Here is a 115343-nt window from a genome sequence, read left to right as displayed (position 1 = left end):
GTGAGCGAGCGCACGCTGCTCGACGCCGTGTTCTCCGGCCGCGCGTCGCTCGCCCACCGCGTGGACGCGCACATGCAGGCGCCCTTCCCGCTCATCGGCGCCGGCGAGGGCGTCGAGGCGGTGCGGGCCGCGCTGGCCGACGACGACGCGCTCCTGGTCGTCGAGGGCGGCGACCCCGTGGGCGTCCTGACGCGGCACGACCTGCTGGGGTTCGTCGCGGGCCGTTGAGCGGGGTCGTGCGTACCCTGGCCGGGTGACCACACCGAGCAGCGACCACGGCAGCGAGCACCCCGACTGGACGACGACCGGCTTCTCCACCCGGGCGATCCACGCCGGCCAGGACCCTGACCCGACGACGGGCGCAGTGGTCCCGGCGATCCACCAGGTCTCCACGTACAAGCAGGACGGCGTGGGCGGCCTGCGCGGCGGGTACGAGTACTCGCGCTCGGCCAACCCCACGCGCACCGCGCTCGAGGAGGCGCTCGCCGCGGCCGAGTCGGGCGGGTCCGCGTTCGCGTTCGCGTCGGGGCTGGCCGCGGAGGACACGCTGCTGCGCGCGGTGCTGCGCCCGGGCGACCACGTGATCGTGCCCGACGACGCGTACGGCGGCACGTACCGCCTGATCACCCGGGTGTTCGGCCCGTGGGGCGTCGAGCACACCCCGGTGGACCTCACCGACGTCGAGGCGGTCCGCGCGGCCGTGCGGCCCGAGACGAGGGCCGTCTGGGTCGAGACGCCGACCAACCCGCTGCTCGGGGTCAGCGACATCGCCGTGCTCGCGGGCGTCGCGCGCGACGCGGGCGCGCTCCTCGTCGTCGACAACACCTTCGCGACCCCGTACCTGCAGCAGCCGCTCGCGCTCGGGGCGGACGTCGTCGTGCACTCGACGACGAAGTACATCGGCGGGCACAGCGACGTCGTCGGGGGAGCCCTCGTCGTCGCGGCGGGCGCCCAGCTCCCGGGCGGCCTCGAGTCTCCCGCGGGCGGCACCGACCTTGCGGGCGCCGTCGGCTTCCACCAGAACGCGTCCGGAGCCATCGCAGGGCCGTTCGACGCGTGGCTCACGCTGCGCGGGCTCAAGACCCTCGCCGTGCGCATGGACCGCCATCAGGCGAACGCGGCCGCGGTCGCGGAGTTCCTCGAGCAGCACCCCGCCGTGACCGAGGTGATCTACCCGGGCCTCGCGTCCCATCCCGGGCACGAGCTCGCGGCGCGCCAGATGACCGGGTTCGGCGGCATGGTGTCGTTCCGCACCGGCAGCGAGGCCACGGCGCTCGACGTGTGCGCGCGGACGCAGGTCTTCACGCTCGCCGAGTCGCTCGGCGGGGTCGAGTCGCTCGTGGAGCACCCCGGCCGCATGACGCACGGCTCGGTCGCGGGCACGTCGCTCGAGGTGCCCGACGACCTCGTCCGCCTCTCGGTCGGGATCGAGGACGCCGCCGACCTGCTCGCGGACCTCGCCCAGGCGCTCGCCTGATGCTGTTGTGGGCGCGATATCGGGGACTATCCGACCTCGGATAGTCCCCGATATCGCGCCCACAACGATGCGGTCAGGCGCGGACGACGGTGACGGGGCAGGGGGCGAAGTCGAGCACCTGCCGGCTCACCGACCCGAGGAGCAGCCGGTCGAAGCCGCCTAGCCCGCGCGCCCCGACCACGAGGCGGCCGGCCCCGACGCCGGCGAGGACGAGCTGCTTGGCAGCCTGGCCGTGCACCACGCGCTCGCGCAGCCGGTCCGCCGGGAGGCCCACCCCGGCGGTCGTGACCGCGTCGGCGAGCGACTCCCTGGCGAAGTTCTCGTAGTCGTCGATCGGCGGCGCCCAGCCCCACGAGCCGGGTAGCGGGGCGAGCGTCGTGATCTGCCACGCGAACACGGCCTCCAGGACGGCGCCGGTGCGGTGCGCCACCTCGCCCGCGTGGCGCAACGCCGCCACGCTCGCGGTGGACGTGTCCACGCCGACCACGAGGCGCGGCAGCGTGGGGTCGACGTCGGTGCCCGACCCGTCGGCACCGGTTGCGTCGGCACCGGTTGCGTCGGCACCGGTTGCGTCGGCACCGGTTGCGTCGGCACCGGTCTTGTCGGTACCGGTCTTGTCGGTACCGGGGGACCGGCCGGGCTCCGCCTCCGGTTCCTCGACAGCGTCGGCGTGCCGCACCACCGTGACCGGCACGCCGGCGTGCTCCACGACCGTCGTCGAGACGGAGCCGAGGATGCGCCGCCCGAAGCGGCCCCGCCGGCGCCGGCCCAGCACCAGCATGTCCGCGTCGCCGCCCACGTGCAGCAGCGCATCGGCTGCGGGGCCGGGTTCGACGTGCGCGCGGGCGTCGACGTCCGCGCCGGCGCCCGTGCGCGAGAGCGCGGCCTCCAGCAGCTCCCCGGCCTGCTCGCGGATCGGCGCGAGGACGGGCTCGAGGGCGGTGCGGTCGGCGTCGCGCGCGCTGCCCGGCGCCACCATGACCATCGTGAGCGGCACCCGCCGCGAGGCGGCCTCCCCGATCGCCCAGTCGAGGGCCTCGTCGGCCTCGGACGCGCCGTTCACACCGACGACGACTCCGTGCATCGGTCACCGCCCCCCGTCGTCGCTCGGGTCGGGCGCCTGCCCGGCCCCGCCCTGCTGCTCCTGCGGTGGCGGCTCAGCGCCTCCGTCGTCGCCGGTGCGCCCGGGTGCCGGGAGCAGCGTGCGGACGGGATGGGTGACGACGTCCACCTCGTCCACGAGGTCCGCCGGGCCGGTGACCACGAGGGCACGGCCGGCCACCGGGACGTAGACCGCGCAGGTCTCGCGGGCAGTGACCCGCACGCTCGGCAGCTCGTCGCCGTCCACCACGAAGGTGCCCTCGCTGAGCGGGGCCTCGTCGACCCGGGCTACGAGGGCCTGCATCGCGCTGCGGTAGTCCTGGAAGCCGTCGGCGAAGTCGGGCGAACCCCCGACCGTGGGCCCGTGGGCAGGGGCGTCGGGGGCGTCGGCGTCGATCGGCTCGGGCTCGACGGGTGCCGCGATGTCGGCGTGCAGGGGAGCGGCGAGTGCGCCGCTGCACGCGGCGCGCACCACGTCCTCGACGTCGTCGTCCGGCACGGCCGTGCGTAGGGTCTCGACCTCGAGCGCCTCGCCCGTGAAACATCGGTAGGACCGCACGAACCGCTCGCACGTGGGGTCGTGCTCGTCGGCGAGGCCCGTGAGCGTCTCGTCCTCGAGGTCCAGACCCCAGATCAGCGGGTCGTTCACCTCGCCGACCACGCCCGAGAAACGGGCCAGGCGGGCCTCGTCGTTGCTGAGGTCGTCCGTCGGCTGCTCGATCTCGTCCATCGGTACCCCCTCTGTGGTGCCCCTTGCTCCGAGACTGGACGTGCCGGGCACCGGTGGCAATCCGGCACGCCGTCACGCCCCTGGCGAACATGGGCTTACCGGGGGGTGTCGGCCTGTTGTGAGCGCATAGAGTCGTAGCGGTCAGGCTGCCGCCGTCATTTCCGACGGGGTGCAGGTAACGCCGCTCGTGAGGGAGCAGCATATGTTCGAGAGATTCACCGACCGAGCCCGTCGGGTGGTCGTCCTTGCCCAAGAAGAAGCGAGGATGCTCAACCACAACTACATCGGCACCGAGCACATCCTGCTCGGCCTCATCCACGAGGGTGAGGGCGTCGCCGCGAAGGCCCTTGAGTCGCTGGGGATCTCGCTCGACGGCGTCCGCACCCAGGTCACCGAGATCATCGGTGAGGGCCAGCAGGCGCCGAGCGGACACATCCCGTTCACGCCGCGTGCCAAGAAGGTGCTGGAGCTGTCGCTGCGCGAGGCGCTGCAGCTCGGCCACAACTACATCGGCACCGAGCACATCCTGCTCGGCCTCATCCGCGAGGGCGAGGGTGTCGCCGCGCAGGTGCTCACCAAGATGGGCGCCGACCTGAACAAGGTGCGCCAGCAGGTCATCCAGCTGCTGAGCGGCTACCAGGGCAAGGAGCCCGTGGCCGCCGGCGGTCCGCAGGAGGGGCAGCCGTCCGGCTCCGCCGTCCTCGACCAGTTCGGCCGCAACCTCACCCAGGCCGCACGCGAGGGCAAGCTCGACCCGGTCATCGGGCGCAGCCAGGAGATCGAGCGGGTCATGCAGGTGCTGTCCCGCCGCACCAAGAACAACCCCGTCCTCATCGGTGAGCCCGGCGTCGGCAAGACGGCCGTCGTCGAGGGCCTCGCGCAGGACATCGTGCGCGGCGACGTGCCCGAGACGCTCAAGGACAAGCAGCTCTACACGCTGGACCTGGGCGCGCTCGTGGCGGGCTCGCGCTACCGCGGTGACTTCGAGGAGCGCCTGAAGAAGGTGCTCAAGGAGATCCGCACGCGGGGCGACATCATCCTGTTCATCGACGAGATCCACACCCTGGTGGGTGCGGGTGCCGCCGAGGGCGCCATCGACGCAGCTTCCATCCTGAAGCCCATGCTGGCTCGGGGCGAGCTGCAGACCATCGGTGCCACCACGCTCGACGAGTACCGCAAGTACGTCGAGAAGGACGCCGCCCTGGAGCGCCGCTTCCAGCCGATCCAGGTCAACGAGCCGTCCCTCGAACAGGCCATCGAGATCCTCAAGGGCCTGCGCGACCGCTACGAGGCGCACCACCGCGTGTCCATCACGGACTCCGCGCTCGTCTCGGCCGCCCAGCTCGCCGACCGGTACATCAACGACCGGTTCCTGCCGGACAAGGCCATCGACCTCATCGACGAGGCGGGCGCGCGCCTGCGCATCCGCCGGATGACGGCCCCGCCGGAGCTCAAGGCGCTGGACGAGGAGATCGCCGAGGCGCGTCGCGACAAGGAATCGGCGATCGACGAGCAGGACTTCGAGAAGGCTGCCGGGCTGCGGGACAAGGAGAAGCAGCTCACCGCCCAGCGGGCCGACAAGGAGAAGGCCTGGAAGTCGGGCGACCTCGACTCCGTCGCGGAGGTCGACGACGAGCTGATCGCTGAGGTGCTGGCCATGTCCACCGGTATCCCGGTGGTCAAGCTCACCGAGGAGGAGTCCAGCAAGCTCCTGCACATGGAGGACGAGCTGCACAAGCGGGTCGTCGGCCAGGAGACCGCCATCAAGGCGCTGTCCCAGGCGATCCGCCGCACGCGCGCCGGGCTCAAGGACCCGAAGCGCCCGGGTGGCTCGTTCATCTTCGCCGGCCCCACGGGCGTCGGGAAGACGGAGCTGGCCAAGGCGCTCGCCGAGTTCCTCTTCGGGGACGAGGACGCGCTGATCCAGCTCGACATGTCCGAGTTCTCGGAGAAGCACACGGTCTCGCGGCTGTTCGGCTCGCCCCCCGGGTACGTCGGTTACGACGAGGGTGGCCAGCTCACGGAGAAGGTGCGGCGCAAGCCGTTCTCGGTGGTCCTGTTCGACGAGGTCGAGAAGGCGCACGCCGACATCTTCAACTCGCTGCTGCAGGTGCTCGAGGACGGTCGTCTGACCGACTCGCAGGGCCGCGTGGTGGACTTCAAGAACACCGTGATCATCATGACCACGAACCTCGGCACGCGGGACATCGCCAAGGGTCTGCAGACCGGCTTCAACGCCGGCGGCGACCTGGTGACGTCGTACGAGCGCATGAAGGCGAAGGTCAACGACGAGCTCAAGCAGCACTTCCGGCCTGAGTTCCTCAACCGCGTCGACGACGTGGTGGTCTTCCCGCAGCTCTCGCAGGACGAGATCATCGAGATCGTCGACCTGGAGATCGCGAAGCTGGACAAGCGCATGCGCGACCGGGACATGGGCATCGAGCTCACGCCCGCCGCCAAGTCGCTGCTCGCGGAGAAGGGTTACGACCCCGTGCTGGGTGCCCGCCCGCTCAAGCGTGCGATCCAGCGGGAGATCGAGGACTCGCTGTCCGAGAAGATCCTGTTCGGCGAGCTCCAGGCCGGCCAGCTGGTGCTGGTCGACGGCGAGGGGGAGGGCCTCCTCGGGGAGTTCACCTTCCGCGGGGTGGACAAGGGCGAGCACGAGCGCGGGCCGGTCTCGGTCGGCGCGAGCGCGGCGCTCGACGCCCCGACCGGCGTGTCGGTGCACGACCTGCCCCCGACCGGCCAGATGCAGGCCGGCGCGGAGTGACCGCACCCGCTGGTTGAGCCGGCGCCGTCCTTCGCTCGTCGAAGGGTCGAAACCTGGCGTCGACCGGCGGTGACGAAGGCCCCGGACCCCCTCACAGGGTCCGGGGCCTTCGTCGTGCCGAGGCGCGTGTCCGACGCGGAGGCGGCACGGGCCGGTCAAGTCGGGGGCGTTGCCACGGGGCCCTAGGATCAGGCCAGCCCGACCCGCCCGACGTCAGCAAGGAAGCCGATGACGACACCGACCCGCGCCGTCCCCGGGGTGCGGACCCGCACCGACCCGCTCGGAGCGCGGACCTGGATCACCGTCGTGGTGGTGGGCATTGTCGGCCAGCTCGCCTGGACCGTCGAGAACATGTATCTCAACGTCTTCGTCTACGACACGATCACCACCGACCCGAACGTCCTGGCCGTCCTGGTCGCCAGCTCCGCGGTCGCGGCGACGGTCGCCACCTTCCTCGTCGGCGCCTGGTCCGACGGGGTCGCGCGACGGCGGCCCTTCATCGCCGTCGGGTACGTGCTGTGGGGCGCCACCACCGCCGCCTTCGGGCTCGCCTCTCCCGCCGCCGGCGCGCAGGTCGTGACCAGCGTCGGCGCGGCCGTCGTGGCGATCGTCGTCCTGGACTGCGCCATGTCGGTCTTCGGATCCGGGGCGAACGACGCGGCGTTCAGCGCCTGGGTCACGGACTCGACCACCCCCGCCAACCGAGGACGGGTCGACGGCGTCCTGGCGATCATGCCCCTGGTGGCGATGCTGCTCGTGTTCGGCGCGCTCGACGGGCTGACGCGGGCGGGGCACTGGGAGCTGTTCTTCGGCGTCGTCGGCGGCGTCACGGCCGTGGTCGGAGTGCTCGCGCAGCTCCTCGTGCGTGAGCCGGCCGCGGTCCGGCCGCCTACGGACGGCTATCTCGCCTCGCTGGTCCACGGCCTGCGGCCAGGCACGATGCGCAGCCACCCGCGCCTCTACCTGCTGCTGGCCGCGTGGGCTGCGGTCGGGACCAGCACGCAGGTGTTCCTGCCGTACCTGATCATCTACATCCAGCGATACCTGCGGATCGACGGGTACGCGTTCGTGCTCGCCGCGGTGCTGGTGACGGCCTCCGTGGTGAGCGTGCTGGGCGGCCGGGTCATCGACCGGGTGGGCAAGGAGCGCATGATCCTGCCCGCGGTGGCGGTACTCGTCGTCGGGCTGCTCGGGATGTTCGTCGCCCGGGGGACCGGGGCCGTCATCGGCGCCGGCATCGTCATGATGAGCGGGTTCATGCTGTCGACGGCCGCGCTCGCCGCGAGCGTGCGCGACGAGACCCCCGCCGACCGGGTCGGCATGGTGCAGGGCCTGCGGATGATCGCCATGGTCGCGGTCCCGATGGTCCTCGGCCCGTTCATCGGGGCGTCGGTCATCGTGGGGGCGAACGAGACGTACGTCGACCTCGGCGTGGTCAAGCAGGTGCCGACGCCGTGGATCTTCCCGGCGGCCGCGGTCGTGGCCGTGCTCGTCGTCGTGCCGGTCGCGCTCCTGCGCCGGCCGGCACACCGGGAGGCAGGCCAAGAGACAGGCCAGGAGGTGCCGCGATGACCCCGCTCACCACGCCGTGGACCGACGCCGTGGACCCGGGCGCGCCGCTGCCCCAGTACCCGCGGCCCCAGCTGGTGCGCCCGGACTGGCTCAACCTCAACGGGCAGTGGCAGTACGCGATGACGCCGTTCGCGGCCCCGTCCGCGGACCCGGTCACGGCCGCCGACCCGTGCGCCGTAGCCGACCCGCTCGATGCGCCGCGCGACTGGGACGGTCGGATCGTCGTGCCGTTCTCCCCGGAGACCCCGTTGTCCGGGGTGGGGCGCACGCTGCGACCGGACCAGTCCCTCTGGTACCGGCGCAGCTTCGTTCTGCCGCGCGCGCTGGCGCCGGGCGGGCGGGCGCTGCTGCACTTCGGGGCGGTCGACCAGTCGTGCCGGGTCGCCGTCGACGGTGTGGAGGTGGGGGGCCACACCGGCGGCTACCTGCCGTTCACGCTGGATGTCACCGCTGCCGTGGGGCCGGACGCCGACCAACCCGACCACGAGCTCCGCGGCCACGAGATCACCGTGGCCGTGCGCGACGTCACCGACACCGCGTGGCTCGCCCGCGGCAAGCAGTCGAGCAGGCGCGGCGGCATCTGGTACACGCCGCAGTCCGGCATCTGGCAGACGGTGTGGCTGGAGCTCGTGCCCCGGGTCGCCGTCGACCGGCTCCGGCTCGTCCCGGACCTCGACGCCGGCGCGGTCGAGGTGACGGTGGCCGGCGAGCACGCAGCACCGGGTGCGACGGCGGACGTCGTCGTGCGTGCGGGCGGCGCCGTCGTCGCGACGGCCGCGCTGCCCGTGGGCGCGCCGGCGCGCGTCGCGCTCGCGGGCCCCGTGCGGCCGTGGAGTCCCGAGGACCCGTTCCTGTACGACGTCGAGGTGACGCTCGGGGACGACCGGGTCACCAGCTACGTCGCGATGCGGTCGTTCGGCGTCGGGCGGGACGCGGCGGGCCACCCGCGGCTGCTGCTCAACGGCGAGCCTTACCTGCCCGTCGGGCTGCTCGACCAGGGGTACTGGCCCGACGGCGGGTACACCGCACCCACCGACGAGGCGCTGGAGTTCGACGTCCTCCTCGCACGCCGCAGCGGCTTCACCATGCTGCGCAAGCACATCAAGGTCGAGCCGCTGCGCTGGTACCACCACTGCGACCGGCTCGGCATGCTCGTCTGGCAGGACGCCGTCAACGGGGGCGGCCGGTACCACCCGTTGGTCGTCACCGCGCCGGTGCTCGGCGCCCCGGCCCTCGACGACGGCCGGTACCGCCGGTTCGGGCGTGCGTCGGCCCGGGGCCGCGAGCAGTTCGAGACCGAGCTGCGCGAGATGATCGAGCACCTGCGCGACGTCCCGTCGATCGCGCTCTGGGTGCCGTTCAACGAGGGGTGGGGGCAGTTCGACGCCGCGCGGGTGGCCGGCCTCGTGCGGAGCCTGGACCCGACCCGCCCGGTCGACCACGCCAGCGGATGGCACGACCAGGGCGCGGGAGACCTGCGCAGCCTGCACGTGTACTTCCGGCCCGTGCGCGTGCCGCGGCGGTGGCGTCGCGGCGGCGACGAGCGCGTGCTGGCGGTCACCGAGTACGGCGGGTACAGCCTGGCGGAGCCGGGGCACGCGTGGGGGTCGAAGGTCTTCGGCTACCGCCGCTACCGCTCGCAGGACACGCTGGCCCGCGCGATCGCGCGCCTGCACGACCGCGAGATCGTGCCGGCGATCCGGCGCGGGCTCGCCGCCACCGTGTACACCCAGCTCTCGGACGTCGAGGACGAGGTGAACGGCCTCGTCACGTACGACCGCCGCGTGGTCAAGGTGCCCGAGCACGCCATGCGTCAGATCAACAACCGCCTGCGGGCTGCCGCGGCGCCCGCCCGCGCACAGGAGAGGACCCCATGACGCTCCCCGAGCTCACCGAGCGCCTGCCGCTCACCCGCCCCGACGGACGCCTGGACCGGCGGGCGGTCGGCTGGGCCCGCGGCCCGTTGGTGGACACCGACGGCATCGCCCGCGACGGGCGCCGGTTCCTCGGCCGCAACAAGCGGTGGGAATACTGGGGCGTCGTCACGCCGACGCACCTGCTCGCGGTCACCGTCTCGTCGATCGACTACGCCGCCGTGCACGAGGTCTGGGTCCTGGACCGGGCGACCGAGGAGAGCTTCGGCGCCGCCGCGACGGTGATCCCGGCGCGCGGCGTCCGCCTGCCCGGGACGCTCGGGGCCGGCCCGGTCCGCGCCCGGGCACGGGGACTGGACGTCGCGATCGACGAGGTGGCCGGCGGGACGCGGCTGCGGGCCCGGACCGCCGACGCGGCGCTCGACGTCGTCGCCGAGCTGCCCGAGGGCCACGAGCGGCTCGCCGTGGTGGTGCCGTGGAGCGACACGCGGTTCCAGTACACCGTCAAGGACGTCGCCCGGCCGGCGCGGGGCACGGTCACGACGGCGGGGGTGACGCACGAGCTCGAAGCAGGGGAATCGTGGGCGGTGCTGGACCACGGGCGTGGCCGGTGGCCGTACGACGTCCGGTGGAACTGGGGCGCGGGCTCGGGTCGGTCCGGCGGGCGCACCGTCGGGCTCCAGGTCGGCGGCCGCTGGACCGACGGCACGGGCTCCACGGAGAACGCCGTCGTCGTCGACGGGCGGTTGCACCACATCCCGCAGGCGCTGACCTGGGACTACGACCTCGCCGAGTGGCGGCGCCCGTGGCGGGTCAGTGGCGGCGGGCTCGACGCGACGTTCGAGGCGTACTACGACAAGGTCTCGCGCACGAACCTCGGGGTCCTGTCCTCGGCCACCGACCAGTGCTTCGGCCACTGGTCCGGGACCTTCGCGCCGCCGGGCGGTGAGCCGGTCGAGTTCTCCGGCCTCACCGGCTGGGCTGAGGAGGTCCACAACCGCTGGTGACCGCCATGGGGCTCATGCCGTCGTCACGCCGAGCACGGCGTCGGCCAGGTCGGCGACGTCGTCGACCAGCGCGAGGGCGCCGGCCCGCTCCAGCTCGCCGGGCGCGGCGTACCCCCACGTGACGCCGAGGCAGCCGATGCGGTGGTCGGCGGCGCCGTGCACGTCGTGCTCGCGGTCGCCCACCATGAGCGTCGGCCCCTCGGTGGGGTCCACCGGGGAGGTGCGCCCCAGCGTGGCCAAGGCCTTGGCGATGACGTCCGCCTTGGTGGACGTGCCCTCGTCGAGCGGGGCGCCGAAGACGCCGTCGACCAGCTCCGTGAGCCCGAAGCGGTCGCAGATGGGGCGCGCGTAGACCTCGGGCTTGGACGTCGCGACGGCGAGCGTGCACCCCGCCGCCCGCAGCGCGCGCAGCGCCTCCGGGACGCCGTCGAACACCCGGTTGTCGTACATGCCGCCGGCCGCGAACACGTCGCGATACGCGCGCACCGCGTCCGCGACCCGCTCGGCGGGCACCCCGTGGGCGGCGAACGAGTCGGTGATGGGCGGGCCGACGAACGTGCGCAGCGTCGCGTCGTCGGGCACGGGCAGCCCGAGCGCGCCGTACGCGTGCCGGATGCCCGCCACGATGCCGGGCGCGGAGTCGGTGAGCGTGCCGTCGAGGTCGAGAAGGACGAGCGGTGCGGGGGTGCGGGTCACGGCAGCAGGCTACGTGCACGTGGTCTCGACAGGCTCGACCGACGGCAGCCGCCGGCCGGACGGCCGCCGGTCAGACCGCGCGCGCCTGCGCCACCAGGAGGTCGAACGCGACGTCGAGGACGTCGTCGACCACCTGCGCGTCGGGGTAGGCGGGGGCGTCGGCGCCCAGGTCGGGCCCGGTGCGCCTCTCGACGCTCAGCACGGTCGGCTCCTCGATCGTCGGAAAGGTCGTCGGAAAGGTGCTGGCGGTCGGGCTTGTCGCTGACGCCTGCTGCTTAGGCCTGCCACTCGGCCTCGCCGCGGCGGCGCAGCACGGGGCGCAGATCGGGGTCGGCCATGCCCTGGTCGAACGGGTACATGGGCCGCTCGATCCGGTGGTGACCCAGGCGCAGCAGGTCCTGGTCGACGCCGCCGGGCGTGAGCGCGAGCCGCCAGTCGGCGGCGAGGTCGTAGAGCTCGGGCTCGAGGTAGCCGATCTTCACCACGACGACGTCCGCGCGGTGGGGGTCCAGGCCGAGGCGCGTGAAGTCGTGCAGGTGGTGGTACGGCTTGCGGCGCTCGGTGACGATGGCGTGCACGCCGCCGCGGCGCACCACGACCACCGTCCCGGCGTCGGTGTCGCCGGGCGTGATCGAGAAGACCTCTCCCTCCAGGCGGACCGGGCCGCGCGCGCGCCCGTCGACGCGGCCGCCCACCTCGGCGTCGACCCGGCCCCCGACGCCGGCCCGGACGGCGGCAGCGACGGCGGCCGGGTCGAAGACCGACGCGTGCAGCACGACGGGTCCGCCGGGCTCGGCGAAGCGGGGGTCGTCGAGCAGCTCGCCGAGCGACCAGGAGACGTCGCCGGCGCCGCCCGCGGTCGGGTTGTCCCCGGAGTCGGAGACGACGAAGGGCCGCGGGGCGTCGGCCCGGCGCGCGAGCGCGAGGTCGAGGCACTCCTCGAACGTGCCCGTCGGCGCGACGAACTCGAAGCCGTCGCGTGCGTCCCAGAACGCCCGGGCCAGCGTGTGGGCCTGGTCCGCGATCAGGTCGGGGTCGTCGCCCGTGACGACGACGGCGGCCTGGCAGCGGGGCTCGTCGGCCCAGGCGTACCCGATCCAGATCGAGGCGTCGACGACGCCGTCCAGGGCCTCGACGCCCGGGAGGCGGTCGTAGAGGCTCGTTGCAGGCTCGAGCCGGGTGCTCGTCTTCTCGCCGGGCAGCAGCACCGGCACCTGGACCCACGCCTGCCACGGGCGACGCGCCGCCGGGTCGGCGCCGTGCGGCCCCCGCAGGCGCTCGCGCAGGTGGTGCACGGCCCGCTCGCGAGTGTTCGCCGCGTCCTCGTGCGGCGCCATCCGGTAGCAGGTGATGAGGTCGACGGCGCGCGACAGCGTGGCGGAGACGTTGCCGTGCAGGTCCATCGACGCGGAGACGAGCGTGTCGGGGCCGCGCGCACCGCGGCGGCCAGGTCGCCCTCGGCGTCGGTCGTGCCGACCACGCTCATCGCACCGTGGATGTCGAGGAACAGCCCGTCGAGGGGGCCGCGGGCGGCGACCTCGGCCCGGATGCGCTCGACGATCTCGTCGCGCATCGCCCGGTACACGTCGGGGTCGACGGCGCCGCCGGGCAGGGACCGGCCGTGCACGAACGGCACCCACTCGGCGGCGTCTCCGCGGGGTGTGCCGACGTCGAGGAACGGGTAGCGGGCCCGCAGCTTGTCCCCGCGCCGCAGCGTGAAGGCCTCCCAGCCGCTCACGTGCGGCGAGAAGGTGGAGGACTCGATCGAGATGCCCGCGATGCCCACGCGCGAGCGGGCGAGGCCGCCGGGCACGACGGGAGAGAGCGGGGGCGACCAGACGGTCGAGGCGAGAGGGGGCACGGCGGTGTGGGCTCCTGTCGAACGGCAGAGTGATCGGATGTATCGGTATCCGACGCGAGGATAGCGATGACCGATGGTGAGCCACACTCCAGATCTGGCCCCAACCTGGAGATACGTCGGATGATTCAGCCGCGAGGCGGCAGGCTTAGCCCGGACGGGAGGAAGCGCGGGAGGACGTCGCGCAGCGCGGCGACCCGCTCGGCGCGCGCGGTGCCCGTCATGCGCTCGACCGGGGCGGTGATGCTCACGGCGGCGACCGGCCGGTCCGCGCGCAGCAGCGCGACGGCCACGCACGCGATGCCGGGCTCGTTCTCCTCCGTCTCGGCGGCGTACCCGAGCTCGCGCGCCTCGGCGAGGGCCGCTCGCAGGGAGGGGTCGCCGTCGACGCCGGGCTCGTCGTCGGGGCCCGCCGCGAGCACCGCGCGCCCGAGCGCCGTCGTCGCGGCCGGGAAGCGTCGCCCGACCGCCGACCACACGCGCAGCGGGCGCTTCGGTTCCACCTTGTCGAGGTAGACGACCTCCTGGCCGGCGAGGGTGCCGAGGTGCACGAGCTCGTCCACCTCCGCGCACAGCGCCTCGAGCGCGGGGCGTAGCAGGCCGGGCAGGTTGTCCTCGGCGAGGTAGGCGGCGCCCAGGGACAGCACGGCGGGGCCGAGGCGGTACGCGCCGTCGGGCGTCTGGTCCGCGTAGCCGCGGTGCCGCAGCGCGGAGAGCGTGCGGTGCAGGGTCGACTTGTTGGCGCCGACCTCGGCGGCGAGGTCGGCCAGCGCGACGCCGCCGGCCCCGGCGCGCGCGAGCGCGTCGAGCGTGAGCAGAGCCTTGTCCACGCTGCCGAGCGGGCTCGGGTTGGTCATCGGTGTCCCGTCCATGGTCTGGTCCTGTCCGCTATGGTGTTCCGTAGTGAACAACAGGCGTTCACCATAGCGAAACGGAGCTCGAATGTCTTCCCCCGACACCCCGACCCAGGCCGCCTCCGGCGACGTCGTCGCCGCGCTCGGCGCTCGGCGCCTCGTCCCTGTCGTCGTGGTCGACGGCGCCGACCAGGGCGCGCGTCTCGCCGACGCCCTCGTCGCCGGCGGTCTCCCCGTTGCCGAGATCACCCTGCGCACCGCGGGCGGGATCGACGCCATCCGGGCGGTCGCGAGCGCCCAGCCCGACGTCGTCGTGGGCGCGGGCACCGTCACCACCGTCGCGCAGGTCGACGCCGTCGTCGACGCCGGCGCGCGCTACATCGTCTCCCCGGGGCTGTCCGAGGCCGTCGTGCGCCGGGCCCAGTCCCACGGGGTGCCGATCCTGCCCGGCGTCGCGACGCCCAGCGAGATCATGGCGGCCCTGGACCTGGGCCTCGACGTCGTGAAGCTCTTCCCGGCGTCCGTGGTCGGCGGCCCGGTCGCGATCAAGGCCTTCTCCGCGCCGTTCCCCGGCCTGCGCTTCGTGCCGACGGGCGGCGTGGGCGCCGCGAACCTGCGGGAGTACCTCGACCTGGCCCCGGTGCTCGCCGTCGGCGGCTCGTGGATGGTCGAGAAGTCGCTCGTCGCCGCCGGCGACTGGGCCGAGGTCACCCGCCGCACCGCCGAGGCCGTCGCCCTGGCCGCCCCCACGTCGAAGGAGAAGTGACCGACATGACCAACCCCTCGATCACCACCCGCCCCGCCGCCGAGTGCCGGTACGACGTCGTCGCGCTCGGCGAGGTCATGCTCCGCCTCGACCCGGGCGACCGCCGCGTGCGCACCACCCGCTCGTTCGACGTCTGGGAGGGCGGTGGCGAGTACAACGTGGCCCGGGGCCTGCGCCGCGCGTTCGGCCTGCGCGGCGCGATCGTCACCGCGCTCGCCGACAACGAGGTGGGCCGCCTCGTCGAGGACTTCATGCTCACCGGCGGGCTCGACACGTCGTGGGTGCGGTGGCGCGAGTACGACGGCATCGGCCGGTCGGTGCGCAACGGGCTGAACTTCACCGAGCGCGGCTTCGGCGTGCGCGGGGCCGTCGGTGTCAGCGACCGCGGCAACACCGCGATCTCGCAGATGCGGCCCGAGGACGTCGACTGGGACGCGCTCTTCGGCTCCGGCGTGCGCTGGCTGCACACCGGCGGCATCTTCGCGGCGCTGTCCGAGTCGGCCGCCGACGTCGCCGAGGCCGCGATGTCGGCCGCGCGCCGGCACGGCACGGTCGTGTCGTACGACCTCAACTACCGGCCGTCGCTGTGGAAGGGCATCGGCGGCGTCGAGCGGGCGCGCGAGGTCAACCGCCGCCTGGCGCAGCACGTCGACGTCATGATCGGCAACGAGGAGGACTTCACCGCCTCCCTCGGCTTCGAGGTCGAGGGCGTGGACGAGAACCTCACCGACCTCGACACCGGCGCCTTCCGGGCCATGATCGGTACGGCCGCCGAGGCCTACCCGAACTTCCAGGCCATCGCGACGACGCTGCGCGGCGTGCGCTCTGCGTCGCGCAACGACTGGGGCGCGATCGCCTGGTCGCGCGCCGAGGGCTTCGTCGAGGCCACGCACCGCGCCGACCTGGAGATCTTCGACCGCGTCGGCGGCGGCGACTCGTTCGCGTCCGGACTGGTCTACGGCCTCATGGAGCTCGGGTCGCTGCAGGAAGCCGTCGAGTACGGCGCCGCGCACGGAGCACTGGCCATGACCACACCCGGCGACACGACGACGGCGACCCTCGCCGAGGTCGCCAAGCTCGCCGGCGGCGGCAGCGCCCGCGTCCAGCGCTGACGACAGCAGCGGTTCGCTGGTTGAGCCTGTCGAAACCCGTTCGCTGGTTTCGACAGGCTCAACCGGCGAACGGGGGAGCGGTGGACTCGCGCCGGACGAGCTCGGTGGAGAGGTTGACGCGCCGCACCATCGGCACGTGGCCGCGTGCGAGGTCGAGGAGCATGGTGGTGGCGGTGGTCGCCATCTCCAGCAGGGGCTGACGCACGGTGGTCAGGGCCGGGGAGGTCCAGGTCGCGAGAGGCAGGTCGTCGTAGCCGACGACGGACAGGTCGCACGGCACGGAGATCCCGCGCTCCTGGGCGGCGCGCAGCAGGCCGATCGCCTGCATGTCGGAGCCTGCGAAGACGGCGGTCGGGGCCTCGGGCAGGTCGAGGAGCTCGCTGCCGGAGCGGTACCCCGACTGCACCTCGAAGTTCCCCGACCGGACGAGCGCGGGGTCGAAGGCGACGCCGGCGTCCTCGAGCGCGGTGCGGTAGCCGTCCACGCGGGCCCGGCTGCACAGCATGTCGCCCGGCCCGGAGATCGCGGCGATGCGTCGGTGCCCCAGGTCCAGCAGGTGCCGGGTGGCGACGAGGCCGCCGTTCCAGTTGTCGGAGCCCACGGTGGGCACGTCCGGCGGCGGTTCGCCGTCGGTGTCGATGACGACGTAGGGGATCGCGCGGGTGGTGAGGCGCCGCCGCTGCGCCGGGGTGAGGCTGGCCGCCACGAGGAGCGCGCCCAGGGGAGGGCGGGAGAGCGTCGTGTCGAGCCAGGCGCTCGGCGGCCGGTGCTTGCCGCCGAGCTCGGACAGGATCACGCTGACGCCCGCGGCCGCGGCGACATCCTCGACCCCGCGGATGATCTCCGTCGACCACGCGGAGCCGACGCGGTGGAAGACCAGGTCGACGAGCCCCGCGCCGACCGGCGGCGCGACGGCGCGCCGGCGCCGGTAGCGGTGCTGCTCCAGCGCCGCCTCGATGCGGGCGCGCGTGGCCGGCGCGACGTCGGCCTTCCCGTTGAGCACCTTGGAGACGGTGGGCGGCGACACGCCGAGCTCCCGAGCGATCTCGGCGATCGTCGGGGTGGTGCCGCGCGGGGTGGGGGTGCTCATGAGCCGTCCTGTCAGGGTTGCGGCGACGTCGTCGGGCTCGCTCGCCGGACCGCAACTTTCGCTGTGACCGTACACGACGTGGCGAGGGTCCGGGTCGCGGACGGCGCGCGGTTCACCCGGGCGCCCGGAGCCGTCCGCCGGCGGCCCCGGCGGCCCGGCCCCCGCGGCCGCCCGGCGTGATTGCCGGCATCCCGCCGTTACCTGGCTGATATCAGGGGTGCTGTGACCAGACCGTGACCTCAGAGGTCCTTGACCGCCGTCGCGCCGCGCCCCTAATGTCGCCCCCGGATGGAGAACGTTTTCGAAGCCGAAACTTTCGACCAGAGTTCGCACAGTGGCGAGCTCCGCACGACGACGTGACGGGTAGGGGATCCATGGCGCAGGGCGCAGGGACGGTGGCGGCCGTCCCGCTGAGCGACGACGAACCGCCGTCGGCACCACCGCGGGGCGACCGCCCGCGCGGCGGGAGCGGCCGGCCGGCGCGCACCACCTGGCGCCGGGCGCTGCGCAAGGACTGGCGGCTGTACACGTTCGTCGCGCTGCCGCTGGTGTTCTTCCTCGTCTTCAAGTACCTGCCCATGCTCGGCAACGTGATCGCGTTCCGACGCTTCCGGCCCGGCAGCAGCGTCTTCGGGGACGAGTGGGTGGGCTTCTACTACTTCGAGATGTTCATCCACAACCAGCAGTTCTGGCAGGTGTTCTGGAACACCGTGATCCTGGGCCTGCTGACGCTGGTGATCTGCTTCCCGCTGCCGATCGTGCTGGCGCTGCTGCTGAACGAGCTGCGCTCGCGCCGGTTCAAGAAGATCGTCCAGACCATCTCCTACCTGCCGCACTTCATGTCGATCGTCATCGTGGCCGGGCTGGTGCTGCAGCTGACCTCGGTCTCCGGCACGGTGAACCAGATCCTCGAGGCGTTCGGCGGCAACGCGATCACCTTCATGCAGCAGCCCGAGTGGTTCCGCACCATCTACGTGAGCTCGGAGGTCTGGCAGACGATCGGGTGGGGCACGATCCTCTACCTCGCGGCGCTCACGACCATCGACGACCAGCTCTACGAGGCCTCCCGCATCGACGGAGCGAACCGCTGGCAGCAGACCTGGCACATCACGCTTCCGGGTATCCGCCCCACGATGATGGTGCTCCTCATCCTCAATATCGGCTCCTTCATGGCGGTCGGGTTCGAGAAGGTTCTGCTGCTGCAGAACCCGCTGATCTACGCCACGGGCGATGTGATCTCGACCTACCTCTACCGCGTGGGCATCCAGTCGGCGCAGTTCTCCTACGGCGCCGCGATCGGCCTCTTCGAGGCGCTGATCGGCCTCGTCCTCGTGCTGTCCGCGAACTACGCCTCGCGCCGACTGGTTGGAGCCTCGCTGTGGTGATCGACACCTCCACCCCCGACCTCGCCGCCGTCCGGAGCGAGCCCACGATCGTGCGGGACACCCCGGGGTACCGGGTGTTCAAGGTCGCCAACCTCGTGGTGCTCCTCGCGGTGTGCGCCGTCACGCTGTACCCGTTCGTGAACCTGGTGGCGAAGGCCTTCTCGTCCGAGGGCTACATCGCCGCCGGCGAGGTGAATCTGCTGCCGCGGGGGTTCAACATCGAGACCCTCAAGGTCGTGATGGGCGACTCGCTGTTCTGGAACAACTACGGCAACACGGTGCTGTACACCGTGGTCGGCACCGCGGTCTCGATGGCACTGACGACGACGTTCGCGTACGCGCTGAGCCGCCGCGAGCTCAAGGGGCGCACGCTCTTCATCGGCATCGCGATCTTCACGATGTTCTTCAGCGGCGGCCTGATCCCCAACTACATCCTCGTCGCCGACGTCCTGGACATGCGCAACACGATGTGGGCCATCGTCGTCCCCAACGCGATCTCCGTGTTCAACCTGCTCGTGATGAAGTCCTTCTTCGAGAACTTCCCGACCGAGCTCGAGGAGGCCGCGGCGATCGACGGCCTCACCTCGTACGGGATCTTCTTCCGCATCGTGCTGCCGCTGTCCAAGCCCGTGCTGGCGACGATGACGCTGTTCTACGCCGTCAGCCAATGGAACTCCTGGTTCAGCGCCTTCCTGTACCTGGACCAGAAGGACCTGTTCCCCGTCACCGTCTACCTGCGCAACCTCATCGCCGCGGCCTCCAACCCGGCCGCGGGGATCACCGGGCAGGAGGCCGTCCAGATCGGCGCCAACATCCAGTCCGTGACGATGCTGCTCACGGTGCTGCCGATCATCTGCTTCTACCCCTTCGTCCAGAGGTACTTCGTCTCGGGCGTGATGCTCGGGTCCGTCAAGGGATGACGACCCGCGCCACGCCGCGACCACCGCACGACACCAGCGATCCACAGTTCCCGCCCCAGAGCGACGACGCTCGGCACCCGAGGAGAATCATGAAGACCACCAGGATGCGATCGGCCGTAGCGGCCGTGTCCCTGACCGCTCTCGCGCTGGGCCTCACGGCCTGCGGCAGCGGCGGAGACGACGAGGCCACCGGCGAGGAGGGCGGCGGCGGGGCCGCCATCGACGAGGCCCACTCGGTGGGGGCGATGGAGGACTTCGCCGCCGGCACCTCGTTCAAGGCGACCGAGCCGGTGGACTTCTCGCTGATGTACCGCGACCACCCCGACTACCCGGTGCAGGACGACTGGTCGATCTTCCAGCACCTGGAGGACGACCACGGCGTCACGTTCTCCCGCACCGACGTGCCCCTCGCCGACTGGGACAACAAGAAGTCCCTGCTGATCGGCTCGGGCGAGGCGTCGGAGCTCATCCCCGTGACGTACCCCGGCCAGGAGAGCCAGTTCGTCTCCGGCGGCGCGATCCTCCCGGTGTCCGACTACCTGGACTACATGCCGAACTTCCAGGAGAAGATCGAGCAGTGGGGCCTGCAGGAGGAGCTCGACACCCGCCGGCAGGACGACGGCAAGCTCTACATCCTGCCCGGCCTGCGCGAGATCCCGGACGTGCAGTACTCGGTGGTCATCCGCGACGACCTGTGGAAGAAGGCCGGGATCTCCGAGGACCCGGCCACCTGGGATGACTTCCGCGCGGACCTGAAGAAGGTCCAGGAGGCCAACCCGGAGCTCGACTACGCGTTCACCGACCGCTGGACCGACAGCCAGCCGCTCGGCGCGATGCTGCAGTACATGGCCCCGAACTTCGGGGCGACCGGGGGCTGGGGCTACGACAACACCTGGTACGACCCCGACGCGGGCGAGTTCACCTTCAACGGCACCAGCGACGGGTACAAGCAGCTCCTGGAGACCGTGCACGGCATGGTCGAGGACAAGACGTTCGACCCCGAGATCACCCAGTCGGACGACCAGGCGAAGCAGAAGTTCGTCTCCGGCAAGGCGGCCGCGATCTCGGGCAACACGCAGGAGATCACGGTGTACCGGGAGGCGTTCGCGGACTCCGGCAAGGACGCCCCGCTGCGGATGCTCACGATCCCGGGCGGCCCGGCGGGCAGCAACCTCATGCCGAGCCAGCTCTCCTCCGGCCTGATGATCTCCAGCGAGGCGGCCGAGGACCCGCACTTCAAGGCGATGCTGCAGTACGTGGACTGGCAGTACTACTCGGACGAGGGCATGGAGTTCGCCCAGTGGGGCGTGGACGGCGAGACGTTCGCCAAGGGGGCCGACGGGGTGCGCACGCTGAACGACGACGTCAGCTGGAACGCCATCAACACGGGCGCGCCGAAGAAGCTCAACACCGACTTCGGGTACAGCAACGGCGTCTTCCTGCTCGCGAACGGCTCGTCGCAGGACCTGCTGGAGTCCGTGATGACGGACGAGGTCAAGGAGTGGACGCGCGCCGTGCTCGACACCAAGGAGGTGCTGCCGGTCAAGCCGTCCGCGGGCCTGAACGAGATGGAGCTCGAGCAGACGTCGCTGCTGGACACCCAGCTCAAGGACGCGGTGATGGCCGCGACGGCTGGGTTCGTCACCGGGCAGCGCTCGCTCGACGAGTGGGACGCGTACGTCGCCGAGATCGACGGCCTGGGCGCCACGCAGCTCGTCGACACCTTCAACACCGCCCTGCAGCGCAAGGAGGGCTGAGGCCTGACCACCGCCGTCGTCGTCCCCGACGCGCCCGCCGCCACGCTGTCCGACGCGTGGCGGCGGTGCGTCGGCACCGGCCGCCTCAACCTGGCGCTGCGCCGGGACTACCAGGACTCGCTCGCGCTGGTGCAGTCGGAGATCGGGTTCCGGTACGTCCGCGGGCACGGTCTGCTCTCGGACGACGTCGGCATCCACCGCCCGTACGACGCGGCCGGCCACCGCGGCACCCGGTACTCCTTCACGTACGCCGACCAGATCGTCGACGCGTGGTTGGGGCTGGGGATCCGGCCGTTCGTGGAACTCGGGTTCATGCCGTCCGGGCTCGCGTCGGGCGACCAGACGGTGTTCTGGTGGCAGGGCAACGTGACCCCGCCCCGCGACCACCGTGAGTGGGCGGCGCTGGTGCAGGCCGTGGTGCGGCACGCCGTCGACCGGTACGGGCTGGACGAGGTGCGGCAGTGGCCGATCGAGGTGTGGAACGAGCCGAACCTCGTGCACTTCTGGCAGGGCGCGTCGCAGGAGGCGTACTTCCGGCTGTACGAGGTCACCGCGGCGGCGGTCAAGGAGGTCGACGCCGAGCTGCAGGTGGGCGGGCCGGCGATCTCGCCCGGCGCGGACGACTGGTGGGCGCCGTTCGCCGACTTCGTCGAGCGGCGCGACGTGCCCGTCGACTTCCTGTCCTTCCACGCCTACACGACCGGCCCGGCGCAGCCCGTACCGTTCGGCACCTACCAGACGCTGCGGTCGCCGCAGTCGCTGCTGGACCAGTTCGCGGCGCCCGCCAAGCTGGTCGCGGGCACGCGGCTCGAGGGCCTGCCCACCCACGTCACCGAGTTCAGCACGAGCTACCGGCCGGACAACCCGGTGCACGACACCGCCTACCAGGCGGCGTCGGTCGCGCCGGTCCTCGCGGCCGGGGGAGACCTGGTGGACTCCTTCTCCTACTGGACGTTCTGCGACGTCTTCGAGGAGGAGAACATCCCGACGTCGGTCCTCCACGGCGGCTTCGGCATGCTCGGGCACCGTCAGCTGCGCAAGCCCGTGTTCCACCTCTACGCCTTCATGGCGCGGATGGGCCCCGACGTGCTCCGCCGCGGCGAGGACCACCTGGTGACGCGCGACGCGACCGGCCGGGTCACCGTGCTCGCGTGGCAGCCCGTCGGCGGCACCGACGCGCCCGAGGAGCCGGACTTCCGGGAGCTGCGGCTGAGCGTCCCCGTGGGCGACGCCGCGACGACGAGCGCGTACGTGCACCGGTCCCGGGTCAGCTCCCGCGACGGCAACGCCTTCGCCGCCTGGGGGGAGCTGGGGCGCCCCGCCTCGCCGACGGCGCGCCAGCTCGACCTGCTGCACGAGGCGTCGGAGCCGGCCCGCGAGCACGCCGCGCTCGCGGTGGTCGCGGGCCGCGTGGACCTTGCGCTCACGCTGGAGCGGCACGAGGTCACGCTCGTGGAGATCGATCCGGTGCGCGACGCGACGCCCGCGTGGCTCGACGACGCGCGCATCGTGGGGCGGACGACGCCGGACGGGGGAGCGCGATGAGCGCCGCAGCCGCGGGCCGTCGGCCCGGACGGCCGCTCGGACGGCCGCCCGGGCAGAAGGGCGAGCTGGGGGACGGGCCGCTCGGGCGGATCACCGCCGTCGTCTACCGGTACCTCGTGGTCGGCGTGCTCGTCGCGCTCGGCACCGTGCCGACGCTGCTGCTCCTCGCGCTGCTCGACCGCTCGTCCGGCAACGCGCTGCTGGTGCCGCTGTGCCTGCTGCCGGCGGTCCCGTTCCTCGCGGCCGGCCTGTTCGCGCTGCACACCCTGACCGCGGGCACGGAGCCGGCCGCCGAGCCGGCCCCGGGGCCCGCCCGGGCGTTCGCCCGCGGGCTGCGGCTGGGCTGGCGCGACGCCCTGCTGCTCTGGGCGCCGGCCCTGGTGGTGCTCGGGGTCGTCACGACGTCGGTCGTGCACCGCGAGGCCGCCGGGATCTCCGTCGCGTATGCCGTCGTGCTGTGCGTCGTCGGCGCGGGCGTGCTGCTGTGGGCGATCGAGGCGCTGCTCGTCGCGTCGCTGTTCCGCTTCCGCGCCCGCGACGTCGCGCGCCTGGCCCTGCACCTCCTCACCCGCCACCCGGCCGTGACGCTCGGGCTGCTCGCGCTCGTCGTCGTCGCCGCGGGCGTCGTCTGGATCGCCGGCGAGGTGGTGCTGGTCCTGCTGCTGGTCGGCTTCCTCGCGTTCGCGCTGCGCACCGCGCGGCCCGCGCTGCGCGACGTCGAGCAGCGCTTCACCGCCTGAACCTCCGTCGACCGAAACCCCCGACCGAGACGCATCCGTCTGGAGAGCACGCCGATGACCGACCGGCCGCAGGCCACGAAGATCCGCTACGGCGGCGACTACAACCCCGAGCAGTGGCCGCGGGAGGTGTGGGAGACCGACTACGCGGCGTTCGACCTCGCGTCGATCGACACCGTGACGCTCAACGTCTTCTCGTGGGCGACGCTGCAGCCGCACGAGGACACCTACGACTTCGCGCAGCTCGACGCGATCGTCGAGAGGGCCGTGGCGGGCGGTCGCGACGTCGTGCTCGCGACGTCCACCGGGGCGCTGCCGCCGTGGCTGGCGCACCGGCACCCCGAGGTGGAGCGCACCGACTTCCAGGGGCGCCGGCACGTGTACGGGCAGCGGCACAACGCGTGCCCGAGCTCGTCGGTCTACCGCCGCCTCTCCGCGGAGCTCGCGGGCCGGGTCGCGGAGCGCTACGCCGGCACGCCCGGGTTGGTCGCGTGGCACGTCGGCAACGAGTACGGCGGGTTCGACGGCGGCTGCTGGTGCGACCTGTGCGCGGCCGGGTTCCGCGACTGGCTGCGCGAGCGGTACGGCTCGCTGGAGCGGCTCAACGGCGCGTGGAACGCGGCCTTCTGGTCGCACACGTTCAGCGACTGGGACCAGATCGTGGTGCCCAACATGCTCAGCGAGCACTGGCGCGGCCCCGACCACACGGCGTTCCAGGGCATCACGCTCGACTACCGCCGGTTCATGTCCGACGCGATGCTGGCGAACTTCCGCGACGAGAAGGCGCGCATCCGCGCCCACGACGCGACGACCCCGGTGACCACCAACTTCATGGGCGTGTTCCGGCCGATCGACTACCACCGCTGGGCCGCCGACCTCGACGTCGCGTCGTGGGACAACTACCCGCCCGGGCAGCGCGAGCACGCCCGGATGGCGCTCGCGCACGACGTCATGCGCGGCCTCAAGGACGGCGCGCCGTTCTGGGTCATGGAGCAGACGCCGACCATCACCGCCTCGCGCGACGTGAACCCCGTGAAGCGCCCCGGCGTCCTGCGCCTGTGGTCGTGGCAGTCCGTCGCGCACGGCGCCGACGCCGTCCTGTACTTCCAGATGCGGCAGTCCAAGGGCGCGAGCGAGAAGTACCACGGCGCCGTGCTCGACCACGCCGGGCGCACCGACACCCGCGCCTTCCGCGAGGTCGCGGCCCTGGGCGCGGAGCTTGACGCGCTGGGCGACGCCGTTCTCGGCGCCCGCACGCCCGCCCGCGTGGCGCTCCTGTTCGACTGGGACTCGTGGTGGGCCGCCGAGATGACTGACGGCTTCAACCGCCACGCCCGCTACGTGGACACGGTGCTCGCGTATTACAAGGCGCTGTGGCGGGCGGGCGCCCAGATGGACGTCGTGGCGCAGGCGGCGGACCTGGAGGCGTACGACGTCGTCCTCGCCCCGATGCTGCACGTGCTCAAGGGGGACGTGGTCGAGCGGCTCGAGGGGGTCGTCGCGCGCGGCGGGTCCGTGCTCGCGTCGTTCTGGTCCGGCCGCGCGGACGAGGACGCCAACGCGTTCCTCCTGGACGCGCCCGGCCCGCTCGGCCCGCTGTTCGGCGTCCGCGTCGAGGAGACGGACTCCGCCGCGCCGGGGGCCACCAACCCCGTCACGCTGGTCGAGCCTGTCGAGACCGCCGAGCCTGTCGAGACCGCCGAGCCTGTCGCGACCCGGTCGGACGCCTCGCTCGTCTTCGAGGTCCTCGTGCCGCAGGGGGCGGACGTCGTCGGCACCTACGGGTCGGAGTTCTACGCCGGCACCCCGGCCGTCACGCGGCTCCGGCACGCGGTCGCGGCCGGTGACGCAGGAGAGCTGGGCGAGCACGGCCAGGCCTGGTACGTCGGGACCGCCCTCGACGACGCGGGCGTCGCGTGGGTGGTGCGCCGCGTCCTCGACCGACACGGCCTGGTCGGCCCGTACGCCGACGCGCCGGACGTCGAGCTCGCCGTCCGCGAGAACGGCAACGGCCGGTTCGCGTTCGTCCTGAACCACGGCACCGGCCCCGTCGACGTCGTCGCCCACGCCTCGGGGACGGACCTGCTCACGGGCCGCGTGATCGCGAAGGGAGAGGCGCTGCACCTCGAGCCGACCGACGTCGTCCTCCTCCGTGAGGACCCGTCGAGGTAGTGCGAAATTCCGCGATCTGGAACTACCTCGCGCAGATTCGAACTACCTCGCGGGGTCGGTCGCCTCATACGACCCGACGGTAGGCCAGCACGGCCGCGGTGCCGAAGACGGCGAGGAAGGCACCGCTCCACAGCAGCGTCGTCACCGCCGGCCCGGCGACGGGCCCGCCGAGCAGCAGGCCCTGGCTGGCCTCGATCGCGCGGCTGACGGGGTTGACCTCGGCCCACGACTGCAGCCAGCCCGGCAGGGTCTCGACGGGCGCCGCCATCCCGGTGCCGAACACCAGCGGGAACGGCAGCAGGAACCCCCGTCGAGCACCGAGCCGAGCAGCAGCGCCGCCCGGGGCACGGGCATTGTCCGGCCGAACCGCTTCACGAGGCCCTCGACCTCGAACGCGGGGCTCACGGCCGACCTCCCGGGGTCGGCGCGACGTTGAGGTTGCGGTCGAACAGGTTGCGCGGGTCGTAGGAGCGCTTGACCGCCCGCAGCCGGGCGAGTGTTGCCGGCGGGTACGCGGCGTGCAGGTCGGCCGCGGTGGCCGTGCCCTGGAAGTTTACGTAGGCGCCGGTGCCGTGCGCGGCGACGCCGTCCCAGCCGCCGAGCGCGAGCTCGACGTCGGCGTCGCTCGCGTCCGCGGGGAGGAGGGCGCCGCCCACAACCATCGCCTCCGCGTCGCGGTGGGCGAACGCCGTCGCGTCCGGGAGCACGCGGGAGAACGCGCCCCCCAGGCTGCGGACCGCCAGCACGGTGGGCCGGTCGCCCTCGAAGGCCGCGACGAGCGCCGCGACGACGTCGTCGTCGAGGGTGGGCACGAGCACGTTGCGCCCGACGACGCGCAGGCCCGGCGCGTGGTGCCCGCCCTCGGCGAGGGTGCTCGCGTACGGGACGGTCGCGAGGGAGTCGTCGGTGACCCGGCCGAGGCGCCGCAGCGGCTCGATCGCCCGGTCGGCCGCCGCCGGGTCGTCGTGCGACGCGCACACCAGCACCGTCGCGGCCGCCGGGCGGCCGGACATCGACGGCATGAGCAGCAGCGTGCTGGTCAGCTCCTCGTCCGCGGTGCGCAGGTGGTCGCGCCAGTCCGCGACCAGCCGCGCGGGGTCGTCGGGCGCGTAGGTGATCGCGCCGAACCGTACGTCGCGTACGCGGGCGGCGACGAAGTCGAGGCCGGTCACGACGCCGAAATTGCCGCCACCGCCGCGCAGCGCCCAGAACAGGCCGGCGTGCTGGTCGGCGCTCGCGACGAGCGTCCGGCCGTCCGCGACCACCACCCGCGCCGCGACGAGGTTGTCGATCGCGAGCCCGTACCGGCGCACCATCCACCCCACGCCGCCGCCCAGCGTGAGCCCGCCGACGCCCACGCTGGCGGTGTCCCCGGCCGTGATCCCGAGGCCGTGCGGGGCGAGGGCGGCCGCGACCCGGCCCCACGTGGCGCCCGCGCCGACCCGGACCACGTGCCGCCCGGCGTCCACCACCTCGACGGCGTCCAGGTGCCGCAGGTCGATCACCACGCCGCCGTCGTTGGTGCCGTGGCCGAGCGAGCCGTGTCCGCCCGAGCGCACCGACAGCGCCAGCCCCTCGTGGTTCGCATGGGCGACGGCCGCGGCGACCTGCCGCTCGTCGTGCGGGCGGACCACGAGGGCGGGGCGGCCGGTGGCGAACGTGGTGCGGCGGGCGTCGTCGTAGCCCTCGTCACCGGGCGTGAGGACGTCGCCCATCGCGGTGGGCGCGCCGGACGTCCGGCCGCGCGGGGTCTCTCTCGTCGTCTGGATGCTCATGCTGGTCTCCTCCGGTGCGGGGCCTGTCGGGTCGTCGTGCCGTGGTCCCGATCCTTCGCGGGCCGGGGTCGGAGCGCGTCTGCCCCTCGGTGACACCTGCGCGTACCGGCCCGGGTGGGCGCGCCGGTCGGGCGTACCGCGCTCGGAGTACGCGGAGGCTGCTCCCCGCGGCGGATGCGGGGCGTGCCCGGGCACGCCTACGCTGCCGAGATGGTGACGGAACGGGCGCGGCAGCGGATCCTCGCGGCGGGCTGGCTGGTCTCGCTGGGGGCCGCCGCCGTGGCGGTCCTCCAGTGGCGCGCGTACGTGCGCGAGGTGGTGCAGCGCGCCGACGACGCCGAGCGCACGCGCGAGGAGACCGCTCGGCGCCGCGCGGTCGAGGAGCGGCTGCGGATCGCCCGCGAGCTGCACGACTCGCTGACCCACAGCATCTCCGTGATCAAGGTGCAGGCCGGGGTGGCCGCGCACCTCGCCCGCAAACGCGGCGAGGAGCCGTCGCCCGCCCTGCTCGCGATCCAGGAGGCCAGCACCGACGCCGCCCGGGAGCTGCGGTCCACCCTCGACGTGCTGCGCCGCGACGGGGAGCCCAACGGCAACGGGCTCGACCGGCTCACGGCGCTGGTGGAGCGGGCCGAGGGAGCGGGGGTGCCCACCGCCGTCACGGTCGCCGGGACGCGGCGGACCCTGCCGGCCACCGTCGACGAGGCCGCCTACCGCGTGGTGCAGGAGGCGCTGACCAACGTCGCCCGGCACGGCGGCCCCGGCGCGGCGGCGACCGTCCGCGTGGGGTTCGGCCCCACCGAGCTCGCCCTGGAGGTGGACGACGACGGCCGCGGCGCCCCGGGCCCGCCCGACCCCGGCCACGGGCTGACCGGCATGCGCGAGCGCGTCGACGCCCTCGGCGGCAGCCTGCGCGCCGCGCCGCGCGACGCCGGCGGGTTCTCCGTCCGCGTGACCCTCCCGCTGCCGGGCGCAGCGCCCGACACCTCGCCCGGCGCCGCGCCGGAACCCTCGCCCGACGCCGCGGGTCGCCGGTGATCCGAGTGGGCCTGGTCGACGACCAGGCGCTGATCCGGTCCGGCATCCGGGCCCTGCTCGACGCGGAGGACGACGTCGAGGTGGTCGCCGAGGGCGCCGACGGGCACGACGGCGTCCGGGTGGCGCGCGAGCACCGGCCCGATGTCGTGCTCATGGACGTGCAGATGCCCGGGCTCGACGGCATCGCCGCCACCCGGGAGATCGCCGCCGACGACGCGCTGGCCGACGTGCACGTGGTCATGCTGACCAACTACGGCATCGACGAGTACGTGTTCGAGGCGCTGCGGGCCGGGGCGTGCGGGTTCGTCGTGAAGGACACGGAGCCGGCCGACCTCCTGGAGGCCGTGCGCGCGGCGGTGCGCGGCGACGCGCTGCTCTCGCCGGCGATCACGCGGCGGCTGATCAGCGAGTTCGTCGCCCGCCCTCCCGACGCGGTCGGGGCGGACGGGCTCGGGCTCCTCACCCCGCGCGAGCGCGAGGTGGTGGCGCTGGTCGCCCACGGGCTGTCCAACGACGAGATCGCCGGGCGGATGGTGCTGAGCCCGCTGACGGCGAAGACGCACGTGAGCCGCGCGATGACGAAGCTGGGTGCCCGGGACCGGGCGCAGCTCGTCGTGTTCGCCTACGAGTCGGGGCTCGTCTCGGCGCGGACGCGGCCCGCCGGCTCGCGGTAGGCGCCGGCCCGCGCGGCGAGCGCGCGGGGCACGGCCAGCGTCGACAGGCTCGGTCGCCACAGGGGCGTCGTCAGCCAGGCGAGGTCGAGCCGCTCGCCGGGGAGCCCGCGCGCGACGAGCCGGTGCGGCGAGGTGGGCACGACGGCGTGGATCTCGGTGCGCCCGTCGCCCGCCGCCCGGGACCTGACGGAGAGGACGAGCACGTCGTCCTGCGACCCAGCGCCCCCGGTGACCTCGTGCGGCCGGGGCGGCCACGAGAGCACGTGCGTCGTCCAGGAGCCGTCGGTGGCGGTGAGGACGTCGTCGCCGACGGCAAACGTGCAGGCGCCCTCGTCGCGGGACACCAGCGTCCACGGCACCGGGCTGATGACGTCGGCAGGGGTCGGCTCCGGGTCGGGCTCCATGTGCCGGGGCCACGTGTCCAGGGCGTCCAGGCGGGCGTCCAGGGCGTCCAGGCGAGCGGCCGGGCCGGCGGCCACGCCGGCCGTACCGTCGTCGTCGGTCGGGAGCGGGCCGTCGGACAGCCGGCCGGCGAACCGCCAGAACGCGTCGAGCACCCGGTCGGTCGTCCGGGTCGCGCCCAGGTAGCCGACGGCCAGGCCCAGCTCCGGCACGGCGAGGCCGAACTGCCCGTACGCCCCGTCGGCCCGGAACCCGCGCCGGTTGCGCCACACCTGGTAGCCGTAGCCCGCCCGCCAGTCCGGATGGGCGTCCGGGTCGACGGCGTTGTCCGACCAGGCCCGCGGCATCTCGGCGACCCACGCGGCGGGGATCACCTGGACGCCGCCGTACCGGCCGCCGTCGGCCATCGCGACGGCGAGCCGGGCGACGTCCTCGGCGGTGAGGTGCAGCCCGGAGAAACCCTGGTCGATGTCCAGGTCGCCGTCGCGGAGCGGGATCCACCAGGAGCCGACGATGCCGAGCGGGTCCAGGAGGCGCGGGCGCAGGTAGTCGGCGAGGCGTTCGCCGGTGAGCGTCGTGACGATCGACGACAGCGTCATCGACGCGGGTGAGCTGTAGACGAAGTGCGTCCCGGGCGCGTGCTCCGGTGCCGTGCCGAGCAGCCGCCGGGAGTCGAAGCCGATCTGCGCGACCTGCTCCACCGTGTGGCCCGTGTTCATGCTGAGCAGGTGCCGCACCGTGATCCCGGCCGGGTCGGGCACGCCCAGCACCGTGCCGGCCAGGTCGCCCGTCGACAGCCGGCCCTCGGCCACGAGATGCCCGATCGCGATCGAGGTGAACGTCTTCGACACCGAGTAGACGAGGCCGGGCAGGTCGTCGCGGTACGGCGCCCACGTGCCGCGCACCACCGGCATGCCGTGCCGCGCGATCACCAGGGCGTGCGGGTCCAGGCCCGGCTGCTCCAGGTCGTCGAGCAGGTCGAGGACGGCGGCCGGGTCGATGCCGTGCGCCTGGTGTGTCGTGGACGTCATGTGGGTGCGTGCTCCTCGGGGGATGGGCGGACGTGCGGACGACGGTGCCGGGCATGTGGCGTGGTCGACGGCGGCCGGGGGCGCTCGCGGACCCGGGCGCCTGCGTCTAGCCTGCCTCCCGTGCCGGAACCGCGTCAGCACCGCGTCGCCGTCCTCGTGCTCGAAGGCGCGAAGCCCCTCGACGTCGGCATCCCCGCCCAGGTGTTCACGACGCGACCAAGCATGCCCTATGAGGTGCGGGTCTGCGGGTCGTCGCCGGGGCTCGTCACCGGCGGGGACGGGCTCTCGTACCACGTGGCCCACGGCCTGGAGGTGCTGACCTGGGCCGAGATCGTGTTCATCCCGGGCTACCGGTTCCCGGACCGCGACGACCCGCCGGCAGGCGCTGTGGGCGTGAGATCGGGGACTATCCGGCATCGAATAGCCCCGATCTCACGCCCACAGCTCCGACGGGTCAGAAGATGGTCCGGCCGCGGGCGTCCGGGATGCCGGACTTGCGGAAGAAGTAGGTGGTGAGCTGGTCGCGCCACTCGGTGGCCGACCGCAGCTGCTCCGCGAGGAGCCCGCGGACCCGGGCGTCGACGTCGGCGGGCACGTGCGCGGGGACGAGCCCGGCCAGCGACTCCCACGCCGCGACCATGTCGCGCACCCGCTCGACGCCGGCGAAGTGCGTGTCGTAGACGTGCTGGATCACGGTGACCCCGCTGTGCAGCACGTGCGTGTACGGCACGTGGTGGAAGAACAGCAGCAGCTCGTCGGGGCAGGTCTCGACGCTCTCGTAGACGTCGCGCCAGGGCGCGGGGTACTGGCCGGTGGACCCCGTCCCGGTGGCCCGGGTGCGGTCGACGCCGATGCCGTCGCGGTCGGCGAAGTGGTACGTACCCCACGGGGTGTACTCGTAGCCGTCCACGTCGGGGCCGTAGTGGTGGCCCGGCCGCACCATGAACCCCACGCCGAGCGGCGCCGTGTACGCCTCGTACGTGCGCCACGAGTCGTCCAGGACGGCGTGCAGCACCTCGCGCACCCGCGGGTCGACCGGGTCCTCGCCGGGCGCGTCCGGGCGGCCGAAGGTGAGGGAGATCCACTCGTCGAGGATCGCGGCCGGGTCGAGCGTCGGGTCCCACGCGAGCCGCCCGAAGGCGTACAGGTTCGCCTGGGCGAGCGGGTGGCCGGTCCAGAACCGGTCGTCGCCGACGTTCGAGACGGCGGCGATCCCGCCGTTCGTGACGACGTCGTGTACGGCCCGCCCGTCATCCTCGACGTCGCCCGAACCCTCGCCCGTACCCTCTCCCGAACCCCAGGGCTGGAAGGCGAGGTTCTCGCTCCACCACGGCGCGAGGTAGCACGCGTGCCGCTGCTGGCCCGTGTACTCCTGTGTCACCTGCAGCTCGATTGCGAGGCGGGTGCGCGGCATGGCGGCGAGCACGGGGGAGACCGGCTCGCGGGTCTGGAAGTCCATCGGCCCGTGCTTGATCTGCACCACCACGTTGTCGGCGAACCGGCCGTCGAGCGGGGCGAAGTGGTCGTACGCCGCCCGGGCGCGGTCGGTGGAGCGGTCGCGCCAGTCCTGCCGGTGGTCGTAGACGAAGGCGCGCCAGTGCACGACGCCGCCGTGCGGCGCCACGACCTCGGCCAGCAGGTTCGCGCCGTCGGCGTGGTCGCGCCCGTACGCGAACGGTCCGGGCTGGCCCTCGGAGTCGGCCTTCACGAGGAACCCTCCGAAGTCGGGGACCGCCGCCCACACCCGGTCCGCGGCCGCGCGCCACCAGGCGCGCACGTCGTCGTCCAGCGGGTCGGACGTCGGCAGCCCGCCGAGCGTCATCGGCGCCGCGAAGCTCACCGCCAGGTGGGTGCGCACGCCGTAGGGCCGCAGGGCGGCCGCGATCCGCGCCACCTCGGGCAGGTCGTCGGTGAGCAGCCGCGCCTCGCGGGCGTGCACGTTGACGTTGTTGATCGCCACGCGGTCGATCCCGACCGCGGCGAGCAGGCGCGCGTAGGTCGTGACCCGGGACAGGTCCTCCCGGACCCGGCCGCCGGCATAGAAGATCGACCCGCCCGCGTAGCCGCGCTCCACCTGCCCCATCACGGGGTGCACGTCCACGTTGTCCCAGTGGTCGAGCACGCGCAGGGCCACGGCCGGGGCATGCCGCTCGTCGGCGTCGGGCCCGGTGAAGGCCGCCTCCCCGAGCCGCACCACGTGGAACCAGCCGTGCAGTAGCGCGGTCGCCGTCGCCGCGGACACCGCGACCCGACCGCCGTCGCGCACGACCCGGAACCCGCCCGTCGAGTTGTCAGGGCCACGTGACGGAATACCCGCACCTGGCCCTGACAGCTCCGGGGTGAGGGTAAGCAGGAGGTCGGGTGAGTCGTCGAGGTCGACGACGGCGCCGCCGTGCGCCGACGTCGCGCGCGTGGCCTCCGCGCGCAGGGTAGACGCCACCTCCCGCGAGTTGTCAGGGCCAGGTGCCCGTATACCTCCGCGTGGCCCTGACAGGTCGGGGATGCGGAGGGCGACGCGCCGCCGGCCGACCGCGGCCAGCGCACCGTCAGGCAGCCAGGCGGGATGGACGTCGTGGTCGACAACGATTTCGGACGACGCCGACGGCGCCCTTTCGTCGTGCATGTCTGCCTTTCGCAGGGGGTTTCGACAGGCTCAACCGGCGGAGGGTTTCGACAGGCTCAGCCGGCGGAGCGTTTCGACGCGCTCAACCGGCGGAGCGTTTCGACGCGCTCAGCCGGCGGAGCGTTTCGACGCGCTCAGCCGGCGTAGCGGAACGCGTCCCAAGCGCCCAGAAGGTACTGGGCCCCCAGGGCCCGGTCGTACAGGCCGTACCCGGGGCGCGGCTTGTTGGTGGTGTTCTCGTCCCACAGGTGACGACCGTGGTCGGGGCGCACGTACCCCTCGTACCCCGCCTCGGCGTACGCCCGCATGATGCCGGTCGTGTCGACGTCGCCCTCGACCGCCCGGTGGCCGACCTCGCTGAAGTTGCCGTGGTCGTCGTGCTTGATGTTGCGCACGTGCGTGAAGTGGATGCGGTCCATGAAGGTGCGCACGGCGTCGACGGCGTCGTGCTCGGGGTTGGCGGAGAAGCTCCCGAGGCACAGCGTGAGGCCGTGGTGCGGGCTCGGGTGCAGGTCGAGCACGCGGGCGAGGTCGGCCTTGTTCGACACGACGCGGGGCCAGCCGAAGACGTCGAACGGCGGGTCGTCGGGGTGCACGCCGAGCTTGACGTCGTACTCCTCGCAGGTGGGGATCACCGCGTCGAGGAAGTACTGGTAGTGCGCGTACATGTCGTCGTGGGTGACGCCCTCGTACGCAGCGTTCAGCTCGGTGAAGCCCGCCAGCCGCTCCGGCTCCCAGCCCGGCAGGGTGAGGCCGTGGGAGTCGGCCGCCATGTCGGCGATGAGACCCTCCGGCGTCATCCGGTCCACGACGGCCTTCTCGTAGTACAGCGCGGTCGAGCCGTCGGGCAGCGGGTGCCACAGGTCGGTGCGCAGCCAGTCGAAGACCGGCATGAAGTTGTAACAGACGACCTTCACGCCCGCGCGGCCGAGCCGGCGGATCGTGGTGATGTAGTTCTCGATCGCCTCGTCACGGCTGAGCCCCAGCACCGTGCGGCCCAGCTTGATCGACTCGTGCACGTTGACCGACTCCACGACCTCCGCGTCGAGCGTCCGGGTCACGCCGCGGGCCCGCGCCTCGGCGGACAGGCCGGTGATGTGCACGACCTCCGCGTCGATCTCGGCCTGCTCCCAGACCTCGCCGGCCTGCTTCTGGTGCAGGCCCCAGACGATCGTCTCGACCCCGGGGATCTGGCGGATCTGGTCGAGGCTGACCGTGTCGTTGCCGTTGCCGTACCAGCGGAAACCCATCTTCACTGCGCGACTCTCCTCGTGCTCGTTCGTCCGTCGGTCAGGGGTGGGTGTAGGCGGCCAGGGGCAGGCGGTAGCTGAGGTCGACGGCGACCTCGAGCGCCTCGTCCAGGTCGAGGCGGTGCTCCGCGACCAGGCGGGCCAGGTAGCCGGCGTCGATGCGCCGGGCCAGGTCGTGCCGGGCGGGGATGGAGCAGAACGCGCGCGTGTCGTCCACGAACCCGCTCATGTTGCTGAACCCGGCAGTCTCGGTGGCCGACTCGCGGAACCTCCGCATCGCGTCCGGCGCGTCGAGGAACCACCACGGCGCGCCCAGTCGCAGCGCCGGGTAGACGCCGGCCAGGGGCGCGAGCTCGCGGGAGTACACGTCCTCGTCCACGGTGAACGCGATGAGACGGAAGCTGGGGTGGTGGCCGAACGCGTCCAGCAGCGGCCGGAGGTTGCGGGTGAACTCGGTGACGACGGGGATGTCGTAGCCCCGGTCCGGCCCGAAGGCCTCGAACGGGCCGCTCGCGTGGTTGCGCAGCACGCCCGGGTGCAGCTGCATGACCAGGCCGTCCTCGGCGGACATGGCGGCCATCTGGAACAGCATGTGCCCACTGAACGCCTGCGCCTCGGCGGCCGTGACCGTGCCGGCGAGTGCGGCGTCGAAGAGGCGTCGGGCCTCGTCGTCGTCGAGGGGGGTGGTATCGGCGGACAGGTGGCCGTGGTCGGTGGCGCGCGCGCCCGCGGCGACGAAGCGGGCACGCTGGGTGCGCAGCGCCTCGAGGTAGCGGTCGTAGGACGTGACGTCCACGCCCGCCGCCTCGCCGAGCCGGGCGACGTCGTCGCGCCAGGCGGGCTGGTCGAGGCGCAGCAGCGGGTCGGGCCGGAACGTGGGCAGCACCCGGTCACCGAGGCCGTCGGCCGCGAGCTTGGCGTGCGCGTCGAGGGTGGCCCAGGCGGGGTCGGTCGTGGCGATGACCTCGATCCCGAAGGTGTCGAGCAGGGCCCGCGGGCGGAAGTCCGGCTCGGCGATGCGCGCCGCGACCTGGTCGTACAGCGCGTCCGCGGTCTCGGCCGACGGGCGCTGCGTGACGCCGAAGATCTCGACGAGCGCGTGCTCCAGCCAGTAGCGCGTGGGCGTGCCGCGGAAGTGCTTCCAGCCGGCGCAGAACCGGCGCCAGATCTCGCGCGGGTCAGTCTCGACGTCCTCGTCGGGCGTGGAGCCGACGCCGAGGCGGGGCAGCGTCTCGCCCTGGGAGACCAGCATGCGGGTGAGGTAGTGGTCGGGCACCACCATGAGCTGGGCCGGGTCCGGGAACGCCGTGTCGTCGGCGAACCACTCGACCGGCACGTGGCCGTGCATCGAGACCAGCGGCTGGTCGCGCACCGCCGCGTAGATCTCCCGGGCCAGCGGCCGGGTGACCGGGTCGGCGGGCAACGCCCGGTCGGGGTGCAGGGTCCAGGCCTCGTCCACGTGCGTCTCCTCGTCGGATCGGGCCGGACGACGACGTCGCGGCCCGGGTTGTCGGGGCACCTGTAGAGCAGCGCCCGCGGGATGTCCTGGGATCGATTGCAGACCATGGTGCCGTGGCGGCGTCTGGTGCGCAACCCTTGGTAGCGAGCCATCTCCGAGCTGCGAGGCGCACGACGGCGGGGGTCGCGGGCATGGAATCTGCCGACGGCCTTGACGCGTCCCGGGATCGTTTGCAGAATGACGCCCAGACGACGGGGCGACCAGGCACGGAGGGAGGCGCGATGGCGAACGCACACGACGTGGCAGAGCTCGCGGGCGTCTCGGTGTCCACCGTCTCGCGAGCGCTCACGGCGCCCGGGCAGGTCTCCGCGACGACGCGCGAGCGGGTGCTCGCCGCCGCGGACCGGCTGGGCTACACGCCCAACCCCACCGCGCGCGGGCTGCGGCTCGGGCGCACCAGCACCATCGGCCTGCTGGTGCCGGACCTGGAGAACCCGTACTTCGCGTCGGTGACGAAGGGCGTGCAGGCGCGCGCCCGCGCCGCCGGCTACCCCGTCTTCGTCGCGGACTCCGAGGAGGACCCCGCGGCCGAGCCCGGCCTCATCGCGCAGTTCGCGCAGCGGGTGGACGGGATCATCCTCGCCTCGCCGCGCTCCGACGACGAGACGCTGCTGCGCGCGGTCGCGCACCTGCCGGTCGTCCTCGTGAGCCGCGACGTGCCCGGCGTCCCCTCGGTGGCGGTGGACGACGCCGACGGCATCGCGCAGGTGCTGGGCCACCTGCACGCGCTCGGCCACCGCCGTGTCGCGGTGGCGGCGGGCCCGGCGACCTCGTGGTCGGGCCTCCGGCGGGTGGACGGCCTGCGGGCGGCGGCCGAGCGGCTCGGGGACGTGACACTGCTCGAGCTCGGGTCCTTCCGCCCCTACTTCTCCGGCGGGGTCGCCGCGGCCGACCACGCCGTCGCCCAGGGCGCCACCGCCGTCGTCGCGTTCAACGACCTCATGGCGCTCGGCATCCTGGACCGCCTGCGAGGCCGCGGCGTGCGCGTGCCCCAGGACATGTCGGTCGTCGGGTTCGACGACGTCGACGTGGCGACGCTCGTGTCCCCGGCCCTCACGACCGTGCGGGTGCCCCGCACCGGGCTGGGCCGCAAGGCCGTCGACCTCCTGCTCTCCTGGCTCGACGTCGGGCACGTCGAGGCAGAGGCCCTCGCGAGCGCCCGGCACCGGCTACCCGCCGAGCTCGTGATCCGCGATTCCACCGGGGTCCCGCCGGCATAACGAGCACCTCGGCTCACCCGCCCCGACGCAGACGTCGAGGCACCGTTCCCGGGCACCGTCGCCCGGGGGAAGGAAGGCAGTCATGCGTACCACCCGCTCCCGTGCCGGCGCCGTCGCCGTCGTCGGCGCCACCACCCTGGGGCTCCTGCTGGCCGCGTGCGCCCCGCCAGAGCCGGAGGGCGGCGGCGGCCCCGCCGCCACCGACGCGGCCGACGTGCCGGAGACCCCGTCCGAGCCCGTCGAGCTGCACATCCTCGACGTCGCGGGCAACCAGAAGCTCACCGAGCCCATGGTCGACGCGTTCGTCGAGGCGAACCCCGACGTCATCTCGTCCGTCTCGTGGGAGACCGGCGGCGCCCCCGACGTGACCGGCATCGTCAAGCCGCAGGTCGACTCCGGGAACCTGTCCGTCGACCTGGTGCTCACCGGCAACGACGGGCTGTCGTCCGGCATCGCGCAGGACCTGTGGGTGCCGGTCGTCGACGAGTTCGGCGACCGTCTGTCCAACCAGGAGAACTACCTCGAGCCTGCGGCGGCCATGCAGGACCTGGCCGAGGGCTACGGCGTCGTGGTCACGTACTACCCGTCGGGGCCGCTGCTGCAGTACGACCCGAAGGTCGTCACCGACCCGCCGTCCACGCCGCAGGAGCTGCTCGACTGGGCCAAGGCGAACCCGGGCAAGTTCGGCTACGCGCGCCCGGCCAACTCGGGCCCCGGCCGCACGTTCCTCATGGGGCTCCCGTACATCCTGGGCGACAAGGACCCGAAGGACCCGGAGAACGGCTGGGACAAGACCTGGGCGTACCTCGATGAGCTCGGCCAGTACGTCGACAACTACCCGACCGGCACGGGCCAGGTCATCACCAACGTCGGCGACGGCACGTGGAGCATGATCCCGACGACGACCGGCTGGGAGATCGAGCCGCGCACCGACGGCCGCCTGCCGAACACGCTCGAGGCGTCGGCCTTCGACGACTTCACCTGGGTCACGGACGCCCACTACGCGGCGATCCCGGAGGGCCAGTCGGCCGACAAGATCTCCGCGATCCTCCTGCTGCTGCAGGACGTCCTGACGCCCGAGCAGAACGCCAAGGCCTACGACCACGGCTACTTCTACCCCGGCCCCGCCGTCGAGGGCGCGACCCTCGACCAGGCGCCCGAGGAGTCGCAGCAGGTCATCGAGGAGTTCGGCCGCGACTGGTACGACGACCTCATCGAGTCCGCGCCGTCCACGACGCCGCTCGCCCCCGACGAGATGGTCAAGGCCTTCGACATCTGGGACCGCGAGATCGGCGCCGGCAAGTACACGGAGGAGTGAGCCGGAGCGCAGCGGACGGTGAGGGCCGAGCGCAGCGAGGCACTCGCCGGTAGCGGAGCGAAGGCTCGCTCCGACCAGTGAAAGAGGAGGAGTGAGCCGGAGCGCACCGGATGGTGAGGGCCGAGCGCAGCGAGGCACTCGCCGGTAGCGGAGCGAGGCACTCGCCGGTAGCGCAGCGAGGCACTCGCCGGTAGTGGAGCGAGGCACTCGCCGGTAGTGGAGCGAGGCACTCGCCGGTAGTGGAGCGAGGCACTCGCCGGTAGCGGAGCGAGGCACTCGCCGGTAGCGGAGCGAAGGCTCGCTCCGACCAGTGAAAACGGAGGAGTGAGGGACAGATGGCGATCACGGCCGGCACGTTCGAGTCGCTGGAGCTGCGCGACGTCGGGCGCAGCTTCGGCGGTCACCAGGCGCTGGCGGGCCTCGACCTGACGGTCCGGGCGGGCGAGTTCATCGCCCTGCTCGGCCCGTCGGGCTGCGGCAAGTCGACGGCGCTGAACTGCCTGGCGGGCCTGCTCCCGCTGACGCACGGGCAGATCCTGCTCGACGGGCAGCGGGTGGACACCGTGCCGAGCGAGAAGCGCGGCTTCGGGATGGTCTTCCAGAGCTACGCGCTGTTCCCGCACCTCACGGTGGAGAAGAACGTGGCCTTCGGGCTGCAGATGCGGGGCCTGCCCCGGGCGGAGATCGCCCGGCGCGTCGCGGAGGCGATCGGCCTCGTCAAGCTCGAGGACCACGCGAAGAAGCTGCCCGGCCAGCTCTCGGGCGGGCAGCAGCAGCGCGTGGCGATCGCCCGGGCCGTCGTGCTCGAGCCGTCCCTGGTGCTGATGGACGAGCCCCTGTCGAACCTCGACGCGAAGCTGCGGCTCGACATGCGCACGGAGATCCGCCGGCTGCACCAGGAGCTGGGCCTCACCACGATCTACGTGACGCACGACCAGGAGGAGGCGCTGTCCCTGGCCGACCGGCTGGTGGTGCTGCGCGAGGGCCGGGTGCAGCAGATCGGCACGCCCGACGAGCTCTACGACCACCCGCGCAACTGGCACGTCGCCGACTTCATGGGCTACCGCAACATCCTGGCGGGCAGCCTCGACAGTGCAGTGGGCACGGGCGCCCCGTCCGGCGGCGCGTCGGTGCGGGTCGGCGGGATGACGCTGCGAGGCCGCCCGGTGGGCGACGTGGCCGCGGGGGACGACGCGGTGCGGGTGGCGGTCCGCCCGGACGACCTCACGGTCCTCGCCGACGGGCAGGAGCCGCGCGACGGCAACGAGGTCGCGGGCACGGTGGCCGTCGTGGAGTACCACGGCCGCGAGTTCGCTGTGGTGGTGCAGGCGGCCGACGGCACGATGCTGCACGTGCGTACGCCGTCCGCCCCGGCGGTGGGCGACGCCGTACGGCTCACCGCGGCGGCCGACCGGGTGCTCGTGTTCCCGGCCGACCTGACGGCGCAGACCGGCGCCGTCCGGCCGGAGGCGGTGGCGGCATGACCTCCGTCGCCGCCCCGCCGGGGCGGAGCACCGCGAGCCTGCGCCACCGGCTGGCCGAGCGCGGCATCGACTCGTCGCTGTGGCTCATGGTGCCGGCGCTCGTCTTCGCGCTCGCGCTGTTCGTGTACCCGTTCTCGTACGGGATCGGGCTCACGTTCCAGCCGAACCTGGCCACCCAGGAGCAGTGGGGCGGGGGCGTCCTCGCGAACTACGTGGCGTTCTTCCGCGACCCGTTCGTCTTCGACTCCGTGTGGATCACGATGCGCCTGGCGCTGCCCGCGGCACTGTTCAACGTGCTCGCGTCGATCCCCGTGGCGCTCGTGCTGCGCCGCCGGTTCCGGTTCAAGCGGCTCATGACGTCGGTGCTGGTGCTGCCGATCACCCTCGGCACGGTGCTCACCGCGCAGGGCCTGCTGATCTTCGCCGGTCGGCAGGGGTGGCTCAACCGGTTCCTGCTGGCCACGGGGCTGGTGGACCAGCCGGTGCAGCTCGTGAACAACTACGTGGGCGTGATGTTCTCGCTGATCATCACGGGCTTCCCGTTCGCGTTCCTGCTGGTGTCGTCGTACCTGTCCGGCATCGATCCGTCGCTCGAGTCAGCGGCCCGCACCCTCGGCGCGGGCTGGTGGCAGCGGTTCCGGCGCATCACGCTCCCGCTGCTCGCGCCGGGCCTGGCCACCACGTTCATCCTCACGTTCGTGCTCGCCTTCTCGGTGTTCCCCTCTGCCCGCCTCGTCGGTGACGCGATGGGCTCCACGCGCGTGATGTCGCTGATGGCGTTCCGCGCCTTCGGCGAGCAGAACGACTACCCGATGGCCTCGACCATCGCGCTCATGATGGGCGTCGTCGAGCTCCTCGTCGTCGCGGTCGTGCTCGCCTGGCGGTCGCTGCTCTACAAGGGAACGACAGGAGGCAAGGGATGAGCGCGCTCGAGACCCCCGACACCGCTCGGGGCACGGCCAGCGACACGGCCACCGACACGGCCACCGACACGGCCACCGACAACCTGGCGAGGCGCCCCCGGAGCGCGGGGGCGCGACCCCCGGGCGAGAGGTCGCTCGCCGCGTCGCCGTCCGCCTGGTTCGTGTGGGCCGGGATGGCCGCGTTCCTGGTGTTCCTGCTCGGCATCATCGTGGCCGTCGTGGTCGACTCGTTCGGGCGGCAGTGGTTCGACACCTGGCTGCCCCTCGAGTGGACCACCGAGTGGTACGCGAGCTCGTGGGACCGGTTCGACCTGACGCACGTGGTGGGCGTGACCGTGGGCGTGGCGCTCGCCGTCGTGGTGCTGTCGGTGCTGATCGGCGTGCCCGCGGCGTACCTGCTGGCGCGTCGGAACTTCCCGGGCAAGCGGCTGGTCAACGTGCTGTTCCTGCTGCCGATCCTCATGCCGCCCATCACCTTCGGAATCCCGCTCGCCACGGTGATGTACTCGGTCGGCCTGGGCCGGTCGGTGGTGGCGGTGATCCTCGTCAACCTGGTGCCGTCGGTGCCGTTCGTCATCCTGACGATGACGCCGTTCATCGAGCAGATCAACCCCGCGATCGAGTCCGCGGCGCGCATGTGCGGGGCCGGCCTGCGCCAGGTCTTCACGCGGATCCTGGCCCCGCTGCTGGTGCCCGGCATCCTTGCGGCGTCGATCCTGGTGCTCGTGCGCACGGTCGGCATGTTCGAGCTGACGTTCCTCGTGTCGGGCCCGCAGTCCGACACGCTCGTCGTGGCGATCTACCGCGCCATGACGTCGGCGGGCGGCGGCGAGGCCCGCCAGCTCGTCTCCGCCATGGCGGTCATGTACACGACGACGATGCTTGTCATGCTCGTGGTCGCCCTGAGATTCGTGAACCCGACCCAGCTGGTCGCCCAAGTGAAGGAAGCCCGTGACGACTGATCGCCTGCACCGATCCGCCCTGCCCGCGCGCCTCGCCGCCCCCGTGACGCCCGAGCAGGTGGGCGTGGTGCACCTCGGCATCGGCGCGTTCCACCGCGCGCACCAGGCCGTCTTCACCGAGCTCGCCGCGCGGGCCACGGGCGACCTGCGCTGGGGGATCCTCGGGGTCACGCAGCGCTCGGCGTCCGTGCGCGACCAGCTCCGGCCGCAGGGCGGCGTCTACTCGGTGCTGACCGCCGGCACGGACGGGCCGATGGTGGACCTGCTGGACCTGGTGGGCTCGGTGCTCGACGTCGCCTGGCCAGCGGAGGAGACGCCCCGGGTGCTCGCCGCGATCGCGGCGCCCACGACGCACGTCGTGACGCTCACCGTGACCGAGAAGGGCTACGCGCGCGGCGCCGACGGCGGGCTCGACGTCGACCGCGTCCGCCCCGACCTCGACGCCCTCGCCGCCGAGGTGGCTGGCACGCAGGAAGGGTCTGTTCGGCCTGCGGAGAGCGCCATCGGGCTGCTGGTGCGAGGGCTCGCGGCGCGGTGGCGAGCGGCGGAGGTCGCGGGGGAGCGGCGGCCGATCACCGTGCTCACCTGCGACAACATGCTGGACAACGGCCGGGTGCTGCAGGGTCTGGTGGGCGCGGCGCTGGACGCCGCCCTGCCGGGGCCGGAGGGCGACGGGCCGCGGTCGTGGCTCGCCACGGACGTCACGTTCCCGTGCTCGATGGTCGACCGGATCGTGCCCGCCACGACCCCCGCGCAGCGGGACGACGTGGAGCGCGAGCTGGGGGCGCGCGACGAGGGGCTCGTGGTCGGGGAGCCGTTCCGGCAGTGGGTGATCGAGGACAGCTTCGCCGGGCCGCGGCCGTCGTGGGAGGCCGCGGGCGCGACCTTCACCGCGGACGTCGCGCCCTGGGAGCGGGCCAAGCTGCGCATGCTCAACGGCACGCACTCGCTGCTCGCATACGGGGGCCGACTGGCCGGGCACGCCACCCTCGCCGAGGCGGTGACGGACCGGGCGCTGCACGAGCGCGCCCTGGCGTTCATGCTCGACGACGCGCTGCCCACGCTCACCCCGCCCGACGGCTCCGACCTGCGCGCGTACGGGGAGTCGCTGCTGGAGCGCTTCGCGAACCCGGCCACCGGGCACACCACGGTGCAGGTGTCGATGGACGGCACGCAGAAGATCCCGATCCGGTGGGGCGGCATCGTCGCCGACCGGCTCGCGGCGGGCGAGGTGCCGGGCGGGGCAGCCTTCGCCCTGGCGGCGTGGTGCGAGGTGGTGCGCCGGGAGGTCGCCGCGGGACGGCCGGTGGACGACCCGCGCGCGGAGGAGCTGGCCGCCGTGGTGGCGGGCGCCGGCGGGGGTGACGCCGCCGCGGCGGCGCCGGCCGACGTCGCGCGGGCGCTGCTCGCGCTGCCCGGCCTGCTACCCGCCGGCATCGGCACGGACGCCCGCCTCGTGGACGCCGTGGTGGCCGAGGTTCCGGCGCTCGCCGCGGCCTGAACCCGCCGGCGGCGAACGCATGACCTGCGACGACGCGGGAAAACGTACCCTCGTTGCCGGATCGTGATGAGACCCGGAACACCCCGGGGCTGGACAACGCTTACCCAGTCGTGTTTTATCGATTCAGTCGACGGCCAGCGAGGGTCAACGAGGCGTCCTCGTCGCCGACGATCATTGACGATCGACGAGCGAGGAGGCTCACATGAGGATCGCGCGCAAGGCCGCCGGCGCGGCCGCGGCGGCGGTCACCGTCGCCCTCACCCTCACGGCCTGCGGAAGCGGGCCCGAGGCCATGGACCCGGGCTCCGCCGAGAAGGTGAGCACCGACGAGGACATCACCATCTCCCTCGCGTGGTGGGGCGACGACGACCGGGCCGGCAAGTACGAGGAGGCCGTCGACGCGTTCGAGGAGGCCCACCCCAACATCACCGTCCAGACGCAGTTCCAGGCCTGGGACGACTTCTGGGTGGCCCGCGCCACCGAGGCCGCCGGCAGCGCCCTGCCCGACGTCGTGCAGATGGACCTGTCGTACCTGCGCCAGTACGGCGCGACGGGCCAGCTGCTGGACCTCAACGGCCAGGAGGGCGTGAACCTCGACCTCGACGGCGTCGACGACTCGCTGCTGGCGTCGGGCCAGATCGAGGAGGGTCAGTTCGGCATCCCGACGAGCACCAACACGCTCGCGCTGTTCTACAACGCCGACCTCGCGAAGAAGCTCGGCCTGGAGCCGCTCGCCGAGGGCTACACGTGGGACGACCTCGACGCCTGGATCGCCGAGGCCTCGAAGGGCGGGGCGGGCGAGGAGCCCGTGATCTACGGCTCCGGCGACTACACCGGCACCTTCTGGTTCTTCCTGCAGTGGCTCGTCCAGCAGGGCGTGGAGCCCTTCACCGCGGACGGCCAGCTCGGGTTCGACGAGGCCCAGATGACCGAGTGGCTGAACCGCGGCGAGGACCTGCGCGGCTCCGAGGCCTTCTTCCCGATCAAGCGGACCAAGCAGCTCGAGCCGCTGAGCGGCTTCACCAAGAGTGAGGTCGCGGGCGAGGCGAGCTGGGACAATTTCCTCGCGAGCTACGTCGCCGAGACCGGCCAAGACATCCAGATGCTGCCGATGCCCTCGGGCGACAACGGCCCCCAGCAGTTCTACAAGCCGTCGATGCTGCTCTCGGCGTCGGCCAACAGCGAGCAGCCCGAGGCTGCTTCGGCGCTCATCGACTTCCTCATCAACGACCCCGCGGTCGGCACGATCTTCGGCACCTCCAAGGGCGTGCCGGCGGTGCAGGAGCAGATCGACGCCATGGACGTCGAGCCGGGCTCCATCGACGAGCAGGTCGTGGGCTTCGAGGGTGACGTCGCGGACGTCGTGACCGAGTCCGCGCCCGTCCCGGTCGAGGGCTTCGGCGAGATCGAGGCCGAGTTCAAGCGCCTCAGCGAGGAGTTGCAGTACGGGAACCTGACCGTGGACGAGTTCGTCACCCAGTGGTTCTCGTTCGCCGACAGCACGGTGAAGTAGTCGTGAGTGCAGTGACGACGAGCTCGACGATCGACGCCCCTCGGGGGACGCAGCCCGCGTCCCCCGAGCGGGGGCGCGCACGCCGCCGCCGTGAGGCGGGTGCGGGGTTCGCGTTCCTGTCGCCGTGGTTGGTGGGGTTCGTGGTGTTGACGGCGTTCCCGATGGTGGCGTCGTTGTATCTGGCGTTCACGGACTATGACCTGTTCCGGCCGCCGTCGTGGGTCGGGATCGACAACTTCGTGAAGCTGTTCGACGACCCGAGGTTCTGGACGTCGGCGAGGGTGACGGCGATCTATGTGCTGGTCGGTACGCCGATCAAGCTCGCCGCGGCGTTGGCTGTGGCGATGTTGTTGAACATGCGGCATCGGGGGCAGGGGGCGTATCGGTCGATCTTCTACGCCCCGTCGTTGATCGGCGCTTCGGTGTCGATCGCGATCGTGTGGAAGGCGATGTTCATCGACGACGGCATCGTGGACCGCATCGGGCACCTGTTCGGCGCCCCGGCCGGCGGCTGGGTCGGGGATCCGTCCAAGACGATGCCGATGTTCGTGCTGCTCGCGGTGTGGACGTTCGGCGCCCCGATGGTCATCTTCCTTGCCGGGCTCAAGCAGGTCCCGGCCGAGCTGTACGAGGCGGCCGCGGTGGACGGCGCGGGCCCGATCCGGAAGTTCTTGCGGATCACGATCCCGATGCTGAGTCCGGTGTTGTTCTTCAACCTGCTGCTGGAGACCATCGGCGCGTTCCAGGTCTTCGGGTCCGCGTTCATCATCTCCGGCGGCACCGGCGGCCCCGCGGACTCGACGTTGTTCTACACGCTCTACCTGTACATCAAGGGCTTCGCCCAGTTCGACATGGGGTACGCCTCGGCCATGGCCTGGGTCCTGGTGATCGTCGTGGGAGTCATCACCGCGATCTTGTTCAAGACCTCCAACGTCTGGGTCCACTACTCCGGAGACAACCGATGAGCGCGGCGCCCCACACCTCTACTCCTGTGGCCACCGCGCCGCTGAGCGCCCAGGCCGCGGCCGTGGGCATCCCCGGCTCGCCCACGGGACCCCACATCGACCAGTCCTTGCGGCAGGCCGCCAAGCGGCGCCGGGGTGCCCGGTCGGCCGGGTTCCACGTCGCGATGATCGCGGCCACGATCGTGGTGCTCTACCCCGCCGCCTGGATGCTCACCAGCTCGTTCAAGCCCAGCAACGAGATCATCGGGAACATCAGCCTGTGGTCGGACAACTTCTCCTTCCACAACTTCGCCACCGCCCTGTCCGGCATCGGCGGGGTCGGGTTCTGGACCTTCTTCGGCAACTCCATGATCCTCGCCGTGGCGTCGGTGATCGGGGTGGTGCTGTCCTCCACGATCAGCGCGTACGCGTTCGCGCGGATCAGCTTTCCCGGCCGCGGGGTCTTCTTTGCGATCATGATCGGCACCCTGCTGCTGCCGTTCCACGTCGTGATCATCCCGCAATACATCATGTTCAACGAGCTCGGCCTCGTGAACACGTTCATCCCGCTGCTCGCGCCCAAGTTCCTCGCCGGCGAAGCCTTCTTCGTCTTCCTCATGGTCCAGTTCATGCGCAACCTGCCCAGAGAGCTCGACGAAGCAGCACGCATCGACGGCGCCGGACACGTGCGCATCTTTTCCGCGATCATGCTGCCCCTGATGCGCCCAGCGATCATCACCTCCAGCATCTTCGCGTTCATCTGGTCCTGGAACGACTTCCTCGGCCCCCTGCTCTATCTGAAGAAGCCAGACATGTACCCCCTGCCCATCGCGCTCCGCCTGTACGTCGACCAGACCAGCGTGTCGGACTATGGCGCGCAGATGGCCATGGCCGTCCTCGCGCTGGTGCCCGTGATGCTCTTCTTCATCCTCTTCCAGCGCTACATCGTCGACGGCGTCGCCACCCAAGGCCTCAAGGGCTGACGATGGCGCCCGGGACGTTGGAGCGGAGCAGGACGACGGAGGGAGCGGCGATGCCGACAGGGTCCGGGCGGGACGACGGGCGCGGCAGGCGCGACGGCAGAGGCGACCGCACGACCGACGGCAAGGGCCGCCGGAGGCGCGGAGGCTCCGGCGGCGTCGGCGAGACGCGGACCGGGGCGGCCCTCGGCCTCTTCGCCGAGGTGGTGCTCGCCGGGGTGCTCGTGGCCCTGGGCAGCGTCCTGCTGGTCACCGCGGTGCCGTCGCTGGCGGCGGGCGTGGCGCACGTCCGCCGCCAGGTCTCCGGTCACGACATCGGCGTGGCCCGGTTCGCGGCCGACTGGTGGGCCGCCGTGCGGGCGCTGTGGCCCCTGGGCCTGGCCGCCGTCGGGGTGGCGCTGCTGCTGGCGCTCGACTGGCAGCTCGCCCGGTCCGGGGTGCTGCCGGGGGCGGAGGCCGTGGCCGTGGTGGTCGCGATCGTTGCGGCGGCCGTCGTCGCCGTCCTCGCGCGCGCGGCTGGGGCCTGGGCCGAGTCCGCCTCTGGGTCCGGCGCACCGCCCGCCACAGGGGCGGGCGTCGACGGCTCGACAGTACGGCGGGCGCTGTCGATCGGGGCGCGGCGGGCGCAGGACGACCTGACCGGGTCGGTGCTGCTCGCCGCCGCGGCGGGCCTGTGCGTCGTCTTCGTCTGGATGCTGCCGCCGCTCGCGCTGGTGGTGGGCGGCCTCCTGGCGCTCGCGGTGGTGGGCGTGGAGACGCGCCGCACCTCCGCTGGTTGAGCTTGTCGAAACGACCGCTGGTTGAGCTTGCCGAAACCCGGTTTCGGCAAGCTCAACCAGGTGCGACACCCTGTGGTTCCGGCCGCCGGAGTACTTCGAGGTGGGGCGACGATCACGAACTCCGCGATCTCCCCCGCGCCAGGCGTCCCGGCTGCGGTTCGACGCCGAGGCCGCGACCGTCGAGCTCGAGCACCTGTACGGGTACGACGGCTCGAGCTGGACCGTCACCCCGGTCGAGGGCCGCGACGACGTCGCCGAGGCGTGGGTGGCCGACGCCGTGCGCTCGGTCGACAGCGGCCCGAGCGGGCACCTCGCGCAGCTCGTGCCCACCTGCCGCGCCCTGGTCGAGGGCCGGACGCCGCCGCTGACGGTGGCGGTGGCGGACACGCGCGCCTGGAGCTGGCGGCGGCGACCTACAAGTCCGCGTTCACCGGCACTCCCGTGCGCGCCGAAGAGATCGACGTGGCCGGCCCGTTCCACGCGTGGATGGCCGGGTCCGGCACGCCCTGGCTTCCCGTCCGCGGTCAAGGCCGTCGCTGGTTTCGACAAGCTCGACCAGCGACGGCCTTGACCGCGCGGACGGCCCCGCTGCTAGCGTGAGCGCGCTCACACGAGAGCCCGAGGCATGCGCCTCGACCGGACGTCACGACGAAGTGGGGACGGATGCAAGAGGTCACGAGACGGCAGCTCCTCGGCATGGGGCTCGCAGGGGGCACGACGGCGTTGCTCGCCGCGTGTGCCACACCGGGGACCACCTCGGTGAACGTGCAGCCGGTGGTCCCGGCCGCGGGGGAGAAGATCACGCTGACCTACTGGGCGTGGCTCAAGGACCTGCAGAAGGTCGCGGACGTCTGGAACGCCCAGCACCCGGACGTGCAGGTGGAGGTCTCCTGGATCCCCGGCGGGAACGACGGCGGGTACCAGAAGATGTACTCCGCCCTCGCGGCGGGCGGCGGCCCGGACCTCGCCCAGGTGGAGATGCGGACCGTGCCGGAGTTCATGCTGGTGAACGGCCTGGTCGACCTGGAGCGGTACGGCGTCTCCCAGTACGCCGACCGGTTCGACGAGACGCTGTGGAGCCAGGTGAGCTTCGCCGGCGGCGTCTACGGCATCCCGCAGGACTCCGGCCCCGTGGGGATGTACTACCGCCCGGACCTGTTCGACCAGGTGGGCGCCGACGTCCCGACCACGTGGGCGCAGTGGGCCGAGGTGGCGCCCGCGTTCCGCGAGGCCGGCGTCTACATCGACGCGTTCCCGCTGGACGACACGTCGGTGTTCGCCGGGCACGCGATGCAGGCCGGCGCCACGTGGCTGCGCAGCGCCGAGGACGGCTGGGTCATCGACATGGCGAACGAGGTCACGCTGGACGTCGCGCGCTTCTTCGACAAGGCGATCGACGACGACCTGGTGACCACGGCCGCCAACCCCTTCAGCCCCGGCTGGTACGCCGCCGCGGCGCACGACCAGATCGCGTCCCTGGTGGGCGCGAGCTGGGGTGACGCGCTGCTGCAGAGCGTGAGCGGGGCCGAGGGGAAGTGGCGCGTGGCGCCCGCCCCGCGCTGGGACCACGGGTTCGGCTCGTCGTTCATCGGAGGGTCGACGGCCGCGGTGCTCGCCAACTCCCCGCACCCGAAGGAGGCGATGGAGTTCGCCGTCTGGATGACGACGAGCCCGGAGGGGATCGACGCGATGATCGAGCACTCGGGCATCGGCTGGTCGCCGGCCCGCGACTACATCGGCGCCGCGCGGGAGGAACCGAGCGAGTTCTTCGGTGGCCAGCGCTACAACACCGAGGTGTTCGCGCCGGCCACGCTCGACCAGAACCCCGACTGGCAGTGGTGGCCCATCACGCAGCAGACGTTCAACATCCTCGGCGACGGGTTCCGGGGCAAGGCGACGGGCGGCACGCTCGTGGACGCTGTCGTCGCCGCCGAGGTGCGGACCATCGAGGTGTTCCGGCAGAAGGGCCTGACGATCCGGAAGGCGGAGGACCGATGACCGCACCGACCCGACAGACTGCAGAGACCGCACCCACCGGCCCGGCGGCGGATGCCGGCACCTCCCCGCGGCGGCCCGCCACCAAGCGCAGCACCAGCGTGGGCCGCGCGCCCTGGCTCCTGGTGTCCCCGTTCCTCGTGCTGTTCCTCCTGACCTTCGTGCTGCCGATCATCGTCGCGATCGGGCAGAGCTTCACCACGGTCACCCGCGCCGGCCTGTTCGGCGAGCAGGGCGTCACCACGGGCTTCGCCTGGTTCGAGAACTATCGGATCGCGCTGGAGGACGGGAACTTCATCGCGTCGATCTGGCGGATGATGCTGTTCGGCGTCGTGCAGGTGCCGGTGATGATCGTCGCCGCGACCGTGCTGGCCCTGCTGCTCGAGTCGGCGTCGGCGCGCTGGCCCGGCTTCTTCCGGGCGACGTACTTCATGCCGTACGGGATCCCCGGCGTCATCGCGACCATCCTCTGGTCGTTCCTCTACGTGCCCGGGCTGAGCCCGATCATCGACCTCTCCGAGACCCTGTTCGGGTTCACGCCCGACTTCCTCGGCGCCGGCACGGTGCTGTGGTCGATCGCGAACATCGTCACGTGGACGTACGCGGGCTACAACATGCTCATCATCGTCGCTCAGCTCAAGGCGATCCCGCCCGAGCTGTACGAGGCGGCGCGCGTCGACGGCGCGGGCCCGTGGCGCACGGCGTGGAGCATCCAGCTCCCGCTCATCCGCCCCGCACTGGTGCTCACCACGGTCTTCTCGATCATCGGCACGCTGCAGCTCTTCGCGGAGCCGCAGCTGCTGAAGAGCGTCTCCCCGGCGATCGACTCGCAGTTCACGCCCAACCTGTCCGCCTACACGACCGCCTTCGCGTACAACGACTACAACGTGGCGGCCGCCCAGTCGGTGCTCATCGCGCTGGTCGCGTTCGCGCTGTCCTTCCTCTTCCTCCGGCTGACGAACAGGAGCTCGCGATGACCGCCACCACCGTCTCCGCCCGGCCGGCAGAACCCTCCGTGGACGCGCCACGCAAGGCCCGCGCCGGGCGTGGCGGACGTCGTCCCGCCACCACGATCCTCGTCACCGGCATCCTCGTCGTCGTCGCGATCTACTTCCTCGTGCCCGTGTACTGGGTGGTCGTCGCCGCGTCGAAGACCACCGACGACCTCTTCGGCACCAACGGGTTCTGGTTCGGCGAGACCTTCGCGCTCTTCGACAACCTCGCCGCGGTGCTCACCTACGGCGACGGCGTCTTCGTGCGCTGGCTGGGCAACTCCGTGCTGTACGCGGGCGTGGGCGGTCTGCTCGCGACGTACCTCGCGGCAGCCGGCGGCTACGCCCTGGCCAAGTACGCGTTCAAGGGGCGCAACCTCATCTTCGGGCTCGTGCTCGGGGGCGTGCTCGTGCCCGGGACGGCGACGGCGCTGCCGCTGTTCCTGCTGTTCAGCCAGCTCGGGCTCGCGAACACGTACTGGAGCGTGCTCATCCCGTCGCTCGTGTCGCCGTTCGGCTTCTTCCTCTGCCGCATCTACGCGGACTCGACGGTGGACACGTCGCTGGTGGAGGCCGCCCGCATCGACGGGGCGGGGGAGCTGCGCATCTTCCACACCATCGGGCTGCGGATCATGACGCCCGCGCTCGTGACGGTGTTCCTGTTCCAGATCGTCGGCATCTGGAACAACTACTTCCTCCCGCTGGTCATGCTGAGCGACCAGGACCTTTACCCGATCACGCTCGGGCTCAACAACTGGAACAGCCAGACCGACCGGCTGCCCGAGTTCTACGAGCTCACCACCGGGGGCGTCCTGCTCTCGGTCATCCCGCTCGCCGTCGCCATGATCGTGCTCCAGCGGTTCTGGCGCGGCGGACTGACGGAAGGTGCTGTCAAAGCATGATGGCTGCATGACCTTGCTCTCGCTTCCGCACGAGTCCACGACGCCCTGGTCCGGGCGGGTCGACCCGCCCCGCGCGGCGCTCACCAGCGACGCGCCCCGGCTGTCCCTCGACGGCACCTGGGGGTTCCGGCTCCTGCCCGGGGTGCCGGGCGCGCCGGGGGCGCACGGGGTGCTGCCCCCCGGCGAGGAGCCGGCCGACTTCGCCCAGCCGGGCTACGACGCGGAGGGGGCCGGCTGGGGGGAGATCCCCGTGCCGGCGCACTGGGTGCTGGTGGGCGACGGCGCGTACGGCCGCCCGATCTACACGAACGTGCAGTTCCCCTTCCCGGTGGACCCGCCGCACGCGCCGGACGAGAACCCCACGGGCGACTACCGCCGCGAGGTCGACGTGCCGGCGTCGTGGACCGAGGGCGGGCGCGTGCTGCTGCGGTTCGACGGCGTGGAGTCGTTCTTCACGGTGTGGGTGAACGGCGAGGAGGTCGGGTCCGCCTCCGGCAGCCGCCTGGCGCACGAGCTGGACGTCACCGAGGCGGTCCGGCCCGGCGTCAATACGGTCGCCGTGCGGGTGGTGCAGTGGTCGGCGGCCAGCTACCTCGAGGACCAGGACCAGTGGTGGCTGCCCGGCATCTTCCGGGACGTCACGCTGGCGCACCGGCCCGTCGGCGCGCTCGACGACGTGTGGCTGGACGCAGACTTCACGCCCGGCACCGACCCGGCCACGGGGGAGGGCACGCTGGTGCCCGAGCTGCGGGCCGGCGACGGGGCGTTCCCGGTGCGGCTGCGCGTGCCGGAGCTCGGCGTCGACGTGACCTGGGAGACGGCGGCCGACGTCGCGCCGGTCGCGGCGGGCGACGTCGAGCCGTGGTCGGCCGAGGCGCCGAGGCGCTACGAGGCGACCGTGACGTCGACGGGCGAGACCGTCACGCTGCGGGTCGGGTTCCGCCGAGTCGAGATCGTGGGCGACCGGCTGCTCGTCAACGGCCGGCAGGTGACCTTCTCGGGCATGAACCGGCACGAGACCCACCCCGACCGCGGCCGCGTCTTCGACGAGGAGCACGCCCGGGCCGACCTCGCGCGGATGAAGCGGCACAACGTCAACGCGATCCGCACCAGCCACTACCCGCCGCACCCGAAGGTGCTCGACCTCGCCGACGAGCTGGGCCTGTGGGTGATCCTCGAGACCGACCTCGAGACCCACGGCTTCGAGGCCGGCGGCTGGGTCGGCAACCCCAGCGACGACCCGCGCTGGCGCGACGCCTATCTGGATCGCGTGCGGCGCACGGTGGAGCGCGACAAGAACCACCCCAGCATCGTGATCTGGTCGCTCGGCAACGAGTCGGGCACCGGGCGCAACCTCGCGGCGATGGCGGAGTGGGTGCACGGGCGCGACCGGTCACGGCCCGTGCACTACGAGGGCGACTACGCGGGCGAGTACACCGACGTCTACTCGCGGATGTACTCGACGGTTCCGGAGACGGAGTCGATCGGGAGCGACGACGCGTTCTCCCCGCTGCTCGGCTGCTCCGTCGCCGACTCGGCCCGGCAGCGCTCCAAGCCGTTCCTGTTGTGCGAGTACGCGCACGCGATGGGCAACGGCCCGGGCGCCCTCGACCAGTACCGCGAGCTCGTGGACACCCACCCGCGCCTGCACGGCGGGTTCGTGTGGGAGTGGCGCGACCACGGCCTGCATACCACCACGCCGGACCCTTCGACAGGCTCAGGACGGCGCGGCGTGGAGTACTTCGCCTACGGCGGCGACTTCGGCGAGGTCGTGCACGACGGCAACTTCGTCATGGACGGCATGGTGCTCTCCGACGACACGCCGAGCCCCGGCCTCACGGAGTTCGCGCACGTCGAGCGGCCGGTCGTCGTGCGGCCCGTCGTGACCACCCAGGGCGGCCTCGGCTCCGGGGTCGTCGAGGTCTGGAACCGGCGACACACGGCCGACACCGCGGACCTCGAGCTGCGCTGGCGGGTGGAGCACGACGGCGAGGTGGTGGCCGAGGGCAAGGCCGCCGTCGAGGACGACCCTTCGACAGGCTCAGGACGACGCGCCGGCATACCGGTCGCCGCGGGGGAGCGGGCGGCCTTGACACTGCTCGACCCCGCCGCGCTGCCCGCCGTGACGCCGGGTTCCGAGGCCTTCCTCACCGTCGAGCTCGTGCTGCGGGAGCAGGCGGCGTGGGCCGACGCCGGGCACGTCGTGGCGCGCGACCAGTGGGCGCTGCCGGCTCCCGCCGCCGTCCGGGAGCACCGGCGTCCGGTCGTGGCGCTCGCGGACGCGCCCGTCGCGTTCCGCGGGCCGGAGCTTGTTGAGCTCGCGGGGGCCGTGGTCTCCGCGCCGCGCGTCGAGCTGTGGCGCGCGCCCACGGACAACGACGAGGGCTCCGCGATGAGCAGCTACGACGCGGACGACCCGGCCACCCTGCCGTGGCGTGGCACGCCCGCGCCGCCGGTCGCGGAGCGCTGGCGTCGCCAGGGCCTGGACCGCCTGGTGCACCGCACCGTCGACGTCGAGGAGACGCCCGAGCGCCTGCGCGTGCGGCGGGTCGTGTCGGCGGCCCAGAGCAGGGCGACGCTCGACGTCGAGGAGACCTGGACGGCCGAGCGGTCCAAGGAGGGCGTCGTCGAGGCGGTGCTGCGGGTCGTCGTCACGCCGAACGACGCGTGGGACGACGTGTGGCCGCGCGTCGGCGTGCACGTCGCGCTGCCCACGGACGTGGACGGCGCCGGCTGGCTCGGCCTCGGGCCGCACGACTCGTACCCCGACGTGCGCGGGTCGGTCGTCGTGGGCCGCCACCGCGCGGGGATCGGCGACCTGACCGTTCCGTACGCGCGGCCGCAGGAGTCGGGGCACCGCTCCGAGGTGCGCGAGCTCGTGCTCGAGCGCGACGGCCGGCCGTGGCTGCAGGTCACCGCCCGTCGGGACGCGCAGGGCCGCCTGCCCGGGTTCACGCTCGCCCGGCACTCCGCGCACGAGGTCGCTCGCGCCGCGCACCCGTACGAGCTGCCGACGCCCACGCAGCACCACCTGTACGTGGACGCCGCCCAGCACGGCCTGGGCTCCCGCGCCTGCGGGCCGGACGTGTGGCCGACGGCGATGCTGCGGCCGCAGGCCCGCACGATCGAGCTCCGCTGGCGCGCCGTGTGACGCCTCTCGAGACCCGGCGCACAGGGGACGAGCTCGGCACCTCCCACATCGGGGTGCCGGCCCCGAGGTGCTGGTCCTGAGCAACCCGCTCGCCGACCCGGTCGCCGGGTCGGCGAGCGTCCGGGACGACAGCTCTTGGCGACGATCGGCGCTCCACGCGCTACGTTGGGCGGGCCACGTCAGCTGCATGCGCAAAGGAGCGTCATGAGCATTCGTTCGAAGGCATCCCTCACCCGTCCTCAGGCATCGTTTGCGCGTCGCACCGCGGTCGTCGCCACCAGCGCCGCGCTCGGCGTGGGCTTGGTCGCCGGGGCGCCGGCCGCCACCGCAGACGACGACGACAAGATCCTCGTCGTGGGCAAGACCCTCGGCTTCCGCCACTCCCACATCGACGACACCACGCACGCCCTCATCGACCTCGGCGCCGAGCACGACTTCACGGTCGACGTGTGGGACCCGCCCAACGACTCGGCCGGCTGGTGGGGCCCGGGCTCGCCCGGCCAGCCCGACCTGACGATGGACTCCACGCCGTTCACCGGCCCCGAGGACCTGGCGCAGTACGCGTCGATCGTCTTCGTCTCGCCGGTGGACAACACGAACAGCCTCGATCCCGACCAGCCCCGCCTGCTCGACGACAGCGAGCTCGCCGCGCTCCAGGGCTACGTGCACGCCGGGGGCGGCGTCGTCGGCATCCACGCCGCCACCGACACGATGCACACCTCCGGCTGGTTCACCCAGCTCATGGGCGGTGGCGCCCGGTTCCAGAACCACCCGCAGCAGCAGACCGCCACCATGCGCGTGGAGAACGCCGCCCACCCGTCCATGGCCGGGGTGCCGCTGGAGTGGGAGCGCTGGGACGAGTGGTACAACTACACGCTCAACCCGCGCGGCGACGTGCAGGTGCTGCAGACCCTCGACGAGTCCACCTACTCGGGCGGCTCCATGGGCGACGACCACCCGATCGCGTGGTGCCAGAACTTCGAGGGCGGCCGTTCCTGGCACCAGGGCGCAGGCCACGTCGACGAGGCATGGACCGACGACGCCTTCCTCACGATGGTGCTGCGCGGCATCGAGTGGACCGCCGGCCGGGTCAGCGGCGGTGGGGACTGCGTGACGTTCGGCGAGGTCGACGAGCTCGTCTCCGCGCTGCCCACCGACACCGTGCGCGACGTCGTCGCCGTGCGGCAGGTGACGGCACGCCTCGACGCCGCCGAGGCCGTCGCGGACGACGGCGACCGGGCCACCGCCCTGCGGCACCTGCGCGTCGCCGAGCGGCTCGCCAGGGCGCTCATCTCCGACCGTGACGCGGCCGGTGCGCTCGCCGACAAGGTTGCCGACCTGTCCGCCTGGCAGCGGGGCCTCGTCGTCGGCGGCAGCTGAGCCCACCGGGAGATGCGAGGCCACGTGACGCAGCGTGGCCTCGCGCTCCGTGTGGCCGCGACCAACCGGCAGCTCACACCCCCCCGGGCGAGCGATCCACACGTGGGTCCCTCGGAGGAAGTGACCGCGCCTTGCCGGTGTCCGCCACGATCACGCCGCCGTCGAGCACGATCCGCCGGCCGCGGAACCGCTCGCGCATCGTGCGGTCGTGCGAGATGAGCACGAGCGTCCCCTCGTACGCGGTGAACGCGCGCTCCAGCTCCTCGACGAGGTCGGGCGAGAGGTGGTTGGTCGGCTCGTCCACGAGGAGCAGGTCCGTGGTGGTCGTGACGATCCGTGCGAGCTCGAGCCGGGACCGCTGCCCCTGGGACAGCTCCCGGATCGGGCGGGGCAGGTCCTCCGGGCGGAACAGGCCTGTCGCGAGCAGCGCCTCCGCGTGCTCCTCCAAGTCGCCGGGCCGGCCGGCGGCGAAGCCGTGCAGCACCGTGCGCGCGTCGTGCGCGGTGAACGCGCCCGCCTGCCGCAGGTGCCCGACCTCCCCTTCGGCGCGGACCGTGCCGGCATCGGGCGCGACCTCGCCCGCCACCAGCCCCAGCAGTGTGCTCTTGCCCGCGCCGTTCGCGCCGGTCACGAGCACGTGCTCGCCCGGGGCCACGGTGAGCCGCGGGACGGCGAGGCGCCGGCGCACCTCGACGTCGCGGAGCTCGACCGCCCCGCGGCGGGGCGCGGCGCCGTCGACATCGGCCGGCGTGGTGGCGACGTCGGTCCGGAACTCCGCGCGTTCGGCGGGTCGCTCGGCGGGGTCCTCGGTCAGCCGCCGCACCCGCTCCTTGGCGTTGCGGATGCGGCCGGTGGCGCCGTGGGTGCGTGAGCGTGACCGGAACGCGCCCGAACCGAACGAGGCCATGGGGAGCTTGCGCGGGATCTGGCCCATCCGCTCCGCGTTGGCGTCGGCGATCCCTCGCTGACGCCCGAGGTCGGCGCGCCAGCGCTCGTACGCGAGCCGCGCCTGCTCGCGCTCGGCGTCCTTGGCCGTGAGGTAGCCCGCGTACCCGGCGCCGTACCGGCGCGCGATGCCGCGGTCGACCTCGACGAGCGTGGTCGTGAGGGCGGTCAGGAAGGCGCGGTCGTGCGTGACGGCGACGACGGTGCCGTCGTGGGTGCGCAGGCGGTCCGTCAGCCAGTCGAGGGCGTCGTCGTCGAGGTCGTTGGTCGGCTCGTCGAGCAGCAGCAGCTCCGGGTCGGCGGCGAGCGTCGCCGCCAGCGCGAGCCGGGAGCGTTCCCCGCCCGACAGCGAGCCGAGCGGCCGCCCGCGGTCCAGGCCGGGCAGACCGAGGCGGTGCAGCGCGACGTCGACCCGGTGGTCCGCGCCGTGCCCGTCGCGGGCGTCGAAGCGCGCGGTGAGGGCGCCATAGCGCCGGATCGCGTCGTCCAGCGCGTCCCCGTCCAGCGAGCCGAGCGTCCGCTCGAGCGCGGAGATCTGCGCCTCGAGGCTGCGCAGGTCGGCCAGCAGGTGGTCGATCGCGTCGGCGACCGTGCTCGCGGGCGGCAGCCCGATCACCTGCGGCAGGTAGCCGGTGCCGCCCGGCGCGTGCACCGTGCGGGTGCCGTTCTGCGGCTCCAGCGTGCCGGCGACGACGCCGAGCAGGGTGCTCTTGCCGGAGCCGTTGTCGCCGACGACGCCGACACGCTCGCCCGGCGAGACGGTCAGGTACAGGCGGTCGAGCACCACGCGGTCGGCGTAGCGCAGGGTGATGTCGGTGAGGGTGAGCTGTGACGGGTCCATGGGCGGGACTCCTTCCGTCGTCGGCATCGACGACCGTGATCGGTGGTGGGCGCACGAACGCCGACGCGGAGCGGTCCTTCCGGACCTGCTCGACGCGTCGGCGCCGGTGTGCTCACAGAGTGCCCATCGCCGTGCACTCTACGCGTCGGGTGCGCGAAGCGCACGGGAATTATCCGTCGAGGGTCAGACGACCCGCACCACGCGCACCGCGCCGGCCGGCACGACGAGCGTGCCCTCGACCGCGTCGCCGCTCAGCAGCTCGGTGCCCGTCACGGGAGCGCCCCCGGTGCCGAGCGTCGCCTCGGCGTCGGTGTGGTTGATCGCGAAGAGCCACGACGTCGCGCCGTCGTCCGACCACCGCCGCACGACCTCCACCCCCGCCGGCGCCACGACGTCTGGGCCCACGCCCGCCTCCGCCACCAGCCGCTCGGCCAGCGCGCCGAGGCCCTGCTCGTCGAGCCGCGTCGCGACGTACCAGGTGCGGCCGGCCCCGACCTCGCGCCGGGTGATCGCCGGCCTGCCCGCGAGGGTGCCCCCCTCGTACGACGCCACCACCTCCGTGCCCTCCGCGACGCGGGTCTTCTCCGTCCACAGGTCCGCGACGGACTCGCCGCCCACGGCCTTGCCCACGACGCGCACGGTCTCGCCCTCCTGCAGCGGGGCGAACTCCTCCGTGCGCACGCCTAGCAGGTCGCGGAACGCGCCGGGGTAGCCGCCGAGGCGCACGTGGTCGTTCTCGTCGACGATGCCGGAGAAGTACGTGACGACGACGGTCGCGCCCCGCTCGGCGGCGGCGGCCACGTTCGCGGCGTCGGCGTCGCTCACCAGGTAGGTGGTGGGCAGGACGACGAGGTCGTAGCCGTCGAAGTCGGCGCCCGGCGGCACGAGGTCGGTCGTGACGCCGAGCCGCCACAACGCGCGGTACCAGGCCTGCACCTGGTCCATGTAGCGCAGCTCCTGCGACGGGTGGGAGTCGAGCTCCGACCCCCACCACGACGGCCAGTCCACGACCACGGCGGCGCGCGAGCGCACGCGCGAGCCGCGCACCTCGCCGACCGCCCGCAGCGCGCGGCCGAGGGTCACGACGTCGCGCCAGACGTCGGAGTCGCGGCCGGCGTGCGGCACCATCGCCGAGTGGAACTTCTCGGCGCCGGCCCTCGACTGGCGCCACTGGAAGAACATCACCGAGTCCGCGCCGCGGGCCACGTGCTGCAGCGAGTTGCGCAGCAGCTCGCCGGGCTGCTTGGGACTGTTGCGCGGCTGCCAGTTCACCGCCGACGTCGAGTGCTCCATGAGGATCCACGGGTCGCCACCCGCGATGCTGCGCGCCAGGTCACCGGAGAACGCCAGCTCGACGTGCCGGTCGGGATCGGCAGCGACCGTGTAGTGGTCGTTCGCGACGACGTCGAGCTCGGGCGCCCAGGAGAAGTAGTCCATGCCCTTGGTGGTGCCGTGGGCCATGAGGTTGGTCGTGACGGGCACGCGCGGGGTGATCTCGCGCAGGGTGTCGCGCAGGTCGAGGTAGTAGTCGAGCAGCGCGTCGGAGGAGAACCGGTCGAAGTCGAGCTGCTGGGTGGGGTTGGCGAAGGTGGGCGCGGTCAGCGGCGGCAGCACGTCGTCGAACGACCCGTAGCTCTGCGACCAGAAGGCGGTGCCCCACGCCTCGTTGAGCGCGTCGACCGTGGTGTAGCGCTCGCGCAACCACTCGCGGAAGGCCGTCGCGGCGGCGTCCGAGTAGTCGCGCGGCACGTGGCAGCCGATCTCGTTGTCCACGTGCCACAGGGCGAGCGCCGGGTGGTCGCGGTAGCGCTCCGCGATGCGGGTGGTCATGCGCAGCGCGTAGTCGCGGTGCACGGGGTGCGTGACGGCGTACGACTGGCGGCCGCCCTGGTGCAGCACCGTCCCGTCGGCGAGCCGGGGGAGGATCTCGGGGTGCCGACGCGTCAGCCACGGCGGGGGCGACGCGGTGGCGGTGGCGAGTGCCACCTGGATCCCGGCGGAGTGCAGGCGGTCCATCGTCTCGTCGAGCCAGGCCCAGTCGAGCTCGCCCTCGCGTGGCTCGATCGTGGCCCACGAGAAGATCGCGACGCTCAGCACGGTGACGCCGGCCTCGCGCATGAGCTCGAGGTCCTCGAGGCGCACATCCTGCGGCCATTGCTCGGGGTTGTAGTCGCCGCCGAAGCCGAGGCCGGTGATGCCGGCGTTCCATGGGCGGACCTGGGCGGGGTCGAAGGACTCCGGTGTGGTGCGTCGTCGCATGGCACGAGTCTGCCATTGAATCGATGTAACCGAGAAGCGCTTGCTGCCCGTGTCCAGGCGCCGAACGGGCAGTTGTGCACGGAATGGGGGCGGGGCTCAATCCGCGCGCAACTGCCTGTTCGGCAGCGGTCGAAGGTGTCAGCCGACGCCGGTGGTGGACTCCCGCACCACGAGCTCGGGCTGGAACGTCACCTGCTCCACGGAGTCGTCCGGGTCGAGCAGCAGGTCGGCGGCGCGGTGGCCGAGCTGGTGGGTGGGCTGGCGCACGGACGTCAGCGGCGTCGCGAGCTCGCCGGCGAAGGTGACGTCGTCGTACCCGACGACGGCCATGCCCGAGGGCACGGGCACACCCGCGGCGCGCAGGCTGCGCAGCGCCCCGAGGGCCGTGAGGTCGTTGACGCACATCGTGGCGGTGGGGCGGTCCGTCAGGGCGAGCACCTGTTCGGCGCCGGCCTGCCCGCCGTCCGCGTTGAGCGTGGAGATCGTGACCTCGACGAGCGCCTTCCCGGGATCGAGCCCGAGGTCGACGAGCGCGTCGCGCAGGCCCTCGCTGCGGTCGGCGCACTGGCGGATCGTGTGCGCGCCGTTGAGGAACGCGATGCGCTCGTGCCCGAGGCCGACGAGGTGGCGGGCGGCCGCGCCGGCGCCCGCCCGGTCGTCGACGGCCACCGACGACAGCGTGTCGACGGGTGAGGGGCGGTCCAGCAGCACCACCCGCAGCCCGCGCGCGCGGAGCGTCTCCAGGTGCTCGACGTCCGGGGTGGACGGCACCACCATCACGCCCTGCACGCCGTGCTCCTCGAACAGCCGCAGATAGCGCGCCTCGCGCTCCGGGTTCTCGTCGGAGCTGGCGAGCATGAGCGTGTAGTCGGCCTCCTCCAGCCGGTCCTCGATGCCGCGGGCCACGTCGGTGAAGAACGGGTTGGACACGTCGAGCACGATGGCGCCCGCGGTCGTGATCGTGCCGGCGCGCAGCTGGCGGGCGGAGCCGTTGGGGACGAAGGCGAGGTCGTCGATGGCGGCGAGCACGCGCTCGCGGGTGGTGGGCGAGACGCGGTCGGGGCGGTTGAGGACGTTCGAGACGGTGCCGACCGACACCTTGGCCAGGCGCGCGACATCGCTGATCGACGCGCGGCGGCGGCGGGCGGTCGTCGTCATCTGTGCTCCTCGGGTTAGGGCGCCTCGTCGCGCCTGGGCTCCAGGGTAGAGGTTCCTGTGCGCCGGACGGGCTTGCTACGTTCATCGTATGAACCGTTTCATCGACGACGCGGCAACGACGCACGTCTGCTTCGTGTCCCGGGTGCGGCGCGACCGCCTCGACGAGTACCGCGCGGCCCATGTCGCCGTCTGGCCCGAGATGCTCGAGGCGCTGGCCGAGACCGGCTGGCACGACTACCGCCTGTTCCTCGGGGCCGACGGGCTGCTCGTCGGCATCCTGCGCACCGACGACTACGAGCGCGCGCAGCGCGACATGGGAGCGCGCGAGATCAACGACCGCTGGCAGGCGCAGATGAAGGACTTCTTCGAGCCCGCCGACGGCCGCCCGGACGAGGGGTTCGTGCAGCTCGAGGAGGTCTTCCACCTCGAGTCGCAGCTCGGGGCCGCCCGCCGCGCCGACTGACCGCCGACCTGTCAGGCTCACGTCGACGTATATGCGCTCCTGACCCTGACAACTCCTGGCCGCGGGAGTTGTCAGGGCCACGAACCCGTATACCCGGTCCTGGCCCTGACAACTCGGGAGCGTGGGTTCGAACCCGGCGGTCGGTTGACGCGGCCTCGGCGCGCACCTAGGCTATGAAACGATTCAAAGCGCGGGACGCACGACGCCCGCACCATCATCGCGCGAGGGAGCGCGGACGAGGAGGAGACATGACGGCGACGACGCCCGTGCTCGACGCACGGCTGCGCAAGGCCCTCGGCGAGCAGGCCATCGAGCTGCCCTCGTGGGCGTTCGGCAACTCGGGCACCCGGTTCAAGGTCTTCGGCACGCCGGGGACGCCGCGCGACCCGTACGAGAAGATCGCGGACGCCGCGCAGGTCAACGCGTACACCGGCATCGCCCCGCGCGTGTCGCTGCACGTGCCGTGGGACCTGGTGGACGACTTCTCCGACCTCGCACGGCACGCCAAGGAGCAGGGCGTGACGATCGGGATGATCAACTCGAACCTGTTCCAGGACGACGACTACAAGCTCGGCTCGCTCACGCACATCGACCCCGCGGTGCGGCGCAAGGCGATCGCCCACCACGTGCAGTGCATCGACGTCATGCGGGCCACGGGGTCGAAGGAGCTGAAGGTCTGGCTGCCGGACGGCACCAACTACCCCGGGCAGGACTCGATCCGCGCCCGCCAGGACCGGCTCGCCGAGTCGCTCGCGGAGATCTACGCGGAGCTCGACGACGACCACCGCATGGTGCTCGAGTACAAGTTCTTCGAGCCGGCGTTCTACCACACGGACGTGCCGGACTGGGGCACCTCGCTGCTGCACTGCCTCGCCCTCGGCGAGAAGGCCAACGTGGTCCTCGACACCGGCCACCACGCACCCGGCACCAACATCGAGTTCATCGTGGCCCAGCTGCTGCGCCAGGGCCGGCTCGGCGCGTTCGACTTCAACTCGCGCTTCTACGCAGACGACGACCTCATGGCCGGCGCCGCGGACCCGTTCCAGCTGTTCCGGATCATGCACGAGATCGTGCAGGCCGAAGCGCTGCGCCCGGAGTCGGGGGTGAACTTCATGCTCGACCAGTGCCACAACATCGAGGAGAAGATCCCCGGCCAGATCCGCTCGGTGATGAACGTCCAGGAGGCCACGGCCAAGGCGCTGCTCGTCGACGCCGAGGAGCTCGACGCGGCACAGCGTTCCGGCGACGTGCTCGACGCCAACGGCGTGCTCATGGATGCCTACAACACGGACGTCCGCGGGCTGCTCGCCGACCTGCGCACCGAGCAGGGGCTCGCCGCCGACCCGATGCGGGCCTTCGCCGCCTCCGGCTACGCGGAGCAGATCGCGGCGGAGCGCGTGGGCGGCCAGCAGGCGGGCTGGGGCGCCTGACGATGACCACGACGACGTCCGTCGCGGCCGCGTCGAAGGACGGCGCGGCCGTGACGGTCGCCGACCGGGTGCTCGACGGCCCGCACGGCGACCTGCGGGTGCGCGTCTACCGGCCCGGGGCGACGCCGGTCGCGGGCCTCGTGTGGGCGCACGGCGGCGCGTTCGCGCACGGCGATCTCGACATGCACGAGGCCGACGGCGTCGCGCGGGGGCTCGCCGCCGCGGGCGTCGCCGTGGTCAGCGTCGAGTACCGGCTGGTGTCCGCCATCGACTACCGCGACCCGGCCGCGGCGCCCGGCACGGACGGCGTCCGCTTCCCGGTGCCGTCCGAGGAGGTCGCGTTCGCCTTCGTCTGGGCGACGGGCGGGGAGGCCGCCGACCTCGACGTCCCCGCCGGCCGCTGGTCGCTGGGCGGAGCCAGCGCCGGCGGCGACCTCGCCGCCGGGGCGTCGCTGCGCCTGCGCGACCTTTCGACAGGCTCAAGACGGCGCGGCGCCGTGCCGCTCGGGCAGGGGGGAGCCGCGGCGACCACCCCCCGCAGCGTCGTGCTCGCCTACCCGGTCACGCACCAGGTGCTGCCCGAGCTCACGGCCGAGCTGGCCGCCAAGATCGCCGTGCTGCCGCCGGAGCGGAACTTCGAGCCGGACGCCGTCCGGACCATGAACGCGAACTACCTCGGCCACGACGGGCCCGCCACGTCGCCGTACGCCTTCCCCGGCGGCCACGACCTGCGCGGACTGCCGCCCACGTTGGTCGTGAACTCCGACCACGACGCCCTGCGCGCGGGCGGCGAGGCCTACGCGGCCGAGCTCGTCGCCGCCGGGGTCGACGTCATGGTCGTCCGCGAGGACGGCACCTACCACGGCCACCTCAACCAACCCGCCGACCCGGGCTGCGCGCGCAGCATCGCGCGCCTCGCGGCCTGGCTGACGACCGAGCTCACTACCGACATCCTCCCGTGAGGTCGACGACCTCCCAGCACCACGAACCGGAGCATCCGATGACGAACGACACCGTCGCCTCCCTGGTCGCGCGGTCGAACCGCCTGGGCGCCGACCCGCGCAACACCAACTACGCCGGCGGCAACACGTCCGCCCAGGGCACGGAGACCGACCCGGTCACCGGGCAGGACGTCGAGCTGCTGTGGGTCAAGGGCTCCGGCGGCGACCTCGGCACCCTCACAGAGAAGGGCCTCGCGGTGCTGCGCCTCGACCGGCTGCGCGCGCTCGTCGACGTGTACCCGGGCGTGGACCGCGAGGACGAGATGGTCGCCGCGTTCGACTACTGCCTTCACGGCAAGGGCGGCGCCGCCCCCAGCATCGACACGGCCATGCACGGCCTGGTCGACGCGGCGCACGTGGACCACCTGCACCCGGACGCCGGCATCGCGATCGCGACCGCCGCGGACGGCCCGGAGCTCACGCAGACGATCTTCGGCGGCAAGGTGGTCTGGGTGCCGTGGCGCCGGCCCGGCTTCCAGCTCGGCCTCGACATCGCTGCGATCAAGGCGGCCCACCCCGACGCCGTCGGCACGGTCCTCGGCGGGCACGGCATCACCGCCTGGGGCGCCACGTCCGAGGAGGCCGAGGCCAACTCGCTGTGGATCATCGAGACCGCCGCCGCATACATCGCCGAGCACGGAAAGCCGGCGCCGTTCGGCCCGGCCCTCGGCGGCTACGGCGCACTGCCCGAGGCTGAGCGCCGCGCCAAGGCGGCGGCCCTCGCGCCGCACCTGCGCGCGGTCGCCTCGGCGGACCGGCCGCAGGTCGGCCACTTCACGGACGCGGACGTGGTGCTCGACTTCCTCGCGGGCACGGAGCACCCGCGCCTGGCGGCGCTGGGCACCAGCTGCCCCGACCACTTCCTGCGCACCAAGGTGAAGCCGCTGGTCGTGGACCTGCCCGCGACGGCGACGGTCGACGAGATCGTCGAGCGCCTGCCGCGGCTGCACGAGGCCTACCGCGCGGACTACTCCGCCTACTACGAGCGGGGCGCCGCCGAGGCCCGCTCGCGGGGCGAGGAGCCGCCCGCGATGCGCGGCGCCGACCCGGCAATCGTCCTCGTGCCCGGCGTGGGCATGTTCTCCTACGGCGCGGACAAGCAGACCGCGCGCGTGGCGGGGGAGTTCTACGTCAACGCGATCAACGTGATGCGAGGCGCCGAGGCGCTCTCGCAGTACGCCCCGATCGACGAGTCGGAGAAGTTCCGTATCGAGTATTGGGCGCTCGAGGAGGCCAAGCTCCAGCGCAGGCCGAAGCCCAAGCCGCTCGCCACCCGCATCGCCTTCGTCACCGGCGCGGCGTCGGGCATCGGCAAGGCCATCGCCACCCGCCTCGCGGCCGAGGGCGCGTGCGTCGTCGTCGCCGACCTCGACCTCGAGAAGGCGCAGGCGGCGGCCACCGAGCTCGGCTCGACCGACGTCGCCGTCGGGCTCGCGGCCAACGTCGCCGACGAGGCTGCGGTGCAGGCCGCGCTGCGCGAGGCCGTCCTGGCCTTCGGCGGCGTGGACATCGTCGTGAACAACGCCGGCCTGTCGCTGAGCAAGTCGCTCTTCGACACCACCGAGGCGGACTGGGACCTGCAGCACGACGTCATGGCCAAGGGCTCGTTCCTCGTGGCCAAGAACGCGGCGCGGATCCTTGTGGACCAGCGGCTCGGCGGCGACATCGTCTACATCTCGTCGAAGAACTCCGTGTTCGCGGGGCCCAACAACATCGCCTACTCGGCCACCAAGGCCGACCAGGCACACCAGGTGCGGCTGCTCGCGGCCGAGCTCGGCGAGCACGGCATCAAGGTCAACGGCATCAACCCCGACGGCGTCGTGCGCGGGTCCGGCATCTTCGCCTCGGGCTGGGGCGCGAACCGCGCCAAGACCTACGGGATCGAGGAGTCGAAGCTCGGCGAGTTCTACGCCCAGCGCACCCTGCTCAAGCGCGAGGTGCTGCCCGAGCACGTGGCGAACGCCGTCTACGCGCTGTGCACCTCGGACTTCTCCCACACCACCGGCCTGCACGTGCCCGTCGACGCGGGCGTGGCGCAGGCATTCCTGCGGTGACGTCGGTGAGGGCGTCGGGCACGCTCGCCGCCGTCGACCTCGGCGCCACGAGCGGCCGGGTCATCCTGGGCCACTTCCCTTCGACCCTTCGACACGCTCAGGACGGCGCAGGCTCAGGGCGCCGCGGGCAGAGGATGCGGCTGCAGCACGTCGCGCGGTTCGCGAACGACCCGGTCCGCACGCCGGACGGGCTGCACTGGAACCTGCTGGAGCTGTACCGGCAGGTGGTCGAAGGGCTCGCCGCGGCCGAGCGGGAGGCGCCGGGGGAGATTCTCGGCGTCGGGATCGACTCGTGGGCCGTGGACTACGGGCTGCTGCGCGACGGCCGCCTGCTCGGCGTGCCGTACCACTACCGGGACGGGCGCACCGCCGCGGGCGTGGAGCGGGTGCACGCGCAGTTGGACGCCGCGGCGCTCTACCGCCGCAACGGGCTGCAGCACCTGCCGTTCAACACGGTGTTCCAGCTCGCCGCCGAGGGCCCGCTGCTCGGCCTGGCCGACCGGATGCTGCTGGTGCCCGACCTGCTCGCGCACTGGCTCACCGGGGCGGAGGTGGCCGAGCGCACCAACGCGTCCACCACGGGCCTGCTCGACCCCCGCACGGGGGAGTGGGACACCGCGCTGGCGGACACGCTCGGCATCCCGGCGGCGATCCTGCCGCGGCTCGTCGACCCCGGGACGTCTCTGGGCAGCCTCTCTCCCGACGTCGCCCAGGTGGTGGGCCGGGCGCTCGAGGTCACGGCCGTCGGCTCGCACGACACCGCCTCCGCGGTCGTCGCGGTGCCGGCCACGGACCGCGACGTCGCGTACGTCTCGTGCGGCACGTGGGGCCTGGTCGGCCTCGAGCTGGACGGCCCGGTGCTCACCGACGACGCGCGCCTCGCCGGCTTCACCAACGAGGGCGGCGTCGACGGCCGCACCCGGTTCCTGCACAACGTCATGGGGCTGTGGCTGCTGTCGGAGTCGATCCGTGCCTGGGAGCGCGAGTCGACGGCCGCGCAGCGGTCCAGCACCCTGCAGGAGCTGCTCGCCGAGGCGGCGCACGTGACCGCCCCGGTCACCGACTTCGACGTCGACGACCCGCGGTTCCTGCCGCCGGGGGACATGCCCGCGCGCATCGCCGAGTGGTGCCGCGAGCACGACCAGCCCGTGCCCGCCACGCGAGGCGAACTCGTGCGCAGCATCGTGGAGAGCCTCGCGCAGGCGTTCGCGGACGCCGTCCACACCGCGGCCCGGCTCGCCGGGCGCGCCGTGTCGACCATCCACGTGGTGGGTGGCGGCGCGCAGAACACGCTGCTGTGCCAGGCGACCGCGGACCGGTCCGGGCTGCCGGTGGTGGCCGGGCCGGTCGAGGCGACCGCCATCGGGAACCTGCTGGTCCAGGCCCGCGCCCGCGGGCTGGTGCACGGCGACCTGGAGGAGCTGCGCGCGCTCGTGGCCGCCGCGTTCACCCCGGAGCGCTACAGGCCCCGGTAGCCCCCGCCGCCCGTCCGCACGCCGGCGGGCACGCCGTCGGGCGCCGCGACGCGCGCCGGAACGGGGATGGCGAACTGGGCCCAGACGTGCTTCTCGCCGCCGGTGCGGTACCAGCCGACGCAGTCGGCGACGGTCTTGGCCAGGCGCAGGCCGTGCCCGCCCTCGCCGGGCTCCCGGTCGAGGGGCACGACCGGCGGTGCTTCCGGGCTGCGGTCCACGACGTCGAGCACCGCGACGCTCCCGTCGCACAGCAGCCGAGCCGTGACGGGCGGGCGGGCGTGCTCGAGCGCGTTCGCGACCAGCTCGCTCGCGACGAGCACCATGCGCTGCCTGCCGGTCAGTCCGCCGACGTCGTCCGTGGGCTCCACGCGGGTCGTGACGCCGTGGCGGGTCAGCCGGCACTCGAGCTCCGCGCGCACGTCGGCGATGTCGTCGGCCGTGCCGAGCGTCCAGGACCCGATGACGGCGAGCCGCTCGGGAGGCATCCCCTCGATCGGGCTCACCCGACCCACCGTCCGCCCCATCGCCGCCCCCCGGGCGCCGGGGCGCCACGTCGTGTCCGTCGTCCTGCGACTGCTGCCTCGGGGGACGCCTGACCTGCGACTCCGCCGCCTGGCGTCCGTCGCCCGAGTCTCGCTCCGGGCCGGTGCAGCCCCTGCTCGGCGTCGAGCCTACTGCCCGGGAGCCCGGTGCGCGCGCGGGCGGGCGACCCTCGTTGTGGGCGCGAGAAGGGGGCAAATCTCCGCGAAAATCACCCCGTTCTCACGCCCACACACCGGTGGTCGGCCAGCGACGCCACGGGCGCCAGCCGTCGTCGCCGGTGAGCCGCACGCCTCGACGGCACCACCGCCCGCGTCAATGGTTCAGCGGGCCACATCACCATTGGGGATGCGACCGGGCAGGAGGGCGCCGCCGAGCTCGTCGAGCAGGGCGGCCACGTGCGCGGCGTCCTTCTGGTCGGTGCCCAGGTGGCGGGCCAGCGCGGGGACGACCGACGTCGACCGGATCTCAGCGAGCCGGGTCGAGGCGCCGGGCTCGCGGGTGACGCGGGTGCGCCGGCGGTCCGCCGGGTCGCTCTCCGTCCGCACGGCGCCGGCGGCGCGGAGCCGAGCGACCGCCGTCGACACCTGGCTCTGGGGGAGGCCCGTGTGCGCGGCGATCTCGCCGACGGTCGAGCTGGCGTGCTCGGCGACGTCCGCGGCGACGATCAGGGTTGCGCGCGCGCTGCCGGGATGGCTCGCCTCGTCCCCCGGCGGCTCCGGCAGGGCGTTCTCCCCGATCTTCATCAGGGCGCGGCCGAGCAGGAAGAGGTCGACTCCGTTCATCCCGGCAGCCTACTCGAGATACATCTAGCAAGATGCATCGAACACGATGTAATCTCCCCGTATGTCACAGATCGAGGTACCCGGGGCCAGCATCCACTTCCAGACGGTCGGGTCCGGCCCGCTGCTGGTGATCTCGCAGAGCGGGGAGGGTGACGCGGACCGCACCGCGGACCTCGTCCCGCGGCTGACGGATCGCTTCACCGTGCTCACCTACGACCGCCGGGGCCTGTCCCGCAGCCGCCCCCACGAACCTCGCGGGGGAGCGGCGATCGCCGACCACGCCGACGACCTCGACCGGCTCCTCGCGCACGTCACCGACGCGCCGGCGATGATGCTCGGCTGCAGCCTCGGGGCGGCGATCGGCCTGCACCTCGCGGCTGCCCGGCCCGGCAGGTTGTGCACCCTCGTCGCGCACGAGCCGATCGCACCGTGGCTGCTGCCGGACGACGAGGCGCAGCAGCACCGCGGGGAGCTCGCCGAGATCCAGGAGGCGTACCGGTCCGGCGGGCTCACGAGCGCCCTCCCGGCCATCGTGCGGTCTCTGGGGATCGACCCGTCGGGGTCGCAGAGCGAGCGGGACCTGACCCCCTTCCCGATGGATGCTGCCCGCGCCGCGAACTTCGATCACTTCATCCACCACGACTTCACCGCCGCGATCGAGGACCGCCTCGACCCGGCACGGCTCGTGGGGCTCCGCACCCGGGTGGTCCCGGCGGCCGGGGAGGCGACCTCCGGCGACGTCTTCGACCGCCGCTGCGCCGAGGCGCTCGCCTCCCGCGTCGCCGGCCCGGTCCGGCTCTTCCCGGGCGGGCACAACGGCAACCTGAGCCACCCCCGCGCCTACGCGCGCCGGTTGCTGGAAGTGCTGGACGAGGCGACCGCCATGGAGGCCGTCACCAAGCCCGGGGGCGCGGTCGAAGCTCGACGCGATCAGCCAGCAGTCGTCGCCGACGCGGACGACGTCCGGGTTCGGCCGGTCCGCGTCGAGGATCGGGTTGCTTAGTTCGTCGTGGTCGCCTTCCGTCTCGTCGCTGGGACAGTGGTCTTGCCCGGTCGGTCGGGCTGATCGGGCTGAGAGAGCTCGGCCATGATGTGCTCGGCGGCGGCCAGGTTCCGGCCGAATGCCGTGGTCGTGGCCGGCCCGCCCTGAAGGGACGGGGCGTGGCCGGCACGGGTGTCCGCGGGTGTGCCGAGACCTGCGGCGCCGAGGTCTGCGATGCCGAGAGGTATGCCGCCCCCGGCACCCAGCCCGTCCGTGTCGCTGATGGCGACCACTCCCTCGACCCTCAGCAGGGGGATGCGGAGCAGGCGTGCCAGGAGGTGGACCTTGATGAGCATGGTCGCCTGGCTACTCGCCGAGCTTGATGTCGCGGTACAGGTCGGACGCGTCCGGCGTCGTCGTCGTCGGTGTCCTCGACGACGACACTCCGTCGGACTCGTCGTAGCGCTCGCGGAGCCTGGTGATGGCCGCCCTGGCGGCCGCCTCGATCTGGGCGTACCGCTCCCGGCCGGCGCGGGTCCCGGCCAGGTAGCCCAGGCCGAAGAAGATCGCGCGGCCGAGCGTCTTACTCCCGATCATCCTCGTCCTCCCGGTGCTTCCGCTCCCGGATCGCGGACGCGGCCGCGCTGATCGCCGTCACCCCCACCACCGACCCGAGCGTGATCAGGCCGGACCGCACCGACGTGGTGCCGGAGTGCTTCGGCTTGCGGCCCAGCGCCGCGCCCACCCGGTCGATGAACGACTTCTTGCGGAACATCGTGAACATGGTGCTCCCGTCTCCGATCGTGGTCAGCCGCGTGCCTTGCGGACCGCCGCGACGAGCTCCGGCTTGCGCATGGACGAGTTGAGGTCCAGGCCCATCTCCGTCCCGAGGGCGAGCAGCTGGGCCTTGGTCAGGTCGTCGAGGTCCAACGGGTCGATGTCGGCGTCGGCGCCGAGCTGCTGCCCCTCCGACGCCATCGCCTTCCGTCGCCGCTCGGCCTCGTAGACCTTCTTCTGGGCGTGCTGGGCGTCCTCCTTGGCCTCGTCCGCCAGGCGTTCGGCCCGGGCACGCGCCTCGTCGGCCGCCTGGCGTGCGGCCACCGCCGCCTCCTCGGCCATCTCGCGGGCCCGCGTCATCTGCTGACGGGCACGCTCGATCGCCTGCTCGGCCTGCGCGCGAGCCTTCTCGGCCTGCTCGTGGGCCTTCTCCAGACGCTTGTCGACGTCAGCCTTCGCCGCGGCCACCTGCCGGGCGGCGATCTGCTCCGCCTGGTTCCGCTTCGCCGCGACGTAGTCGTCGGCCTCGCGCTGCGCGTCCGCGACCACCTCGGCGACCTTGCGGTCCCCCTCGTCGCGCACCGCGGAGATCGTCCGGTCGCCCTCCACCTCCGCGGCATTCGCGGCGTCCGCCTGCTCCTTCGCGTTCGTGGCCGCCTGGTGGGCGCGCGTCTCGAGCTCGTGCGCGCGCTCCATCGCCGCGTCCACGCGGTTCAGCCGGCTGTCGGAGCCGTCGGCGAACGGGTTGGCGTCCGCGAGGGTCGTCGTGGCATGCTGCCCGGCGGTCTGCAGGCTGTGACCCGCAGACTGCGCGGTGTGGCCGGCCGATTTGACCGGGTCCTTCACGGCCACGTCCAGCACCCACAGGACGTTGCGCGGAAGATCGGTCAGGCCGCGTCGGGCCTGACGCCCCAACCACGTCATCGGATTGGACATCGACTCCTCCTCGCTTCGCTGGGTGGTCGACCTGACCGGTAGCGGCCGAAGCCGCCGACCCTTCCGCTCAGGACGCCGCAGTCAGAGGCCCGCCCGCCGACACGGTGCAACCTCGACCGCGCCGCTACCGCGACATGCCTCCTGGGTCCAGGACACTGCAAGAGTGGTGTGCACGCACGTCGGCAGCCTCGACGGGGCCCTCCGCGTCAGCCGTTCGCGCCCCGCTCGGCGATGCGGCGGTTGGTGTCGGCGATCGCCGTGAGCTCTTCCGCCGACAGCCCGGCGCGCGCGAGGATGCGGCCCAGGGTGTCGCTCTCGAGCAGCAGGTACTCGTCGATGCCGGAGGTCGTTGCGGCGGCCCGCCGCCACCGGGCCACCGGGCCGGGCCCCGGCTATCCAGCGGCGAGGACGTGGGAGACGAAGAGGGCAGCGGATGCGACGAGCGTGATGGCGCCGAGCACGAGAGCGAACCGCTGCAGGGCACGGTTCCCCGCGCCGGCGCGGAGCCTGAAGATCGCCCAGACGACCGTGGCCGCCGCCAGGACGGGAACGATGTACGTCGCCAGGGAGACGATGGAGAGGACCAGGAGGCAGACGTCGGCGACAGGCGTGGGGGCCGGCGCGGCGGGGGAGGCCGCGAGCGTGGGCGTGGCGGGCGTCGCCTCGGCGGCGATGGCGTCGACGGGGCCCAGCTCGTCGAGCACGCGGCGGGCGGAGTCGTCGTCCGTGCCGTGCGCGGCGAGGGACTCGGCCGCGTGCTCACGCACCGCGGCCAGGGTCTCCGCACGTTCGCGCGGGTCGGCGGCCGACAGGGCGCGGTCGAGGTCGGCGAGGTAGGCCTCGACCAGCGGCGGGAAGGCGGGTGATGCGGTCATCAGGTCTCCAGGGTCGTGTGGACGTCTGCGGTGAACCTGGCCCACGTGGCGGTGAAGGTCTCGAGTGCCGCCCGCCCCTCGGCCGTGAGCTCGTAGTACCGGCGCGGGGGGCCCACCGCGGATGCGACCTGCGTCGTGGTGACCCAGCCCTGCTGCCGTAGGCGGGACAGGAGGGGGTACAGCGTGCCCTCGCTGGTCAGCAGGGTCCGGTCGTCGCCGAGGCGTTCGGCGAGCTCGAGCCCGTATGCCGGTGCCGTGCGCAGGCACGCCAGGACGCAGTACTCCACGACTCCCTTGCGGAGCTGGGTGAGGACCATGTCCGGAGTCGGTACCATGCATCACAAGGTAGCAGTTACCTTGCACAGCACGCTAGAGGGCCGGCCGGCCGTCCTCGGCCACGGCGAGGGCCAGCTCACAGAACATCGAGTCGGCCCACGAGAACCAGGGCCGGGAGTAGGCCGTCGGGTCGGAGGGGTCGAAGCTCTCGTGCACGCGGCCGGTCCCGCCGTCGGTGTCGGCGATCAGCCGCAGCAGGCGCACGCGATCCTCGGGGGTGCCGGTCAGCCCCTCGACGGCGAGCGCGATGGGCCACACGCGGCCGGCCTCCGTGTGCGGGCTGCCGACGCCGCTCGCCTCGCAGCGCCTGCGCGGCGAAGAGGTTGGCCGGCACGTTGTAGCCGAACGTGCAGGCGTCGTCCGACGGGCGGAAGGCGCTCCACGTCATGCCGGTGAACCCGACGCGCGTGCCGCGGCCCTCACGCGCGAGCGTCTCGGTGGGGATGGTCGTGTCGCGGGAGAAGCGGTACGGCGACGCGTCGTGCCGCTGCTCGGTGCGCAGCAGGCGCACGACGGCGCGCAGCACGCGGTGCGCGCGCCCGTCGAAGACCTCCGTGGCTCCGGTCTCGCGCCACGGCCGGTGCGCCAGCGTCACGGGGAAGGCGAGGCGGTCAGTGCGTCCGCCGGACCGATGTGGCCTCGCGCACGGCGGTCGTGATCCCGGGGGTGTGCGCCGTGCCGAACGGCAGCCCGCGCAGCACCGGGTTGTAGCTACTGTCGGACGCACCATGACCGCAACGAGCCCGAAACGCGTGACGATCTCGTACGTCGCCCGCCGCGCCGGCGTCTCGCCCTCCGCGGCGTCGCACGCATTCAACGGGCGGCCCTACGTGTCCGAGGCGACGGCCTACGAGCTCAACTGGCGGCCCAACTACGCGAGCCGCAAGGTCTCCGGCCAGGGCGGGCGGAGCCTGGGCCTCGTGATCGCCCGGTCGAGCGACACCTCCGGCCGCGACCCGTTCTTCATGCGGCTGCTGGCCGGCCTCACCGAGCCGCTCGCGGACATCGGCTGGTCCCTCTCGCTGACCCTCGTGCAGGCCGACGAGGAGGCGCAGGTCTACCGCCAGTGGTGGGGCGAGCAGCGCGTCGACGCGTTCCTGCTGGTCGACGTGCGCCACGACGACCCGCGGCTCGGGCTCGTCGAGCACCTCGGCGCCCCCGCCGTGCTGCTCGGCGCGCCCGTCGACGACGACGTCCCGGCCGTCACGGTGCAGGACGACACGGCGTTCGCCACCGTCCTCGACCACCTCGCCGGGCTCGGCCACCGCAGCGTCGCCCGCGTCACCGACGCCCCCGGCCTGGCCCACACGCGGTCCCGCGACCAGCGCTTCTCGCGCGCCGCGGCCGAGCAGGGGATCGACGCCTCGTTCGCCGCGTGGGACCCGGCGGCCCACGACCCGGTCGCCGACCTCCTCGGTCGGCTCGGCGCCGCCACCGCGATCGTCGTGGACAGCGAGTCGATCGCCGCCCAGATCGTCGCACACGCGCCCGAGGTGGGCGTCCGGGTGCCCGAGCAGCTGTCCGTCGTGGCCTGGGAGGACTCCTGGGTCTCGACGCTCGTGCGGCCCCGGCTCACGGCCCTCGACGCCCCCGTGGAGGAGAGCGCGCGCACCGCCGTCGCGCTGCTCGAACGCCTCGTCCGCGGCGAGCACGCCGCGTCGCAGACCGTCAGCGGACGCCGTCTGGTCGTGCGCGAGTCGACGGCGCCGGCTCGCCGGTGACGACCCCCGCACCACCGAGACCTGCCAGACCGAGACCTGCCAGACCGAGACCTGCCACACCGAGACAGCGAGGAAGCCCCTTGACTTCGACCGTGCCGCGCTTCGGCGTCAACTACACCCCGTCCCAGGACTGGATGTTCCAGTGGATGGCCGTCGACCCCGACGTCGTCCGCGCCGATTTCGAGGCGATCGCCGGGCTCGGCGTCGACCACGTCCGGGTCTTCCCGCTGTGGCCGGAGCTCCAGCCGAACCGCACGCTGATCCGGCGGCGCGCGCTCGACGACATCGCGCTCGTGACCGACGTCGCCGCCGAGTTCGGCCTCGACGTCGCCGTCGACGTCATCCAGGGGCACATGTCGGGCTTCGACTTCGTCCCCGCCTGGCTCGTGAACTGGCACGACGGCAACATGTTCGCCGACCAGCGCGCGATCGACGCGCAGGCCGCCCTCGTCGCCGCCGTCTACGACGCCGTGCGCGACCGCCCCAACTTCCTGGGCCTCACCCTCGGCAACGAGCTCAACCAGTTCCTGGAGCCGAACCCCGCGGCGATGCCCGCCACGGCCGACCAGGTGACCCACTGGCTGCGCTCGCTGCTCGAGGCGCCGCGCGACCGCGACCCGCGCCACGTCGTCGTGCACAGCGAGAACGACCACCTCTGGTACTGGGACAACCACTCGTTCCTGCCCGAGCACGCCGCCCGCCTCGGCGACATGACCACCGTGCACTCCTGGATCTTCAACGGCACGGCCACGCGCTACGGCGCATTGTCGCCGCAGTCGGTGCGGCACGCGGAGTGGATGATCGAGCTGTCGAAGGCGTTCGCGACCGACCCGGGCCGGCAGGTGTGGCTGCAGGAGGTCGGCGCCCCGTCGATGAACCTCGCCGAGGCCGAGATGCCGGAGTTCTGCTCCCGGACGATCGAGGCAGCCCTCACGACGAGCGACCTGTTCGCCGTCACGTGGTGGTGCTCGCACGACGTCACGCGCGACCTCGCCGACTACAAGGACCTCGAGTACTCGCTCGGCCTGCTCGACACCGAGAACCGGGTGAAGCCGCTCGGCCGCCGGTTCGCCGAGGTCGTCGCGGAGGCCCGGCGCGGCGCGTTGCCGCTCGTGCAGCCGCGTACGGTCGGCGTGGTCGTGGACGTCGACGGCGCGGACCTGCCGCTCTCGCGGCCGTCGCTCGGCCCTGGCGGCGCCGTCTTCGAGCTCTGGCACGACCTGCGCGAGCGAGGCGGGGACGTGACCGTCGTGACGAGCGCGACCGCGGCCGACCCCGCGGCTCTCGAGGCCCGCGGCGTCACCGAGCTCGTGCGGGCCGAGGTGCGCTGAGCCCGGACGAGGGCGACGGGTCAGCCGGCCGCGGCGCGCACGAGCGCCGAGAACGTCTTCTCGAACTCCGGGGTCCAGGCCAGGACGGCGTAGGACGTCGGCCAGAAGTCGCCGTCGTCGAGGGGCGCCGTCGGCTCGAAGCCGACCGTCGCGTAGCGGGTGCCGAACTTCGCGGCGGGCTGCACGAACAGCACGATCTTGCCGTCGTCGTTCGCGAACCCCGGCATGCCGTAGTAGGTCTTGGGTACGAGGCCGGGCGCGACGTCGGAGACCACCCGGTACATCCCCTCGGCGATGTCGCGGTCGCTCCCCTCGAGCGGCTCGATCGCCTCGCGCACCGCCTGCTCGCCGGCGGCGCGGTTCTTGCCCGCCTTCTCCTGCTCGCGCAGTTCCTTGGCGCGCTGCTTGACCGCCGCGCGCTCGTCGGCGCTCAGTCCCTCGGACGTGGCCATGTGACCCTCCCGGCTCAGGTGGCGCGCTCCCTGCGCGTCGCTCCCAGGCTAGAGAGCGCCCGGGCGCGGCGCTTCTTCGTTCCTGACCAGTTGCGGAAGTAGCGGAAGAAGGAGCGGCGTGAGATGCCGGCGGTCGCGACGATCCGGTCGATCGTCGCCACCACGCTCGCCCATCTCGAGAGCCGCAACCCCGGACCGAGCGACACGCCCTCGTGGGTGTACGTGGGCGTACGGCGTCAGACGTGCGGCTGCACGTGCCGCGCGTAGCGCTCGCCGACGGTGCGGGCCGTGTCGCGGGGGTCGGCGGCCCAGATCTCCTCGTTGAAGATCTCGGTCTCGACGTCCCCGGCGTAGCCCGCCTCGGCGACCCAGCGCGAGATGGTGGGGAAGTCGATGTAGCCGTCGCCCACGTGCCCGCGGGAGTTGAGCGGGTCCGCGGCCAGCGGCAGGTTCCAGTCGCACACCTGGTAGCCGGCGATGCGGCCCTCGGCCCCGGCGCGCGCGATCGACCCGCGGAGGTCGGGGTCCCACCACACGTGGTACGTGTCGACGACGACGCCCACGGTCTCGGGGGCGAACGACGCGGCCAGGTCGAGCGCCTGCCCGAGCGTGGAGATCACCGCGCGGTCGGCGGCGAACATCGGGTGCAGCGCCTCCAGCACGATCCGCACGCCGTGCTCGGCCGCGAACGGCGCGAGGTCGGCGAGGCGGTCGGCCACGCGGGCGCGGGAGGCGACGAGGTTGCGGTCGCCGGGCCCTGCGTCGGGGCGCGGGCCCCCGCCGGGCTCGCTGAGGGCGGGCAGACCGCCGACGACGAACACGAGCTCGCGCGTCCCGACGCCCGCCGCCTCCTCGATCGCGCGCTGGTTGTCCGCCAGCGCGGCCGCGACGCCGGCGTCGTCCGCCGCGGTGAGGAAGCCGCCGCGGCACAGCGACGAGACGCGCAGGCCGGCGTCCGACACGATCCGCGCCGCCTTCTCGGCGCCGTGCTCCTGCACCTGGTGGCGCCACAGGCCCACGGCGCCCAGCCCCGCCGACGCGGCGGCGTCGACCGCCTCGGCGAGCGTCGCGTGCTTGACCGTCGCGGTGTTGAGGGAGCAGCGGCTCAGGTCCTGAGTTCCTGTGCTCATGCGGCTCCTCCCTGGCATGAACGCTGCGGTGCCTCGCTCCGGCACACCTCGTTCCTCGGCGTACCTCCGCGGGGGCTCCTCGCGTTCATGCGTCCACCCCGTTCGTCGTCAGGAAGGCGTCGAGGCGGCGGGCCGCCAGCGCCGGGTCGAGCAGCATGCCGCAGCCGTCGGCGAGGCGGGCCAGCTCCACGAGGTGCGCCAGCGACCGGCCCGACTGCAGGCCGCCCACCAGCTGGAACCCCGGCTGGAAGCCGTTGAGCCAGGACAGGAACGCCACCCCGGTCTTGTAGTAGTACGTGGGCGCGGCGAAGATGTGCCGCCCCAGCTTCTCGGTCGAGGCGAGGATGGCGTGCCCGCGGGCGGCGGCTTCCTGGGACGAGGCCGCGTCGCCCGCTGCCACACTGGCGTCGAAGGCCTGCAGCGCCGTGGAGGCCGCCGGGTAGATGGCGGCGAAGATGCCGAGCAGCGCGTCCGAGTGGCCCTGGTCGTCGCCCGCGATGAGCTCCGGGTAGTTGAAGTCGTCGCCCGTGTAGAGCCGCACGGGCGAGCCGTCGAGGGCGGCCAGCGACCGGCGCAGGCCGATCTCGTGCTGCGCGTCGAGCAGCGAGACCTTGACCCCGTCGACCTTGTCCTGGTGGGCCTTGATGAGGTCGGTGAAGACGGCGGTCGCGGCGTCGACGTCCCCGGGGTCCTCGGCGCCCCAGTAGCCGGCGAGCTGAGGGTCGAACATCGTGCCCAGCCAGTGCAGGACGACGGGCCGGTCCGCCTCGGCGAGAACCGCGTCGTAGACGCGGGCGTAGTCCTCGGGGGAGCGGGCCACCCGCGCCAGCGCGCGCGAGGCCATGACGATGACCTGCGCCCCGGCGTCCTGCACCACGCGCACCTGCTCGCGGTACGCATCGGTGACGGCGGTGAGCGCGGCGGGGTCGCCCGGCTCCCGCGTCGCCACCGCGGCGGGGTCGAGCTGGTCCGTGCCCGCGCCGCAGGCGATGCGGGCTCCGACGGACGCCGCCTCGGCCGACGAGCGGCGCACCAGCTCCTGGGTCGCGGCCCAGTCCAGGCCCATCCCGCGCTGGGCGGTGTCCATCGCGTCGGCGACGCCGAGCCCGGCCGACCAGATGCGGTGCCGGTAGGCGAGCGTCGCGTCCCAGTCGACGACGGCGGGCGCGCCCGGCACGTTCTCGGCGCCGACCTGCGGCACCACGTGCGCGGCGGCGTACGCGACGCGGGAGACGATCGGGGCGGACGGCGTGGTCCATGGGCCCGGCGCGTTCAGCTCGCGCACCTCGACGCCGGTGGCGCGGCCGTCTGCATCGAACCGGGGGAGGCGCACGGTGACGCCGCTGGGCTCGAGCGCAGGGAGGAGCGCCGGGTTCAAGGGTCGGGCCTCGCCACGCGGTTCCTGAGCCTGTCGAAGGGCGACCAGCGATCGGGCGGTCACAGCGTGATCTCCGGGACGTCGAGGCGGCGACCCTCGGCCGACGAACGCAGGCCGAGCTCGGCGAGCTGCACGCCGCGCGCGGCGGACAGCAGGTCGAAGCGGTGCGGGCGCCCGGCGACGACGTCGCGCAGGAACTCCTCCCACTGCAGCTTGAAGCCGTTGTCGAGGTCGGCGTTGGCGGGCACCTCGAGCCACTGGTCGCGGAACGGCTCGGTGACGGGCAGGTCCGGGTTCCACACGGGCTTGGGTGTGTGCGCCCGCTGCTGCGCGACGCACGTGCGCAGGCCCGCCACGGCCGAGCCGTGGGTGCCGTCGATCTGGAACTCCACGAGCTCGTCGCGGTACACCCGCACGGCCCAGGAGGAGTTGATCTGCGCGACGACCGGGTCGCCGCCCGGCGTCTCGACCTCGAAGATGCCGTATGCGGCGTCGTCGGCCGTGGCCGGGTACTCGCGGCCCTGCTCGTCCCAGCGGGTCGGGATGTGGGTGATGGTCTGCGCCGAGACCGTCCTCACGGAGCCGAGGATGCCCTCGAGCACGTAGTTCCAGTGGCAGAACATGTCCGTGGTCATGCCGCCGCCGTCCTCCTTGCGGTAGTTCCACGACGGGCGCTGCGCGGCCTGGTGCTCGCCCTCGAACACCCAGTAGCCGAACTCGCCGCGCAGCGAGAGGATGCGGCCGAAGAAGCCCTCGTCCACGAGCCGGCGCAGCTTGACCAGGCCGGGCAGGTACAGCTTGTCGTGCACGACACCGGCCGTGACGCCGGTCTCGTCGCGCAGCCGCGCCAGCTCGACGGCCTCGGCCAGGGTCTCCGCGGTCGGCTTCTCGGTGTAGACGTGCTTGCCCGCCTGCATCGCCTTGGTGAGGGTCTTGGCCCGCAGCGACGTCATCGACGCGTCGAAGACGATGTCGGTGGCGGCGTCGGTGACGATGCCGTCCAGGTCGGTGGTCCACTCGGCGACGTCGTGCTGCTCGGCCAGCTCGGCCAGCTTGGACTCGTTGCGGCCCACGAGCACGGGCTCCACCTGCACGCGGGTGCCGTCGGCCAGCTCGACGCCGCCCTGCTCGCGGATCGGCAGGATCGAGCGCCCGAGGTGCTGGCGGTGGCCCATACGGCCGGTGACGCCGTTCATCGCGATGCGCAGGGTGCGCGTGGATGTGCTCACTCGGGACTCCTTCGTCGTCGGCGACCCCGCGGGTGCGGTGGCGCCGGGTGGCAGGGCGCACACACCCGCGGGAAGGCTGAGGAATGCGCTTTCCAGGCCACGGTAGGGTGTCCCCGGCGAGCGCGTCAAGGCGTCCCGCCGGACGGGGCTGGAGGAGCAGGTGGCACGAGCGAGGCTGCAGGACGTCGCCGACCGCGCGAGGGTCTCCCTGGCGACGGCGTCGCGGGCGCTCAACGGGTCGGCACGGCAGCCCGGCGCCGAGCTGGTCGGCCGGGTGCGGGCCGCCGCGGCGGAGCTGGGCTACGTCGTCAACGCGCAGGCGCAGGCGCTGGCGCGCGCCCGCTCGGGCCTGCTCGGCCTCGTCGTGCAGGACATCTCCGACCCGTACTTCTCGTCGATCGCGGCCGGGGCGCAGGTCGCCGCCCGAGCGAGCGGCCGGCTCGTGCTGCTGGCGTCCACGAGCCGCGACCCCGAGGCGGAGCGCGAGGCCGTCGCGGCCTTCGCCGCCCACCGGGTCGACGCCGTCGTCGTCGCCGGTACCCGGTGGACCCCCGACGAGGACGCCGCGCTCGCGGCCGAGCTCGACGCGTTCGTCGCCGCGGGCGGGCGGTCCGTGATCGTCGGCCAGCCGGTCGGCGGGGGGTCCGTGGTGCGCCCGCCCAACGCGACCGGCGCCCGCGCGCTCGCCGAGGCGCTGCTCGGCCGGGGGCAGCGCCGGTTCGCGGTGCTCGGCGGGCCGTCGCGCGTCGTGACGTCGCGGGAGCGCGCCGACGCCTTCACGCAGGCCGCGCTGGCCGGGGGCGGCGTCGTCGAGGAGCTCCTGGTCACCGAGTTCTCGCGCGACGGCGGGTACGCCGCCGGGGACGACGTCGCGGCGATGGTGCGGGACGCGCGGGCCGGCGGCGAGCCGGTGTGCGTCTTCGCCGTCACGGACGTCATGGCAATCGGGCTCATCGCGCGGCTGCGGGAGCTGGGCGTGGAGGTGCCGCGCGACGTGCGCGTCGCGGGCTTCGACGACGTCCCCACGCTGCGCGACCACGTCCCGGCGCTCTCGACCGTGCGCATCCCGCTCGAGGACATGGGCCGCATCGCGGTGCAGGCCGCCGTCGACGACGACGACGCGCCCGGCACCGTCACCGAGGTGGAGTTCGAGGTGCTGCTGCGCGACTCGACCCGCTGACGGCGGGCGGTACGACGTCAGGCGCGCGCGAGCACGAGCTCCATGTCGTGCCGCACGCCGAGCAGGTGCACCCGCCCGCGCAGGTCCGGCCGGTCGGCGAAGGCGTCCGCGAGGTCCGCCGAGAGCTCCGGGTTGGTGGGGCTCATGCCCGCGGCCCCGTAGGCGGCGCGCGTGGACTCCGCGCAGCACACGACCGCGGCGAGCCGGCCGGCGTCGGCCGCGCGCAGCAGGTACCCCAGGCCCGACCCCTGGTGCCCCAGGCCCGACCCCTGGTGCTCGGGGTCGGACCATGGGGACCACCTCCTCCCGCCAGAATCAGGGGAGTTGATGTGAGGCACATGGCCGGCGTGTGACAACTTCATGACGTCTTGCGGGTGTTGCGCGGTGGCCGGGAAGCGGCCCGCGGCGTGTCGGTCAGCGCGCGAGCGCCCGGATGTCCCGCTCGGCCTGCGCGCGCGTGGCCGTGCGGCAGCCGAGCGACACCCAGCGGCGCACCAGCTCCGGCTCCGCGCGGAGCAGCCCCCAGCCGCGGCGCACCAGCGTGGTCAGCGGCTTGCGCGCCTCCGCGACGTCGCGCAGGAAGCGGAACCAGAACGTCAGCAGGCGGGGCTGGGTGAGGCAGATCGCGTCGGCAAGGAAGCCCTCGGCGCGGCACGCCCGCACCAGCTCCGCGGCGAAGATCCCCTCCGCGACGACGACCGGGGCGTCGCCCGTCTCGAGCACCGTGCCGCCCGTACGGCGCGACGTGGGGATGTCGTAGACCGGCACCTGGGCCCGGCCGGTGCGCACCACCTCGCGAAGCGCGTCGAGAGCCGCGTCGCGGTCCCAGCTGCGCGGGTCGTCCCAGTCGACGATGCCGTAGCGCATCGGCATGCCGGGGTAGTCGACGTCCCGGTAGAAGTCGTCGAGGTTCATCACGGGAAGGCCCAGGCGGCGCGTGAGCGCCGTCTTGCCCGAGCCCGACGGCCCGGTCAGCAGCACGATCCGCCGTCCGGGCCGGCGCGCGCCCTCCGGCACGTCGAAGAGGGCGTCGGACGTCGGGGGCTCGGGGTCGGTCACGGGACACCATTCTGTCCGACTCTGCCCGACGCCGAGCACCGTCCGCGCGGCTGGTGGTGCCTCAGATTCCCCCGCCGGTGGCGTCCCGCCCTGACGTCAGCCGGCGACCAGCAGCACGTGCAGGGTGCGGGGGCCGTGCACGCCCTCGACCCGGTCCAGCTCGATGTCGGACGTCGCGCTGGGGCCGGAGATCCAGGTGAGGGGGCGGTCCGGGTGCTCGCCGAGCAGCCGGACCGCCTCCGGCACAGTCTGCACCACCTGGTCGGCGAGCACGACGCACAGGTGCACGTCGGGCACCAGCGAGATCGCGCGGCGGCCCTGGTCGGGCCCGCCGTCGAGCACGATCGTGCCCGTCTCGGAGATCGCGACCCGCGCGGCAGTGACGACGGCGTCCGAGGCGTCGAGCTCCGTCGCGGCGTGCGGGTCCTCGCGGGAGTCCCGCACGACGTCGGTTCCCGCAGGCAGCGCGGCGAGCCACCCGTCGTCGAGCCCCGTCGGCGCCACGACCCGCGCCCCGCGCGAACTGTCAGGCCCAGGACCATGAATACCTTCTCCTGGCCCTGACAACTCGGGCGCCGGAGAGTTGTCAGGACCAGGAGCATGAATACCTGCGCGTGGTCCTGACAACTCGGTGACGAGGGTCGCGATGGTGGCGGGCAGGGCGTCGGCGGACACCTGGTGCACGTGCGCCTTGTAGTCCACCAGCCGGTCGACGAGCTGCTCGAGCACCTCCGCCGAGCCGGGCGCGTGCTCCCCGGCCGGCCGGTACTCGCGCGGCACGGGCTCCGGGTGGGGCGCCGTCCCGACCGCGCCCGACGGCGTCGTACCGGCGCCTGCCTGCCCCAGCGCCGCGCGCACCCGCGAGAGCACCTCGGCCCGTGCGTCGCTCATCGTGTGCCCTCCTCGGTCTCGTGCTCGGCCGCCCACCACTGCCGGAACGTCTGCCGCGGCGGCGCCGGCAGGTCGCGCGAACGGGTCCACGCGGACGCCGGCGGGGGCGCCAGGGAGATGGCGTGGTCACGACCACCCAGGCCGCTGCCCAGCGTGGCCGCCCGCCCGGCGAGGGCGAACCGGTCGCCGTCGGTCATGACCCACGCCGCGGCCTTCATGGCCGCCTTCCACGGGTCGACGCCGCGCTTGGACCGGTCGGCGTCGACCTCCCGCGCCCGCAGGTCGACGAGGATCGACGGGATGTCGATCTTCACCGGGCAGACGTCGTAGCACGCGCCGCACAGCGAGGAGGCATAGGGCAGGGACGCGTTGGGGTCGTCGTGCCCGGACACGCCGCCCGTCGACGCCGTGAGCTGCGGGGTGAGGATGGCGCCGATCGGCCCGGGGTACACGGAGCCGTACGCGTGGCCGCCCACCCGCTCGTAGACGGGGCACACGTTGAGGCAGGCGGAGCAGCGGATGCAGTGCAGCGCGGCGCGGCCGACCTCGTCGGCGAGCACGTCGGTGCGGCCGTTGTCGAGCAGCACCAGGTGGAACTCCTGCGGCCCGTCACCCGGCGTCACGCCCGTCCACAGGGAGGTGTACGGGTTCATGCGCTCGCCGGTGGACGAGCGGGGGAGCAGCTGCAGGAAGACCTCGAGGTCGTCGAAGGTGGGCACGAGCTTCTCGATGCCCATCACGGTCACGAGCGTCTCGGGCAGCGTGAGGCACATGCGCCCGTTGCCCTCGGACTCCACGACCGTGAGGGTCCCGGTGTCGGCGACGGCGAAGTTCGCGCCGCTGACGGCGACCTTGGCGGAGAGGAACTTGCGGCGCAGGTGGGCGCGGGCCGCCATCGCGAGCTCGCGCGGGACGTCGGACAGGTCCGGCGGCGCGTCGCCCATGCGGGCGAGGAAGATGTCGCGGATCTCCGAGCGGTTGCGGTGGATCGCGGGCACGAGGATGTGCGACGGCATGTCGTCGGCGAGCTGCACGATGAGCTCGGCCAGGTCGGTCTCGATGGCGGCGATGCCCACGTCGGCCAGCGCCTCGTTGAGCCCGATCTCCTGGGTGGCCATCGACTTGACCTTGACCACCTCGTCGGCGCCCTTGGCCTTCGCGATGTCGGCGACGATGCGGTTGGCCTCGGCCGCGTCGCGGGCCCAGTGCACGACGCCCCCGCGCGCGACGACGTTCTCCTCGAGCTGGGCCAGCAGCTCGGGCAGGTGGGCCATGACCTGCTGCTTTACGGCCGACCCGGCGTCGCGCAGGGCCTCCCAGTCGGGCACCTCGCCGACGACGGCGGCCCGCTTGGTGCGGATGACCTGCGTGGCGTGGCCGAGGTTGCGGCGCAGCTGGTCGTTCGCCAGCGTCTGCTTCGCGGCGGCGGGGAAGGCGTCGCCCCAGCGCAGGGGCTCCCGCGGGTGCGGGACCCGGCCGAAGGGCTCGTCGGCGCCCGCGTCGTCGGGGCGCTGCAGCGTGCGCGGCAGGCCCAGGAAGGTGCGGCTCATCGGGTCGCCTCCGTCCGCTCGGGGCGGCTGAAGGTCGTCTCCGGCAGCGGGGTGGGCTCCGCCCGGGTGGAGGCGAGCACCTCCGCCAGGTGCAGCACGCGGATGCCGGTGCCCTGTCGGGACAGCCCGCCGCCGATGTGCATGAGGCACGACATGTCGCCCGCGGTGAGCACCTCGGCGCCCGTGCCGCGCACGTTCGCCGCCTTGTCCTCGAGCATCGCCGCCGAGGTGTCCGCGTTCTTCAGCGCGAACGTGCCGCCGAAGCCGCAGCACGTGTCGGCGGCAGGCAGCTCGACGAGGTCGACGCTCTCGACGGCGCGCAGCAGCCGCAGTGGCTTGTCGCCCACGCGCAGCATGCGCAGCGAGTGGCAGGTGGGGTGGTAGGTGACGCGGTGCGGGAACCAGGCGCCGACGTCGGAGAGGCCGAGCACGTCGACCAGCAGCTCGGACAGCTCGTACGTCTTGGCGGAGACGGCCTCGGCGGTGGCGGCGAGGTCGTCCAGGCCGGCGCGGCGGCAGACCATCGCCTGCTGATGGCGCACCGAGCCCGTGCACGAGCCCGACGGCATGACGACGGCGTCCCACTCGCCGTCGGCCACGGGGGCGAACGTCTCCACGTGGTTGCGGATCACGGGCACGGCCTCGCGGAAGTACCCGGTGTTGACGTGCATCTGCCCGCAGCACGCCTGGTCCGTGGGGAAGACCACCTCGTGGCCGAGCCGCTCCAGCAGCCGCACGGTGGCGCGCGGGGCTCCCGGGAACAGGGTGTCGGCGAGGCAGGTGGCGGCGAGAGCGATGCGCATTCGACTCCTCGGTGCGGCTTCTCGGTGCGGCGGCGGTGCGGCTCGGTGCGGCTCGTCCAGCATGGCCGGGCCTGCTCGAGGTCGCCACGGCTGCCTCGGTGCGGCGACGACGGTACGGGGCCCGAACCACGGTCGGTCACTGTACCCGATGTGGTCTGACCACATAACGGACGCCCGATACGCTGGCCCGGTGCGCACCCATGAACGCGTCCTCGTCCACCTCGAGGAGGGCATCGCGGCCGGCCGCTGGGGTCTCGGCGCCCGCCTGCCCGGCGAGCGGACCCTCGCCGAGGATCTCGGCGTCTCCCGACCCTCCGTGCGCGAGGCGATGCGAATCCTCGAGGCCCTCGGCATCGTGCGTAGCGGCGTCGGGTCGGGGCCGGAGTCCGGCGCGATCGTCGTGGACCGCCCGGCGGCCGGGCTGGGCGCCGCGGTGCGGCTGCACGTCGCCACGGGCACGCTGCCGGTGCGCGACGTGGTCGCCACCCGGGTGCTGCTGGAGTCGTGGGCCGTGGCCCAGGCCGCCGGCCGGGTCGCCGTCCGCGCGCCGGGCACGGCAGCGCACGTCGACGAGGCGGGGCGGCTCCTGGCCCTGATGGACGATCCCGACGTCGCGCCGCCGACGTTCCTCGAGCTCGACCAGGCGTTCCACCTCGAGTTCGTGCGGATGGCCGGGAACGTGCTGGTCGAGGCCGTCATGACCGGCCTGCGCGGCGCGATCGGCGGGTACGTCGCCGTCGGGATCGAGCGGCTGCCCTCGTGGCCGCGCACGGCGGGCCGCCTGCGCTCCGAGCACCGCACGGTGCTCGACGCCGTCGCCGCCGGCGACGCGGACGCCGCGGCGGAGGCGGTGAAGGCCCACATCGAGGGCTTCTCGCGCGAGGCAGGGGTGTAGCGGGCGCTCGCCGGCCGTTCCGGTTCGTCCCCGAGCAGGTCGTCGGCGACATGGTTGACCTAGGCTTTACAGCGCTGTAAGTTTCCGGTCGCAGTCGATGGTGGTCGAAGGAGACGACATATGGGCAAGATCGAACGGCGGGGCGCGGCGATGAGTCGTCGATCGTTCCTCGCAGGGGCCGCCGGGACCCTCGCCCTCGGGGCGGTCCCGCTGGCCGGGTGTGCCGCGCCGCAGGATGCCGGCGGGCGCACCACGCTGACGTTCTACGAGCAGAAGCAGGAGGTCATCGCCTACTTCGACGACCTGCTGCGACGCTTCGAGGGGGAGCAGCCGCACCTCCGCGTCGTGCACGACTCGACGACGGCGATCGCGCCCCAGTTCGTGCGGGGACAGCCGGGCGACGTGGGCTGCTTCAACGACAACCTGGAGCTGGCCCGCTACGTCTCCCGGGGCCAGATGGGCGACCTGTCGCGGCTGCCGTCGGCGGCGACCGTGCGCACGGACATCAGCGGCCTCACGGATCAGTACGCCACCTATGCGGGGCGCACGAGCGTGCTGCCGTACTCGTTGGCGGCCGCCGGGGTCATCTACAACAAGGCGATCTTCGCCGAGCACGACCTCCCCGTCCCGACCACATGGTCCGAGTTCGTCGACGTCTGCACCGCGCTGCAGAAGGCCGGCGTCACGCCGATCTACGCGACCGACCGGGACACCTGGACGCTGTGGCAGGGACTGTTCGACTACTCCGTCGGCAGCCTGGTCGACCCGGGCGAGTTCTTCGGGCGGATGAAGGAGCTCGGGACGGACGTCGGGCCCGACTCGGACGTCTCGTTCGCGAAGACCTTGGCGGTCCCGATGGAGCGGGCCAAGACGATCTCGTCGTACTTCAACCCGGACCACGCCGTGCGCGGCTACGCCGACGGCAACCTCGCCTTCGGTCAGGGCAGGGCCGCGATGTACCTCCAGGGCCCGTGGGCGCTGAGCCAGATCGCCATGGTGGACGAGGAGCTCGACGTGGGGACGTTCGTCCTGCCGGTGAGCGAGAACCCCGACGAGCGCCAGGCCCGGGTGAACATCGACCTCTGCCTGTACATCCCCGACGCCACCCCGCACCGCGCGGAGGCGGAGGAGCTCGTGGAGTTCCTCATGCGCCCGGAGATCCTCAACGCGTACAACGCCGACAACCTCGCGTACTCGACGCTCGAGGGCGGGCCCCCGCAGCAGGACGAGCGGCTGGCCGGGCTGCAGCAGTACGTCGACTCCGCCGCCTTCTACCAGGGGGCCGGCACCTTCGTCCCGACGTCGATCCCGCTGGGCAACTACCTGCAGGACGCGATCCGGTCGGGCAACTTCGAGGCGATGCTCGACCAGCTCGACGCCGACTGGCGCCGGCTCGCGAGCCGGGAGGCGACGGTATGACCACCTCGACCACGACGGCGCCCGCCACGCGATCGACGCCCGCGACGCCCGCGACGACCGCCCCGACCGCCCGGACCCGGCGACGGCGCCATGGGCGACCGGAGCCGATCGCCTACCTCTTCCTCGTCCCCGCCCTCCTCGTGTTCACCGTGTTCGTGGTGGTCCCCGCCCTGGTGGGCATCTTCTACAGCTTCACCGACTACGTCGGCTTCGGGGGCTGGAGCTTCCTGGGCCTGCGGAACTACGCGGCGCTCCTCGGCGACCCGGGCGTCCGCGAGGCCTACGGGTTCACCCTCGGCTTCGCGGTCGTGACGGTGGTCGTGGCGCAGGCGATCGCCCTCGTGCTCGCCATCGGGCTGTCGAAGCGCATCCGCTTCGCGGCGGGGCTGCGGGCGATCTTCGTGATCCCGATGGTCGTCTCCGGGATCGTCGTCGCGTACGTGTTCAACTACCTGTTCTCGAACACCCTGCCGGCGTTCGCCACGGCGGTCGGCCTCGACCCGCTGACCGACAGCATCCTCGGCAACCCCGACCTGGCCTGGCTCGCCATCGTCATCGTGTCCGCCTGGCAGACCATCCCGGGCGCCCTGCTCGTCTACACGGCCGGGCTCACGTCGATCCCCGGCGACCTGTACGAGGCGAGCTCCCTGGACGGTGCCGGGTCCTGGCGGCAGTTCCGCTCCATCACCCTGCCGCTCATCGCCGGCTTCGTGCTCATCAACACGATCCTGGGGATCAAGGGGTACCTCGGCGTCTACGACGTCATCGTCGGACTCACCGGCGGCGGCCCCGGCAATGCGACGAGCAGCGTCGCGATGACGATCTTCGGCGGCTTCACGGGCGGCGACTACGCCTACCAGATGGCCAACGCGACGGTCTTCTTCGTGATCACGGTGCTCATCTCCGTGCTCCAGCTCGTCGTCTCCCGTGGAAGGACCATCCGCCTGTGACCGCCACCGCCCCCGCGCTCGAAGGTCGCGCCCCGGCACCGGCCGACGACCGGCCCCGCCGTCGTCCGGCCCGGGGCCGCCGCCGCACGAGCTGGCCGCTCACCGTCGCGCTCGCCCTGTGCTCCCTCACCGTGCTCGCGCCGCTCTACGTCACCCTCACGATGGCGTTCAAGACCAGCGAGCAGTCGGTGGCCGGCAACGCCTTCGCGCTGCCGGCACCGTTCAACCCGGAGAGCTTCGCCGAGGCGTGGCAGCTGACCCGCTTCCCGGTGTCGTTCAGCATCTCCGTCGGCGTCGCGGCGCTCACCGTCGCCCTGACGCTGCTGCTGAGCTCGCTCGCGTCGTACGCGATCGTGCGGTACTGGTCGCACCGGTTCTTCCGCTGGTCGTTCGTCTACCTGCTCGCGTCGATGTTCCTGCCGTTCCCCGTGATCGCGCTGACGGAGATCAAGCTCACCGCGCTCACGGGCCTCGACAACCCGCTGGGCGTCGCCATCCTGCACGCCATGTTCCAGCTCGCGTTCAGCGTGCTGCTGTTCTCGGCGTACCTGCGCTCGATACCGGTCGAGCTGGAGGAGAGCGCCCGCATCGACGGCGCGACGACGTGGCAGGTCTTCTGGCGCATCATCCTGCCGCTGCTGGGCCCGATGATCGCCACCGTCGGCATCTTCGCGTTCCTCGCGTCGTGGAACGACTTCATGCTGCCGTCGATGATCGTGTCGGACCCGACGCTGCAGGTGCTGCCCGTGGTGCAGAACATCTTCCAGAGCCAGTTCGGGACGAACTACAACGTGGCGTTCGCCTCGTACCTCATGGCGATGGCCCCGACGGTCGTCGTCTACCTGATCGCGCAGCGCTGGGTGATCAGCGGCATCACCCAGGGCGCCGTCAAGAGCTAAGCCCTCTCGTGGCCCGCCGACCACCCTGCACCACCTCCGAGGAGTACCCGTGACCGACGTCGTCGACACCCGACACCCGCTGCCCGTCGTCCGACCCCTGCCCGGCGCGGCCCCGCAGGCCTGCGCCGAGCAGCAGGTCCGCGGTGACCGCTGGCGGGTGACGGTCCTGACCGACAGCCTGTTCCGCGTCGAGTGGTCCGCCGACGGCGGGTTCGAGGACCGCGCGTCGACGTTCGCCGTCCGGCGCGACCTCGGGCCGGCGGAGTACTCGGCCCGGCCCGTCGGCGACGGGATCGAGATCACGACGTCGCGGGCGCGGCTGCGGTTCGACGGCCGCGAGCCGTCCGCGCACGGGTTCGTCGTCGAGCTCGTCGGCGCCGACTCCGGCCGGTGGCGCTACGGGGAGGCCACCCACGACCTCGGCGGCACCGCGCGCACCCTCGACGACGTCGACGGGCGCGTGGAGCTGGAGCCGGGCGTGGCGTCCCCGAACGGGATCGCGGCCATCGACGACAGCGACTCGTTCCTCTTCGAGGGCGATGGCCGGCTCGGCACCCGGACCGCCGGCCGCCGCGACCTGTACGTCTTCGCGCACGGTCGTGACTACGCCCGCGCGGTGCGCGAGCTGTACGCCCTGTCCGGGGCGCCGACGCGCCTGCCGCGCTGGGCGCTGGGCAACTGGTGGAGCCGGTACCACCCCTACTCGGCCGACTCGTACCTGGAGCTGATGGACCGGTTCGACGACGAGGGCGTCCCGCTGTCCGTCGCCGTGATCGACATGGACTGGCACCGGGTCGGCTCCGTGCCGCCGCAGTACGGCAACGGCTGGACGGGCTACTCGTGGGAGCGGTCGCTGTTCCCCGACCCGGCGGCTTTCCTCGGCGCACTGCACGAGCGCGGGATGCGCACGACCCTCAACCTGCACCCGGCCGATGGCGTGCGCGCGTTCGAGGACGCCTATCCGGCGGTGGCCGAGGCGATGGGGATCGACCCGACCTCCGAGGTGCCGGTGTCCCACGACCTCACCGATCCCGACTTCGTGCGCGCCTACTTCGAGCTGCTGCACCACCCGCTCGAGGAGCAGGGCGTCGACTTCTGGTGGATCGACTGGCAGCAGGGCGGCACGTCGAACCTGCCCGGCGCCGACCCGCTGTGGCTGCTCAACCACTTCCACCACCTCGACGCCGCCCGGCACGGCGGCCCCGGAATGACGTTCTCGCGGTACGCGGGGCCGGGCAGCCACCGGTACGCCGTCGGGTTCTCCGGCGACGCCGTGGTGTCGTGGGAGTCGCTGGCGTTCCAGCCGGAGTTCACGGCCACCGCGGCCAACATCGGGTACGCCTGGTGGAGCCACGACATCGGCGGGCACACCCGCGGCGTCCGCGACGACGAGCTCGCGACCCGGTGGGTCCAGTTCGGCGTCCTCTCGCCGATCATGCGGCTGCACTCCGCGAACAACCCGTTCATCCGCAAGGAGCCGTGGCTCTTCCCGGCCGAGCACCGCCAGGCCATGGGCGACGCGCTGCGGTTCCGGCACCGCCTGGTGCCGTACCTGCACACGATGAACCACCGGGCGGCGGCGGGCACGCCCCTCGTGCGCCCGATGTACCACCTGGAGCCGCACCGGGACGAGGCGTACCGCGTCCCGAACGAGTACGCCTTCGGCACCGAGCTGGTCGTCGCGCCCGTCGTGACCGCGCGGAGCCAGGTCTCCCGCCTGAGCCGCACCCGGGCCTGGCTCCCGGCCGGCCGCTGGACCGACGTGTTCACGGGGGCCGTCTACGCGGGGGACCGGCACGTGGAGCTGCACCGGCCGATCGAGTCGGTGCCCGTGCTGCTGCGCGACGGCGGGATCCTGCCGCTCGCCGGCCCCGACGAGCGGGACGCCACCCGCAACCCGCGGGCGCTCGAGGTGCTCGTCGCGCCCGGCGCCTCGGGCGAGCTCGACCTCGCGGAGGACTCGGAGGACGACGCGCAGGGGTCGGCCGGCGCGGCCGCGACCACGCTCATGCACTGGGACCGGGACCGCGGCGAGCTCCGGGTGGGCGCCGTCGCCGGCCGGGCCGATGTCGTCCCGTCCGTCCGGGAGTGGACGATCACCTTCCTGGCCCGCCGCCCTGAGGGCGAGGTCACGGTGGACGGCGAGGTCGTGCCGGTGACCGGGCGGGACGGCCGCTGGAGCGTGTCGTTCGAGGCCGCGGCCGGCGCGGGGGCGGTGGTGGTCGTCGGGGGCCGCCTGCGGCTGGGCGTCGACCCGCGGGCGGCGGTGCGCGAGGTGCTCGAGCGGGCCCAGACCGGCAACGCGGTCAAGCTCGCGGCGTGGGAGGTCGTCTCCGCGGGGCGCGCGACCGCGGAGCGGATCGCCGGCCTCGACAGCCTGGACCTGCACGAGGACGTCCGCGGCGCGGTCGTCGAGCTCCTCGCCACGCTGGTGGACGACCCGGCCTGATCGACCCGGCACCAGCCCGGTGCGTCCGGCCCCCGCGGAGGTCGCGCCTCAGCGGGGGCCGGACGTCCCGGCGGGCTCCGGCGCGCTCTCGCGGATGAGCAGGCGGTGTCCGACGATCACGGAGCGGCCCGCGGCGTCCGACCCGTCTACGCGCTCGAGCAGGAGGTCGAGCGTGCGAGCGACGAGCGCGGGCGTGTCCGGCGCGATGCTCGTGATGCTGGGGGTCGTGCTCGCCGTCAGGACGGTGGCGTCCCAGCCGACGACGGCGACGTCCCCCGGGACGTCGACCCCGCGCAGGTGCAGCGCGCGGAGCGCGCCGATCGCGGCGTGGTCGTCGCGGCACAGGAGCGCGTCGACACGCAGGCCGGCGTCGAGGGCGGCGCCGAGCGCCTCCTCCGCGCCGCGGGCGTCGCCCGCGTGGCGGGGCACGAGCAGGTCGTCGGCGACGGGGAGCCCGGCCTGCTCCAGGCCGAGGTGGTAGCCCTCGATACGCAGCCGGGACGTGTGCGACCACTCGCCGGCCTCGTGGCCCACGAAGCCGATCCGTCGTCGGCCGTCGGCGACGAGGTGGGCCACCGCTTCGTCGGCGGCCGCGACGTTGTCGATGGCGACCTGGTCGATGGCCGGCGGTCGCGGCGCCTCGCCGAGGAGCACCATCGGCGTGTCCAGGCCGTGCGCCTCCAGCTGCTCGGCCGAGAGCGCCTGGGGGTGCAGGACGATGCCGTCGACGATGCCCGCGTCGCGGTCGCGCAGCACGGCGAGCTCGCCCTCGGTGGTGCCGCCGGTCTCCTCGAGCAGGAGCCGGTATCCGCGCTCGGCGCACGCGCGGGCGAAGAGGTGGGCGAGCTCCGTGAAGTAGGGCCAACGCAGGTCGGGGAACGCCAGCGCCAGCATGCTCGATCGCCCCGTGGCCAGGCTGCGCCCGCGCGCGTCGGGCCGGTACCCGAGCTCGTCGATGGCGGCCTGCACGCGCTCCCGCATCCGGGGGCTGACGTGCTGGTAGTCGCGGACGACGTTGGAGACCGTCTTCATCGAGACGCCGGCCCGCACCGCGACGTCCTGCAGCGTCACCCTCTTCACACCGCGAACCGTACCGTTGACAGTGATTTCTAGCGCTGTAAACTCGCCGCGTGACCCACGCCGCGACCTCCGCCGACACCCGTCCAGCGCTCGACCGCCTGCCGCTCGCGACCCGGCAGGACGGGAGCTATCCCCGCCCGCAGATGCTGCGGAGCGACTGGGCCGACCTGGACGGCACCTGGTCCTTCCGGCACGACGACGACGGCGTCGGCATCGACGCCGGATGGGCCGCCGGGTGGGGCGCGGCGTCACCGGGGAGCCGGCCCATCACCGTGCCCTTCCCCCCGGAGTCGGCGGCCTCGGGCGTCGACGAGCCCGGGTTCCACCCGGTGGTCTGGTACGCGCGCAGCATCGGCCCGGGCGACCTCGCCGCCGCCGGCAGGTCCGCCGACGCCCCGCGGGTGCTCCTGCACCTCGGCGCGGTCGACTACCGCGCGTCGGTGTGGATCGACGGCCGGTTCGTCGGCGAGCACGAGGGCGGGCACACCCCGTTCACGTTCGACGTGACCGGGCACGTGGCGGACGACGGCGAGCACGTCGTCGTCGTGCGGGCCGAGGACGACCCGCACGACCTCACCCAACCCCGCGGCAAGCAGGACTGGCACGAGGACGCGCACGCGATCTGGTACCGCCGCACCACCGGCATCTGGCAGACGGTGTGGCTCGAGGCCGTGCCGTCGACGAGCATCGAGCACCTGCGGTGGCTGCCGCAGGGGCCGGCGGCGGCGGACCTGACGGTCCGGTTCCGCGGGCCGCTCCCGGCCGGGGCCTCCGTGCGGGTCGCGCTGCGTTTCGACGAGCGGGACGAGGACCTGGGCACGATCGAGGTGTCCGTGAGGGGCACGCGCTCCACCGTGGAGGTGAGCGTGCCGATCCCGCGCCAGCGCAACGGGCAGGCCGAGGACGAGCTGACGTGGTCGCCCCGGACGCCGCGGCTCGTCGACGCCGTGGTCTCCCTGCACGACGCCGACGGGGCCACCCTCGACGCGGTGAGCTCCTACCTGGGCGTACGGACCGTCGGCATCGCGGGCGGGGAGTTCCTGCTCAACGGCCAGCCCTGCGACGTCCGGTCGGTGCTCAACCAGGGCTACTGGCCGGACAGCCACCTCGCCGCCCCCTCCCGCGCGGCCCTGCGACGTGAGGTCGAGCTCGTCAAAGAGCTCGGCTTCAACGCCTGCCGCATCCACCAGAAGATCGAGGACCCGCGCTTCCTGTACTGGGCGGACCGCCTCGGGATCCTGGTGTGGGGCGAGACGCCCGGCGCCTACGAGTTCTCGTCCGTCGCGGTGCAGCGGCTGACCCGCGAGTGGATGGACGCCGTCGACCGCGACGTGTCCCACCCCTCGATCGTGACGTGGGTGCCGTTCAACGAGTCGTGGGGCATCCAGCACGTCGCCGACGACGTGGAGCAGCAGGCCTACTCCCGGGGCCTGACGGACCTCACGCGCGCGCTCGACCCCTCCCGCCCCGTGATCTCCAACGACGGGTGGGAGCAGCAGAACACCGACATCCTCACCGTGCACGACTACGAGGGCGACGGCGCCGCGCTCGCCCGCACCTACGCCGACGCCGACGCCCGCGCGCGGATCGTCAGCGGGATCGCCCCGTCCCACCGCCGCCAGCTCGTCGGCGGGGCGCGCGACGCCGGGCAGCCGGTCATGCTCACCGAGTTCGGCGGGGTGAGCTTCCAGGCCGGCGCCCGCCGCGACGACGGCTGGGGCTACACCACCGCGGACGACGGGGACGACTGGATCGCCCGCGTCGGGGCCCTCTACGACGCCGTGCGCGCCAGCGACTTCCTCGCCGGCTCCTGCTACACGCAGCTCACTGACACGATGCAGGAGACCAACGGCCTGCTGACGGCCGACCGCGAGCCCAAGGTCCCCGTCGAACAGATTCGCCGCGCGGTACTCGGCGCGGCCGGGTAGCCGGCGTCGATCGCCGAGCCGTCGTTCATCAGGTGCCGGCGTCGCCCGTTCTCGCCGTGCGGGCGGGCGTGACATCCCACCGCGGCGCGGTGGGATGATCGCCCCTATGACTGAGCCCTCCGCTCCCGCACTGTCGCTCCCCGCCGGCGCAGCCGGCTCCCGCATCGTCGGGCTCGGGCACCATCAGCCCGAGCGGGTCATGACCAACGACGACATCGCCCGCCTCGTCGAGACGAACGACGAGTGGATCCGCTCGCGGACCGGTATCGTCACGCGGCACGTCGCGGCGGACGACGTGACCGTCGCGGACATGGCGACGGCGGCGGCGCGGCACGCGCTGGACGACGCGGGAGTGGCGGGCACCGACGTCGACCTCGTGATCGTCGCCACGACGACGGCGGTGGACCGGACGCCGAACACCGCCGGGCGGGTGGCGTACGCGCTGCGCACCGGCGTGCAGCCCGGAGCGAGCACGCCCGAGGGCGAGGAGGAGCCGGACCTGCGCAACGTCGTCGGCCCGGGCGTCATCGACGTCAACACCGCGTGCTCGGGCTTCGCCTACGCCGTCGGCCTGGCCGACCAGGCGATCCGCACCGGCTCGGCGCGCACGGCCGTGGTGATCGGCGCGGAGAAGCTCACCTCCGTCACGGACTGGTCGGACCGCAGCACGTGCATCCTCACCGCCGACGGCGCGGGCGCCGTGGTGCTCCAGGCGGCCGACACCCCCGCCGTCGGCCCCGTGGTGTGGGGCTCCGAGCCGGAGCTGACCCCCGCCGTGGTGATCGAGCAGCCCGCCGGGAAGTTCGCCCAGGACGGCCGCGCCGTCTTCAAGTGGGCTATCACCCGCGCCGCCGACCGTGCACGGCGCATCGTCGACGCCTCCGGCCTGACGCTCGACGACATCGGCGTCCTGGCGGCCCACCAGGCGAACCTGCGGATCATCGAGCCGCTGGCCAAGTCGCTGGGCCTCGAGGACCGCGTCGTCGTCACCGACATCACGGAGTCGGGCAACACCTCGGCCGCCTCCATCCCGATGGGCCTGTCCAAGTGGTGGCACGCCGGAAAGATCCCGGCCGGCACGCCCACCCTGCTCTTCGGCTTCGGCGGCGGCTTCACCTGGGCCGGCCAGGTCGTGCTGACGCCGTCGAGGTAGTCCCGATCTCCGCGAGGTAGTCCCAATCTCCGCGAGATAGTTCCAATCTCCGCGAGGCAGTTCGGATCTCCGCGAGGTAGTTCGGGTCGGGCCGAGCGAGGCCGGGCTTCATGTCGCGAGGCGCGCCATCCGGCCGCGGGTCCTGAGCCTGTCGAAGGGCGTTCCTCGCGACCTCCCGCCAGACCCGACCGGCCTCGCGACACGAAGCCCGGCCTCGCTCGGCACTTTCGTCGTGCGGTCGGACTACCTCGACGAGTTTCGGACTACCTCGCCGAGTTTCGAACTACCTCGCGGTCGGTGGTCGTGGCGGACCTGTGGGATCGGGGGCTCGGATCGGGGTGGGGTCGACGGCGGCACTCCGGTAGGCTGTCGGGAAACCGCTTCCCAGGCTGATGCAGGAGATCGACGATGCCCTCCGTCCCCGCCGTCCCGTCCGGTCCCGACCGTCGCCGCTATGCCGTGGCCGGCACCGGTCACCGCGCCGGCATGTACGTGAACGCGCTGGTCGGGGACCATGCCGACGACGGCGAGATCGTCGCCTGGGTGGAGCCCAACCCCGTGCGAGCCGCGGTCCACGAGGCCAAGGTCGCCGCCACAGTCGGCAGCGAGCGCCCGGTGTATCACCCGGACCACCTCGAGAAGGCGCTCGACGAACAGCGCGTGGACCGCGTCATCGTCACCTCCGTCGACAACACCCATGCCGACCTGGTGTCGCGCGCCCTGCGTGCGGGCGTCGACGTCGTCGTCGAGAAGCCGATCGCCGCGACGGAGGCCGAGGCCCGGCAGATCGCGGACGCCGTCACCGAGACCGGCCGCGACCTCACGATGACGTTCAACTACCGCTACTCGCCCCGGAACTCGGCGCTGCGCGAGGTCATCGCCTCCGGCGAGATCGGCCGGGTGCTGTCCGTGCACTTCGACTGGGCCCTGGACACGGTGCACGGCGCCGACTACTTCCGCCGCTGGCACCGCGAGAAGGTCAACAACGGCGGCCTGCTGGTGCACAAGTCGAGCCACCACTTCGACCTCGTCAACTGGTGGATCGACGCCGTGCCGCAGCGGGTGTTCGCGAGCGGCGGACGGCGCTTCTACGGCGACGACGCCGCGCACGCGGTGGGCTACGAGCCGACGGCGGGGGAGCGAGCGCTCAACGAGCAGGGCGTGGACCCCTGGCACATCGACGTCGACGCCGACCCGTATCTCGCCGAGCTCTACGGTCCCGAGGCGCAGGCCGTGGACGGCTACCGGCGCGACCGTAGCGTCTTCGACCCGGGCATCACCACCGAGGACACGCTCGGGCTCGTCGTCGAGTACGCCGGCGGCCCGGTGCTCACCTACTCGCTCACGGCCAGCGCGCCGTGGGAGGGCTACCGCGTGGTGGTGAACGGCTCGCGCGGCCGCGCCGAGCTCGAGGTGGTCGAGCGCGGCTCCGTCGTCTTCGGCGCCGACGGCAAGGCGACCGTGGACCCGAGCTTCACCGCGGCCTTCGGCGGGGACACCGTGCGCCCCGCCGGCGAGCGGCTGATCGTGCAGAAGCACTGGGAGCGGGCGGAGGAGCGGCCGATCGTCGCCGTCGACGCGGGCGGGCACGGCGGCGGCGACGCCCTCCTGCTCTCCGACGTCTTCCGCGGGCGCACCGAGGCCGACCCGCTCGGCCGCGCCGCCGGCTTCCGCGACGGCCTACGCGCCTCCGGCATCGGCTACGCCGGAAACCGGTCGCTCGCGTCCGGCGACCCGGTGCGGCTCGCCGACCTCGGCCTCGGCCTCGGCCTCGGCCTGTAGTCGCTCCTTCGCTGGTTGAGCCTGTCGAAACAGGAGCGCGGTTTCGACAGGCTCAACCGGCGGATGGCGTCAGCGCGCCCAGGGCGCGCCGAGCTCGGCGAAGGTGCGCTGCGTGCGGGCGACCTCGGCGCACCAGTGCTCGACGTCGCGGACGACGGGGTGGCGCTCGTCGCCCTCGCCCTGCCAGTCGACGTGCTCGGGCGCGATCGGCGCCGGGTCGGCGCTGGTGCGCACGCCCTCGAGCACCCGCATGAATGCGCCGGTGTCGCGGACGTCGCACAGCAGGGCGCGGCGGTCGTCGGTGCGGGCGGCCAGGAGGTCGTCGAGCAGCGACGTGCGCCCGTAGGTCTTGTCCATCTGCGCCGCGTCCGTGCGCAGCAGCAGACGGTCGGTCTCGTACTCGAGCACGAGATCGCCGCGGGTGCCGTGCACCACCACGCGGGCGGGGGAGCGCTCGGGGGCGCAGAGCGTGAGGCCGAAGCCGTAGCGGCGGCCGCCGGCGTCCTGCACGCGCACGGCCGACGTGTCGTCGGCCTCGATGGGGTTGGCCCGGTGCAGGTCGGTGTCCACCCACACGACGTCCTGCGCGGTGGTGGCGCCGCCCAGGTGCAGGGTGGTCGCGACCGCGTGCGCCAGCGGGTTGGTCACGACGCCGTCGACGACGTCGCGCCCGTCCAGCCGCCGCCGGCCGGCCCAGGCAGCGCGCTGCCAGTACGCGGCCGTGCGCACCCAGGTGCCGACCGCGCCGAGGCCGGTCACGTCGCCGATCTCGCCGCGCGCGATCAGGTCGGCGGCCGCGGGCAGGGCGTGTGAACCGAAGGTCTGGAAGCCGACCTGGCAGCGGCGGCCCGTGCGCTCGGCCACCGCGACGAGCTCGGTGTGCTCCGCGAGCGAGGCGGTGGTGGGCTTCTCCAGGAGCACGTCGATGCCGGCCTCCATCGCCGCACGCGCCAGGGGCAGGTGGGTCGGGATGGGCGTGCTCAGGATGACGACGTCGACCCGTGCCGACGGCGTGGACAGCAGGTCGCCCAGCGTGGGGAACCAGGGCGCGCCGGCGTCGTGGGCATCGTGGCCGGGCGCGGGTTCGCGGGGGTCCACGACGGCGGCCAGCCGAGCCCGGCCTTCGCGCTGCAGCTCGAGCACGCGCCGCACGTGCGACGCGCCGTGGCCGTGCAGGCCCACCACCGCGATCTGGGGGGCGAGGCCGTCGGAGGTCGGGTCCGTCATTGTCGTCCTGTCGTGAGTCGGTGCCGTGTCGATGCAGGGTCGCGCCGGGAAGGCGCAGGGTGATGGGTCAGCGCAGCGCGGTGGCGAGCGCGGCCGCCTCGTCGAGGTCGAGGGCGTGGTCCACGATGGCGGCCACGATCCCGGTCTCGACGGTGCCGCCGGCGGGCACGGTCAGCGGGGTGTCCCAGGCCAGCGCCGGGCCGGCGCCGGGGTACTCGGCGGCCCGGAGGAACCAGTGCCGCGCGGGGGACGTCTGCGCGAGCAGCACCGTCGTCGGGCGGTCCTCGGCGTACGGGTCGTGGTGCTGCTGCACGAACGCGACCCACGGCGAGGTGCTGCCGTGGGCGAGCTCCTCGCCCTCGCCGGCCTCCGACAGCACGACCGTGCGCTGCGCGATCGGCGCCCGCCAGAAGAGCCCGCCGTACCCGGCGCCCGGGCGACCGTTGGTCGCCGGGGAGCGGATCTCCAGCGGGCCGTGCGACGCGTGCAGGGTGCTGCGCCACTCCAGCGCCCAGCCGTCGTCGCCCAGGAGGCGCGCGCCGAGGCGCCGCTGCTCGTCGAGCAGCGGGTCGCCGTGCTCGTCGTCCCAGCGCACGGTCTCCAGGAGCACGTGCGGGGCGAGGGGGTCCACCTCGGTGCGCGTGCTCGCCTGGCGCCCGTGGTTGGGCAGCAGCGTGGGGCCGACGTCGGCCACGAACGTTCGTCCCCCCCAGAAGCTGGTGCCGTTCACGTCGGGCACCGCCACGCTCACGCCGTAGTGGTGGCGGTGGTCCACCGGCTCGGCCTCGGTGAGCGCCACCCCGGCGAGCGAGTGGACCGGGTGCAGGTACGGGCGCGGGGAGTGGATGGCGGGCAGCCGATCGCCGTCCACGTACCGCGCGAGCGGCACCCGGTCGCGCGTGTGCCGCAGCACGATCTCGCGCGGCTCGACCGACCAGGTCGGACCCTGCGGGACCTCGTCGGCCGCCGGCGCGGGCACGAGCGCGGGCTCGTCGACCGCGGCCCGCGTGATGCTGCGGGGCACGGGCCCGGTGCTGGACCGCGCCTCGAGCCGGGCGGTGAAGCGGGTGGTCGTGGCCGGGTGCGCGCCGTCGTCGATCACCGCGTGCAGCTCGCGCCACGCCTGCCGGCCGAGCTCGGCCTGCGGCACGGAGACGGTGGTCAGTGCGGGCGTGGCGTACCGCGCCAGGTCGATGTCGTCGTAGCCGGCCACCGAGATGTCGCCGGGCACGGCGACCCCGGCCTCGTTGAGCGCGGCCAGGAGACCGAACGCGACCAGGTCGTTGTAGGCGACGACGGCGGTGGCCCGGCTGGCGAGCACCGCGGCGGCCGCGGCGTGGCCGGCAGCCAGGTCGGCGCCGACCGGGAGCTCCACGACCTCGAGGTCCGTGTGGTGCTCGCGGGCGGTGACGAGGCCGGCGCGGCGCGCGGCGTCGGTCGCGGCGGCCCGCGGGCCGGCGAGGTACGCGAGCCGCCGGTGCCCCAGGCCCACCAGGTGCTCGACGACCTGCACGGTGGCGTCCGCGTAGTCGATGACGAGGCTCGGCGTGGCGGCGTGCTCGACCTCGCGGTTGATGACCGCCGCCGGCGTCACGAGGGGTAGCAGGGCGTCCAGCGCGGCGCCGGGCATGCGCGGGGCGACGAGGATCAGGGCGTCGCAGCGCATGCGCGCCTCGCGGGCGATCGCCGGCTCCTCGGACGGGTCCTCGGCGGCATCGGCCACGAGCACTCGATAGCCGTCCTCGGCGGCGGCGGACGTGACCCCGCGCAGGATCTGCTGGAACACCGGGTTGCCGAGGTCCGGCACGACGAGCGCGACGGTCGTGGTGCGGCCGAGGGACAGGCTGCGCGCGACATTGCTCGGCCGGTAGTTGAGGTCGATCGCGGCTTCCTGCACGCGGGCGGCGATGGTGGGGTCCACGGTGCTGCGACCGTTCATCACGCGCGAGACGGTGGCGCGGGAGACCCCGGCGGCATCGGCGACGTCGGCGATGGTCACCGACGCTCGCCGGAGGTTCACGTCGGGCATCGATGCCTCCCTCGGGTTCACGAGTTGACCGTACACCATTGGAAACCGGTTCCTCCCGTGATAAGTTCTCGATGAGCAACCGGTTTCCAGGGCACGACAACCCTGGGGGCCGCCGATCGAGGGAGATCCGGAGGCCGGCGATGACGCCCACCCGAACGCCGCGAGGCGAGGTGTCGCGATGGCGGTGATCCAGGAGGTGGCCCGCACCCGCGCCGCGGGCAAGGAGCGTCGCAAGGGCGACGGCAAGGCTGCCGCGATCTTCCTCGCCCCGTGGTTCCTGGGGCTGGTCGTCATCACGGCCTTTCCCCTCGTCGCGTCGCTGTACCTGTCGTTCACGGACTACAGCCTGCTCGAGGCGCCGGGCTGGATCGGGCTGGAGAACTACACGCAGATGTTCTCCGACCCGCGGTTCTTCCAGGCGCTCAGGGTCACGTTCACGTACGTGCTCGTCTCGGTCCCGCTCCAGCTCGCCGCGGCGCTGGCGCTGGCGATGGTGCTCGACAAGGGCCTGCGCGGGCTCGCCTTCTACCGGTCCGTGTACTACCTGCCGTCGCTGCTGGGCGGCAGCGTCGCCATCGCGATCCTGTGGCGCCAGGTGTTCGGTGCCGACGGGCTGGTCAACCAGGTGCTCGGCTTCTTCGGCGTCGAGGGCGTCGGCTGGGTGTCGCACCCCGACTACGCGCTCGGCACGCTCATCGTGCTCAACGTGTGGACCTTCGGGGCGCCGATGGTCATCTTCCTCGCGGGGCTCCGGCAGATCCCCGTCATGTACTACGAGGCGGCCTCGATCGACGGCGCCGGGTGGTGGCGCAAGTTCCGCAGCATCACCGTGCCCCTGCTGACGCCGATCGTCTTCTTCAACCTCGTGCTCCAGCTCATCGGCGCGTTCCAGACCTTCACGCAGGCGTTCATCGTCAGTGGCGGGACGGGCGGCCCGGTGGACTCCACGCTCTTCTACACGCTCTACCTCTACGAGAAGGGCTTCGGCTCCTACCAGATGGGATATGCGTCGGCGATGGCGTGGTTCCTGCTGCTCGTCATCGCAGGGATGACGGCCGTCAACTTCCTCGCCTCCAAGTTCTGGGTCTTCTACGATGACTGACACCCCCGTGCGCCCGAAGGCGCGTCCCGAGGAGTCGCCCGCGCGGCGCACCCTGAGCGAGCTCGCGGCAGAGGTTCCCGATCGGCCGCGGGGTCGGCGGGTCGGCCCGCGGCTGCGGCGGCTGGGCAAGCACGTCGCGCTGATCGCGTTCGGCCTGGTCATGCTGTACCCGCTGCTGTGGATGCTGGCCAGCTCGTTCAAGCCCACCGCGCTGATCTTCCGCGAGCCCGGGCTGATCCCGACCGAGTGGGACTTCTCCAACTACACCGACGGGTGGAATGCGCTGCTCGACCCGTTCAGCCACTACCTGCTCAACTCGGCGATCGTGGTGCTGGGCAGCGTGCTCGGCAACCTGGTCTCGTGCTCGATGGCGGCCTACGCGTTCGCGCGGCTGAAGTTCCGGGGCCGCAACCTGTGGTTCGCCGTCATGCTCATGTCGATCATGCTGCCGATCCACGTGATCATCGTGCCGCAGTACATCCTGTTCTCGTCGCTCTCGTGGATCAACACGTTCCTGCCGCTCATCGTGCCGAAGCTGCTCGCCACCGACGCGTTCTTCGTGTTCCTCATGGTGCAGTTCTTCCGCGGTATCCCCAAGGACCTCGACGAGGCGGCCCGGCTCGACGGGTGCGGGCACGGCCGGATCTTCCTGCGGATCATGCTGCCGCTGTCGTTGCCGGCCCTGGCGACCACGGCGATCTTCACCTTCATCTGGACGTGGAACGACTTCTTCAGCCAGCTGATCTTCCTGACCAAGCCGGACATGTACACCGTGCCGATCGCGCTGCGCACCTTCGTGGACGCGACGAGCAACAGCTCGTGGGGGCCGCTGTTCGCGATGTCGATCGTCTCGCTGATCCCCGTGTTCCTGGTCTTCCTGTTCGGCCAGAAGTACCTCGTCAAGGGCATCGCCACCACCGGCATCAAGTAGTCCTCGCCGAGTCAACCGAAGAGCTCATCGAAGCGCTCACCGACGAAGGAGATCCCTATGCGACTCACAGCCACCCGGCGGGCCCGGCGCCACGGCGCCGCGATCGCCGCACTCACCGCGGCGGGGGTGCTCGCCCTCACCGCCTGCTCCGGCGACTCGGGCGCGCTACCGGCCGACGACGACGGCGGCGGCGACGGCGACGTCGAGATCCGCTTCGCCTGGTGGGGCTCGGACGACCGGCACACGACGACGCAGCAGATCATCGACCTGTTCGAGGAGAAGAACCCCGGCATCACCGTGGTGCCGGACTACACCGACTGGGGCGGCTACTGGGACAAGCTCGCCACCGCCACGGCGGGCGGCGACACCCCGGACGTCATCACGCAGGAGGAGCGGTACCTGTCGGACTACGCCACGCGCGGCGTGATCGCCGACCTCGCGGAGCTGGACGTGGACACGGCCGAGATCTCGGACGACATCCTCAGCACGGGGGAGATCGACGGCAAGCTCTACGGCATCCCGACCGGCGTGAACGCCTACGCGATGGTCGCCGACCCGCAGATCTTCGCGGACGCGGGCGTCGACATGCCCGACGACACCACCTGGACGTGGGACGACTACGTCGAGATCGCCGGGAAGGTCTCGAAGGGCGCCGGGGACGGGGTGTGGGGCGCGCAGGACTACGGCTTCAACGAGGCCGGCCTGAACGTGCTGGCCCGCCAGAAGGGCGAGGCGCTCTACACCGAGGACGGCACGCTCGGCGTCTCGAAGGGGACCGTCTCCGAGTTCTTCCAGACGTCGCTGGACCTCATGGCCAACGGTGGCCAGCCCGACGCCTCCCGCTCCGTGGAGTACCAGAACGCCGGCCCGGAGGGCTCGCTGCTCGGTACCAACGCCGGGGCCATGGGCGTGTGGTGGTCCAACCAGCTCGGGGCGCTCTCGGACGCCTCCGGGCATGAGCTGGAGCTGCTCCGCCTGCCGGGCGAGTCCCAGTTCGACCGCACCGGGATGTACTTCAAGCCCGCCATGTACTACGCGGTCTCCGCGAAGAGCGAGCACCCGGAGGAGTCGGCGAAGCTCGTGGACTTCCTCCTCAACGACCCAGAGGCCGCGAAGCTGCAGCTGACCGACCGCGGCCTGCCGGCGAACACGTCCGTGCGGGAGGCCGTCCTCGGCGACCTCACCGCTGCCGACCAGCGGATGGCCGACTTCATGGCGGACATCGAGGGCGACATCGTCGACAACCCCGCGGTGCCCCCGAACGGTGCCAACGAGATCCAGGACATCATGATCCGGCTCAACACCGAGGTGCTGTTCGAGCGCATGACGCCGGACCAGGCCGCGGACGCCTTCCTCAAGGACGTCGGCGCGGCGATCGGGGGCTGACCGGCCGATCGCTGGTCGAGCCTGTCGAACCTCTCGCTGGTTGAGCCTGTCGAAAGTAACGCTGGTTGAGCCTGTCGAAACCTGTTGACCTGGTTTCGACAGGCTCAACCAGCGTTCGTGCTGCTGGTTTCGACAGGCTCGACCAGCGTTCGTGCTGCTGGTTTCGACAGGCTCGACCAGCGTTCGTGCTGCTGGTTTCGACTGGCTCGACCGGGGATCTCGTCCTCGACGAGGTGACCGATTCCCGCCGGTGCCCGTGCCGCGGCGTTGCTGTGATGGGCGTGCGGCCCCGCCCGGGGCGCGTCACCGCTCCCCGAGAGGACACGTCATGCAGATCGCACTCGTCACCGGAGCCACCCGAGGGATCGGGCTGGCCGTGGCCCGACGGCTCGCCCGCGACGGCCACCACGTGGTGGTCGGAGCGCGCAGCGACGAGGCCGGTCGTGCCGCGGCCGACCTCGTCCGGAGCGAGGGTGGCGAGGCCAGCAGCGTGCTGCTCGACGTCACCGACGCGGAACAGGTCCGCGCCGCGGCCACGCTCGTGGGGGACCGGTTCGGCCGGCTCGACGTGCTGGTCAACAACGCCGGGGTGCTGCCCGAGGCCACGTCGGACGCGACGGAGGCGGTGGACCTGGAGCTGTTCCGCCGCACCTACGCGACCAACGTGCTCGGACCGGTCGCCGTCCTCGAGGCGTTCCTGCCGCTGCTGCGCCGCAGCGCCGCGGGACGCATCGTCAACGTCAGTACCCGTATGGGCTCGTTCGCGGACCAGCAGGACTCGGCGTCGCCCTACTACGCCACGGTGGTGCCGGCCTATCAGTCGTCGAAGGCGGCGCTCAACGGCGTCACGGTGGCGCTGGCGAAGGCGCTCGCCGGGACGCCGATCAAGGTCACCTCGGTCTGCCCGGGGTTCGTGCGGACCGATCTCGCGCCCATGGCCCGGGAGCACGCGCCGCTGGCTCCCGAGGACGCGGCCGAGGTGGTGCACCGGGCCGCGACGCTGCCGGACTCGGCGCCGTCGGGGACGTTCGTGGACGCCCTCGGGCCGGTGCCGTGGTGACCGTCGGGATCGCCGGCTGAACGCTGGCGGTCAGGCCCCCGCGTCCACCACCCGGGCGACGACGGCGCAGCGGTCGTCGCCCGGGGCGGCGCCGGTGGCGGCCCGCGCGAGCAGGTGGCGCAGGGCGTCGCGCTCGGCGACCTCGAGGCCGCCGAGGAGCTCGTCCTCGGCCGTGCGCACCCGTGCGTCGAGGTCGGCGAGGACGGCGCGGCCGTGGTCGGTCGGGACGATGCGGCGGGCGCGGCGGTCGGACGGGTCCGGCTGCCGCTCGACCAGGCCGCAGCCGACGAGCTCGTCGAGCAGGTACGTCATGACGGTGCGGTCGATGCCGAGGCGGGCGGCGAGCGCGGCCTGCGTGGGCGGCGCGTCGTGCACCACGGCGGCCAGCACCTCGTAGCCGCGCGGGCCGTGCGGGACGTCGGCGCACACGGCGGCGACGTGGTTGCTCCACTCGCGCAGCAGGGCGGCGAGCGACCAACCCAGCGGGGAGGGGGTCGCGCTGTCGGTGCTCGCGTCCGTCGTGGTGGTCACCCGGCCATCGTAAGGGAATGTGCGGCTGGTCAGAAGAGTTGGCGCTGATATCGTCTGCGGTGCAGACGATCTCCCATCCCGGGAGCGGTCCTCCCCGCGAAAGGTCCCGCATGACGGACTACGGCCACGACCTGGTCTTCGGCACGTTCATCACCCCCACCAACCGCGACCCGCAGGTGCCGGTGCGGCTCGCCCAGCTGACGGAGGCCGCGGGCCTGGACCTGGTGACGTTCCAGGACCACCCGTACCAGCCCGCCTTCCTCGACACGTGGACGCTGCTGTCCTGGGTGGCCGCGCGGACGGAGCGGGTGACCGTCGCGGGCAACGTGCTCAACCTGCCGCTGCGGCAGCCCGCCGTGCTCGCGCGCGCCGTCGCGTCGCTCGACCTGCTCTCGGGCGGCCGCACCGCCCTCGGCCTCGGCGCCGGCGGGTTCTGGGACCCGATCGTCGCGATGGGTGGCACCCGGCTCACCCCCGGCGAGTCCGTCGACGCGCTGGACGAGGCGCTCGACATCATCCGCGGCATCTGGGACGGCCGGGAGCGCCGGGGGCTGCGGGTCGACGGCACGCACCACCGCGTGGCCGGGGCGAAGCGCGGCCCCGAGCCCGCCCACGACGTGCCGATCTGGCTCGGCGCGCTCAAGCCGCGCATGCTGCGCCTGATCGGCCGCAAGGCCGACGGCTGGCTCCCGTCGCTGGCGTACCTCAAGGACGGCGACCTGCAGCGCGGGCACGAGATCATCGACGAGGCGGCCACGGCCGCCGGCCGTCATCCCGCCGCGGTGCGCCGACTGCTCAACGTCCAGGGCGAGCTGGCGCCGTCGCGCCAGGGCTTCCTGCAGGGGCCGGTGGAGCAATGGGTGGAGGAGCTCTCCGCGCTCGCGCTCTCCGACGGCATCGGCACGTTCATCCTGGCCGCCGACGACCCGAACCTGATCCAGGTCTACGGCCAGGAGGTCGCGCCCGCCGTCCGCGAGGTGGTGGCGCGCGAGCGCGCGTCGTCGGGCACGGCCTCGGCCGCGACGCAGCGCGGCGAGCGGGCGATCGCCCTGCGTCGCCCGGACATCGACTACGCCGGCGTTCCCGCCACGCTGGCGCCGAGCGCCGTCGAGCCGGGCGACCGCGCCTACGACGTCGTCCGCCACAACTATCTGCGCTCCGGCGCGCCCGGCCTGGTGCTGCGCCCGCGCGACGCCGAGCAGGTCGCGGAGGCCGTGCGGTTCGCGCGGACGCAGGACGTCCCGCTCGGGGTGCGCTCCGGCGGGCACGGCATCAGCGGCCGGTCCACCAACGACGGCGGCATCGTGGTCGACCTCGGGGCGCTGGACCAGATCGAGGTGGTCGACGAGGCCGCGCGCCGGGTGCGGATCGGCGCCGGCGCCACCTGGGGCCGCGTGGCGGAGACCCTCGCGCCGCGGGGCTGGGCCATCAGCTCGGGCGACTACGGCGGCGTCGGGGTGGGCGGGCTCGCCACCGCCGGCGGCGTGGGGTACCTGGGCCGCACCTACGGCCTCACGATCGACCACGTCGTCGCGGCCGAGGTCGTGACCGCCGACGGGCGCGTGGTGCGCGCGTCGGCCGACGAGCACCCCGACCTGTTCTGGGGGCTGCGCGGGGCCGGCGGCAATCTGGGCGCGGTCACGTGGGTCGAGGTCGAGGCCATGGAGCTGGGGAACGTGGTGTTCTCGCAGATGACGCTCGACGCCACCGACATCGCGGGCGTCCTGGAGCGCTGGGGCGCCGTCATCGAGTCGGCGCCGCGCGAGCTCACGAGCTTCCTCATCCTGTCGCCCGGGCGCCGGGGGCGGCTCTCGGACGGCAGCGACGATCAGGGGCCGGTCGCGCAGCTCATGACCGTCTTCGCGGGCGACGACACCGACGCGGCGGTGGAGCAGCTTGAGCGGCTCGCCGGCGCCGGGCCGCTGCTGGGCCACCAGGCTTACCTGATGCCGTACTCGGGCGTCGTGCAGGCGGGGGACAAGCACCACTCCGGCGGCGGCGACCCGGCCGTCCGGTCGGGGCTGGTCGACCACCTCGACACCGCCACGAGCCGCGCGTTCGAGAAGCTCGCGCTGTCCGGGGAGACGTACTTCCTGCAGATCCGGGCCACCGGCGGCGCGGCGAACGACGTCGACCCGGGGGCGACGGCGTACGCGCACCGGCACCAGAACTTCCTGCTGTCGGCGATGTCGTCCTCGCAGGACCGGCTGGACGCTGTGTGGGACGCCGTCATGGCGCCGTACACCGACGGGCTCTACCTGTCGTTCGACACCGACACCCGGCCCGAGCGGCTCGCCGACGCCTTCCCCGAGCCCACGCTCACCCGGCTGCGCGAGGTCAAGCGCGACTGGGACGCGGACAACGTGTTCCGCGCGAACTTCCCCGTCCCGCCGGTCGCTGGTTGAGCGAGCTCGACCGGCAACACCTCGACAGGCTCGACCGGCGGTGATGGAAGATGGTGCCATGCCTCTCGCACCTCGGTACCTGGCCGACGACGCCCGCTACGAGTCGATGACCTACCGCCGCACCGGCCGCTCCGGCCTGGACCTGCCCGCGCTGTCGCTGGGCCTGTGGCACAACTTCGGCGACGTGAACCCGCTCGACACCCAGCGCGCCATCCTGCGCCGGGCCTTCGACCTGGGGATCACGCACTTCGACCTGGCCAACAACTACGGCCCGCCCTACGGCTCGGCGGAGGAGAACTTCGGCCGCCACCTGGCGAAGGACCTCCGCCCGTACCGCGACGAGCTCGTCATCTCCACCAAGGCGGGCTACGACATGTGGCCCGGCCCGTACGGCGACCACGGCTCGCGCAAGTACCTGCTCGCGTCGCTCGATCAGTCCCTGAACCGGATGGGCCTGGACCACGTCGACGTCTTCTACCACCACCGCCCGGACCCGTCGACGCCGCTGGAAGAGACGATGGGCGCGCTCGCGACCGCCGTCCAGCAGGGCAAGGCGACGTACGTGGGTGTCTCCAACTACTCGCCGTCGCGCACCCGCGAGGCCGCGCAGGTGCTGGCCGACCTCGGCGTCCCGCTGCTCATCCACCAGCCGAGCTACTCGATGTTCAACCGGCACGTCGAGATCGCCGACCGCGAGGACGCCTACGACGGCCGGCAGAGTGAATCGCTGCTCGACGTCGTCGAGGACCTCGGCATCGGGACGATCGTCTTCTCGCCGCTGTCGCAGGGCCTGCTCACCGGCCGGTACCTCGGCGGGTCGGCGCCGGAGGGCTCGCGCGCAGCGCGCAGCGACTCGCCGTTCCTGTCGTCGTCCAACCTCACCGAGACGTACCTGGAGCGGGCGCGGGCGCTGAACGCGATCGCCGAGGGCCGCGGCCAGACCCTCGCGCAGCTCGCCCTGGCGTGGGTGCTGCGCGACGACCGCGTGACGTCGGCGCTCATCGGCGCGTCGTCCGTGGCGCAGCTCGAGGACAACGTGGCGGCGCTCGCCGCCCCGGCGCTCACCGACGACGAGATCGCCGCCATCGAGCCGTACGCCGTGGACGACGCCGGCCGCTAGGAAGTTGTTTCGCTGGTTGAGCCGGTCGAAACCCGGATCGTCACTGGTCCGGACCCTTCGACAGGCTCAGGACGGCGCAAGCTCGACCGACGAGGAAAGGGGGACCGATGGCTGTCTGCTGGTTCGTCGGGCTGACCACGCTCGACGTCGTGCACCGCGCGGCCGGGCGACCGGGCGCGGACGAGAAGGTCACCGCCACGCGGCAGGACGTCGCGGCCGGTGGCCCGGCGGCCAACGCCGCGGTGGCCGCCGCGGCCCTCGGCGCGCGGTCCGTGTTGATCAGCGCGCTCGGCGCCGGCCCCGTCGCCCAGGCGGCCCGCGCCGACCTGGACGCCTGCGAGGTGCAGGTGCACGACGTCGCCGGCCCGGACGAGGGATTCCCGCTCGCGGTCTCCGCGGTCCTCGTCGACGAGGCCACGGGCGAGCGGTCCGTCGTCTCGCCCGACGGCGCGCTCGCGGTGGCGCCCACGCCCACCGCCGTCCGGCTCGCCCGGCTCCCCGCGCCCGACGTCGTGCTGTTCGACGGCCACCACCCCGCGATCGCGCGGGCCGTGCTCGCGTACGTCGAGGGACTGCGCCCGCGGCCGCGGGTCGTGCTCGACGGCGGCCGGTGGCGGCCCCTGTTCGCCGAGCTGCTGCCCGCGGCGGACGTCGCGGCGCTGAGCGCCGACTTCACCGTGCCCGCCGGCATCGTCCCCGGGGCGGCGGACGGCGCGCACGGCGCACTGCTGCTAGGTGCGCGGTCGGTGGTCGTGACGCGTGGCGCGGACCCGGTGACCTGGTCGGTGCCGGACACGTCCACCGGCGCCGTGGCCGGCAGCGGCGTCGTGCCCGTGCCGTCGGTGACGGCGGTCGACACCTTGGGCGCGGGAGACGCGTTCCACGGGGCGCTCGCTGTGGCGCTCGCCCGGGGCGAGTCGCTGCCCGACGCCTGCGCGGCGGCGGTGCGCGTCGCGAGCACGCGGGTGGCGCACGTCGGGCCGCGGTCGTGGCTGGTGCACCTCCCGGACCTGTCAGGCCCACGCGCGGGTTCTGAGGGTCCTGGTCCTGACAACTCGCGAGGCGATTGAGTTGTCAGGACCACAGCACGGTTTCGCAGGTCGTGGCCCTGACAGGTCGCGCGGGCCGGTCGAGGCGTCGACGGCGGAGCTCGTCGCACGCGCCCGGCGCCTGGCGGTGCTGGGCGAGCGGCGCATCCTCGGGATCGTCGGGGCGCCTGGGTCGGGGAAGTCGACACTCGCCCGGGTGCTCGTCGAGGCGCTCGGGCCGGAGCTCGCCGTCGAGGCGGGGATGGACGGCTACCACCTGTCGAACGCCGTCCTGGCCGAGCTCGGGCGCCGGGACCGCAAGGGCGCGATCGACACGTTCGACGACGCGGGTTACGCCGCGCTGGTCGCGCGCCTCGCCGGCGCGCGGCCCGGCGACCCGCCCGTCTACGCGCCCGTGTTCCGCCGCGAGCTCGAGGAGCCGGTGGCGGCGGGGGTCGGGGTCCCTGCCGGCGTGCCGCTGGTCGTGACGGAGGGCAACTACCTGCTCGCACCCTCGGGCGCGTGGCCGGCCGCGCGGGCCCGGATGGCGGAGGTCTGGTACGTCGACGTGCCGGACGACGTGCGGCTCGGGCGGCTGGAGGAGCGGCACCACGCGTTCGGCAAGAGCCGCGCCGACGCCCGGCGCTGGGCGCGCGGCTCGGACCAGGCCAACGCCGAGCTCATCGAGTCGACGCGCGACGGTGCGGACCTCGTCGTCGCCTGGCGGACCTGACCTTCCCGACCGCGATCGACGCCGCGGGTCAGAGCCCCCGGCGCGCCTGGTCGATGAGCGGCTGGATGCGGAAAGGGATGAGCTCGCCCATGGACAGCGACGTCTCGGTGCGCTCCACGCCGTCGACGGCGAGGATGGCGGCGTCGATGCGGAACAGGTGGTCGGTGTCCCGGCACACCACCTGCACGCGCAGGTCGGCGGTACCGCTGCGGCCGAACGCCTGCACCACCTCGGGAATCTGGGCCAGCGCGTCGACGATGCGTCCGAGCTCCTTCTGCCGCACCTCGACCTCGAGGAACGCAGTGAGCGGGTGGCCGAGGAACTGCGGGTCGATGCGCCGGTCGAAGTCGAGGAACGCGCCGGCCTCCTCGAGCCGGGCCAGCCGCGCGTGCACGGTGTTCCGGGACAGGCGTAGGCGCTCCGCGAGGGCGGCGATGGTGGCCCTCGGGTCCTGGGCGAGGGCCGACAGAAGGCTCAGGTCCACGGCGTCGTAGCTGCGCACATCGACCAGCGTAGCGGGGGCAGGCTGAGCACTCTGCGCAGTGCGGGCGAAGGTGGTGGTCGCGGCCTGTGAGCGGCGCTACGTTCGCGGTATCCGGCGCTCGACGCGGAGCGGCCGGGGACACGCGAGGTGAGGCGACGATGCCCAGCACCATGGGTTCGACGTCCCGCGACGACCTGTCACGAGCGGGCGGAGCGCGGACCGAGACGGCGTCCGGTACGACGGACGACACGACGAGCAACAGCACCGACAGCACGACGAGCACCGCCGGCGCGGTCATGGCCGGCGCGGTCCGGCTGCTCGACCAGAAGGGCGTGCGGCACCCCGACCCGGGGCTGGACCGCTGGCTGACCGACGTCGACGACGGCTCGGACGGGGCGCGCGCGACGCTGCTCGGCCTGTACGAGGACATGGTCGTCGCGCGGCGCATCGACGCCGAGGCGACGGCGCTGCAGCGGCAGGGCGAGCTCGCGCTGTGGCCGCCGCTGCTGGGCCAGGAGGCGGCGCAGGTGGGCTCGGCCCGGGCGATGCGCGATGACGACTTCGTGTTCTCCAGCTACCGCGAGCACGCCGTCGCGCGGGCACGCGGGGTGACGCCGGTGGAGCTGCTGCGCGTGTGGCGCGGCGTCACCGCCTCCGGCTGGGACCCGTACACCGCGGGCATGGCGACGCCGCAGGTCATCATCGGTGCGCAGGCCCTGCACGGGGTGGGCTACGCGCTGGGGATCCAGGCCGACGTCGAGCGCGGCGTCGTCGTCCCGGGTGACGACGGCACGCCCGCCGTGGTCACCTACGTCGGCGACGGCGCGATGAGCCAGGGCGACGTCAACGAGGCGTTCGTCTTCGCCGCCACCTGGCAGATCCCGTACGTGCTGTTCTGCCAGAACAACCAGTGGGCGATCTCCGAGCCGGTGGCGCTGCAGTCGGCTGTGCCGCTGGTGCAGCGGGCGTCCGGGTTCGGCGTCCCGGGCGTGCGGGTGGACGGCAACGACGTGCTGGCCGTGCTGGCCGTGACCCGCGAGGCGCTGCACCGCGCGCGCACCGGCGGCGGCCCCACCTTCGTCGAGGCCGTGACATACCGGATGGGCCCGCACACCACCGCCGACGACCCCACCCGGTACCGCGACGCCGCCGAGGTCGACGCCTGGGCCGAGCGCGACCCGGTCGCGCGCCTCGCGGCGTACCTGCGCTCCGGCGGCCTGCTGACCGACGACGACGAGGCCCGCGTGCGCGACGCCGCCGACGCCGTCGCCGCCGAGCTGCGGGAGGGCTGCATCGCCATCGAGGACCCGCCGCCGCTGAGCGTCTTCGACCACGTCTACACGGAGCCGCACACCGCGGTGCGCGCCCAGCGCGAGGAGCACGCGCGCTACCTCGCGGGCTTCGCCGACGTGTCCGACGCCACGACCGCCACGACCGCCACGACCGCCACGAACGGACAGGGGGCCGACCGATGACCACCCAGACTCTCACCCTCGCCAAGGCGCTGGGCGCTGGCCTGCGCCGGGCGATGACCGACGACCCGACCGTCATGCTGCTCGGCGAGGACATCGGCCGCCTCGGCGGTGTGTACCGCGTGACGGACGGGCTGCAGTCCGAGTTCGGGGCGCGGCGCGTGGTGGACACGCCGCTCGCGGAGTCCGCCATCCTCGGCACCGCGATCGGGCTGGCGTACCGCGGCTACCGGCCGGTGGTGGAGATCCAGTTCGACGGCTTCGTGTACGTCGCGTTCGACCAGATCGTCAGCCAGCTCGCCAAGATGCACGCGCGCACCAACGGGGCGGTGAAGCTGCCCGTCACGATCCGGATCCCCGTGGCCGGCGGCATCGGTGCGGCGGAGCACCACTCGGAGTCGCCCGAGGCCTACTTCGTGCACACGGCCGGGCTGCGGGTGGTCTCGGTGGCGAACCCGCAGGACGCCGCCACCATGCTGCGCCAGGCGATCGCCTGCGACGACCCCGTCGTCTTCTTCGAGCCCAAGCGGCGTTACCACGTCAAGGGCGAGGTGGACCCGCACCTCCCGCTCGACGACGTCGCCCCGATGGGCTCGGCGCGCGTGGTCTCACCGGGGGACGACGTGACGCTCGTGACGTTCGGCTCGCACGTGGCGACGGCGCTCGACGCGGCCGTCGCGGCGTCCGACGAGGGCGTCTCGGTCGAGGTGATCGACCTGCGGTCGCTGTCGCCGATCGACCACGACACGATCGCCGCATCCGTGCGGCGCACCGGCCGGCTCGTCGTGCTGCACGAGGGGCCGCGGGAGGCCGGCGTCGGCGCCGAGATCGCGACGACGGCCACCGAACGCTGCTTCGAGTACCTCGAGGCGCCGCCCGTGCGCGTGACCGGCTACGACATCCCGTACCCGCCCGCCAAGCTCGAGGGGAACCAGGTGCCGGACCTCGACCGCGTGCTCGACGGCGTGGATTGCGTGCTGGGGCGGGTCCCGGCGTCCGCGGGCGACGTCGCGGGCGTGGCGGTGGGAGCGTGATGGCGATGCGCGAGTTCAGGCTGCCGGACCTGGGCGAGGGGCTGACCGAGTCGGAGGTCGTCGAGTGGCGCGTGGCCGTCGGCGACGCCGTCCAGCTCAACCAGGTCATCGCGGAGGTGGAGACCGCCAAGGCGCTGGTCGAGCTGCCGTCGCCGTGCGCCGGCGTCGTGCGGGTGCTGCACGCCGAGGAGGGTCAGACCGTCGAGGTCGGCGAACCGCTGATCACCTTCGACCTGTCGGAAGGGGCGTCGGTCGAGTCTGTCGGGACCATCTCGTCGGTCGAGCCTGTCGAGACCACCTCGTCGGTCGAGCCTGTCGGGAGCACCTCGTCGGTCGAGCGTGTCGGGACCACCTCGTCGGTCGAGCCTGTCGAGACCACGAACCGGGTCTCGGCAAGCTCGACCAGCGAGGATGTGCCCGAGCCGAACCTCGTCGGGTACGGCGCCCGGCCGGAGCGCGCCGGACGCCCGGCGCGACGGCCGCGGCGGTACGCCGCCGCCTCGTCGGTCGAGCCTGTCGGGACCACCTCGTCGGTCGAGCCTGTCGGGACCACCTCGTCGGTCGAGCCTGTCGAGACCACGAACGGGGTTTCGACGAGCTCGACCAGCGAGGGGACGGGCGAACGCCCGCGCTCGACGCCGGTGGTGCGGACGCTCGCTCGGCAGCGCGGCGTCGACCTCTCCGCGGTCAACGGCAGCGGACCGCACGGCCGCATCACGCGGGAGGACGTCGAAGCGGCGTCGTCCGGCGCACCGTCGGGCACGGGCACGGGCACGACGACGGCGAACGCGCCGTCCGGCGAGACGCGCACCCCGGTGCGCGGGGTCCGCAAGCGCACGGCCGCGGCGATGGTCGCGAGCGCGGCGGCGCCGCAGGCGTCGGTGTT

At 73.1% G+C, this 115343-nt stretch carries 99 protein-coding genes and 2 pseudogenes (2 of these 101 running past the window's edge); 59 read left to right on the top strand and 42 right to left on the bottom strand.

All coding sequences use genetic code 11. The features are described from left to right. Positions 1–228: the 3' end of a cystathionine beta-synthase gene (locus AC1C2V_RS07115; protein WP_495388881.1), read on the top strand. 1182 nt of this gene lie to the left of the window's left edge; only the last 228 of its 1410 coding nucleotides appear in the window; its start codon lies beyond the left edge, outside the window; its stop codon occupies positions 226–228. Positions 229–253: 25 nt separating this feature from the next. After that, complete coding sequence (locus AC1C2V_RS07110; protein ID WP_495388880.1) at positions 254–1477, top strand: cystathionine gamma-synthase; 1224 nt, start codon at positions 254–256, stop codon at positions 1475–1477. A gap of 73 nt (positions 1478–1550) precedes the next feature. On the opposite strand, the gene AC1C2V_RS07105 is transcribed toward AC1C2V_RS07110, so the two are convergent. Further along, on the bottom strand, positions 1551–2561 hold the full coding sequence (locus AC1C2V_RS07105) for a universal stress protein (protein ID WP_495388879.1): 1011 nt from the start codon (positions 2559–2561) through the stop codon (positions 1551–1553). 3 nt (positions 2562–2564) lie between these two features. Continuing rightward, positions 2565–3308: a hypothetical protein gene (locus tag AC1C2V_RS07100; RefSeq protein ID WP_495388878.1), complete on the bottom strand. Its 744-nt coding sequence runs from the start codon at positions 3306–3308 to the stop codon at positions 2565–2567. A gap of 202 nt (positions 3309–3510) precedes the next feature. Here AC1C2V_RS07100 and AC1C2V_RS07095 point away from each other — a divergent pair, with 202 nt between their 5' ends. The 4 genes from AC1C2V_RS07095 to AC1C2V_RS07080 all read left to right on the top strand — a co-directional run bounded on the left by AC1C2V_RS07095 (position 3511) and on the right by AC1C2V_RS07080 (position 10531). Beyond that, entirely contained in the window at positions 3511–6078 is a 2568-nt protein-coding gene (locus AC1C2V_RS07095; RefSeq protein ID WP_495388877.1) for an ATP-dependent Clp protease ATP-binding subunit, read from the top strand. A 228-nt stretch (positions 6079–6306) separates the two neighbouring features. Then, positions 6307–7650, top strand: a complete 1344-nt coding sequence (locus AC1C2V_RS07090) for an MFS transporter (RefSeq protein WP_495388876.1) — start codon at positions 6307–6309, stop codon at positions 7648–7650. Then, entirely contained in the window at positions 7647–9527 is a 1881-nt protein-coding gene (locus tag AC1C2V_RS07085) for a glycoside hydrolase family 2 protein (protein WP_495388875.1), read from the top strand. The genes AC1C2V_RS07090 and AC1C2V_RS07085 overlap by 4 nt, the downstream gene beginning before the upstream one ends. Continuing rightward, positions 9524–10531: a DUF2804 domain-containing protein gene (locus tag AC1C2V_RS07080; protein ID WP_495388874.1), complete on the top strand. Its 1008-nt coding sequence runs from the start codon at positions 9524–9526 to the stop codon at positions 10529–10531. The genes AC1C2V_RS07085 and AC1C2V_RS07080 overlap by 4 nt, the downstream gene beginning before the upstream one ends. A gap of 12 nt (positions 10532–10543) precedes the next feature. Here AC1C2V_RS07080 and AC1C2V_RS07075 read toward each other — a convergent pair whose 3' ends face one another. The 4 genes and pseudogenes from AC1C2V_RS07075 to AC1C2V_RS07060 form a co-directional block, all read right to left on the bottom strand. After that, positions 10544–11227 (bottom strand): HAD hydrolase-like protein, encoded by a 684-nt coding sequence (locus AC1C2V_RS07075; protein ID WP_495388873.1) that lies wholly within the window; start codon positions 11225–11227, stop codon positions 10544–10546. Between the two features lie 70 nt (positions 11228–11297). Continuing rightward, positions 11298–11429, bottom strand: a complete 132-nt coding sequence (locus AC1C2V_RS07070; RefSeq protein WP_495388872.1) for a hypothetical protein — start codon at positions 11427–11429, stop codon at positions 11298–11300. A gap of 73 nt (positions 11430–11502) precedes the next feature. Continuing rightward, a pseudogene (locus tag AC1C2V_RS07065) lies at positions 11503–13040 on the bottom strand (M81 family metallopeptidase). Between the two features lie 173 nt (positions 13041–13213). Further along, a complete protein-coding gene (locus AC1C2V_RS07060; protein WP_495388871.1) occupies positions 13214–13957 on the bottom strand; it encodes an IclR family transcriptional regulator in 744 nt (247 codons plus the stop codon). Between the two features lie 70 nt (positions 13958–14027). Here AC1C2V_RS07060 and eda point away from each other — a divergent pair, with 70 nt between their 5' ends. Then, positions 14028–14705, top strand: coding sequence for a bifunctional 4-hydroxy-2-oxoglutarate aldolase/2-dehydro-3-deoxy-phosphogluconate aldolase (gene eda / locus AC1C2V_RS07055; protein ID WP_495388870.1), 678 nt, complete (start codon positions 14028–14030; stop codon positions 14703–14705). A 5-nt stretch (positions 14706–14710) separates the two neighbouring features. Next, positions 14711–15817, top strand: coding sequence for a sugar kinase (locus AC1C2V_RS07050; protein WP_495388869.1), 1107 nt, complete (start codon positions 14711–14713; stop codon positions 15815–15817). 58 nt (positions 15818–15875) lie between these two features. Here the strand turns inward: AC1C2V_RS07050 and AC1C2V_RS07045 are convergent, their stop codons facing one another. Then, positions 15876–16907, bottom strand: a complete 1032-nt coding sequence (locus AC1C2V_RS07045; RefSeq protein ID WP_495388868.1) for a LacI family DNA-binding transcriptional regulator — start codon at positions 16905–16907, stop codon at positions 15876–15878. A gap of 374 nt (positions 16908–17281) precedes the next feature. On the opposite strand from AC1C2V_RS07045, the gene AC1C2V_RS07040 reads away from it, so the two are divergent. The 6 genes from AC1C2V_RS07040 (at position 17282) to AC1C2V_RS07015 (ending at position 25423) form a co-directional block, all read left to right on the top strand. After that, on the top strand, positions 17282–18292 hold the full coding sequence (locus tag AC1C2V_RS07040) for an ABC transporter permease (protein ID WP_495388867.1): 1011 nt from the start codon (positions 17282–17284) through the stop codon (positions 18290–18292). Next, positions 18289–19212 (top strand): carbohydrate ABC transporter permease, encoded by a 924-nt coding sequence (locus AC1C2V_RS07035; protein WP_495388866.1) that lies wholly within the window; start codon positions 18289–18291, stop codon positions 19210–19212. The genes AC1C2V_RS07040 and AC1C2V_RS07035 overlap by 4 nt, the downstream gene beginning before the upstream one ends. Positions 19213–19301: 89 nt before the next feature. Continuing rightward, the gene (locus AC1C2V_RS07030) at positions 19302–20969 is read left to right on the top strand and encodes an ABC transporter substrate-binding protein (protein WP_495388865.1); all 1668 of its coding nucleotides are present in this window, start codon (positions 19302–19304) and stop codon (positions 20967–20969) included. A 3-nt stretch (positions 20970–20972) separates the two neighbouring features. Then, a complete protein-coding gene (locus AC1C2V_RS07025) occupies positions 20973–22514 on the top strand; it encodes a GH39 family glycosyl hydrolase (protein WP_495389136.1) in 1542 nt (513 codons plus the stop codon). Further along, positions 22511–23254 (top strand): DUF624 domain-containing protein, encoded by a 744-nt coding sequence (locus tag AC1C2V_RS07020; RefSeq protein WP_495388864.1) that lies wholly within the window; start codon positions 22511–22513, stop codon positions 23252–23254. Before AC1C2V_RS07025 ends, AC1C2V_RS07020 begins: the two co-directional genes overlap by 4 nt. Before the next feature lie 54 nt (positions 23255–23308). Further along, positions 23309–25423: a beta-galactosidase gene (locus AC1C2V_RS07015; protein ID WP_495388863.1), complete on the top strand. Its 2115-nt coding sequence runs from the start codon at positions 23309–23311 to the stop codon at positions 25421–25423. Between the two features lie 64 nt (positions 25424–25487). Here the strand turns inward: AC1C2V_RS07015 and AC1C2V_RS07010 are convergent, their stop codons facing one another. Together AC1C2V_RS07010 and AC1C2V_RS07005 are read right to left on the bottom strand one after the other, a co-directional pair. After that, positions 25488–25706, bottom strand: coding sequence for a hypothetical protein (locus tag AC1C2V_RS07010; RefSeq protein WP_495388862.1), 219 nt, complete (start codon positions 25704–25706; stop codon positions 25488–25490). A gap of 118 nt (positions 25707–25824) precedes the next feature. Next, positions 25825–27198 (bottom strand): FAD-binding oxidoreductase, encoded by a 1374-nt coding sequence (locus AC1C2V_RS07005; protein ID WP_495388861.1) that lies wholly within the window; start codon positions 27196–27198, stop codon positions 25825–25827. A 210-nt stretch (positions 27199–27408) separates the two neighbouring features. Here AC1C2V_RS07005 and AC1C2V_RS07000 point away from each other — a divergent pair, with 210 nt between their 5' ends. Continuing rightward, positions 27409–28236 carry a sensor histidine kinase gene (locus tag AC1C2V_RS07000; RefSeq protein ID WP_495388860.1) on the top strand — a complete coding sequence of 276 codons (828 nt, stop codon included), beginning with the start codon at positions 27409–27411 and terminating at the stop codon, positions 28234–28236. Continuing rightward, positions 28233–28910 carry a response regulator gene (locus AC1C2V_RS06995; protein WP_495388859.1) on the top strand — a complete coding sequence of 226 codons (678 nt, stop codon included), beginning with the start codon at positions 28233–28235 and terminating at the stop codon, positions 28908–28910. Before AC1C2V_RS07000 ends, AC1C2V_RS06995 begins: the two co-directional genes overlap by 4 nt. Here AC1C2V_RS06995 and AC1C2V_RS06990 read toward each other — a convergent pair. The 4 genes from AC1C2V_RS06990 to uxaC all read right to left on the bottom strand — a co-directional run bounded on the left by AC1C2V_RS06990 (position 28859) and on the right by uxaC (position 35675). Then, positions 28859–30343, bottom strand: a complete 1485-nt coding sequence (locus tag AC1C2V_RS06990; protein WP_495388858.1) for a serine hydrolase domain-containing protein — start codon at positions 30341–30343, stop codon at positions 28859–28861. The two genes, AC1C2V_RS06995 and AC1C2V_RS06990, sit on opposite strands and share 52 nt — an antisense overlap. 454 nt (positions 30344–30797) lie before the next feature. Continuing rightward, a complete protein-coding gene (locus AC1C2V_RS06985; protein ID WP_495388857.1) occupies positions 30798–32966 on the bottom strand; it encodes an alpha-glucuronidase in 2169 nt (722 codons plus the stop codon). 134 nt (positions 32967–33100) lie between these two features. Further along, on the bottom strand, positions 33101–34216 hold the full coding sequence (locus AC1C2V_RS06980) for a mannonate dehydratase (RefSeq protein WP_495389135.1): 1116 nt from the start codon (positions 34214–34216) through the stop codon (positions 33101–33103). Between the two features lie 40 nt (positions 34217–34256). Beyond that, the gene (gene uxaC / locus AC1C2V_RS06975; RefSeq protein WP_495388856.1) at positions 34257–35675 is read right to left on the bottom strand and encodes a glucuronate isomerase; all 1419 of its coding nucleotides are present in this window, start codon (positions 35673–35675) and stop codon (positions 34257–34259) included. 281 nt (positions 35676–35956) lie between these two features. On the opposite strand from uxaC, the gene AC1C2V_RS06970 reads away from it, so the two are divergent. From AC1C2V_RS06970 to AC1C2V_RS06900, 15 genes are all read left to right on the top strand, one after another. Then, complete coding sequence (locus tag AC1C2V_RS06970) at positions 35957–36955, top strand: LacI family DNA-binding transcriptional regulator (protein ID WP_495388855.1); 999 nt, start codon at positions 35957–35959, stop codon at positions 36953–36955. 82 nt (positions 36956–37037) lie between these two features. After that, the gene (locus AC1C2V_RS06965) at positions 37038–38273 is read left to right on the top strand and encodes an extracellular solute-binding protein (RefSeq protein ID WP_495388854.1); all 1236 of its coding nucleotides are present in this window, start codon (positions 37038–37040) and stop codon (positions 38271–38273) included. 335 nt (positions 38274–38608) lie between these two features. Then, the gene (locus AC1C2V_RS06960; RefSeq protein WP_495388853.1) at positions 38609–39757 is read left to right on the top strand and encodes an ABC transporter ATP-binding protein; all 1149 of its coding nucleotides are present in this window, start codon (positions 38609–38611) and stop codon (positions 39755–39757) included. Then, entirely contained in the window at positions 39754–40680 is a 927-nt protein-coding gene (locus tag AC1C2V_RS06955; RefSeq protein ID WP_495388852.1) for an ABC transporter permease, read from the top strand. The genes AC1C2V_RS06960 and AC1C2V_RS06955 overlap by 4 nt, the downstream gene beginning before the upstream one ends. Then, positions 40677–41642, top strand: coding sequence for an ABC transporter permease (locus AC1C2V_RS06950; protein ID WP_495388851.1), 966 nt, complete (start codon positions 40677–40679; stop codon positions 41640–41642). The genes AC1C2V_RS06955 and AC1C2V_RS06950 overlap by 4 nt, the downstream gene beginning before the upstream one ends. Next, entirely contained in the window at positions 41632–43143 is a 1512-nt protein-coding gene (locus tag AC1C2V_RS06945; protein WP_495388850.1) for a mannitol dehydrogenase family protein, read from the top strand. Before AC1C2V_RS06950 ends, AC1C2V_RS06945 begins: the two co-directional genes overlap by 11 nt. Before the next feature lie 202 nt (positions 43144–43345). After that, positions 43346–44656, top strand: a complete 1311-nt coding sequence (locus AC1C2V_RS06940; RefSeq protein WP_495388849.1) for an ABC transporter substrate-binding protein — start codon at positions 43346–43348, stop codon at positions 44654–44656. 11 nt (positions 44657–44667) lie between these two features. Beyond that, positions 44668–45621: a carbohydrate ABC transporter permease gene (locus AC1C2V_RS06935; protein ID WP_495389134.1), complete on the top strand. Its 954-nt coding sequence runs from the start codon at positions 44668–44670 to the stop codon at positions 45619–45621. Continuing rightward, positions 45618–46583, top strand: coding sequence for a carbohydrate ABC transporter permease (locus tag AC1C2V_RS06930; protein WP_495388848.1), 966 nt, complete (start codon positions 45618–45620; stop codon positions 46581–46583). The genes AC1C2V_RS06935 and AC1C2V_RS06930 overlap by 4 nt, the downstream gene beginning before the upstream one ends. A 50-nt stretch (positions 46584–46633) precedes the next feature. Continuing rightward, positions 46634–47359 carry a hypothetical protein gene (locus tag AC1C2V_RS06925; RefSeq protein WP_495388847.1) on the top strand — a complete coding sequence of 242 codons (726 nt, stop codon included), beginning with the start codon at positions 46634–46636 and terminating at the stop codon, positions 47357–47359. Between the two features lie 663 nt (positions 47360–48022). After that, the gene (locus AC1C2V_RS06920; protein WP_495388846.1) at positions 48023–49357 is read left to right on the top strand and encodes an ABC transporter substrate-binding protein; all 1335 of its coding nucleotides are present in this window, start codon (positions 48023–48025) and stop codon (positions 49355–49357) included. After that, the gene (locus tag AC1C2V_RS06915; RefSeq protein ID WP_495388845.1) at positions 49354–50331 is read left to right on the top strand and encodes a carbohydrate ABC transporter permease; all 978 of its coding nucleotides are present in this window, start codon (positions 49354–49356) and stop codon (positions 50329–50331) included. Before AC1C2V_RS06920 ends, AC1C2V_RS06915 begins: the two co-directional genes overlap by 4 nt. Then, on the top strand, positions 50328–51248 hold the full coding sequence (locus AC1C2V_RS06910) for a carbohydrate ABC transporter permease (protein WP_495388844.1): 921 nt from the start codon (positions 50328–50330) through the stop codon (positions 51246–51248). Before AC1C2V_RS06915 ends, AC1C2V_RS06910 begins: the two co-directional genes overlap by 4 nt. Positions 51249–51255: 7 nt before the next feature. Beyond that, positions 51256–54399: a glycoside hydrolase family 2 TIM barrel-domain containing protein gene (locus AC1C2V_RS06905; RefSeq protein ID WP_495388843.1), complete on the top strand. Its 3144-nt coding sequence runs from the start codon at positions 51256–51258 to the stop codon at positions 54397–54399. 204 nt (positions 54400–54603) lie between these two features. Beyond that, a complete protein-coding gene (locus AC1C2V_RS06900; RefSeq protein WP_495388842.1) occupies positions 54604–55779 on the top strand; it encodes a ThuA domain-containing protein in 1176 nt (391 codons plus the stop codon). A gap of 73 nt (positions 55780–55852) precedes the next feature. On the opposite strand, the gene abc-f is transcribed toward AC1C2V_RS06900, so the two are convergent. The 3 genes from abc-f to AC1C2V_RS06885 form a co-directional block, all read right to left on the bottom strand. Continuing rightward, a complete protein-coding gene (gene abc-f / locus AC1C2V_RS06895; protein WP_495388841.1) occupies positions 55853–57565 on the bottom strand; it encodes a ribosomal protection-like ABC-F family protein in 1713 nt (570 codons plus the stop codon). Between the two features lie 183 nt (positions 57566–57748). Next, on the bottom strand, positions 57749–59824 hold the full coding sequence (locus tag AC1C2V_RS06890; RefSeq protein WP_495388840.1) for a beta-galactosidase: 2076 nt from the start codon (positions 59822–59824) through the stop codon (positions 57749–57751). Between the two features lie 138 nt (positions 59825–59962). Then, entirely contained in the window at positions 59963–60982 is a 1020-nt protein-coding gene (locus AC1C2V_RS06885; protein ID WP_495388839.1) for a LacI family DNA-binding transcriptional regulator, read from the bottom strand. A gap of 88 nt (positions 60983–61070) precedes the next feature. Between AC1C2V_RS06885 and AC1C2V_RS06880 the strand changes: the two genes are divergently transcribed. The 5 genes from AC1C2V_RS06880 (at position 61071) to AC1C2V_RS06860 (ending at position 67405) form a co-directional block, all read left to right on the top strand. Further along, positions 61071–61445, top strand: a complete 375-nt coding sequence (locus AC1C2V_RS06880; protein ID WP_495388838.1) for an L-rhamnose mutarotase — start codon at positions 61071–61073, stop codon at positions 61443–61445. A 248-nt stretch (positions 61446–61693) separates the two neighbouring features. After that, complete coding sequence (rhaI, locus tag AC1C2V_RS06875; protein ID WP_495388837.1) at positions 61694–62875, top strand: L-rhamnose isomerase; 1182 nt, start codon at positions 61694–61696, stop codon at positions 62873–62875. Between the two features lie 2 nt (positions 62876–62877). Beyond that, positions 62878–63837, top strand: coding sequence for an alpha/beta hydrolase fold domain-containing protein (locus AC1C2V_RS06870; RefSeq protein ID WP_495388836.1), 960 nt, complete (start codon positions 62878–62880; stop codon positions 63835–63837). A 38-nt stretch (positions 63838–63875) separates the two neighbouring features. Further along, on the top strand, positions 63876–65930 hold the full coding sequence (locus AC1C2V_RS06865) for a bifunctional aldolase/short-chain dehydrogenase (protein ID WP_495388835.1): 2055 nt from the start codon (positions 63876–63878) through the stop codon (positions 65928–65930). A gap of 5 nt (positions 65931–65935) precedes the next feature. Then, complete coding sequence (locus AC1C2V_RS06860; protein ID WP_495389133.1) at positions 65936–67405, top strand: rhamnulokinase; 1470 nt, start codon at positions 65936–65938, stop codon at positions 67403–67405. On the opposite strand, the gene AC1C2V_RS06855 is transcribed toward AC1C2V_RS06860, so the two are convergent. Both AC1C2V_RS06855 and AC1C2V_RS06850 read right to left on the bottom strand, forming a co-directional pair. Then, the gene (locus tag AC1C2V_RS06855; RefSeq protein WP_495388834.1) at positions 67390–67908 is read right to left on the bottom strand and encodes an ATP-binding protein; all 519 of its coding nucleotides are present in this window, start codon (positions 67906–67908) and stop codon (positions 67390–67392) included. The genes AC1C2V_RS06860 and AC1C2V_RS06855 overlap by 16 nt on opposite strands. Positions 67909–68268: 360 nt before the next feature. Then, on the bottom strand, positions 68269–68730 hold the full coding sequence (locus tag AC1C2V_RS06850) for a MarR family transcriptional regulator (protein ID WP_495388833.1): 462 nt from the start codon (positions 68728–68730) through the stop codon (positions 68269–68271). Between the two features lie 61 nt (positions 68731–68791). Between AC1C2V_RS06850 and AC1C2V_RS06845 the strand changes: the two genes are divergently transcribed. After that, on the top strand, positions 68792–69733 hold the full coding sequence (locus tag AC1C2V_RS06845; protein ID WP_495388832.1) for an alpha/beta fold hydrolase: 942 nt from the start codon (positions 68792–68794) through the stop codon (positions 69731–69733). Here AC1C2V_RS06845 and AC1C2V_RS06840 read toward each other — a convergent pair. From AC1C2V_RS06840 to AC1C2V_RS06800, 9 genes and pseudogenes are all read right to left on the bottom strand, one after another. Beyond that, positions 69730–70068, bottom strand: a complete 339-nt coding sequence (locus tag AC1C2V_RS06840; RefSeq protein ID WP_495388831.1) for a hypothetical protein — start codon at positions 70066–70068, stop codon at positions 69730–69732. The two genes, AC1C2V_RS06845 and AC1C2V_RS06840, sit on opposite strands and share 4 nt — an antisense overlap. 10 nt (positions 70069–70078) lie before the next feature. Beyond that, the gene (locus AC1C2V_RS06835; protein ID WP_495388830.1) at positions 70079–70309 is read right to left on the bottom strand and encodes a hypothetical protein; all 231 of its coding nucleotides are present in this window, start codon (positions 70307–70309) and stop codon (positions 70079–70081) included. Next, positions 70296–70496, bottom strand: coding sequence for a hypothetical protein (locus AC1C2V_RS06830; RefSeq protein ID WP_495388829.1), 201 nt, complete (start codon positions 70494–70496; stop codon positions 70296–70298). The genes AC1C2V_RS06835 and AC1C2V_RS06830 overlap by 14 nt, the downstream gene beginning before the upstream one ends. A 23-nt stretch (positions 70497–70519) precedes the next feature. After that, entirely contained in the window at positions 70520–71425 is a 906-nt protein-coding gene (locus AC1C2V_RS06825; protein ID WP_495388828.1) for a Rho termination factor N-terminal domain-containing protein, read from the bottom strand. 206 nt (positions 71426–71631) lie between these two features. Beyond that, entirely contained in the window at positions 71632–71802 is a 171-nt protein-coding gene (locus tag AC1C2V_RS06820) for a hypothetical protein (protein ID WP_495388827.1), read from the bottom strand. 15 nt (positions 71803–71817) lie between these two features. Continuing rightward, positions 71818–72300 (bottom strand): HAAS signaling domain-containing protein, encoded by a 483-nt coding sequence (locus AC1C2V_RS06815; protein ID WP_495388826.1) that lies wholly within the window; start codon positions 72298–72300, stop codon positions 71818–71820. Beyond that, complete coding sequence (locus tag AC1C2V_RS06810; RefSeq protein WP_495388825.1) at positions 72300–72635, bottom strand: PadR family transcriptional regulator; 336 nt, start codon at positions 72633–72635, stop codon at positions 72300–72302. The genes AC1C2V_RS06815 and AC1C2V_RS06810 overlap by 1 nt, the downstream gene beginning before the upstream one ends. A gap of 34 nt (positions 72636–72669) precedes the next feature. Next, positions 72670–72894 (bottom strand): glycoside hydrolase family 125 protein, encoded by a 225-nt coding sequence (locus tag AC1C2V_RS06805; protein ID WP_495388824.1) that lies wholly within the window; start codon positions 72892–72894, stop codon positions 72670–72672. A 54-nt stretch (positions 72895–72948) separates the two neighbouring features. After that, positions 72949–73366: pseudogene (locus AC1C2V_RS06800) on the bottom strand (glycoside hydrolase family 125 protein); the annotation flags it as partial. Here AC1C2V_RS06800 and AC1C2V_RS06795 point away from each other — a divergent pair. Further along, positions 73365–74357: a LacI family DNA-binding transcriptional regulator gene (locus AC1C2V_RS06795; protein WP_495388823.1), complete on the top strand. Its 993-nt coding sequence runs from the start codon at positions 73365–73367 to the stop codon at positions 74355–74357. The pseudogene AC1C2V_RS06800 and the gene AC1C2V_RS06795 overlap by 2 nt on opposite strands. Before the next feature lie 80 nt (positions 74358–74437). Continuing rightward, a complete protein-coding gene (locus tag AC1C2V_RS06790) occupies positions 74438–75688 on the top strand; it encodes a glycoside hydrolase 5 family protein (RefSeq protein WP_495388822.1) in 1251 nt (416 codons plus the stop codon). Between the two features lie 20 nt (positions 75689–75708). Here the strand turns inward: AC1C2V_RS06790 and AC1C2V_RS06785 are convergent, their stop codons facing one another. From AC1C2V_RS06785 to AC1C2V_RS06765, 5 genes are all read right to left on the bottom strand, one after another. Beyond that, positions 75709–76140, bottom strand: a complete 432-nt coding sequence (locus AC1C2V_RS06785) for a hypothetical protein (RefSeq protein ID WP_495388821.1) — start codon at positions 76138–76140, stop codon at positions 75709–75711. A 14-nt stretch (positions 76141–76154) separates the two neighbouring features. Next, positions 76155–76304, bottom strand: coding sequence for a hypothetical protein (locus AC1C2V_RS06780; protein ID WP_495388820.1), 150 nt, complete (start codon positions 76302–76304; stop codon positions 76155–76157). Between the two features lie 72 nt (positions 76305–76376). Beyond that, positions 76377–77270: a sugar phosphate isomerase/epimerase family protein gene (locus AC1C2V_RS06775; RefSeq protein ID WP_495388819.1), complete on the bottom strand. Its 894-nt coding sequence runs from the start codon at positions 77268–77270 to the stop codon at positions 76377–76379. A gap of 85 nt (positions 77271–77355) precedes the next feature. Beyond that, positions 77356–78603 carry a dihydrodipicolinate synthase family protein gene (locus tag AC1C2V_RS06770; RefSeq protein ID WP_495389132.1) on the bottom strand — a complete coding sequence of 416 codons (1248 nt, stop codon included), beginning with the start codon at positions 78601–78603 and terminating at the stop codon, positions 77356–77358. A 104-nt stretch (positions 78604–78707) separates the two neighbouring features. Beyond that, positions 78708–79844, bottom strand: coding sequence for a Gfo/Idh/MocA family protein (locus AC1C2V_RS06765; protein ID WP_495389131.1), 1137 nt, complete (start codon positions 79842–79844; stop codon positions 78708–78710). Between the two features lie 193 nt (positions 79845–80037). Between AC1C2V_RS06765 and AC1C2V_RS06760 the strand changes: the two genes are divergently transcribed. Then, positions 80038–81057: a LacI family DNA-binding transcriptional regulator gene (locus AC1C2V_RS06760; RefSeq protein WP_495388818.1), complete on the top strand. Its 1020-nt coding sequence runs from the start codon at positions 80038–80040 to the stop codon at positions 81055–81057. Positions 81058–81074: 17 nt separating this feature from the next. Here AC1C2V_RS06760 and AC1C2V_RS06755 read toward each other — a convergent pair whose 3' ends face one another. The 5 genes from AC1C2V_RS06755 to AC1C2V_RS06735 all read right to left on the bottom strand — a co-directional run bounded on the left by AC1C2V_RS06755 (position 81075) and on the right by AC1C2V_RS06735 (position 85360). After that, the gene (locus AC1C2V_RS06755) at positions 81075–81395 is read right to left on the bottom strand and encodes a hypothetical protein (RefSeq protein ID WP_495388817.1); all 321 of its coding nucleotides are present in this window, start codon (positions 81393–81395) and stop codon (positions 81075–81077) included. Between the two features lie 76 nt (positions 81396–81471). Continuing rightward, positions 81472–82116, bottom strand: coding sequence for a uridine kinase family protein (locus AC1C2V_RS06750; RefSeq protein ID WP_495388816.1), 645 nt, complete (start codon positions 82114–82116; stop codon positions 81472–81474). Positions 82117–82212: 96 nt separating this feature from the next. Continuing rightward, positions 82213–83007: a LutC/YkgG family protein gene (locus tag AC1C2V_RS06745; protein ID WP_495388815.1), complete on the bottom strand. Its 795-nt coding sequence runs from the start codon at positions 83005–83007 to the stop codon at positions 82213–82215. Then, entirely contained in the window at positions 83004–84557 is a 1554-nt protein-coding gene (locus AC1C2V_RS06740; protein WP_495388814.1) for a LutB/LldF family L-lactate oxidation iron-sulfur protein, read from the bottom strand. Before AC1C2V_RS06740 ends, AC1C2V_RS06745 begins: the two co-directional genes overlap by 4 nt. Beyond that, positions 84554–85360, bottom strand: a complete 807-nt coding sequence (locus AC1C2V_RS06735; protein ID WP_495388813.1) for a (Fe-S)-binding protein — start codon at positions 85358–85360, stop codon at positions 84554–84556. Before AC1C2V_RS06735 ends, AC1C2V_RS06740 begins: the two co-directional genes overlap by 4 nt. Positions 85361–85550: 190 nt before the next feature. Here AC1C2V_RS06735 and AC1C2V_RS06730 point away from each other — a divergent pair, with 190 nt between their 5' ends. From AC1C2V_RS06730 to AC1C2V_RS06710, 5 genes are all read left to right on the top strand, one after another. Continuing rightward, positions 85551–86255 (top strand): FadR/GntR family transcriptional regulator, encoded by a 705-nt coding sequence (locus tag AC1C2V_RS06730; protein WP_495388812.1) that lies wholly within the window; start codon positions 85551–85553, stop codon positions 86253–86255. Positions 86256–86375: 120 nt separating this feature from the next. Next, on the top strand, positions 86376–87674 hold the full coding sequence (locus AC1C2V_RS06725) for an ABC transporter substrate-binding protein (protein WP_495388811.1): 1299 nt from the start codon (positions 86376–86378) through the stop codon (positions 87672–87674). Further along, the gene (locus tag AC1C2V_RS06720) at positions 87671–88624 is read left to right on the top strand and encodes a carbohydrate ABC transporter permease (protein ID WP_495388810.1); all 954 of its coding nucleotides are present in this window, start codon (positions 87671–87673) and stop codon (positions 88622–88624) included. Before AC1C2V_RS06725 ends, AC1C2V_RS06720 begins: the two co-directional genes overlap by 4 nt. Then, a complete protein-coding gene (locus AC1C2V_RS06715; protein ID WP_495388809.1) occupies positions 88621–89523 on the top strand; it encodes a carbohydrate ABC transporter permease in 903 nt (300 codons plus the stop codon). The genes AC1C2V_RS06720 and AC1C2V_RS06715 overlap by 4 nt, the downstream gene beginning before the upstream one ends. A gap of 49 nt (positions 89524–89572) precedes the next feature. Then, on the top strand, positions 89573–91972 hold the full coding sequence (locus AC1C2V_RS06710; protein WP_495388808.1) for a glycoside hydrolase family 31 protein: 2400 nt from the start codon (positions 89573–89575) through the stop codon (positions 91970–91972). Between the two features lie 48 nt (positions 91973–92020). On the opposite strand, the gene AC1C2V_RS06705 is transcribed toward AC1C2V_RS06710, so the two are convergent. After that, positions 92021–93052: a LacI family DNA-binding transcriptional regulator gene (locus tag AC1C2V_RS06705; RefSeq protein ID WP_495388807.1), complete on the bottom strand. Its 1032-nt coding sequence runs from the start codon at positions 93050–93052 to the stop codon at positions 92021–92023. A gap of 50 nt (positions 93053–93102) precedes the next feature. On the opposite strand from AC1C2V_RS06705, the gene AC1C2V_RS06700 reads away from it, so the two are divergent. The 3 genes from AC1C2V_RS06700 to AC1C2V_RS06690 all read left to right on the top strand — a co-directional run bounded on the left by AC1C2V_RS06700 (position 93103) and on the right by AC1C2V_RS06690 (position 97915). Beyond that, complete coding sequence (locus tag AC1C2V_RS06700) at positions 93103–94980, top strand: glycoside hydrolase family 2 protein (RefSeq protein ID WP_495388806.1); 1878 nt, start codon at positions 93103–93105, stop codon at positions 94978–94980. Between the two features lie 106 nt (positions 94981–95086). Continuing rightward, positions 95087–96133 (top strand): beta-ketoacyl-ACP synthase III, encoded by a 1047-nt coding sequence (locus AC1C2V_RS06695; RefSeq protein WP_495388805.1) that lies wholly within the window; start codon positions 95087–95089, stop codon positions 96131–96133. A gap of 408 nt (positions 96134–96541) precedes the next feature. Continuing rightward, complete coding sequence (locus AC1C2V_RS06690; RefSeq protein WP_495388804.1) at positions 96542–97915, top strand: Gfo/Idh/MocA family oxidoreductase; 1374 nt, start codon at positions 96542–96544, stop codon at positions 97913–97915. Between the two features lie 69 nt (positions 97916–97984). On the opposite strand, the gene AC1C2V_RS06685 is transcribed toward AC1C2V_RS06690, so the two are convergent. Beyond that, positions 97985–99142 (bottom strand): Gfo/Idh/MocA family protein, encoded by a 1158-nt coding sequence (locus AC1C2V_RS06685; RefSeq protein WP_495388803.1) that lies wholly within the window; start codon positions 99140–99142, stop codon positions 97985–97987. A gap of 67 nt (positions 99143–99209) precedes the next feature. Further along, complete coding sequence (locus tag AC1C2V_RS06680) at positions 99210–101171, bottom strand: DUF6807 family protein (protein WP_495388802.1); 1962 nt, start codon at positions 101169–101171, stop codon at positions 99210–99212. A gap of 178 nt (positions 101172–101349) precedes the next feature. On the opposite strand from AC1C2V_RS06680, the gene AC1C2V_RS06675 reads away from it, so the two are divergent. The 4 genes from AC1C2V_RS06675 to AC1C2V_RS06660 all read left to right on the top strand — a co-directional run bounded on the left by AC1C2V_RS06675 (position 101350) and on the right by AC1C2V_RS06660 (position 105650). Next, positions 101350–102273, top strand: a complete 924-nt coding sequence (locus AC1C2V_RS06675; RefSeq protein ID WP_495388801.1) for a carbohydrate ABC transporter permease — start codon at positions 101350–101352, stop codon at positions 102271–102273. After that, positions 102266–103204 carry a carbohydrate ABC transporter permease gene (locus AC1C2V_RS06670; protein WP_495388800.1) on the top strand — a complete coding sequence of 313 codons (939 nt, stop codon included), beginning with the start codon at positions 102266–102268 and terminating at the stop codon, positions 103202–103204. The genes AC1C2V_RS06675 and AC1C2V_RS06670 overlap by 8 nt, the downstream gene beginning before the upstream one ends. A 57-nt stretch (positions 103205–103261) precedes the next feature. Next, positions 103262–104590, top strand: a complete 1329-nt coding sequence (locus AC1C2V_RS06665) for an ABC transporter substrate-binding protein (protein ID WP_495388799.1) — start codon at positions 103262–103264, stop codon at positions 104588–104590. A gap of 328 nt (positions 104591–104918) precedes the next feature. Continuing rightward, positions 104919–105650, top strand: a complete 732-nt coding sequence (locus AC1C2V_RS06660; RefSeq protein ID WP_495388798.1) for an SDR family NAD(P)-dependent oxidoreductase — start codon at positions 104919–104921, stop codon at positions 105648–105650. 30 nt (positions 105651–105680) lie between these two features. Here AC1C2V_RS06660 and AC1C2V_RS06655 read toward each other — a convergent pair whose 3' ends face one another. Continuing rightward, entirely contained in the window at positions 105681–106181 is a 501-nt protein-coding gene (locus AC1C2V_RS06655) for a MarR family winged helix-turn-helix transcriptional regulator (protein ID WP_495388797.1), read from the bottom strand. Between the two features lie 110 nt (positions 106182–106291). Here AC1C2V_RS06655 and AC1C2V_RS06650 point away from each other — a divergent pair, with 110 nt between their 5' ends. From AC1C2V_RS06650 to AC1C2V_RS06635, 4 genes are all read left to right on the top strand, one after another. Next, a complete protein-coding gene (locus AC1C2V_RS06650; RefSeq protein WP_495388796.1) occupies positions 106292–108586 on the top strand; it encodes an LLM class flavin-dependent oxidoreductase in 2295 nt (764 codons plus the stop codon). Positions 108587–108644: 58 nt separating this feature from the next. After that, the gene (gene mgrA / locus AC1C2V_RS06645; protein WP_495388795.1) at positions 108645–109706 is read left to right on the top strand and encodes an L-glyceraldehyde 3-phosphate reductase; all 1062 of its coding nucleotides are present in this window, start codon (positions 108645–108647) and stop codon (positions 109704–109706) included. 107 nt (positions 109707–109813) lie between these two features. Continuing rightward, complete coding sequence (locus AC1C2V_RS06640) at positions 109814–110776, top strand: carbohydrate kinase family protein (RefSeq protein ID WP_495388794.1); 963 nt, start codon at positions 109814–109816, stop codon at positions 110774–110776. Between the two features lies 1 nt (position 110777). Then, positions 110778–111467 (top strand): nucleoside/nucleotide kinase family protein, encoded by a 690-nt coding sequence (locus AC1C2V_RS06635; protein ID WP_495388793.1) that lies wholly within the window; start codon positions 110778–110780, stop codon positions 111465–111467. Between the two features lie 28 nt (positions 111468–111495). Here the strand turns inward: AC1C2V_RS06635 and AC1C2V_RS06630 are convergent, their stop codons facing one another. Next, entirely contained in the window at positions 111496–111969 is a 474-nt protein-coding gene (locus AC1C2V_RS06630; protein WP_495388792.1) for an Lrp/AsnC family transcriptional regulator, read from the bottom strand. 140 nt (positions 111970–112109) lie between these two features. On the opposite strand from AC1C2V_RS06630, the gene pdhA reads away from it, so the two are divergent. The 3 genes in view from pdhA to AC1C2V_RS06615 are tightly spaced (each overlapping or abutting the next) and all read left to right on the top strand, a layout consistent with a single transcriptional unit that may run on beyond the window. Continuing rightward, entirely contained in the window at positions 112110–113426 is a 1317-nt protein-coding gene (pdhA, locus tag AC1C2V_RS06625) for a pyruvate dehydrogenase (acetyl-transferring) E1 component subunit alpha (RefSeq protein ID WP_495388791.1), read from the top strand. Further along, complete coding sequence (locus AC1C2V_RS06620) at positions 113423–114457, top strand: alpha-ketoacid dehydrogenase subunit beta (protein WP_495388790.1); 1035 nt, start codon at positions 113423–113425, stop codon at positions 114455–114457. The genes pdhA and AC1C2V_RS06620 overlap by 4 nt, the downstream gene beginning before the upstream one ends. Continuing rightward, a protein-coding gene (locus AC1C2V_RS06615) for a dihydrolipoamide acetyltransferase family protein (protein WP_495388789.1) crosses the window boundary here: on the top strand, positions 114457–115343 show its 5' portion. It continues 709 nt past the right edge of the window; only the first 887 of its 1596 coding nucleotides appear in the window; its start codon is at positions 114457–114459; its stop codon lies off the right edge, out of view. The genes AC1C2V_RS06620 and AC1C2V_RS06615 overlap by 1 nt, the downstream gene beginning before the upstream one ends.

This window comes from Isoptericola sp. Y541, from assembly GCF_059445465.1.
Note: the sequence above shows the minus strand (reverse complement) of the source record. Positions and strands in the feature narration are given on the sequence as shown.

Bases quoted from the DNA above. Each gene is read 5' to 3' on its own strand.
- AC1C2V_RS07105 (WP_495388879.1), bottom strand. From the start codon at position 2,561: ATGCACGGAGTCGTCGTCGGTGTGAACGGCGCGTCCGAGGCCGACGAG.
- AC1C2V_RS07100 (WP_495388878.1), bottom strand. From the start codon at position 3,308: ATGGACGAGATCGAGCAGCCGACGGACGACCTCAGCAACGACGAGGCC.
- AC1C2V_RS07095 (WP_495388877.1), top strand. From the start codon at position 3,511: ATGTTCGAGAGATTCACCGACCGAGCCCGTCGGGTGGTCGTCCTTGCC.
- AC1C2V_RS07090 (WP_495388876.1), top strand. From the start codon at position 6,307: ATGACGACACCGACCCGCGCCGTCCCCGGGGTGCGGACCCGCACCGAC.
- AC1C2V_RS07085 (WP_495388875.1), top strand. From the start codon at position 7,647: ATGACCCCGCTCACCACGCCGTGGACCGACGCCGTGGACCCGGGCGCG.
- AC1C2V_RS07080 (WP_495388874.1), top strand. From the start codon at position 9,524: ATGACGCTCCCCGAGCTCACCGAGCGCCTGCCGCTCACCCGCCCCGAC.
- AC1C2V_RS07060 (WP_495388871.1), bottom strand. From the start codon at position 13,957: ATGGACGGGACACCGATGACCAACCCGAGCCCGCTCGGCAGCGTGGAC.
- eda (WP_495388870.1), top strand. From the start codon at position 14,028: ATGTCTTCCCCCGACACCCCGACCCAGGCCGCCTCCGGCGACGTCGTC.
- AC1C2V_RS07050 (WP_495388869.1), top strand. From the start codon at position 14,711: ATGACCAACCCCTCGATCACCACCCGCCCCGCCGCCGAGTGCCGGTAC.
- AC1C2V_RS07045 (WP_495388868.1), bottom strand. From the start codon at position 16,907: ATGAGCACCCCCACCCCGCGCGGCACCACCCCGACGATCGCCGAGATC.
- AC1C2V_RS07040 (WP_495388867.1), top strand. From the start codon at position 17,282: ATGGCGCAGGGCGCAGGGACGGTGGCGGCCGTCCCGCTGAGCGACGAC.
- AC1C2V_RS07030 (WP_495388865.1), top strand. From the start codon at position 19,302: ATGAAGACCACCAGGATGCGATCGGCCGTAGCGGCCGTGTCCCTGACC.
- AC1C2V_RS07020 (WP_495388864.1), top strand. From the start codon at position 22,511: ATGAGCGCCGCAGCCGCGGGCCGTCGGCCCGGACGGCCGCTCGGACGG.
- AC1C2V_RS07015 (WP_495388863.1), top strand. From the start codon at position 23,309: ATGACCGACCGGCCGCAGGCCACGAAGATCCGCTACGGCGGCGACTAC.
- AC1C2V_RS07005 (WP_495388861.1), bottom strand. From the start codon at position 27,198: ATGAGCATCCAGACGACGAGAGAGACCCCGCGCGGCCGGACGTCCGGC.
- AC1C2V_RS07000 (WP_495388860.1), top strand. From the start codon at position 27,409: ATGGTGACGGAACGGGCGCGGCAGCGGATCCTCGCGGCGGGCTGGCTG.
- AC1C2V_RS06990 (WP_495388858.1), bottom strand. From the start codon at position 30,343: ATGACGTCCACGACACACCAGGCGCACGGCATCGACCCGGCCGCCGTC.
- AC1C2V_RS06985 (WP_495388857.1), bottom strand. From the start codon at position 32,966: ATGCACGACGAAAGGGCGCCGTCGGCGTCGTCCGAAATCGTTGTCGAC.
- AC1C2V_RS06980 (WP_495389135.1), bottom strand. From the start codon at position 34,216: ATGGGTTTCCGCTGGTACGGCAACGGCAACGACACGGTCAGCCTCGAC.
- AC1C2V_RS06970 (WP_495388855.1), top strand. From the start codon at position 35,957: ATGGCGAACGCACACGACGTGGCAGAGCTCGCGGGCGTCTCGGTGTCC.
- AC1C2V_RS06965 (WP_495388854.1), top strand. From the start codon at position 37,038: ATGCGTACCACCCGCTCCCGTGCCGGCGCCGTCGCCGTCGTCGGCGCC.
- AC1C2V_RS06960 (WP_495388853.1), top strand. From the start codon at position 38,609: ATGGCGATCACGGCCGGCACGTTCGAGTCGCTGGAGCTGCGCGACGTC.
- AC1C2V_RS06955 (WP_495388852.1), top strand. From the start codon at position 39,754: ATGACCTCCGTCGCCGCCCCGCCGGGGCGGAGCACCGCGAGCCTGCGC.
- AC1C2V_RS06950 (WP_495388851.1), top strand. From the start codon at position 40,677: ATGAGCGCGCTCGAGACCCCCGACACCGCTCGGGGCACGGCCAGCGAC.
- AC1C2V_RS06940 (WP_495388849.1), top strand. From the start codon at position 43,346: ATGAGGATCGCGCGCAAGGCCGCCGGCGCGGCCGCGGCGGCGGTCACC.
- AC1C2V_RS06930 (WP_495388848.1), top strand. From the start codon at position 45,618: ATGAGCGCGGCGCCCCACACCTCTACTCCTGTGGCCACCGCGCCGCTG.
- AC1C2V_RS06925 (WP_495388847.1), top strand. From the start codon at position 46,634: ATGCCGACAGGGTCCGGGCGGGACGACGGGCGCGGCAGGCGCGACGGC.
- AC1C2V_RS06920 (WP_495388846.1), top strand. From the start codon at position 48,023: ATGCAAGAGGTCACGAGACGGCAGCTCCTCGGCATGGGGCTCGCAGGG.
- AC1C2V_RS06915 (WP_495388845.1), top strand. From the start codon at position 49,354: ATGACCGCACCGACCCGACAGACTGCAGAGACCGCACCCACCGGCCCG.
- AC1C2V_RS06910 (WP_495388844.1), top strand. From the start codon at position 50,328: ATGACCGCCACCACCGTCTCCGCCCGGCCGGCAGAACCCTCCGTGGAC.
- AC1C2V_RS06905 (WP_495388843.1), top strand. From the start codon at position 51,256: ATGACCTTGCTCTCGCTTCCGCACGAGTCCACGACGCCCTGGTCCGGG.
- AC1C2V_RS06900 (WP_495388842.1), top strand. From the start codon at position 54,604: ATGAGCATTCGTTCGAAGGCATCCCTCACCCGTCCTCAGGCATCGTTT.
- abc-f (WP_495388841.1), bottom strand. From the start codon at position 57,565: ATGGACCCGTCACAGCTCACCCTCACCGACATCACCCTGCGCTACGCC.
- AC1C2V_RS06890 (WP_495388840.1), bottom strand. From the start codon at position 59,824: ATGCGACGACGCACCACACCGGAGTCCTTCGACCCCGCCCAGGTCCGC.
- AC1C2V_RS06885 (WP_495388839.1), bottom strand. From the start codon at position 60,982: ATGACGACGACCGCCCGCCGCCGCCGCGCGTCGATCAGCGATGTCGCG.
- AC1C2V_RS06880 (WP_495388838.1), top strand. From the start codon at position 61,071: ATGAACCGTTTCATCGACGACGCGGCAACGACGCACGTCTGCTTCGTG.
- rhaI (WP_495388837.1), top strand. From the start codon at position 61,694: ATGACGGCGACGACGCCCGTGCTCGACGCACGGCTGCGCAAGGCCCTC.
- AC1C2V_RS06870 (WP_495388836.1), top strand. From the start codon at position 62,878: ATGACCACGACGACGTCCGTCGCGGCCGCGTCGAAGGACGGCGCGGCC.
- AC1C2V_RS06865 (WP_495388835.1), top strand. From the start codon at position 63,876: ATGACGAACGACACCGTCGCCTCCCTGGTCGCGCGGTCGAACCGCCTG.
- AC1C2V_RS06850 (WP_495388833.1), bottom strand. From the start codon at position 68,730: ATGAACGGAGTCGACCTCTTCCTGCTCGGCCGCGCCCTGATGAAGATC.
- AC1C2V_RS06845 (WP_495388832.1), top strand. From the start codon at position 68,792: ATGTCACAGATCGAGGTACCCGGGGCCAGCATCCACTTCCAGACGGTC.
- AC1C2V_RS06840 (WP_495388831.1), bottom strand. From the start codon at position 70,068: ATGCTCATCAAGGTCCACCTCCTGGCACGCCTGCTCCGCATCCCCCTG.
- AC1C2V_RS06835 (WP_495388830.1), bottom strand. From the start codon at position 70,309: ATGATCGGGAGTAAGACGCTCGGCCGCGCGATCTTCTTCGGCCTGGGC.
- AC1C2V_RS06830 (WP_495388829.1), bottom strand. From the start codon at position 70,496: ATGTTCACGATGTTCCGCAAGAAGTCGTTCATCGACCGGGTGGGCGCG.
- AC1C2V_RS06825 (WP_495388828.1), bottom strand. From the start codon at position 71,425: ATGTCCAATCCGATGACGTGGTTGGGGCGTCAGGCCCGACGCGGCCTG.
- AC1C2V_RS06815 (WP_495388826.1), bottom strand. From the start codon at position 72,300: ATGACCGCATCACCCGCCTTCCCGCCGCTGGTCGAGGCCTACCTCGCC.
- AC1C2V_RS06810 (WP_495388825.1), bottom strand. From the start codon at position 72,635: ATGGTACCGACTCCGGACATGGTCCTCACCCAGCTCCGCAAGGGAGTC.
- AC1C2V_RS06795 (WP_495388823.1), top strand. From the start codon at position 73,365: ATGACCGCAACGAGCCCGAAACGCGTGACGATCTCGTACGTCGCCCGC.
- AC1C2V_RS06785 (WP_495388821.1), bottom strand. From the start codon at position 76,140: ATGGCCACGTCCGAGGGACTGAGCGCCGACGAGCGCGCGGCGGTCAAG.
- AC1C2V_RS06775 (WP_495388819.1), bottom strand. From the start codon at position 77,270: ATGAGCACAGGAACTCAGGACCTGAGCCGCTGCTCCCTCAACACCGCG.
- AC1C2V_RS06765 (WP_495389131.1), bottom strand. From the start codon at position 79,844: ATGAACGGCGTCACCGGCCGTATGGGCCACCGCCAGCACCTCGGGCGC.
- AC1C2V_RS06745 (WP_495388815.1), bottom strand. From the start codon at position 83,007: ATGAGCGACGCACGGGCCGAGGTGCTCTCGCGGGTGCGCGCGGCGCTG.
- AC1C2V_RS06740 (WP_495388814.1), bottom strand. From the start codon at position 84,557: ATGAGCCGCACCTTCCTGGGCCTGCCGCGCACGCTGCAGCGCCCCGAC.
- AC1C2V_RS06735 (WP_495388813.1), bottom strand. From the start codon at position 85,360: ATGCGCATCGCTCTCGCCGCCACCTGCCTCGCCGACACCCTGTTCCCG.
- AC1C2V_RS06725 (WP_495388811.1), top strand. From the start codon at position 86,376: ATGGGCAAGATCGAACGGCGGGGCGCGGCGATGAGTCGTCGATCGTTC.
- AC1C2V_RS06720 (WP_495388810.1), top strand. From the start codon at position 87,671: ATGACCACCTCGACCACGACGGCGCCCGCCACGCGATCGACGCCCGCG.
- AC1C2V_RS06695 (WP_495388805.1), top strand. From the start codon at position 95,087: ATGACTGAGCCCTCCGCTCCCGCACTGTCGCTCCCCGCCGGCGCAGCC.
- AC1C2V_RS06690 (WP_495388804.1), top strand. From the start codon at position 96,542: ATGCCCTCCGTCCCCGCCGTCCCGTCCGGTCCCGACCGTCGCCGCTAT.
- AC1C2V_RS06685 (WP_495388803.1), bottom strand. From the start codon at position 99,142: ATGACGGACCCGACCTCCGACGGCCTCGCCCCCCAGATCGCGGTGGTG.
- AC1C2V_RS06680 (WP_495388802.1), bottom strand. From the start codon at position 101,171: ATGCCCGACGTGAACCTCCGGCGAGCGTCGGTGACCATCGCCGACGTC.
- AC1C2V_RS06675 (WP_495388801.1), top strand. From the start codon at position 101,350: ATGGCGGTGATCCAGGAGGTGGCCCGCACCCGCGCCGCGGGCAAGGAG.
- AC1C2V_RS06670 (WP_495388800.1), top strand. From the start codon at position 102,266: ATGACTGACACCCCCGTGCGCCCGAAGGCGCGTCCCGAGGAGTCGCCC.
- AC1C2V_RS06665 (WP_495388799.1), top strand. From the start codon at position 103,262: ATGCGACTCACAGCCACCCGGCGGGCCCGGCGCCACGGCGCCGCGATC.
- AC1C2V_RS06660 (WP_495388798.1), top strand. From the start codon at position 104,919: ATGCAGATCGCACTCGTCACCGGAGCCACCCGAGGGATCGGGCTGGCC.
- AC1C2V_RS06650 (WP_495388796.1), top strand. From the start codon at position 106,292: ATGACGGACTACGGCCACGACCTGGTCTTCGGCACGTTCATCACCCCC.
- mgrA (WP_495388795.1), top strand. From the start codon at position 108,645: ATGCCTCTCGCACCTCGGTACCTGGCCGACGACGCCCGCTACGAGTCG.
- AC1C2V_RS06640 (WP_495388794.1), top strand. From the start codon at position 109,814: ATGGCTGTCTGCTGGTTCGTCGGGCTGACCACGCTCGACGTCGTGCAC.
- pdhA (WP_495388791.1), top strand. From the start codon at position 112,110: ATGCCCAGCACCATGGGTTCGACGTCCCGCGACGACCTGTCACGAGCG.
- AC1C2V_RS06620 (WP_495388790.1), top strand. From the start codon at position 113,423: ATGACCACCCAGACTCTCACCCTCGCCAAGGCGCTGGGCGCTGGCCTG.